General features: G+C 62.7%; 75 protein-coding genes, 1 tRNA gene and 4 pseudogenes. 40 read left to right on the forward strand and 40 right to left on the reverse strand.

Going from position 1 to position 90,214, the window contains the following annotated elements:
* The 7 genes and pseudogenes from N430_RS23015 to N430_RS23045 form a co-directional block, all read left to right on the forward strand.
* Nucleotides 1-147: pseudogene (locus N430_RS23015) on the forward strand (IS110 family transposase); the annotation flags it as partial.
* Between the two features lie 341 nt (nt 148-488).
* Nucleotides 489-1,007, forward strand: coding sequence for an RNA polymerase sigma factor (locus tag N430_RS23020; protein ID WP_079226279.1), 519 nt, complete (start codon nt 489-491; stop codon nt 1,005-1,007).
* Nucleotides 1,004-1,960, forward strand: coding sequence for a FecR domain-containing protein (locus N430_RS23025; protein WP_110639218.1), 957 nt, complete (start codon nt 1,004-1,006; stop codon nt 1,958-1,960). Before N430_RS23020 ends, N430_RS23025 begins: the two co-directional genes overlap by 4 nt.
* A gap of 265 nt (nt 1,961-2,225) precedes the next feature.
* Nucleotides 2,226-4,658 (forward strand): TonB-dependent siderophore receptor, encoded by a 2,433-nt coding sequence (locus N430_RS23030; RefSeq protein WP_110639217.1) that lies wholly within the window; start codon nt 2,226-2,228, stop codon nt 4,656-4,658.
* A 58-nt stretch (nt 4,659-4,716) separates the two neighbouring features.
* On the forward strand, nt 4,717-5,829 hold the full coding sequence (locus N430_RS23035; RefSeq protein WP_110639216.1) for a PepSY domain-containing protein: 1,113 nt from the start codon (nt 4,717-4,719) through the stop codon (nt 5,827-5,829).
* Nucleotides 5,826-6,011 carry a hypothetical protein gene (locus tag N430_RS23040; RefSeq protein WP_110639215.1) on the forward strand — a complete coding sequence of 62 codons (186 nt, stop codon included), beginning with the start codon at nt 5,826-5,828 and terminating at the stop codon, nt 6,009-6,011. Before N430_RS23035 ends, N430_RS23040 begins: the two co-directional genes overlap by 4 nt.
* Before the next feature lie 61 nt (nt 6,012-6,072).
* On the forward strand, nt 6,073-9,099 hold the full coding sequence (locus N430_RS23045) for a dermonecrotic toxin domain-containing protein (protein WP_110639214.1): 3,027 nt from the start codon (nt 6,073-6,075) through the stop codon (nt 9,097-9,099).
* On the opposite strand, the gene N430_RS23050 is transcribed toward N430_RS23045, so the two are convergent.
* From N430_RS23050 to glnE, 8 genes are all read right to left on the reverse strand, one after another.
* Nucleotides 9,060-10,502: a lipopolysaccharide kinase InaA family protein gene (locus tag N430_RS23050; protein WP_110639213.1), complete on the reverse strand. Its 1,443-nt coding sequence runs from the start codon at nt 10,500-10,502 to the stop codon at nt 9,060-9,062. The two genes, N430_RS23045 and N430_RS23050, sit on opposite strands and share 40 nt — an antisense overlap.
* On the reverse strand, nt 10,502-11,254 hold the full coding sequence (locus N430_RS23055) for a lipopolysaccharide kinase InaA family protein (protein ID WP_110639212.1): 753 nt from the start codon (nt 11,252-11,254) through the stop codon (nt 10,502-10,504). Before N430_RS23055 ends, N430_RS23050 begins: the two co-directional genes overlap by 1 nt.
* Nucleotides 11,251-11,985 carry a lipopolysaccharide kinase InaA family protein gene (locus N430_RS23060; RefSeq protein WP_110639211.1) on the reverse strand — a complete coding sequence of 245 codons (735 nt, stop codon included), beginning with the start codon at nt 11,983-11,985 and terminating at the stop codon, nt 11,251-11,253. The genes N430_RS23055 and N430_RS23060 overlap by 4 nt, the downstream gene beginning before the upstream one ends.
* Entirely contained in the window at nt 11,985-12,791 is an 807-nt protein-coding gene (gene rfaP / locus N430_RS23065) for a lipopolysaccharide core heptose(I) kinase RfaP (protein ID WP_110639210.1), read from the reverse strand. The genes N430_RS23060 and rfaP overlap by 1 nt, the downstream gene beginning before the upstream one ends.
* Nucleotides 12,788-13,912 (reverse strand): glycosyltransferase family 4 protein, encoded by a 1,125-nt coding sequence (locus N430_RS23070; RefSeq protein ID WP_110639209.1) that lies wholly within the window; start codon nt 13,910-13,912, stop codon nt 12,788-12,790. Before N430_RS23070 ends, rfaP begins: the two co-directional genes overlap by 4 nt.
* A complete protein-coding gene (gene waaC / locus N430_RS23075; RefSeq protein WP_110639208.1) occupies nt 13,912-14,970 on the reverse strand; it encodes a lipopolysaccharide heptosyltransferase I in 1,059 nt (352 codons plus the stop codon). The genes N430_RS23070 and waaC overlap by 1 nt, the downstream gene beginning before the upstream one ends.
* Nucleotides 14,971-16,020 (reverse strand): lipopolysaccharide heptosyltransferase II, encoded by a 1,050-nt coding sequence (gene waaF / locus N430_RS23080; protein ID WP_110639207.1) that lies wholly within the window; start codon nt 16,018-16,020, stop codon nt 14,971-14,973.
* Between the two features lie 233 nt (nt 16,021-16,253).
* Nucleotides 16,254-19,187: a bifunctional [glutamate--ammonia ligase]-adenylyl-L-tyrosine phosphorylase/[glutamate--ammonia-ligase] adenylyltransferase gene (glnE, locus tag N430_RS23085; protein WP_110639206.1), complete on the reverse strand. Its 2,934-nt coding sequence runs from the start codon at nt 19,185-19,187 to the stop codon at nt 16,254-16,256.
* Nucleotides 19,188-19,570: 383 nt separating this feature from the next.
* On the opposite strand from glnE, the gene aceE reads away from it, so the two are divergent.
* The 5 genes from aceE to N430_RS23110 all read left to right on the forward strand — a co-directional run bounded on the left by aceE (nt 19,571) and on the right by N430_RS23110 (nt 28,213).
* Complete coding sequence (gene aceE, locus N430_RS23090; protein WP_110639205.1) at nt 19,571-22,216, forward strand: pyruvate dehydrogenase (acetyl-transferring), homodimeric type; 2,646 nt, start codon at nt 19,571-19,573, stop codon at nt 22,214-22,216.
* A gap of 13 nt (nt 22,217-22,229) precedes the next feature.
* On the forward strand, nt 22,230-23,867 hold the full coding sequence (aceF, locus tag N430_RS23095; protein WP_110639204.1) for a dihydrolipoyllysine-residue acetyltransferase: 1,638 nt from the start codon (nt 22,230-22,232) through the stop codon (nt 23,865-23,867).
* A gap of 257 nt (nt 23,868-24,124) precedes the next feature.
* Nucleotides 24,125-26,809: a bifunctional diguanylate cyclase/phosphodiesterase gene (locus tag N430_RS23100; protein ID WP_110639203.1), complete on the forward strand. Its 2,685-nt coding sequence runs from the start codon at nt 24,125-24,127 to the stop codon at nt 26,807-26,809.
* A 108-nt stretch (nt 26,810-26,917) separates the two neighbouring features.
* Nucleotides 26,918-27,586: a peptide-methionine (S)-S-oxide reductase MsrA gene (gene msrA, locus N430_RS23105; RefSeq protein ID WP_110639202.1), complete on the forward strand. Its 669-nt coding sequence runs from the start codon at nt 26,918-26,920 to the stop codon at nt 27,584-27,586.
* 3 nt (nt 27,587-27,589) lie between these two features.
* Nucleotides 27,590-28,213 carry a glutathione S-transferase gene (locus N430_RS23110; RefSeq protein ID WP_110639201.1) on the forward strand — a complete coding sequence of 208 codons (624 nt, stop codon included), beginning with the start codon at nt 27,590-27,592 and terminating at the stop codon, nt 28,211-28,213.
* 160 nt (nt 28,214-28,373) lie between these two features.
* On the opposite strand, the gene N430_RS23115 is transcribed toward N430_RS23110, so the two are convergent.
* Nucleotides 28,374-28,874: an ATP-dependent zinc protease gene (locus N430_RS23115; protein WP_110639200.1), complete on the reverse strand. Its 501-nt coding sequence runs from the start codon at nt 28,872-28,874 to the stop codon at nt 28,374-28,376.
* Between the two features lie 182 nt (nt 28,875-29,056).
* On the opposite strand from N430_RS23115, the gene N430_RS23120 reads away from it, so the two are divergent.
* Nucleotides 29,057-29,944 (forward strand): acyltransferase, encoded by an 888-nt coding sequence (locus tag N430_RS23120; RefSeq protein ID WP_110639199.1) that lies wholly within the window; start codon nt 29,057-29,059, stop codon nt 29,942-29,944.
* Nucleotides 29,945-30,186: 242 nt separating this feature from the next.
* Nucleotides 30,187-31,536, forward strand: a complete 1,350-nt coding sequence (locus N430_RS23125; protein WP_110639198.1) for an APC family permease — start codon at nt 30,187-30,189, stop codon at nt 31,534-31,536.
* A 50-nt stretch (nt 31,537-31,586) separates the two neighbouring features.
* Here N430_RS23125 and N430_RS23130 read toward each other — a convergent pair whose 3' ends face one another.
* Complete coding sequence (locus N430_RS23130; RefSeq protein WP_110639197.1) at nt 31,587-32,159, reverse strand: DUF2780 domain-containing protein; 573 nt, start codon at nt 32,157-32,159, stop codon at nt 31,587-31,589.
* A 236-nt stretch (nt 32,160-32,395) separates the two neighbouring features.
* Here N430_RS23130 and N430_RS23135 point away from each other — a divergent pair, with 236 nt between their 5' ends.
* Nucleotides 32,396-32,971 (forward strand): RHS repeat-associated core domain-containing protein, encoded by a 576-nt coding sequence (locus tag N430_RS23135; protein WP_256592175.1) that lies wholly within the window; start codon nt 32,396-32,398, stop codon nt 32,969-32,971.
* 57 nt (nt 32,972-33,028) lie between these two features.
* On the forward strand, nt 33,029-33,604 hold the full coding sequence (locus tag N430_RS23140; RefSeq protein ID WP_110639195.1) for an RHS repeat-associated core domain-containing protein: 576 nt from the start codon (nt 33,029-33,031) through the stop codon (nt 33,602-33,604).
* Between the two features lie 47 nt (nt 33,605-33,651).
* Here the strand turns inward: N430_RS23140 and fdhA are convergent, their stop codons facing one another.
* The 7 genes from fdhA to N430_RS23175 all read right to left on the reverse strand — a co-directional run bounded on the left by fdhA (nt 33,652) and on the right by N430_RS23175 (nt 42,616).
* On the reverse strand, nt 33,652-34,851 hold the full coding sequence (gene fdhA / locus N430_RS23145) for a formaldehyde dehydrogenase, glutathione-independent (protein WP_027917538.1): 1,200 nt from the start codon (nt 34,849-34,851) through the stop codon (nt 33,652-33,654).
* 304 nt (nt 34,852-35,155) lie between these two features.
* Nucleotides 35,156-36,013 carry a formyltetrahydrofolate deformylase gene (gene purU / locus N430_RS23150; protein WP_110639194.1) on the reverse strand — a complete coding sequence of 286 codons (858 nt, stop codon included), beginning with the start codon at nt 36,011-36,013 and terminating at the stop codon, nt 35,156-35,158.
* 12 nt (nt 36,014-36,025) lie between these two features.
* Nucleotides 36,026-36,658: a sarcosine oxidase subunit gamma gene (locus tag N430_RS23155; RefSeq protein ID WP_110639193.1), complete on the reverse strand. Its 633-nt coding sequence runs from the start codon at nt 36,656-36,658 to the stop codon at nt 36,026-36,028.
* A gap of 74 nt (nt 36,659-36,732) precedes the next feature.
* Complete coding sequence (locus tag N430_RS23160) at nt 36,733-39,750, reverse strand: sarcosine oxidase subunit alpha (RefSeq protein ID WP_110639192.1); 3,018 nt, start codon at nt 39,748-39,750, stop codon at nt 36,733-36,735.
* On the reverse strand, nt 39,747-40,082 hold the full coding sequence (locus N430_RS23165; protein WP_110639191.1) for a sarcosine oxidase subunit delta: 336 nt from the start codon (nt 40,080-40,082) through the stop codon (nt 39,747-39,749). Before N430_RS23165 ends, N430_RS23160 begins: the two co-directional genes overlap by 4 nt.
* A 14-nt stretch (nt 40,083-40,096) precedes the next feature.
* Nucleotides 40,097-41,347 carry a sarcosine oxidase subunit beta family protein gene (locus N430_RS23170; RefSeq protein WP_003255680.1) on the reverse strand — a complete coding sequence of 417 codons (1,251 nt, stop codon included), beginning with the start codon at nt 41,345-41,347 and terminating at the stop codon, nt 40,097-40,099.
* 15 nt (nt 41,348-41,362) lie between these two features.
* Nucleotides 41,363-42,616 carry a serine hydroxymethyltransferase gene (locus tag N430_RS23175; RefSeq protein ID WP_110639190.1) on the reverse strand — a complete coding sequence of 418 codons (1,254 nt, stop codon included), beginning with the start codon at nt 42,614-42,616 and terminating at the stop codon, nt 41,363-41,365.
* Nucleotides 42,617-42,931: 315 nt separating this feature from the next.
* Here N430_RS23175 and N430_RS23185 point away from each other — a divergent pair, with 315 nt between their 5' ends.
* A complete protein-coding gene (locus N430_RS23185) occupies nt 42,932-43,972 on the forward strand; it encodes a low specificity L-threonine aldolase (protein WP_110639189.1) in 1,041 nt (346 codons plus the stop codon).
* Between the two features lie 138 nt (nt 43,973-44,110).
* Here N430_RS23185 and N430_RS30080 read toward each other — a convergent pair whose 3' ends face one another.
* From N430_RS30080 to N430_RS23200, 4 genes and pseudogenes are all read right to left on the reverse strand, one after another.
* Nucleotides 44,111-44,848: a methyl-accepting chemotaxis protein gene (locus tag N430_RS30080; protein WP_371922790.1), complete on the reverse strand. Its 738-nt coding sequence runs from the start codon at nt 44,846-44,848 to the stop codon at nt 44,111-44,113.
* 126 nt (nt 44,849-44,974) lie between these two features.
* Nucleotides 44,975-46,066 (reverse strand): annotated as a pseudogene (locus tag N430_RS30085) (cache domain-containing protein); the annotation flags it as partial.
* Between the two features lie 186 nt (nt 46,067-46,252).
* Entirely contained in the window at nt 46,253-46,555 is a 303-nt protein-coding gene (locus N430_RS23195; protein WP_027917545.1) for a cell division protein ZapA, read from the reverse strand.
* A complete protein-coding gene (locus N430_RS23200; protein ID WP_110639187.1) occupies nt 46,552-46,782 on the reverse strand; it encodes a hypothetical protein in 231 nt (76 codons plus the stop codon). The genes N430_RS23195 and N430_RS23200 overlap by 4 nt, the downstream gene beginning before the upstream one ends.
* 291 nt (nt 46,783-47,073) lie before the next feature.
* On the opposite strand from N430_RS23200, the pseudogene N430_RS30090 reads away from it, so the two are divergent.
* Both N430_RS30090 and N430_RS30095 read left to right on the forward strand, forming a co-directional pair.
* Nucleotides 47,074-47,829 (forward strand): annotated as a pseudogene (locus N430_RS30090) (MCP four helix bundle domain-containing protein); the annotation flags it as partial.
* Complete coding sequence (locus N430_RS30095; protein WP_371922791.1) at nt 47,821-48,684, forward strand: methyl-accepting chemotaxis protein; 864 nt, start codon at nt 47,821-47,823, stop codon at nt 48,682-48,684. The pseudogene N430_RS30090 and the gene N430_RS30095, both read left to right, overlap by 9 nt.
* A gap of 44 nt (nt 48,685-48,728) precedes the next feature.
* Here the strand turns inward: N430_RS30095 and gbcB are convergent, their stop codons facing one another.
* On the reverse strand, nt 48,729-49,829 hold the full coding sequence (gene gbcB / locus N430_RS23210; protein WP_110639185.1) for a glycine-betaine demethylase subunit GbcB: 1,101 nt from the start codon (nt 49,827-49,829) through the stop codon (nt 48,729-48,731).
* Nucleotides 49,830-50,124: 295 nt separating this feature from the next.
* Here gbcB and gbcA point away from each other — a divergent pair, with 295 nt between their 5' ends.
* Nucleotides 50,125-51,417: a glycine-betaine demethylase subunit GbcA gene (gene gbcA, locus N430_RS23215; protein WP_110639184.1), complete on the forward strand. Its 1,293-nt coding sequence runs from the start codon at nt 50,125-50,127 to the stop codon at nt 51,415-51,417.
* Nucleotides 51,418-52,353: 936 nt separating this feature from the next.
* On the opposite strand, the gene N430_RS23225 is transcribed toward gbcA, so the two are convergent.
* The 6 genes from N430_RS23225 to N430_RS23250 form a co-directional block, all read right to left on the reverse strand.
* The gene (locus N430_RS23225; RefSeq protein ID WP_085676312.1) at nt 52,354-53,124 is read right to left on the reverse strand and encodes an electron transfer flavoprotein subunit beta; all 771 of its coding nucleotides are present in this window, start codon (nt 53,122-53,124) and stop codon (nt 52,354-52,356) included.
* A gap of 10 nt (nt 53,125-53,134) precedes the next feature.
* The gene (locus N430_RS23230; RefSeq protein WP_110639183.1) at nt 53,135-54,367 is read right to left on the reverse strand and encodes an electron transfer flavoprotein subunit alpha/FixB family protein; all 1,233 of its coding nucleotides are present in this window, start codon (nt 54,365-54,367) and stop codon (nt 53,135-53,137) included.
* Nucleotides 54,367-56,319 (reverse strand): dimethylglycine demethylation protein DgcB, encoded by a 1,953-nt coding sequence (gene dgcB / locus N430_RS23235; RefSeq protein WP_110639182.1) that lies wholly within the window; start codon nt 56,317-56,319, stop codon nt 54,367-54,369. Before dgcB ends, N430_RS23230 begins: the two co-directional genes overlap by 1 nt.
* A gap of 218 nt (nt 56,320-56,537) precedes the next feature.
* Nucleotides 56,538-58,598, reverse strand: coding sequence for a dimethylglycine demethylation protein DgcA (gene dgcA, locus N430_RS23240; RefSeq protein ID WP_110639181.1), 2,061 nt, complete (start codon nt 58,596-58,598; stop codon nt 56,538-56,540).
* A gap of 15 nt (nt 58,599-58,613) precedes the next feature.
* The gene (locus N430_RS23245) at nt 58,614-59,144 is read right to left on the reverse strand and encodes a DUF5943 domain-containing protein (protein ID WP_003255698.1); all 531 of its coding nucleotides are present in this window, start codon (nt 59,142-59,144) and stop codon (nt 58,614-58,616) included.
* A gap of 76 nt (nt 59,145-59,220) precedes the next feature.
* Nucleotides 59,221-60,198, reverse strand: coding sequence for a dipeptidase (locus N430_RS23250; protein ID WP_110639180.1), 978 nt, complete (start codon nt 60,196-60,198; stop codon nt 59,221-59,223).
* A 285-nt stretch (nt 60,199-60,483) separates the two neighbouring features.
* Here N430_RS23250 and N430_RS23255 point away from each other — a divergent pair, with 285 nt between their 5' ends.
* From N430_RS23255 to N430_RS23265, 3 genes are all read left to right on the forward strand, one after another.
* Nucleotides 60,484-60,885 carry a lysozyme inhibitor LprI family protein gene (locus N430_RS23255; RefSeq protein WP_110639179.1) on the forward strand — a complete coding sequence of 134 codons (402 nt, stop codon included), beginning with the start codon at nt 60,484-60,486 and terminating at the stop codon, nt 60,883-60,885.
* A 310-nt stretch (nt 60,886-61,195) separates the two neighbouring features.
* Nucleotides 61,196-63,079, forward strand: a complete 1,884-nt coding sequence (locus tag N430_RS23260; protein ID WP_158288804.1) for an S-type pyocin domain-containing protein — start codon at nt 61,196-61,198, stop codon at nt 63,077-63,079.
* Between the two features lie 2 nt (nt 63,080-63,081).
* Complete coding sequence (locus tag N430_RS23265; RefSeq protein WP_110639177.1) at nt 63,082-63,333, forward strand: bacteriocin immunity protein; 252 nt, start codon at nt 63,082-63,084, stop codon at nt 63,331-63,333.
* 63 nt (nt 63,334-63,396) lie between these two features.
* On the opposite strand, the pseudogene N430_RS23270 reads toward N430_RS23265, so the two are convergent.
* A pseudogene (locus N430_RS23270) lies at nt 63,397-63,568 on the reverse strand (GlxA family transcriptional regulator); the annotation flags it as partial.
* A gap of 19 nt (nt 63,569-63,587) precedes the next feature.
* Between N430_RS23270 and N430_RS23275 the strand changes: the two are divergent.
* The 3 genes from N430_RS23275 (at nt 63,588) to N430_RS23285 (ending at nt 65,412) form a co-directional block, all read left to right on the forward strand.
* Complete coding sequence (locus N430_RS23275) at nt 63,588-63,962, forward strand: lysozyme inhibitor LprI family protein (protein WP_371922792.1); 375 nt, start codon at nt 63,588-63,590, stop codon at nt 63,960-63,962.
* A gap of 115 nt (nt 63,963-64,077) precedes the next feature.
* Nucleotides 64,078-64,794 (forward strand): hypothetical protein, encoded by a 717-nt coding sequence (locus N430_RS23280; protein WP_110639175.1) that lies wholly within the window; start codon nt 64,078-64,080, stop codon nt 64,792-64,794.
* A gap of 66 nt (nt 64,795-64,860) precedes the next feature.
* Entirely contained in the window at nt 64,861-65,412 is a 552-nt protein-coding gene (locus N430_RS23285) for a hypothetical protein (RefSeq protein ID WP_110639174.1), read from the forward strand.
* Here N430_RS23285 and N430_RS23290 read toward each other — a convergent pair.
* Nucleotides 65,403-66,365, reverse strand: coding sequence for a GlxA family transcriptional regulator (locus N430_RS23290; RefSeq protein ID WP_110639173.1), 963 nt, complete (start codon nt 66,363-66,365; stop codon nt 65,403-65,405). The two genes, N430_RS23285 and N430_RS23290, sit on opposite strands and share 10 nt — an antisense overlap.
* 147 nt (nt 66,366-66,512) lie before the next feature.
* Between N430_RS23290 and choX the strand changes: the two genes are divergently transcribed.
* The 4 genes from choX to N430_RS23310 all read left to right on the forward strand — a co-directional run bounded on the left by choX (nt 66,513) and on the right by N430_RS23310 (nt 69,925).
* On the forward strand, nt 66,513-67,457 hold the full coding sequence (gene choX, locus N430_RS23295) for a choline ABC transporter substrate-binding protein (RefSeq protein WP_110639172.1): 945 nt from the start codon (nt 66,513-66,515) through the stop codon (nt 67,455-67,457).
* Nucleotides 67,458-67,577: 120 nt separating this feature from the next.
* Complete coding sequence (locus tag N430_RS23300; protein WP_110639171.1) at nt 67,578-68,462, forward strand: 3-keto-5-aminohexanoate cleavage protein; 885 nt, start codon at nt 67,578-67,580, stop codon at nt 68,460-68,462.
* A 19-nt stretch (nt 68,463-68,481) separates the two neighbouring features.
* The gene (locus N430_RS23305) at nt 68,482-69,447 is read left to right on the forward strand and encodes an L-carnitine dehydrogenase (RefSeq protein WP_110639170.1); all 966 of its coding nucleotides are present in this window, start codon (nt 68,482-68,484) and stop codon (nt 69,445-69,447) included.
* A 10-nt stretch (nt 69,448-69,457) separates the two neighbouring features.
* Nucleotides 69,458-69,925 carry a thioesterase family protein gene (locus N430_RS23310; RefSeq protein WP_110639169.1) on the forward strand — a complete coding sequence of 156 codons (468 nt, stop codon included), beginning with the start codon at nt 69,458-69,460 and terminating at the stop codon, nt 69,923-69,925.
* A gap of 65 nt (nt 69,926-69,990) precedes the next feature.
* Here the strand turns inward: N430_RS23310 and N430_RS23315 are convergent, their stop codons facing one another.
* Nucleotides 69,991-71,511 (reverse strand): hypothetical protein, encoded by a 1,521-nt coding sequence (locus tag N430_RS23315; protein WP_133248872.1) that lies wholly within the window; start codon nt 71,509-71,511, stop codon nt 69,991-69,993.
* A 338-nt stretch (nt 71,512-71,849) separates the two neighbouring features.
* Between N430_RS23315 and N430_RS23320 the strand changes: the two genes are divergently transcribed.
* On the forward strand, nt 71,850-72,107 hold the full coding sequence (locus tag N430_RS23320) for a hypothetical protein (protein ID WP_003255717.1): 258 nt from the start codon (nt 71,850-71,852) through the stop codon (nt 72,105-72,107).
* Between the two features lie 120 nt (nt 72,108-72,227).
* Here N430_RS23320 and N430_RS23330 read toward each other — a convergent pair whose 3' ends face one another.
* Nucleotides 72,228-73,334, reverse strand: a complete 1,107-nt coding sequence (locus tag N430_RS23330; protein ID WP_060512237.1) for a GlxA family transcriptional regulator — start codon at nt 73,332-73,334, stop codon at nt 72,228-72,230.
* 470 nt (nt 73,335-73,804) lie between these two features.
* Complete coding sequence (locus N430_RS23335; RefSeq protein ID WP_110639167.1) at nt 73,805-75,181, reverse strand: L-serine ammonia-lyase; 1,377 nt, start codon at nt 75,179-75,181, stop codon at nt 73,805-73,807.
* 442 nt (nt 75,182-75,623) lie between these two features.
* On the opposite strand from N430_RS23335, the gene N430_RS23340 reads away from it, so the two are divergent.
* From N430_RS23340 to choV, 3 genes are all read left to right on the forward strand, one after another.
* On the forward strand, nt 75,624-76,571 hold the full coding sequence (locus tag N430_RS23340) for a choline ABC transporter substrate-binding protein (protein WP_110639166.1): 948 nt from the start codon (nt 75,624-75,626) through the stop codon (nt 76,569-76,571).
* 81 nt (nt 76,572-76,652) lie between these two features.
* Nucleotides 76,653-77,501, forward strand: a complete 849-nt coding sequence (choW, locus tag N430_RS23345; RefSeq protein ID WP_177408542.1) for a choline ABC transporter permease subunit — start codon at nt 76,653-76,655, stop codon at nt 77,499-77,501.
* Nucleotides 77,498-78,676, forward strand: coding sequence for a choline ABC transporter ATP-binding protein (gene choV, locus N430_RS23350; protein WP_027917566.1), 1,179 nt, complete (start codon nt 77,498-77,500; stop codon nt 78,674-78,676). The genes choW and choV overlap by 4 nt, the downstream gene beginning before the upstream one ends.
* A gap of 120 nt (nt 78,677-78,796) precedes the next feature.
* On the opposite strand, the gene hisF is transcribed toward choV, so the two are convergent.
* The 6 genes from hisF to N430_RS23380 all read right to left on the reverse strand — a co-directional run bounded on the left by hisF (nt 78,797) and on the right by N430_RS23380 (nt 83,769).
* The gene (gene hisF, locus N430_RS23355) at nt 78,797-79,567 is read right to left on the reverse strand and encodes an imidazole glycerol phosphate synthase subunit HisF (RefSeq protein ID WP_011536177.1); all 771 of its coding nucleotides are present in this window, start codon (nt 79,565-79,567) and stop codon (nt 78,797-78,799) included.
* Nucleotides 79,568-79,577: 10 nt separating this feature from the next.
* On the reverse strand, nt 79,578-80,315 hold the full coding sequence (hisA, locus tag N430_RS23360) for a 1-(5-phosphoribosyl)-5-[(5-phosphoribosylamino)methylideneamino]imidazole-4-carboxamide isomerase (RefSeq protein WP_110639165.1): 738 nt from the start codon (nt 80,313-80,315) through the stop codon (nt 79,578-79,580).
* 27 nt (nt 80,316-80,342) lie between these two features.
* Nucleotides 80,343-80,603, reverse strand: a complete 261-nt coding sequence (locus N430_RS23365) for a DUF2164 domain-containing protein (protein WP_060512242.1) — start codon at nt 80,601-80,603, stop codon at nt 80,343-80,345.
* A complete protein-coding gene (hisH, locus tag N430_RS23370; RefSeq protein WP_060512243.1) occupies nt 80,604-81,242 on the reverse strand; it encodes an imidazole glycerol phosphate synthase subunit HisH in 639 nt (212 codons plus the stop codon). It lies immediately after the preceding gene.
* Complete coding sequence (gene hisB, locus N430_RS23375) at nt 81,243-81,836, reverse strand: imidazoleglycerol-phosphate dehydratase HisB (RefSeq protein WP_023532883.1); 594 nt, start codon at nt 81,834-81,836, stop codon at nt 81,243-81,245.
* Nucleotides 81,837-82,107: 271 nt separating this feature from the next.
* Nucleotides 82,108-83,769, reverse strand: coding sequence for an OFA family MFS transporter (locus N430_RS23380; RefSeq protein ID WP_110639164.1), 1,662 nt, complete (start codon nt 83,767-83,769; stop codon nt 82,108-82,110).
* Between the two features lie 367 nt (nt 83,770-84,136).
* Here N430_RS23380 and N430_RS23385 point away from each other — a divergent pair, with 367 nt between their 5' ends.
* The 4 genes from N430_RS23385 (at nt 84,137) to N430_RS23400 (ending at nt 87,873) form a co-directional block, all read left to right on the forward strand.
* Complete coding sequence (locus N430_RS23385) at nt 84,137-86,374, forward strand: AsmA family protein (RefSeq protein ID WP_110639163.1); 2,238 nt, start codon at nt 84,137-84,139, stop codon at nt 86,372-86,374.
* Nucleotides 86,371-87,438 carry an A/G-specific adenine glycosylase gene (gene mutY, locus N430_RS23390; RefSeq protein WP_110639162.1) on the forward strand — a complete coding sequence of 356 codons (1,068 nt, stop codon included), beginning with the start codon at nt 86,371-86,373 and terminating at the stop codon, nt 87,436-87,438. Before N430_RS23385 ends, mutY begins: the two co-directional genes overlap by 4 nt.
* Nucleotides 87,435-87,707 carry an oxidative damage protection protein gene (locus tag N430_RS23395; protein ID WP_110639161.1) on the forward strand — a complete coding sequence of 91 codons (273 nt, stop codon included), beginning with the start codon at nt 87,435-87,437 and terminating at the stop codon, nt 87,705-87,707. Before mutY ends, N430_RS23395 begins: the two co-directional genes overlap by 4 nt.
* A gap of 90 nt (nt 87,708-87,797) precedes the next feature.
* A tRNA-Phe gene (locus N430_RS23400) sits at nt 87,798-87,873 on the forward strand.
* A gap of 89 nt (nt 87,874-87,962) precedes the next feature.
* On the opposite strand, the gene N430_RS23405 is transcribed toward N430_RS23400, so the two are convergent.
* Entirely contained in the window at nt 87,963-88,181 is a 219-nt protein-coding gene (locus tag N430_RS23405; RefSeq protein WP_256592176.1) for a DNA-binding protein, read from the reverse strand.
* 195 nt (nt 88,182-88,376) lie between these two features.
* Here N430_RS23405 and ppk2 point away from each other — a divergent pair, with 195 nt between their 5' ends.
* Nucleotides 88,377-89,366 (forward strand): polyphosphate kinase 2, encoded by a 990-nt coding sequence (ppk2, locus tag N430_RS23410; RefSeq protein WP_110639160.1) that lies wholly within the window; start codon nt 88,377-88,379, stop codon nt 89,364-89,366.
* A 62-nt stretch (nt 89,367-89,428) separates the two neighbouring features.
* Nucleotides 89,429-89,872, forward strand: coding sequence for a hypothetical protein (locus N430_RS23415; protein ID WP_110639159.1), 444 nt, complete (start codon nt 89,429-89,431; stop codon nt 89,870-89,872).
* Nucleotides 89,873-90,214 lie beyond the last annotated feature (342 nt).

Genomic DNA, 90,214 nt, shown 5'->3' on the forward strand with positions numbered 1-90,214 from the left:
GCCCATCATCAAGCACGCGGGAAGAAAACCACCCAAGCCTTGGTGATCCTTGCGCGTCGCTTGGCTCGGCTGGCCTTCGGCCTGATGAGGCATCAGGCCGACTGGAAGCCCGAGGTATATACCGGAGGTGCTAAGCCGGCCAACTGAGGCCGGGGCTGCTGCGCAGCCCAACCAAACTGACGGATAGCACCCAACGCCGAAGAGAAATTCTCTGGCGCACTGACTTGTGCCTGGAGATTGCTGAAAGAGGCCGAAGGCGGTTCAACTGAGAAATTGCCTTCGGCCATAGAATCTCCCACAGGGATTGCATCAACCTCCAGACCTGCGTGGTCCTTGTGGGAGCGGGTTTACCCGCGAAGAGGCCGGTTCAGGCAACAAAGCATTCATGATGGCAATCCGATAAGCGTCCATTGCACCCCACCCCCTGCCTCTGTAACAATCGCGAATAATTATCGTTAGTTAATGCATTCGTTCCGGGGGGACGCTGCGTGTCTTCTGCCCACAGCCCACACGCCGAACTGGTCGGCTCGCTGTACCGCGACCATCGCGGCTGGTTGCTCGCCTGGCTGCAACGCAGCATGGCCTGCCGCCAGCGTGCCGAAGACCTGAGCCAGGACACCTTCGTGCGCCTGCTCGGCCGCGAGCAGCTGGACACCCCGCGCGAGCCGCGCGCCTTCCTCGCCGCCGTGGCCAAGGGCCTGATGTTCGACCACTTCCGCCGCGCAGCGCTGGAGCAAGCCTACCTGGCCGAGCTGGCGCTGATCCCCGAAGCCGAACACCCGTCCCCAGAAACCCAGCACCTGATCCTCGAAGACCTCAAGGCCATCGACCGCCTGCTCGGCAAGCTGTCGAGCAAGGCCCGCGCTGCCTTCCTGCACAATCGCCTGGATGGCATGGGCCACGCCGAAATTGCCGAACGCCTGGGCGTTTCGGTGTCGCGCGTGCGCCAGTACATCGCCCAAGGCATGCGCCAGTGCTATGTGGCCCTGTACGGGGAACCGACGTGAACAACACACCGGTTTCGTCGCGGGTGCTGGAAGCCGCCATTGCCTGGAAAATGAGCCTGGACGATGACAGCGGCAGCCCTGACGAGCGCAACGAATTCATCCGCTGGCATGCCGCCAGCGAGGAACATGCCCGTGCCTGGCGCCAGCTCGGCGCCCTCGACCACCGCGTCAGTGTCGCTGCCGGCCCGGCTCGGCAGGCCCTGCTGCAATCGCGCGTCAGCCTGCGCCGCCGGATCGGCAAGGCCGGCAGCGGGCTGGCCGGCCTGTTGCTGCTTGGCGCTCTACTGGCCGGGGTCGGCACACCGTCACTGGCCCCCAGTTACTGGCTCGCGGATCAACGCACCGCTACCGGTGAACTGCGTACCCTGCGCCTGGCCGATGGCACGCTGTTGAGCCTCAATACCCACACCGCGGTGGATATCGACTACGACGGCGACCAACGTGTGCTGGTGCTGCATCAGGGCGAAATCTCGGTGGAAACCGGCCACGACGATCCACGCCCGTTGCTGGTGCGTACCGACGATGGCCGCCTGCGCCCGCTGGGCACGCGCTTCCTGGTGCGCCGCGAAGACAACGGCACGCGCCTGGAAGTGCTGCAGTCGTCGGTCGCCGCCATGCCGCACAACAGCGGCGACGAACAGGTCCTGCACGAAGGCCAGCAAGTGCTGATGAACAGCAACGGCCTGGGCCAGATAGGCCCGGTGCCAGTCGGGGCGGATGCCTGGACCCGCGGCATGCTGGTGGTCGACAACGTACGCCTGGCCGACCTGCTGAAACAGCTGGGCCACTACCGCAACGGCCATCTGGGCGTGGCCGAAGAAGTGGCCGACCTGCGCGTGACCGGCAGCTTCCCGCTGACCGACACCGACCTGGCACTGGCTTCGCTGGTGCCGGCGCTGCCGGTGAAGATCGAGCGGCATACGCCGTGGTGGGTGACCGTAGTCCCCAAATGAACCTGAAACCGCCTATTCGCCTGTAGGAGCGGCCTTGTGTCGCGAAAGGGGCGCGAAGCGGCCCCCGGATATCAGCCAATTGCTGACATTGCCGGGGCTCCTTCGCAGCCCTTTCGCGACACAAGGCCGCTCCTACAAGCGATGAATCCGCACAGGCAAAAGCCAGATTCAAATAATTCTCACTTTTTTTCCGATTCCCCCTGTCACTTCTGGAATCTCGCTCGGCAAGGAAGCAGTTAGCACTTATCCGTCGAGGAACCGCTGCATGTCCCGTGCCGTTGATCGTATCCTGCGTCCCAGCCTGATGGCCCTGGCCATCGCCATGGCCGCGCCATTGTCCAGCACCGCCCTGTTCGCCGCCGAGCAGTCCGCGCCGCGCGCCTACAACCTGCCCGCCGCACCGCTGGCCAGCACCCTGAACCAGATCGCCAGCCAGTCGGGCATCGCCCTGGCCATCGACCCGGCGCTGGTCAGCGGCCGTACCTCGGCCCCGGTCAATGGCCAGTACAATGGCCTCGGCGCCTTGCAGGCAGCCCTTCAGGGCACCGGGCTGCAACTGCAGCAGAGCAGCGTTGGCAGCTACAGCCTGGTCGCCGTACCGGATGGCGCCCTGGCCCTGCCGGAAACCACGGTGAATGCCGCCAGCGCTTCCGAAAGCGCCTGGGGCCCGGTCGACGGCTACCTGGCCAAGCGCACCGCCGCCGGCACCAAGACCGACACCGCGCTGGTCGAAGTCCCGCGCTCGATCTCCGTGGCCACCCGTCAGCAGATGAGCGACCGCGGCGTGCACAGCCTGGACGACGCCGTGAAATACATGCCGGGTATCGTCTCCGCCAGCTTCGGCAGCGACACCCGCTACGACTGGATGCGCGTGCGTGGTTTCGAGCCGACCCAGTTCCTCGACGGCCTGCCGCTGCCACGGGGCGTGTATGCCAACCCGAAAGCCGAAACCTGGAACCTCGACCGTCTGGCCTTACTGCGCGGCCCGGCCTCCTCTATCTACGGCCAGACACCGCCTGGCGGGTTGCTGGACATGGTCAGCCGCCGCCCTCAGGCCGAAAGCGCCCACGAGATCGAACTGCAGTACGGCAGCGACAACCACCGCCAGATCAACTTCGCCAGCACTGGCAAGATTGATGACGAAGGGCGATTCCTTTACGGGGTCAGCGGCGTGATCCGCGATGGCGGCACGCAGATCGACCATATCGACGACAAGCGCTACAACATCGCCCCGAGCCTGACCTGGAACATCGACGACGACACCTCGCTGACCCTGCTGACCCAGTTCACCCGCGACGATACCGGCGTCACCAGCCAGTTCCGACCAATCCAGGGCACCAAGATCGACATGCCGTTCGGCAAGATCTCCCACCACAAGAATCTGGGCGACCCGGACTATGAGTTCTACGATCGTACCTACTACGCGCTGGGCTATGCCTTCGAGCATCGCATCAACGAAGTCTGGCAGTTCCGCCAGAACCTTCGCTACACCAAGTCGGACCTGTCGTTCCAGACTATCACCGTAAACAGCTACTTCCCCGAGTTCGGCATGGTAGTGGATAACGACGGCAATGTTGGCCGGAGCACTACAAACGTTGATGAGGACATCAGCCAATTCGCCGTCGACAACAATTTCGAGGGCAACTTCAATACCGGCGATATTAGCCACACCCTGCTGATCGGCCTGGACCACCAGCGTACCAACAACAACTTCCTGACGATCTACGGCACTGCACCCAGCATCAACGTGAACAATCCCGTTTACGGCTTGCCGATCACTCGACCAGATCGCTCCGATGCCTACTACGACTACGACCAGAAAACCCGCCAGACAGGCGTCTATATTCAGGACCAGATGGCGCTCGGGAACTGGCGTCTGACCTTGGGTGGCCGTGAGGATTGGGTACATACCAGCACCAAATTCTTCAATAAGGGTGACGCCACCAACACACAACGCGACAGCAACTTTAGCGGTAACGCAGCAATCAGTTACGTCTTCGATTCCGGCTTCGTTCCCTATCTGTCTTATGCCGAGTCTTTTCAACCGGCCAGCAAGGCAGACGTGAACCCGACCAGCTCGTTCAAACCAACCGAAGGCAAGCAGTGGGAACTGGGTATCAAGTACCAGCCACCGGGCTCCAACACTTTGCTGTCGGCTGCTGTGTATGACCTTACTCAGAAGAACGTACTGGTCACCAATAACGACGGCAACACTAGTGTCACCAGTCAGACCGGCGAAGTGAAAGTCCACGGCCTGGAGCTGGAAGCGGTTTCCGACGTCACCGAAAACCTCAAGCTGACGGCCGCCTACACCCTGGCCAAGTCGGAAGTGCAGGACGGCGAATTCAAAGGTAACCGTCTTCAACTGATGCCCAACCAGCAAGCGTCGCTGTGGGCCGACTACACCTGGCACAGCGGCGTGCTCGACGGCTTCGGCATCGGTGGTGGTGCGCGCTACACCGGCAACACCTACGGCGATCAGGCCAACACTTACCTGGGCAAGGCCAATGCCTACACCGTGTTCGACGCCTCGGTGCATTACGACCTCGGTCGCCTGAGCACCAGCCTCAAGGGCGCGTCGGTGGCGGTCAATGCCACCAACCTGTTCAACAAGGACTACATCTCCACCTGCGATAGCTACTACTGCTACTACGGCGATGAGCGCAGCGTTGTCGCCAGTGCTTCCTATAAGTTCTGAGTGAGCTGGGGGCTGCTGCGCAGCCCCCACGTTCCAACAGACAAAAGTCGGTACCGTGATGAAAAGCCCAACCATCCGCCGCTGGTCCGTGGTCCACACCTGGAGCAGCCTGGTCTGCACCCTGTTCCTGCTGTTGCTGGCGCTCACCGGCCTGCCGCTGATCTTCCACCACGAACTCGAACACCTGCTCGGCGATGCCGCAGAGCTGCGCGAGATGCCCGCCGGCACCCCGCACCTGGACCTGCAACAGCTGGTACTGAAAGCTGAGCAGCACCGCCCCGGCGAGGTGGTGCAGTATTTCGGATTCGACAAGGACGAACCCAACGGTGTGCTCGCCATCACCGCTGCCACCGCCGGCACCGAACCCAATTCGTCCCATACCTTCATGCTCGACGCCCGCAGCGGCGAAGCCGTGGCCATGCCGGCCGCCAATGGCGGTTTCATGATGCTCATGCTGCGCCTGCACGTAGACATGTTCGCCGGCCTGCCCGGCAAGTTGTTGCTGGCGTTCATGGGCATACTGTTCGTCGTTGCGATCATCTCCGGCACCGTGCTGTATGCGCCGTTCATGCGCCGCCTGGCGTTCGCCACCGTGCGCCCCGACAAATCCACCCGGCTGCGCTGGCTCGACCTGCACAACCTGATCGGCATCGTCACCCTGGCCTGGGCGCTGACCGTCGGCGTCACTGGGGTGATCAGCGCCCTCTCCGACCTCGTCATTGCCGCCTGGCGCCACGACAGCCTCGCCGCCATGGTCGCCCCTTATCGTGATGCCCCGGCACTGACCGAGCGCGCCCCCGCCACGCGACTGCTGGAAATCGCCGAACACGCCGCGCCCGGCATGCGCCCGGATTTCATCGCCTTCCCTGGCACGCGCTTCTCCAGCGAACACCATTACGCCGTGTTCATGAACGGCGCCACGCACCTGACCTCGCACCTGCTGACGCCCGTACTGATCGACGCGCAGACACTCGACGTGACAGCCGTTGGCGAGCGCCCCTGGTACATGGACGCCATGGGCCTGTCGCAACCGCTGCACTTCGGTGACTATGGCGGGCGACCGATGCAGGTCCTGTGGGCAATTCTCGATGTGCTGACGATCATCGTGCTGGCAAGCGGCCTGTACCTGTGGTGGGGCAAGCGCAGCAAGCGCCGGGAGGCACGACCATGAGCCACACGTCGCAGACCACCTCGCGCATCTTTGCCTGGCCAGCGCTGATTGCCGCCCTCGGTGCGCTGGGCCTGTTCGCCGCCTTGCTTGGCGACGGCTGGTGGGACGGGCTGTCCTGGCTCGGTCTTGGCCTGCCCGCCTGGCTTTCCATCCGTGGCCTTTGGCGCGCCAACGGTAGCTGACTAACACGGCCCGCCCATCACGTCCGCGCATCATGGTCTGCCTCGTTCAAGGAGACGAAGCATGACCATACAGCCATTGTTCCAAGTGCTGGACGCCCAGTTGGAGGCCTTGCTGCCACCGCTGCAAGGCATCGAACATGCCCTCGATCAACACCTCGCCGGGCTCTTTCCAGGGCTCGCCATCAGCGCCCGTACATTAATGTTCGAAGGCCATTCACTGTTTCAGCTGGTGGGCTTTCATCTGTTCGATGGCGGCGCGTTCCGCGTACCCACAGGCAGTCGGCCACGACATGCCGATTATCCGGTCATAAGCCTGCCGCTGGATTTCAACAAGAGCCTCCACAGCTTCTGCCATGACCTGCGCCAAGCCCTGCACGCGCGCCTGGCCAACTACTGGATGGAGCGTGGTGGCAATGGTTTGAGCCGCCTGGTTCGGCTGGCTTCGCACTTGCGCGACCGGTTCGAGGCAGAAATCCGCTTGCGCATGACCGACCAGACCCTTTCCCCCCAACACGCACAGTTGCTCAGGACCTGCATACAGATGCCTTACCCCTGGCAACGACGGCAATTGCCTGCGGACATGCGCCCGCAAATCTATCGAATCCTGCTGAGCAGCACTGCCCCCAACTGGCGTGGTTATCTGCCAGGTTTTCTGGTGCTCACCGAGCAGAGCCTGGAGGGGGGCTTGCTGGAGCCTCACGAGAGTGTTGGCCGAGCGATGCTGTGCAGCATCGCCCACGGCATCGAGGCCTTCGACAGCCTGACGGCCCTTCATCAGGAAGTCTGCGAGCGCCTGGAAGACCCCCAGCAAAGCGAGCACCTGGTCAAGCTGATGATCGACCCTGCCGAACAACACAGTGCCCGCCAAGCCGAACGCTTGCGCTATGACTGGTACACCGACGATCTGGCCGACTACTTCGCTTACGCTACCCGTGACGCGCAGATCAAGCAGCTCAGCCACGCCTGGCAGACCGCCTGGAATCGCGGGCAGCAGCGTGACATCGGGCTGTTCGACCAGGCATTGGCCAAGGCCCTGGACTGGCGAGGCGCCGTCAGCAGCAAGGGACCGATGGCCAACCGCTACGGCCAGTTGCTGGAAAAACACTTGCCCAACTGGCTACGCAAGACCTCGGCGCAAGGTGTCGCGCACATCATGCAGGCCATGCAAGAACAGATAGCCGCCATCGAAGGCGCCAGCGGCCCAGGCATCCTGACACTCGATCAATTCACGCAACGGCACAGCTTGCTGCATTGGGTCAACGAGCGCCTGAGCGAGTACTTGCAACGTGACCCAGGCCTGGATATCGATCCCAGGGATATTTCCGTCAGCGTCACTCTGGCGCGCCAGAAAGGCCCGTTCATCCAACCTCAACCCACTGGCATTACCAGCAGCTACATCCCGGTCGCGAGCCGCCCGCAGGTGGGCGACACCGTCGAACTGGTGCAACACACCTACCGCCTTGAAGAACTGGCATTGCTGAATATTGCCTGGTTCGACGTGGATTACTGGCTGACGGCGCGCGTACATGTGTATGGCGACCAACCTCTGCCCGCGCTCACGCCTGCGCGAGTAAAAGACATCGTACGACGACTCAACGCGGGCAGCGGCTACCAAGCCTACCTGCGCACCCAACTGCTCGATTCAGCGCAAGGCCGCTGGCGAGAAAAAGCCCATGGACAGCTCATGCGCACACGCATGAATGCCGAAGCGGTCAAGGCGCGCTACGCCGGCCATTTCCTCGAGGACGCCAGCGAGCAGGGCTATGGATGGGCCCACACGGTCATCCACTCAGCCGACAGCCAGAGCCGACCACCGTTCGCAGGGCACGCGGTGCACGCACAGCAGTTGCTCATCAATGAAGACACCCTGCAAGGCGTGGTGCTGCTGGTCTCACCGCAGGCGTCCCGACGCATCGTGGTGTACTGCCCGGACGTCCCGGACCGCCTCTACTGGCGCGAGTACAGCGGTACCCGCGCGCTGATCAAGGCGGTGCGCGGCGACCTCCACCTGCAGGCCTACCTGCTCCAGCGCTTGCCGACGGCTACCGGACGCTTACTGGAAAAGCGTCTACGCAAAGGCGGGCTCGGAAGTACCGTGAAGGCTCAGACGATAACCGGTGAGCTGTGGCCAGCGCTGTACCGTGCAGAGGTCAACGGCCTGATGAGCGAAACGGATACGTCCACGCGCAGCAACCAGGAGCTGCTCGGCGAATTTTCGGTCAACGTCCTCAGGCTCGTGCTGGATATCGTCAGCCTGGTATTGCCGCAGCGCGCAATGATTGCCCTGGCATTTGGCCGCATGTCGATATCGATATGGGATGGTTTCGAGGCCTTTGAACAGGGTGATCATGAGGGCGCCCTTCACCATGCCATCGCTGCCCTCGGCCACGGCACCGCAGGGCTCAACGAAATGGCGGGGTCGGGCCTCATGCGCCGGGCCCTGCGCGGGCTGCCCAAACCGCCTCCGGTGCCGCTGCCCAGGCATTACGAGGCCGTCCCTGAGCGGGCCCGGCTCCGCTACCGGATCGATACCCTGCATGGCGAGGCGGTCTATGAGCTGCCCTCGGCCAAGCCGGGGCTGAGCCAGTACTATGTGCAAGACGACCAGGGGGTTCTGTTCAATGTCAGCTATGACGGCCGGCGCTGGCGAGCCACCGACCCGGACCAGCCCTTTGCCTTTCTGAAACTGCCGATCAAACGCAAGCAAGACGGCAACTGGACAGTGGACTCGCCCGTGCTCTGGTATGACGGGTTACCCGACCTTGCCAGACTGCTGGAGCAATGCAGCCTGATCCCAGCACGGCAAGGCAGCGCGATCGAAAATCAACCAGGCCTGTTCGCCGCAGGCAGCCTGTTGTATCTGCAGCTGGGTAGCCACCAGCTTCCCGTTCGCCAGCATCTGCTCGCCGGCCATTACCATCTGCTGCTGCCTGACACCCTCAGCGGCGCCGTCCCAGCTTCGGCGGTCTTGCAGCAGCAAGGTGGTACATGGCGCATTCGTGTACGCCAGTCCGGCCGCAGCAGCGACTGGCTGGCACTGCCCGCGGCCTACTCGGACAGCCGAGGCAGCAGTCGATCCAGGCGCTGATGCAAGGCACTGCTGCTCGGCCAGTTGCGCAGCAGCCGCGCCCGGTCACGGGCATAGGCCGGGGCGAAGCTGAGCTGAGTGGCATGCTGGCACATGGCGTCGAGGTCGATCAGCGACCATTGACCCTTGTCCCAGAACAGGTTGTGTCCCTTGAAGTCGCCATGGCTGATGCGCTCGCGGATCAGTTGCTGCATCACATGCACCAGCGCATCGACCTGCTCTTCCGGCGCCTCGCCGTTGTCCACGTAGGGCGCAAAGCACTCAGTCAGATCCGGGCCATCGACGTACTCGGTAACCAGGTAGGCGCGGCTGCGCAGGCCCATCACCCGTTGCTCAAGTACCGCCAACGGGCGGGGCGTGGCGATGTCGAGAAACTCCAGGCGGTGCCCTTCGATCCACGAATGCCAGGCGCGGCTCGGGCGCCAGAAGCGCTTGAACCAGTGCGCGGTGTTCTTGATGTTGTAGCGCTTGAGCACCAGCTTGCGACCGTTCACCTCGATGCGCGCCACACTGGCCGCACCACCGGTCTTGTACAGGTGGCCCTGGTCGATCAGCGCGTCGGCTTGCTCCAGCACCGGCAGCATGGCGTCCACCTCCTTGCGGCGGATAGCCCGCAAGCCCGAAAGGCTGCGTTCGACGCTGAACAGGCTGCACTCGCGACCGGCCTTTTCCAGGTAGTCCTTCTGCCGCCAGCTGCGCACCTTGTCCACCTGCTTCTGCAGCGCTTCCATCGGCAGCGCATGCTCGGCGTTGGCCAGCAGGTAGTGCACCAGCAACTCTTCGATGAACGGCTCCAGGCGCTTGGGCAACTGGGCGAAGAACACCCCGAGGTTTTCCAGCACGCGTGGGCGCGACAGCTGCTGGCCGGGCGTCTCGGCCTTGATGCCGGCGCCGTCGATCAGGTACAGCTTGCCGCCGTGGCGCAGCAGGTTGTCCAGGTGCAGGTCTTCCTGCCACAGGCCTTGGGCATGCATCTGGGCCACGGCCGTGAGGGCTTCGCCCAGCACCAGGTGTTGCTCGTCAGCCAGCACCTGCAGGTTTTCCACCGCAGCCCAGGCATCGGCCAGGCTTTCGGCGCCATCGAGGAATTCGAACAGCAGCCAGCCGCCCTCGCCTTCCTTGAGGCCGTCGGCCAGCAGTTGCGGTGTGGTCAGGCCCTCTTTGGCCAGCAGCTTCACGCCATCCAGTTCGCGCTGGAAATGCCGTGCGGCATTGCTGCCGACCAGCAATTTGGCCAGCACTGGAGTGCCGCGCCAGATGCCGGCGCCAACATAGCGCTGGCCAGGCAACACCCGCAGCAGGCTGAGCAGTTGCAGGTCAGCCGTGCCAGCGGCATCAGCCAGGGTGATGCTCAAGGGCAGCGTCGGGCTGCGCCCGGCGTCTTTGAGTTCGGACAAACGCATCAGCGGGCCTCTTTTTCACGACGGCGTTGCGTCAGGCGTTGCAGCCAGGTGCCGACCAGGGTGCTGTCGGCAGGCTGCTGCAGGTAGGCGGCGAGCAACTGGCGCACGTCCGCCTCGCTCCAGGCTCCGGCACGGCGCAGCAACGGCTCCAGATCACGCAGGCGGTCGCGCATGCCGAACAGCAGCGGCCGGGTCTTTTCCAGGTCGATCAGCTGCGCCTCCCAGCCTTCGCGGCGTTGGCGCAGGAAGATGTGCTTGGGATAGAAACAACCGTGCACCTGGCCGGCACCGTGCAGGGTGCGCGCCAGTTGGCCACAGGCCTTGAGGATGCCCACCCGGGCGTCATCGGCAAGCTGTGGCCACTGGGCCAGCAGGCCTTCCAGGTCGCTCCACTCGTCCAGCGCACGGGTCATCAGGATCGCCCGGTGCTGGCCGTTCTGCTTGCGCTCGCCGTAGAACACGGCCTGCAAGGCCGGGATGCGCAGTTTCTGGTAGCGGCTGATATTGCGGAATTCGCGGGCGAAGGTCGGCTCGCCAAACGGCCGGTGCAGGGTGCGGGTCAGGTAATCGCTCTGGCGCTTGAGGTAATAGCCTTTGCCTTCAAGCTCCAGGCGGAAGACGCTGCTCCAGCCGCCACGCCCGGTGTTGGGTTCGTCCACGGCGTCGAGCTGCAGCGCCCACAGCGCTTCGAAGTCGTTCAAGCCATGGCGTTTGAGCAGCGCGAGGTCCGCGCTGGCCAGGTAATCGGTCATTCCCTTCCCTCGAAGAAGCTCAGCACCTGGCGAATGCGCCGCTTGTCGCGCACATTCAGGCGCTGACGCCCACGGTACTGCAGGTAGAAGCGCAGGCGCTGGGTCGCCGTCAGGTGATATTTGGCCACCTTGTCCAGGCAGGCCAGGTCCTTGATCATCCGGTGGCGCCACATGAAGCCGCGCCAGAAGTCGCCGGTCGGGCAGTCGATGAAGAACAGCGTGCCCAGGTCGTCGACCAGCAGGTTGCGCCATTTCAGGTCGTTGTGGGCGAAACGGTGTTCGTGCATCACCCGGGTGTGGCGCGCCAGCTGACGGCTCAGCTTGTCGACCCAGACCCGGTCGGCCAGGCGTGGGTCGTTGCGCTCGGCCAAGGCCGAGAGGTCTTCGGTGTGCGGCAGCTCACGGGTGATCATCGCGCCACGGCCAAAGGCCAGGCCTTTGCGTTCCAGGCCCCAGGCCACCACTTCGGCCGTGGGAATCTCCCACTTGGCGAATTGCTTGAGGTTCTGCCATTCGGCCTTGATGCGTGGCCGGCCCAGGTAGCGGCGCATGTGCTTGCCCGCGCCGGTATAACGCTTGACGTAGTAGTTGACCCCGTCACGCTCGACGCGGATGACCTCGCTGAGCGGGTCACGCGTGAGGTGTTCGCCCTTCATGGCAAAGACCGCATCGAGGCTGCCGAAGTCCGACGCCAGATGTTCGTAGCCTGGCGCCAGTGTCCAACTCGCCATCAGAGTGCATCCCCATAGCGTTGCTTGCGATCGTAGAGTTTCTGCGCCTTGCGTTCGAGCCAGGCGAGCAGCGCGGCTTCCTCGGCCAGAATCTGCCGCAACGGTTGCTGGAAATAACCGCGCAGGAAACGCAGTTTGTCGCGCCGGGTCAGGCCGATGTCCAGCGCCGAGAAGTACAGCGCGGCCAGGTCCTTGTCACGCCAGCGGCGGCTGATTTTCGCCCGGGTCTGGGCGCGGTGCAGGTCGATGACCGACAGTTTGAAGTCTTCCGGCGTCACCGGGCGGTCGGTGTGCAGCAGGAAGTGGCAGATGTAGCAGTCGCGGTGGTTGACCCCGGCGCGGTGCATGCCGCCGGTCATCTTCGCCACTTCAGCGATCAGCGCACGCTTCAGACGCGGCTCGGGCGGGTTCTTGACCCAGTCGATGCTGAAGTCTTCCAGGCTGATGGTCGGCGCCAGCTCTTCGGTGACGATGAACGAATGCTGGCTGGCCGGGTTGCTGCCGCGCTCGCCATAGGCCACGGCGGTCATGGTCGGCACGCCCACTTCATGCAGGCGCTGGATGGCCTGCCATTCCTGGCCGGCACCGAGCACCGGCAGCTTGGCGGTGAGCAGGTTCTTGAAGATTTCACCCCAGCCGATGCCGCGGTGAATCTTCACGAAGAAACCTTCGCCATCGACCTCGGTACGCAGCGTGCGGCGGCCTTCCAGCTCGCGATAGACCTCACCTTGCAGCGCTTCCACGGCCTCGAAGGCATCGCGCCCGGCCCACAGGCGCTTGAAGGGTTCGGCCACTATCAGCTTCATGCGGTCTCCTGCCCCAGGATCACATCGGCAGCATGCTGCGGCATGCTGTACAGGTCGGCGCTGTCGGCGAAGGCCAGGCCATTGCGCGACCAGTCGGCGCGGGCCTGCCCGTCTTCCAGCATGCGTTGCAGGTAAGCATTGAGCTGCTCCTGTTCGAACGGCTCGTCCAGCACCAGGCCGCTGTCGGCCTCGGCGATGTAATGGGCATAACCGCAGACCTTGGACACCAGCACCGGCAGGCCGGCCACCAGGGCTTCGAGCAGCACCGTGCCGGTGTTCTCGTTGTACGCCGGGTGAATCAGCAGGTCGGCGCCCAGCAGGAAGCGCGGGATGTCGCTGCGACCCTTGAGGAACTGCACCTGTTCGCCCAGCCCCAGGGTGGCGCTCTGCAACTGGAACACCTTGGGGTCGTCCTGGCCGATAACCATCAGCCTGGTGCGCTTGCGCAGCGCCGACGGCAGCGCGGCCAAGGCTTTGAGGCTACGGTCGACACCCTTGGTCTTGAAGCCCGAACCGATCTGCACCAGCAGCAGGTCGTCATCACCCAGGTTGAATTCCTTGCGGAACTCGGCGCGGATCTCGGCGGCATTGGCCGGTGCGCGACGGTCCTGGGAAATGCCTGGCGGCAGCAGGTGGAAGCGCTCCACGGGGGTGCCGTAGTGCTTGATGAACAGCGGCTGCTGCACTTCGGAAATCATCAGGACTTCGGTGCGCGCGTCCTTGGCGAACACCGCGCGCTCGTACTCGGCAAAGTGCCGGTAGCGGCCCCAGCGGCGGTACAGGCCACCGCGCAGGGTCTGCGCCTTGTCCTCGAAACAACCGTCGGCGGCGTAGTACACGTCCAGCCCCGGCATCTTGTTGAAGCCGATCAGGCGGTCGACCGGGCGCTTGGCCAGGTCCGCTTCCATCCAGGCGCTGAGCTTCTCGTTGCGGCGGTGGTTGAAGATCGCCTTGACCGGCGCCACCAGCACCTCGAAGCCCGGCGGAATGTCACCCTCCCAGATCAGCGTGTACACGCGAATCTGGTGGCCCCGCTTCTGGCATTCCAGGGCAATGCGCATGAAGTCGCGCTGCAGCCCGCCGAAGGGGAAATATTTGTAAAGCACGAAAGCCAGTTGCATCAACGAACATCCTCAGCCAGCAGCAGCGCGCTCAGGCGGCTCGCTACATGCTCGGGATTCAGGCGAGTGAAGCACAGCGGCCACTCGCGTTTGATATCGAACCGGCGCAGGTCGTCGGCGCTCGGTTTGTAGGTGCATTTCTTTTGCAGGCACGGTGCGCACGGGAAATCGCTGGCCTGGTGAACCTGCACGCGGCCATAGGCACCGGTCAGGCCCGGGTTGGTCGGGCCGAACAGCGAAATGGTCGGCACGTCCAGCGCTGCGGCCAGGTGGCCGAGGCCGGTATCCACCGCCACACAGGCCTTGGCCGCCGCCAGCACGCGGGCGACGCCGGCAAGGTTCAATTTGGGGAGCACCTGGCAGTTGTTCAAGCCCTGGGCGATACGCTCGGCACGGGCCTTCTCGGCCGGGTTGCCCCACGGCAGGCGGACCTGCAGCTTGCGCCGGCCCATGCGCTCGGCCAGTTCGCGCCAGTAGGCTTCAGGCCAGTGCTTGGTCGCCCAGGTGGTGCCATGCAGGAACACCACATAGGGCGCAGCCGGCGGCAGCTGCAGGCGGTCAAGGTCGAGGCCGTAGTGGCCGATGCCTTCAGGCAGGTCGTAGGCCAGGGCCATGGCGAACAGCTGGCGCACCCGCTCCACGGCATGCTGGCCAACGGCGACCGACAGTGGCCGGTCATAGAAGCGGCTGGCCCAGCCTTCACGGGCCGAGTAGCGGTCCAGGCCGGCCACCGGTGCCTTGACGTAGCGGGTCAGCCAGGCCGACTTGACCAGGCCCTGGGCATCGATCACCAGGTCATACTTGCGCGCGCGAACGCGCTGCTTGAACGCCTTCCACTCGCCGCTCTTGATCGTCTGCCAGATGTTCTTGCGCCAGCGGCGGATCGCCACCGGGATGACCTGGTCGACCGCCGGGTGCCAGCTGGGGATCTCGGCGAAGCCTTCTTCCACCACCCAGTCGAAGCGGATGCCCGGGATGGCATGGGCGGCGTCGGTCAGCGCCGGCAGGGTGTGGATCACATCACCCAGCGACGAGGTCTTGATGATCAGTACCCGCACTTAGTCGACCTCGGCCACGGTATCGATCAGGTTCGGACCGCCCAGGCTGTGCAGGGCAGCGATGACTTTGCCAGGTTCGAGCAGGCGCAGGCAGTTGTAGTGGCCGAAGCGGCAGGTGCGGTCGAAGCACGGGCTGCACTCGATGCCGGTGCGCACCACTTCCACCTGTTCGGCCAGCGGCGGCGTGAAGCCTGGCGAAGTGGAACCGTACACCGCAACCAGCGGGCGGTTCAGCGCGGCGGCCACGTGCATCAGGCCGGAGTCGTTGGAGACCACGGCATCGGCGCAGGACATCAGGTCGATGGCCTCGGCCAGCGAGGTTTCGCCCGCCAGGTTGTACGACTCTTCACGGAAACCCGGAATCAGGCGGTCGCGAATCTGCTCGCCGACCGGGTGATCGTTCTTCGAGCCGAACAACCACACCTGCCAGCCCTGGCGGATCATCGCATCGGCCACGGCAGCGTAGTGCTCGCTCGGCCAGCGCTTGGCCTCGCCGAATTCGGCACCTGGGCATAGCGCCAGCACCGGGCGGTCCAGCGCCAGGCCGAACTTGGCCATGGCCGCTTCACGGCTCTGCGCTTCGATCTGCAGGCTCGGCCGCGGATACGGCTGCGGCAACTCGGCACCAGGCGCGTAGGCCAGGGCCATGAAGCGCTCGATCATCAGTGGGTAGCGGGCCTTGTCCAGCTTGCGCACATCGTTGAGCAAGCCGAAACGCATTTCGCCACGCCAGCCGGTGCGCTTGGGGATGCCGGCAAAGAACGGCACCAGCGCCGATTTCAGCGAGTTTGGCAGCAGGATGGCCTGGTCGTACTGGCCGGCCAGGGACTTGCCGATGCGCCGACGTGTGGCCAGCTCCAGCGCGCCGTGGCCGAGCGGGAAGCTCAAGGCCTGACGCACTTCGGGCATGCGTTCGAGGATCGGCCGGCTCCACTCGGGCGCCAGCACGTCGATCACGCAGTCAGGGTGCTGCTGTTTCAGGCACTGGAACAGGGTCTGCGCCATCACCATGTCGCCGACCCAGCTGGGGCCAATGATCAGTATTCTCATGCTTAGTCCAGAAACGCTCGGGGAGGCTACAGGCTGCATACAGCCTGGCCTCCCCTCTTTATATTCAGGCTATGTGGCGGACAGTGTACCACTGGAGCTGAGGCATGAGCCTTTGGGGCTGCTTTGCAGCCCTTTCGCGACGCAAGGCCGCTCCCACAAAGGCGCTGCATACGCCGGTCAAATGTGGGAGCGGCCTTGTGTCGCGAAAGGGCCGCAAAGCGGCCCCGGCGATCTCAAGTCAGTCCCAATTCGCCCCAGATCCGCCGCACTTCGCGGCGCTCATCGGCAAACTGCGCCGCATCGATCACCCCGGCCTGCTTCTGCAGGGCCTGGCGGTGCGACGCCGAGCGGAACGCCTTGTACACCTCACGCAACAGCACCGCGTCACTGGCCGGCATCAAACCTGCCTGCTCCAGCTCTTCCAGAATGCGGATGTTATCGGTCCATCGGAGTATGGCCGGGTGCTCGTGAGACCAGGCCAAAGCGGCGTATTGCACCATAAATTCGATATCGACGATACCGCCGGCATCCTGCTTGATATCGAACGGCACACCGGCCTCGAAGGCATTGGCCGCGGTACCGGCAAGCGTGGCCTTGGTACCGAGGTTGTCGCGCATCTTGGCGCGCATCTCGCTCACTTCGCTGCGCAACTTGCCCAGATCGCGGGCCTGGCCCAGGACCTTGGCGCGCACGCCCTCGAACGCCGTCGCCACCTGCTTGCAGCCCACCAGCACACGGGCACGCACCAGGGCCTGGTGCTCCCAGGTCCAGGCTTCGCTCTGCTGGTAACGCTCGAACGCCCCCAGCGAGCTGACCAGCAACCCCGCCGCACCGGACGGTCGCAGGCGCATGTCGACGTCGTACAGCTGGCCAGAGTTGGTCTGGGTGGTCAGCAGGTGGATGATGCGCTGGCCCAGGCGGGTGAAGAACTGCGCGCTATCGATCGGCTTGGCGCCGTCGGTTTCCGCTTGCGGGTCACCATCGTGAATGAACACCAGGTCCAGGTCCGAACCATGGCCCAGCTCCAGGCCACCGACCTTGCCATAGCCAATGATGATGAAGCCCGGGTCGCACAGGCTGCCGTCGCTGCGCTTGGGCTGGCCATGGCGGGCCACGGTCTGGCGCCAGGCCAAGGCCAGCACCTGGTCGAGAATGGCTTCGGCCAGCCAGGTCAGGTAGTCGCTGACTTTCATCAACGGCAGGTTGCCGCTGATTTCCGACGCGGCCACGCGCAGGCTGTGGGCCAGCTTGAAGTGGCGCAGCGCCTCCATCTGCTGTTCCAGGTCGTCTTCGGGGATTCTCGTCAGCCGCTCGCGCAGCTCGGCGGCCAGCTCCGGCGCCAGTGGCGGGCTGAACAGGCGGCCTTCGTTGAGCAGTTCATCGAGCAGCAACGGGTAGCGAGCGATCTGCTCGGCGATCCACGGGCTGGCTGCGCACAGGGTCAGCAAGCGCCGCAGGGCACCCGGATTTTCGGTGAGCAGCACCAGGTAGGCCGAACGCCGCGCCACGGCTTCGACCAGCGGCAGCACGCGCTCCAGCACCAGGTCCGGGTTGTCATGCTCCACAGCCTGGGCCAGCAGGCGTGGAATGAACGCATCCAGGCGCTCGCGGCCGATGCGCTGCATCGAGCGCAGCTGCGGGCTGGCGCGCAGTGCGGCCAGGCGGCGCAAGGCTTCGGTCGGCTGCTTGAAACCGGCCTCTTCCAGCTGGCGACCTGCGGCTTCTTCATCCTGGGCCTGCTCCCACAGCGGCGACCACTCGCCACCCACCACCAACTCGCCTTCGCCTTCGTCTTCATCGGGGTCGGCGATGACCTGGCGGAAGTGCCAGTCGACCCGGCCACGCCAATACATCAACTGATCGTGGAAGCTCTGCCAGTCGGCAAAGCCGAGGATAAAGGCAACACGCTCACGGTCGAGTTCGCTGTCCGGCAGCATCTGCGTCTGGCGGTCGGCGATGGCCTGGATGGCGTGCTCGGTGTAACGCAGGAATTCATAGCCTTCGCGCAGCTCTGCGACCACGGCGGGTGGCAGGTAACCCTGGCCTTCCAGGGTTGCCAGCACCTTGAGCAAGGGCCGCAGTTGCAGGCTCAGGTCACGACCGCCGTGGATCAGCTGGAAGGCCTGGGCGATGAACTCGACCTCGCGGATGCCGCCGGCACCGAGCTTGATATTGTCGGCCATGCCCTTGCGCCGCACTTCCTGCTGGATCAGCTGCTTCATGGTGCGCAGCGCTTCGATCGCGGAAAAGTCCAGATAACGCCGGTACACGAACGGCTTCAGCATTTCCTGCAGTTGCGCGCCGGCGGCCTGGTCACCAGCTACCACCCGCGCCTTGATCATCGCGTAGCGTTCCCAGTCGCGGCCCTGGTCCTGGTAGTACTGCTCCAGCGCATTGAAGCTGAGCACCAGCGCGCCGGCCGAGCCGTACGGGCGCAGGCGCATGTCGACGCGGAACACGAAGCCGTCGACGGTCACCGGGTCGAGCGCCTTGATCAGGCGCTGGCCCAGGCGGGTGAAGAACTCCTGGTTTTCCAGCGAGCGTTTGACGCCTTCTGTTTCGCCGCCTTCGGGGAAGGCGAAGATCAGGTCGATGTCCGATGACAGGTTCAGTTCCACTGCGCCCAGCTTGCCCATGCCCAGCACCACCATGTGCTGCGGCTGGCCGCTGCGGTTGCCGATCGGCGTGCCGAACTGCTGGCAATGGCGCGGGTACAACCACTGGTAGGCTTCGTCGATGGCCGCATCGGCGAGGTCCGACAGGTCGCGGCAGGTCTCGCCCAGTTCGGCCTGGCGGGTGATGTCGCGCCAGATGATCCGCAACTGCTGGCGGTTGCGCTCGCGGCGCAGGTTGCGCGCCAGCTCGTCCTCACTCTGTGCGGCCTGGGCCGCAGCGGCGATCTGCCCGCGCAGCTCGCCCGGGGCGTAGCGGCGGTCCAGCTCACCGCTGGCGATCAGGGCGAACAACATGGCCGGCTCGCGCTGGGCCACGCCAAGGACGAAGTCGCTGGCAGCGGCAACCTGATCGAACTGTTGCCGGTGCAACGGGGTCCAGGTGTTCAGGTCGAGGTCAGCGTGGCCTGCCACGGCATCGCTCAGGAACTGCTGGTTGCGGACGACCAGCGGTTGCAGGGAAGCAGGCAGTTCGAGCGGCAAAGGTAGGCGCATGGTCTATCCTTGATCGGCGTGAAATGAAGGGGAAAAAGCGGCCAAGAGGAAGCCGGACCTCGGTTGGACTGTCATACAAAAGTTGGAAATAGCTGAAAAAAACGAATCATTGGCAAGAAACATCAAGATTCACCTGTTCGCGACACACCGCCAACCAACATGAACGTTTTTCCTCACAAGCCAAGGTGCGACCAAACGTCGCATTTGTGTAGTTTTACTACTACCCATGGCGTGCAAAAGCATGAAATGCCGAAGCAAATGTAGTAAAACTACACGGCGCCGGGAGACACCCCGGTAATCCAAGAATTCACGACGTCTGCCCATAAGGCCAGTCGCAAACTCAGGCCCCCGATTCTGGTGGCCTTTCCGCCCTGGAGCAAGCCATGCAAGACCTCGATCCAATCGAAACCCAGGAATGGCTGGATGCCCTGGAGTCGGTCCTCGACAAAGAAGGCGAAGACCGCGCTCATTACCTGATGACCCGCATGGGCGAGCTGGCCACCCGCAGTGGCTCCCAGCTGCCGTACGCAATCACCACGCCATACCGCAACACCATCCCTGTCACCCACGAAGCACGCATGCCTGGCGACCTGTTCATGGAACGCCGCATTCGCTCGATGGTGCGTTGGAACGCGCTGGCCATGGTGATGCGCACCAACCTGAAGGATTCGGACCTGGGCGGCCACATCTCCAGCTTCGCTTCCAGTGCCACCCTGTACGACATCGGCTTCAACTACTTCTTCCAGGCTCCAACGGAAGAACACGGCGGCGACCTGGTCTTCTTCCAGGGCCACGCATCGCCAGGCGTTTACGCCCGTGCCTTCATGGAAGGCCGCATCAACGAAGAGCAGATGAACAACTTCCGTCAGGAAGTGGACGGCAACGGCCTGTCTTCGTACCCGCACCCATGGCTGATGCCTGACTTCTGGCAGTTCCCGACTGTTTCGATGGGTCTGGGCCCGATCCAGGCTATCTACCAGGCTCGCTTCATGAAGTACCTGGAAGCGCGCGGCTTCATCCCGGCCGGCAAGCAGAAGGTCTGGTGCTTCATGGGCGACGGCGAGTGCGACGAGCCGGAATCCCTGGGCGCAATCGCCCTGGCCGGCCGCGAGAAGCTGGACAACCTGATCTTCGTCATCAACTGCAACCTGCAGCGCCTCGACGGCCCGGTTCGCGGCAACGGCAAGATCATCCAGGAACTCGAAGGCGTGTTCCGTGGCGGTGGCTGGAACGTCAACAAGGTCGTCTGGGGCCGCTTCTGGGACCCACTGTTCGCCAAAGACACCAACGGTGCCCTGCAGCGCCGCATGGACGAAGTCATCGACGGCGAATACCAGAACTACAAAGCCAAAGACGGCGCGTACGTCCGTGAGAACTTCTTCAACACCCCAGAGCTCAAGGCCATGGTCGAAGACCTGTCCGATGACGAGATCTGGAAGCTCAACCGTGGCGGCCACGACCCGTACAAGGTCTACGCGGCGTACCACCAGGCTGTGAACCACAAGGATCAGCCAACCGTCATCCTGGCCAAGACCATCAAGGGTTACGGTACCGGTGCCGGCGAAGCCAAGAACACCGCGCACAACACCAAGAAGGTCGACGTCGACAGCCTGCGTCACTTCCGTGACCGCTTCGACATCCCGGTCAAGGATGCCGACCTGGAGAACCTGCCGTTCTTCAAGCCGGAAGAAGGTTCTGCCGAAGCCAAGTACCTGGCCGAGCGCCGCAATGCCCTGGGTGGCTTCGTGCCTCAGCGCCGCGCCAAGAGCTTCAGCGTGCCGACCCCGCCACTGGAAACGCTGAAAGCGATCCTGGACGGCTCGGGCGACCGCGAAATTTCCACCACCATGGCCTTCGTGCGCATCCTGGCGCAGCTGGTCAAGGACAAGGACATCGGCCAGCGCATCGTCCCGATCATCCCGGACGAAGCCCGTACCTTCGGTATGGAAGGCATGTTCCGCCAGCTGGGCATCTACTCGTCGGTCGGCCAGCTCTACGAGCCAGTCGATAAAGACCAGGTGATGTTCTACCGCGAAGACAAGAAGGGCCAGATCCTCGAGGAAGGCATCAACGAAGCCGGCGCCATGTCGTCGTTCATCGCTGCCGGTACTTCGTACAGCTGCCACAACCAGCCGATGCTGCCGTTCTACATCTTCTACTCGATGTTCGGCTTCCAGCGCATTGGCGACCTGGCCTGGGCCGCTGGCGACAGCCGCACCCGTGGCTTCCTGATCGGCGGTACCGCCGGCCGTACCACCCTCAACGGTGAAGGCCTGCAGCACGAAGACGGTCACAGCCACATGATGGCGGGCACCATCCCGAACTGCCGCACCTACGATCCAACCTACGGCTACGAGCTGGCGGTGATCATTCAGGACGGCATGAAGAAGATGACCGAAGAGCAACAGGACATCTTCTACTACATCACCGTGATGAACGAATCCTACCAGCAGCCAGCCATGCCGGCCGGTGTCGAGGAAGGCATCATCAAGGGCATGTACCTGCTCGAAGAAGACACCCGCGAAGCCGCGCACCACGTACAGCTGATGGGCTCCGGCACCATCCTGCGCGAAGTTCGCGAAGCGGCGAAGATCCTGCGTGAAGAGTTCAACGTCGGCGCCGACGTGTGGAGCGTCACCAGCTTCAACGAACTGCGTCGCGACGGCCTGGCCGTGGAACGCGCCAACCGCCTGAAGCCTGGCCAGAAGCCACAGCAGACCTACGTCGAGCAGTGCCTGAACGGTCGCAAAGGTCCGGTCATCGCCTCCACCGACTACATGAAGCTGTTCGCCGAGCAGATTCGCCAGTGGGTGCCGAGCAAAGAGTTCAAAGTCCTGGGTACCGACGGTTACGGTCGCAGCGACAGCCGCAAGAAGCTGCGTCACTTCTTCGAAGTCGACCGCCACTTCGTGGTGCTGGCTGCCCTGGAAGCCCTGGCTGACCGCGGCGAGATCGAACCCAAGGTTGTGGCTGACGCCATCGTCAAGTTCGGCATCGACCCGGACAAGCGCAACCCACTGGACTGCTGAGGAGTATTTTTAAGTGAGCGAACTCATTCGCGTACCTGACATCGGCAGCGGTGAAGGTGAAATCATCGAGCTGTTCGTCAAGGTCGGTGATCGTATCGAGGCTGACCAGAGCCTGCTGACCCTGGAGTCCGACAAGGCCTCCATGGAGATCCCGGCCCCCAAGGCCGGCGTGATCAAGGAACTGAAGGTCAAGCTGGGCGACCGCCTGAAAGAAGGCGACGAGCTGCTGGTTCTGGAAGCCGAGGGCGCCGCTGCTGCGGCCCCTGAGGCTCCAGCTGCCGCTGCTGCTCCGGCTCCAGCTGCTGCGCCGGCTCCGGCCGCCGAAGCCGCCCCTGCTCCGGCAGCAGCCCCGGCTGCCGCCAGCGTGCAGGACATCCACGTGCCGGACATCGGTTCGTCGGGCAAGGCCAAGATCATCGAAGTGCTGGTCAAGGTCGGCGACACCGTCGAAGCCGACCAGTCGCTGATTACCCTGGAGTCCGACAAGGCCTCCATGGAAATCCCGTCGCCGGCTGCCGGCGTGGTCGAAGAAGTCCTGTGCAAGCTGGAAGACGAAGTCGGCACTGGCGACCTGATCTTCAAGCTCAAGGTTGCTGGTGCAGCGCCAGCTGCTGCTCCGGCTCCAGCCGCCGCCGCACCTGCCCCGGCTGCCGCGCCTGCCGCTGCCGCTCCGGCGGCTGCTCCGGCCGCAGCTCCAGCGCCGGTCGCTACCGCACCGGCTGCCGGCAGCAACGCCAAGGTTCACGCAGGCCCGGCAGTTCGCCAGCTGGCCCGTGAATTCGGTGTCGACCTGGGCGCAGTGGCCGCCACTGGTCCGCACGGTCGCATCCTGAAAGAAGACGTGCAGGTCTACGTCAAGGCAATGATGCAGAAGGCCAAGGAAGCGCCGGCAGCCGCTGGCGCAACCGGCGGCGCTGGCATCCCGCCGATCCCGGCCGTGGACTTCAGCAAGTTCGGTGAAGTGGAAGAAGTGGCCCTGACCCGCCTGATGCAGGTCGGTGCCACCAACCTGCACCGCAGCTGGCTGAACGTGCCGCACGTGACCCAGTTCGACTCCGCCGACATCACCGAGCTGGAAGCCTTCCGCGTTGCGCAGAAGGCCGTGGCCGAGAAGGCTGGCGTCAAGCTGACCGTGCTGCCACTGCTGCTCAAGGCCTGCGCGTTCCTGCTCAAGGAACTGCCGGACTTCAACAGCTCGCTGGCGCCAAGCGGCAAGGCCATCATCCGCAAGAAGTACGTGCACATCGGCTTCGCCGTGGACACCCCGGACGGCCTGCTGGTCCCTGTGATCAAGAACGTCGACCAGAAGAGCCTGCTGCAACTGGCTGCCGAAGCCGCTGCACTGGCCGAGAAGGCGCGCACCAAGAAGCTGTCGGCCGACGACATGCAAGGTGCCTGCTTCACCATCTCCAGCCTCGGCCACATTGGCGGCACCGGCTTCACGCCGATCGTCAACGCGCCGGAAGTGGCGATCCTGGGCGTCTCCAAGGCGACCATGCAGCCAGTCTGGGATGGCAAGGCCTTCCAGCCGAAGCTGATGCTGCCACTGTCGCTGTCCTACGATCACCGTGTGATCAACGGCGCCGCCGCCGCACGCTTCACCAAGCGCCTGGGCGACGTGTTGGGTGACATTCGCACCATGCTGCTGTAATCGCAGCCCACCTGCCTCCCTTGGGAGGCAGGTACCCTTTTCGAGCTGCCACGCTCGTACCTCAACCCCGCCAGTTGGCGGGGCTTTTTTTTGCCTGCAACCAGCCCGGATATCTTCGCCGAATTACAGTTTTCGGCCCAGCGGCCGAAAACATATACATGACAGCCCTCATGGCCGCTTGCCAGCCTCAGGGACATGATGCAACCTTGCCAGATGCGCCGCCGCCCAGGCCGCGTCCCCCTTCAAGCGAGTCTTCGATGAAAAGCCAACCCGATGCCGCCAGCCGTGTGGCGGCCGAGGTCGTCACGCAGCTCCCCGTGCCCTCGCGGCTCGGCATGCTGCGTTTCGAAAGGCTGAACGAAGCCAACTGGGCGATGCTTTACCTGGACCCGGCCTGCGACCGCCAGTTCGGCTTGCCTGCTTCCGAGTTGTGCGCCCTGATCGACTCGCCCTACGCCAGCCTGATGGAGCCCGAGGCGCGGTATCGGCTGCACGATGAGATCCAGCTGCAACTGAGCAACCGTGGCTACTACCGCGTGCGCTATACCCTGCATACCCAGGCCCGCGCGCTGCGCCTGCTGGAGGCCGGCGAGGCGTTCAAGCAGCACAACCGCCAGCTGCTGCGCGGCTTCCTCACGGTGCTCGACGACGAAGACGACAGCGACCTCGACACCAACGACCTGGAATCGCGCAACAACCGCCTGCAACTGGCCCTGCAGATCAACCAACGCGCCCAGCAGGAGCAGCTTGAGCACCTGGAGCGCGTGCGCGCCCAGCAAGACCTCATCCTGCGCCTTGCCCGCCAGCGCTACAGCGCCGAAAACTCGCTGCTCGAAGCCGCTCAGCTGATCACCCGCAGTGCCTGCGAAATCTACAAGGTCGACAGCGCCAGCATCTGGCACCTGGACGACCAGCGCCTGGAGCCGATCAGTGCCTGGCTGCGCAACGAGCAGGTGCACCGCCTGCCCGAGCCGATCGATGCCAGCCGCTTCCCCGACTACCTCGAAGCCCTGCACGCCAGCCGCGCCATCGACGCACACAACGCCAACCACGACCCGCGCACCCGTGAGCTGGCCGAGAGCCTGTATGCCGACAACAACGCCATGCTCGACGCCAGCATTCGCGTCGATGGCCAGGTGGTCGGCGTACTGTGCCTGGAGCAGACCGGCCAGCCGCGCGCCTGGCAGTCCGATGAAATCGCCTTTGCCGGTGAACTGGCCGACCAGTTCGCCCAGGTCATCACCAACCACAACCGGCGCACCGCTGCCAGCGCCCTGCACCTGTTCCAGCGGGCCGTGGAACAGAGCGCCAGTGCCTTCCTGCTGGTCAACCGCGACGGCGTGGTGGAGTACGTCAACCCGAGCTTCACAGCCATCACCCAGTACAGCACCGAGGAAGTCCAGGGCCACCACCTGGCCGAGCTGCCCGCCCTGGAAAACCTCAGCGAGCTGCTGTTCGACTCGCCGTCCAGCCTGGCCATGGGCAACAGCTGGCAAGGTGAGTTCAAGAGCCGGCGCAAGAACCTCGAACCCTACTGGGGCCAGCTGTCGATCTCCAAGGTGTACGGCGACAACCGTGAGCTGACCCACTACATCGGCATTTACGAAGACGTCACCCAGACCAAGCTGGCCCAGCAGCGCATCGAGCGCCTGGCCTACACCGACAACCTGACCAACCTGGGCAACCGCCCGGCGTTCATCCGCAAGCTCGACGAGCGCTTCGCCCGCGACAGCGAGAACCCGATCTGCCTGCTGTTGGTGGACATCGACAACTTCAAGCGGATCAACGACAGCCTCGGCCACCAGACCGGCGACAAGCTGCTGATCAGCCTGGCCCGGCGCCTGCGCAACAGCCTGAGCGTCAACGGCGTGCTGGCCCGTTTCGCCAGCAACGAATTCGCCGTGCTGCTCGACGACACCAGCCTGGAGGACGGCCAGTGCGTTGCCTTGCAGCTGCTGCGCACCCTCGACAAGCCGATGTTCGTCGACAACCAACTGATCAACGTCACCGCCTCGGTGGGCCTGGCCTGTGCGCCGCTGCACGGCAGCGACCCGACCACCCTGATGAAGAACGCCGGCCTCGCCCTGCACAAGGCCAAGGCCAACGGCAAGCACCAGGTGCAGGTGTTCACCGAAGTGCTCAACGCCGAAGCCAGCTACAAGCTGTTCGTCGAGAACAACCTGCGCCGCGCCCTGACCCAGAACGAGCTGGAGGTGTTCTACCAGCCCAAGCTGTGCCTGCGCAGCGGCCGCCTGCTGGGCCTTGAGGCCTTGCTGCGCTGGAACCACCCCGAGCGCGGCATGATCCGCCCCGACCAGTTCATCAGCGTGGCCGAAGAAACCGGCCTGATCATCCCCATCGGCAAGTGGGTGGTGCGCCAATCGTGCCGCATGAGCCAGCAGTTGCAGGAAGCTGGCATGGGCTGCCTGCACGTGGCCATCAACCTGTCGCCCAAGCAGTTTTCCGACCCCGACCTGGTGGCCTCGATCGGCTCGATCCTCAAGGAGGAAGGCCTGCCGCCGCACCTGCTGGAGCTGGAACTGACCGAAGGCCTGCTACTGGAAGCCACCGAAGACACCCACCGCCAGCTTGACGAGCTCAAGGCCCTGGGCCTGACCCTGGCCATGGACGACTTCGGCACCGGCTATTCGTCGTTGAGCTACCTGAAGAAGTTTCCGATCGACATCATCAAGATCGACCGCAGCTTCATCAACGAGATCCCCGACAACCAGGACGACATGGAAATCACCTCGGCGGTGGTGGCCATGGCCCACAACCTCAAGCTCAAGGTGGTGGCCGAAGGCATCGAGACGCCGGAACAACTGGCGTTCCTACGCCGGCACCGTTGCGACGTCGGCCAGGGCTACCTGTTTGACCGGCCAATCCCGGGCCGCGAGCTTGCAGAAAAACTCAAGCGCTATCCGCGCGGTCCAATGGCCTGACAGCTGCCTGAAGCTCGGGCACTATACAAACCATTCGCGATCCCTGTGGGAGCGGGCTTGTCCCGCGAAGGCCCCACCCCTATTCAACTGACATACAGAGGAACAGCCATGGTCCTGCGTTCGGAAATCCTGGTGAACAAAAACGTCATGCCTACTGCGGAGCAGGCCCTGCCTGGCCGCGAATCGCCCATGCAGCTGCCCGAGTTCCACTATGTGTTCGAAGGCACCCCACTGCTGGGCCCGTTCTTCGAAGGCGCCATCGACTTCGCCATCTTCGGCCTGGGCTGCTTCTGGGGCGCCGAGCGCCGCTTCTGGCAGCGTGAAGGCGTGGTCAGCACCGTGGTCGGTTACGCCGGCGGCTTCACCCCGAACCCGACCTACGAAGAAGTCTGCTCGGGCCTGACCGGCCACACCGAAGTGGTACTGGTGGTGTTCGACAAGGACAAGGTCAGCTACCAGGAACTGCTGGCGATGTTCTGGGAACTGCACAACCCGACCCAGGGCATGCGCCAGGGCAACGATGTCGGCACCCAGTACCGCTCGGCCATCTACTGCACCAGCCCGGAACAGTTGGAGCAGGCCAAGGCCAGCCGCGATGCCTTCCAGGCCGAACTGAGCAAGGCCGGCTTCGGCGAAATCACCACCGAAATCGACCAGGCACCGACCGTGTATTTCGCCGAGGCTTACCACCAGCAGTACCTGGCCAAGAACCCGGACGGCTACTGCGGCATCGGCGGCACCGGCGTGTGCCTGCCACCGAGCCTGCAGGGCAACTGAACCATGAGCACGATGACCCTGTTCCACTCGCCACTGTCGCCCTTCGTGCGCAAGGTCATGGTGGTGCTGCACGAGACCGGTCAGCTTGACCGCGTCGCGCTACAGCCGGTGAACATCAGCCCGGTGAGCGGTGACGAGCAGCTCAACCAGGGCAACCCGATCGGCAAGATCCCGGCCCTGCGCCTGGAAGACGGCACCGTGCTGCACGACAGCCGGGTGATCTGCGAGTACCTCGACCTGCAGCATGTCGGCCTGCCGCTGCTGCCGCGCGAGGGCTCGGCGCGCTGGCGGCGCATGACGCTGGCTTCGCAGGCCGATGCAATCATGGACGCGGCGGTCTCGAGCCGTTACGAGAGCTTCCTGCGCCCTGAAGAGAAGCGCTGGGATGGCTGGCTCGAAGCGCAGGGCGAGAAGATTCGCCGCAGCCTGGCGAACCTAGAGCAGGAGCACCTGGCTGAATTGGCTAGCGGTTTCGATCTCGCGGCGATCGGCGTGGCTTGTGCACTAGGCTACTTGGACCTACGTCAGCCACAGTTCGGCTGGCGTGAGCGCCAGCCTGGCTTGGCGGCATGGTATGCCGAGGTGGCCCAACGGCCGTCAATGGTGGCGACAGCACCAGTAGCCTGAAGGCCCGCTTCGCCTTTGTGGGAGCGGCCTTGCGTCGCGAAAGGGCCGCAAAGCGGCCCCGGCAATTTCTGCTGCGAAGCTGAAAACCCGGGGCCGCTTCGCAGCCCTTTCGCGACACAAGGCCGCTCCCACAAAAAGCAGGGCCAATCTGGCTTCAGTATCAGCAGTCAGGATTGCCCGCAGTAAACTTCTTGGCCGGGTTCACCGCCGCCTTGAACTGGCGCAGCGCCTTGGAGCCAATCAGCAACGGGTAGTTGAAGTGGCTGCGGTCCACCAGGTTGACCTCCATGGTGCGTTTCACGCCACCCAGGCACATCTCCAGGTCGACCACCGGCCGCTTGGAAATCTCCGGCGTATCGCCCTCATCCTCTTCATCGACACGGCCCTTGATCTTGCTGATGCGCGAGACCGGGTGCTCATAGACCTTGCCGTCGGAGTCCTTGGTGGCCAGGCGGAAACGTACCCACTCCTCGCCATCGCGGGTGAACATCTCGATGTCCTTGGCCGACAGCGAGGCAGTCCAGGCACCGGTGTCCATCTTGGCTTTCAGGGTCTGACCAAGCTCAGGCAGCTTGATGTTCTCGTAACGGCCATAGACCGTCGGTTCGGCGGCCATCACTGGCAACGCCAACAGTGATAACAGGGCAAGCAGAGATTTCACAGGCAGGCTTCCTTGAGAAGAGTCAGTGCTTAGACTGCACTGGCAGGATAGGTTCGCTGTCACAAGCCTAACCAACATGTTGTGAAACATTTGTCCCTGCCGTCGGGCATTGGACATTTGGCGTAGACACCAGCGCTGCTTATCATTGCGCCCTGCCAACTTCCCACAACAAGAGTTTCCTTATGCGTCGCCTGTTTACCGGCATTCTCACAACCACCCTGCTGCTGCTCAACACCGTGGTGATGATCTGCCCGCTGATGGTCTTCGCCCTGCTCAAGCTGGTACTGCAGGGGCGCTGGCGCGACTACGCCTCCGCTGCCGTGATGTGGTTCGCGGAAGCCTGGTCAGAGGTCGACAAGGCCATCTTCGCCCTGTGCATCCCCACCAAATGGGACATCCGTGGCGTCGAAAACCTGCGCAAGGACACGTCCTACCTGGCCGTCAGCAACCACCAGACCTGGGTCGACATCCCGGCGCTGATCGAAAGCCTCAACCGCCGCACGCCGTTCTTCAAGTTCTTCCTCAAGAAAGAGCTGATCTGGGTACCGCTGCTGGGCCTGGCCTGGTGGGGCCTCGACTACCCGTTCATGAAGCGCTACAGCAAGGCGTTCCTGGAAAAGCACCCAGAGCTCAAGGGCAAGGACCTGGAAATCACCAAGGCCGCCTGCGAGCTGTTCAAGCGCCAGCCGGTGACCGTGGTCAACTACCTCGAAGGCACCCGCTTCACCGAGGCCAAGCACCGCGAACAGCAATCGCCCTACCGTTACCTGCTCAAGCCCAAGGCCGGCGGCGTGGCGTTCGTGCTGGCGGCGCTGGGCGAGCAGCTGGATGCACTGCTGGACGTGACCATCGTCTATCCCGGCAATAAGGCGCCGGGCTTCTGGGATCTGCTTAATGGCAGCATCAGCCGGGTGATTATCGACATTCAGGTGCGTGAGCTGGACCCGGCATTGTGGGATGGGGATTACGAAAATGACCCGGCCTTCCGCCAGACCGTGCAGGCCTGGGTCAACCAGCTGTGGTTGGACAAGGACCAGCGTATCGAGCAACTGCGCGCTGAAATGAACTGAGTTTATTGCCTGTACTGGCCTCTTCGCGGGCACGCCCGCTCCCACAGGGATTGCGCAGGTCTTGAGCTTTGCGCAGTCCCTGTGGGAGCGGGCGGGCACGCGAAGAGGCCGGCAAAGGAATGCGCACCATCCCGATTAAAACCCAGGCTAATAATCAGAATAAGTAATACTTTTTTGTCATCACCCACCTAAGTGGATAAAAATCGACCAAAGCACAACTACAAAAATGCCTGGATCGATCGATGGCCAACCCACCCAGCTCCAACTCCGCCCAACTGCGCCGTGTCCTCGGCCTCCCCGCCCTGGTGTTCTTCGGCCTGGTGTACATGGTCCCACTGACCATCTTCACCACCTACGGCATCGTCACCGAACTCACCGGTGGCCGCACCGCCAGCGCCTACATGGTCACGCTGGTGGCCATGCTGTTCACCGCCGCGTCCTACAGCTTCATGGTCAAGCGCTTCCCGGTCGCGGGTTCGGCGTACTCCTACACCAACATGGCCTTCGGCCCCAATGTTGGCTTCCTCGCCGGCTGGTCGCTGCTGCTGGATTACCTGTTCCTGCCGATGATCAACTACCTGTTGATCGGCCTGTTCCTCAACATCGCCTTCCCGGCCATTCCGGCATGGTCCATCGCCCTGGCCTCGATCGTGCTGGTAACGGTGCTGAACGTGGTCGGCATCCACTCGGTGGCCAAGACCAGCAACCTGATCGTCGGCGCGCAGATCGTCTTTATCGTGGTGTTCGTCGCGCTGTCCTGCCAGTCGCTGGCCGGCCAGCCGCTGGACCTGCTGTCGCCGCTGCTGGGCGATGGCTCCAAGCCTGGTTTCGGCCCGATCATGGCCGGCGCTGCGGTGCTGTGCCTGTCGTTCCTCGGTTTCGATGCCGTGTCGACCCTGGCCGAAGAATGCCGCGATGCCCGCCGCGACGTGCCACGGGCGATCATCCTCACCACCCTGTTCGCCGGCGTGCTGTTCACCGTGCTGGCCTACGTCAGTCAGCTGGTCATGCCGGGCACCACCTTCGCCAATGCCGATGCGGCAGCCAACGAGGTGATGTTCAAGGCAGGCGGGCAGTTCCTGGCCAACTTCTTCACGGCTGCGTATGTCGCCGGCAGCCTCGGCTCGGCGCTGGCCTCGCAGGCGGCGGTGTCGCGCATTCTGTTCACCATGGGGCGTGACAACGTGCTGCCACGGCGCAGCTTCGGCTACCTGTCGCCACGCTTTGGCACGCCAGTGTTCGCCATTGCGCTGGTGTCGGCATTTTCGCTGCTGGCATTGGTGATCGACCTGGCCACCCTCGCCTCACTGATCAGCTTTGGTGCGCTGGTGGCGTTCTCGGCGGTGAACCTGGCGGTGGTGAAGACCCACCTGATGGACGATGGCGCGCAGCGTAACCTAAAAGGGCTGCTGTGCTATGGCTTGGTGCCGCTGGTGGGGTTGGCGCTGACCTTGTGGCTGTGGACCAGCCTGTCGGCACTGACCTTGGTGATTGGCCTGTGCTGGTTTGCATTTGGCCTTGCATACCTGGCGGTACTGACTGCCGGCTTCCGCCGCCCTGTGCGACTGGTGGACTTCACCGAAGCCGCCTGACCCAATGGGCCGCTGCGCGGCCCTTTCGCGACACAAGGCCGCTCATGACATCAGACCGAGGGCTGGGTCAGCGGCGCCGGTGTAGTCCACAGATTTCCCAGATTCTGCAGCAACGACCCGGCAATCCCCTGCTGCCCCAGGTACTGCAGAATCAGCGGCGCAAACTGCCCGATCATCCCGGTATCCATGCCCAGCGCCTTGAACGCATTGTCCAAGTCGCCGCGGTTTTCCACATCGTTGCCCAGCGCCTTGTCCAGCGCCGACTGGCTGCCTTTGTCGTTGCCCAGCAACTGACCCAAGCCACTCAGCCCGCCCAGGGCATTGGCGCCCGACAGCAGGTCCAGGCCCGGCACGGCCTTGGTCAGCTGGCCGTAGTCGTCGCTGCTCAGGTTGTTACGCGCCAACCCCAGCATGGCCCCCGCCCCGCCCACGGCCTGTTCGGGCGTGATGTTCAACTGGCTGCCCAGAGTGTTTAGCAGATTGGCCTGCCCTTCGGGCGCCTGTACCTGGCCTTGCTGCTGGTTCTGCATGGAGGAGACGGCGTTGGCGGCGTCGCTGAGGTTGAAGGCGAACACCGGGCTTGCGGCCAGGGTCATCAGGGTTGCCAGGGTGAATGCTTTCATCGGGAGGGACCTCGTCGGCCGGGATGGCCTGGGAAACGATGACTTCGACTGATTGGAACAAGGTTTGTTCCAGGCCATGCATCGGGTGTACGCGGCTCACCTTCCTGCCTGACAGCGAACGTACCGTTTCGACCTAGCATTTCTGCCAGTTGTAGCGTTGATCCAAACCAACAGACACTGGAACCCAACACCTACCCGTCGAGTGGCAGGTCAAACGCATACACGAGGATAGACGAGTGATCATTCACCAGAACTTCTATCAGGGCAGCCACCTGCGTACTATCAAGTCGAGAGACCAGGCAACTTCACTGTTTCGTCACCAAGATATACCGCTGGCGGAAAAACGCGGCACAAATCCGGTAAATCTGCTCGGCACCGGTCTTAGCCGATCTGTACTCAATAGCCTTAAGACCTCTTCCCCCCGTTGGTTTTCTTACACGCCCTATGGGTACAGTCCCGACGCGACGAGGGAAGATTCGTCGCTGGGCTTCAATGGTGAGTACCGCGACATTCTCGGACTCTACCCACTGGGCAATGGCCAGCGCAATCATAATTCGAGACTCATGCGCTTTCAGTCGCCGGACGACGAAAGTCCGTTCGATAGAGGTGGATTGAATGCCTATGCCTACTGCGCAGGAGATCCGATAAACCGCAGAGATCCGACAGGCCACTTCTTCGGATTGCTGATCGCCATCATCGTATTGGTGATCATTGGCTTGGCAGTTGGCATCGGACTGCTTCTGAACCACCTGGTAAAGAAGAAACCAGGGGGCTATCTCCCTCGCTCCGAAAGATCCAGAATTCGGCGCTGAGCCGAAAAAAGCCCCTCCGTCGAGTGGCAGGTCAAACACATACACGAGGATGGACGAGTGACCGTTCACCAGAACTTCTATCAGGGCAACCACCTGCGCACCATCAAGTCGAGAGGCCAGGCAACTTCACTGTTTCGTCACCAAGATATGCCGCTGGCGGAAAAACGCGGTACAAATCCGGTAAATCTGCTCGGCACCGGTCTTAGCCGATCTGTAATCAATAGCCTGAAGACCTCTTCCCCCAGTTCGTTTTCTTACACGCCATATGGGTACAGTCCCGACGCGACAAGGGAAGATTCGTCGCTGGGCTTCAATGGTGAATACCGCGACATTCTCGGACTCTACCCACTGGGCAATGGCCAGCGCAATTATAATTCGAGACTCATGCGCTTTCAGTCGCCGGACGACGAAAGTCCGTTCGATAGAGGTGGATTGAATGCCTATGCCTACTGCGCAGGAGATCCAATAAACCGCAGAGATCCGACAGGCCACTTCTTACAATTGATGATCACCATCGTGATAGTGTTCATCATTGCCATGACAGTTGGCATCGCACTGCTTCTGAACTGGCTGGCAAAGAAGCAAACAGGGCGCTCCTTACCTCGCTCCGAAAGATCCAGAATTCGGCGCTGAGCCCATAAAAGCCCCTCGGTCGAGGGGCTTTTCCTTGTATCACAGCGTCACGCGGCGCCCCACATCTTGTGCGGGTCGATCACGAACTTCTTCGGCACACCTGCATCGAACTCGCCATAACCTTCTGGCGCCTGATCCAGGTTGATCACCTGCACACCCACCACTTCGGCAATGTTGATGCGGTCCCACATGATCGCCTGCATCAGCTGGCGGTTGTACTTCATGGTCGGGGTCTGGCCGGTGTGGAAGCTGTGCGACTTGGCCCAGCCCAGGCCGAAGCGGATGCTCAGCGCGCCGATCTTGGCGGCGGCATCGACCGCGCCCGGGTCTTCGGTCACGTACAGGCCTGGGATACCGATGTTGCCGGCTACACGGGTCACTTGCATCAGCGAGTTCAGCACGGTGGCTGGGGCCTCATGCTTGGCACCTTCGTGGCCGTGGCCACGGGCCTCGAAGCCAACGGCATCGACAGCACAGTCCACTTCAGGCTCGCCGAGGATGTCGACGATCTGCTCGTGCAGCGGGGTGTCCTTGGACAGGTCGACCACTTCGAAGCCCTGGGACTTGGCGTGGGCCAAGCGAGCCGGGTTGAGGTCACCAACGATCACACAGGCGGCGCCCAGCAGGCGTGCCGAGGCAGCGGCGGCCAGGCCGACCGGGCCGGCGCCGGCGACGTAGACGGTGCTGCCTGGGCCAACGCCAGCAGTGACGGCGCCGTGGTAGCCGGTTGGCAGGATGTCGGACAGGCAGGTCAGGTCACGGATCTTCTCCATGGCCTTGTCGCGGTCCGGCAGTTTCAGCAGGTTGAAGTCGGCGTACGGCACCAGCACGTACTCGGCCTGGCCTCCGGTCCAGTCGCCCATGTCGACGTAGCCGTAGGCACCACCGGCGCGGGCTGGGTTGACGGTGAGGCAGACACCGGTGTGCATCTCTTTGCACGAGCGGCAGCGCCCGCAGGCGACGTTGAACGGTACCGACACCAGGTCGCCGATCTTCAGGCGTTCTACATCGCGCCCCAGCTCGACAATTTCACCGGTGATTTCGTGGCCCAGAACCAGGCCGACCTGGGCAGTGGTGCGGCCGCGGACCATGTGCTGGTCGGAGCCGCAGATGTTGGTGGAAACCACCTTGAGGATCACGCCGTGCTCGATCTTCTTGCCGCGTGGGTCTTGCATTTTCGGGTAGTCGATCTTCTGCACCTCGACCTTGCCCGCGCCGAGATACACCACTCCACGATTGCCAGACATGCTCTTACCTCGCTTGATTTTTATTTATGCAGCGGTGGTGAACGCGCCGCCGTCCATGGGCGGCTTGTGTTACTGGAATGCAGGGAATTGTGGGCCTGATACGGCGATTTGCACTGACTGGAAACGACAAGGGGATGCCTTTTAGCGGCAGTGCTGTCGTTGGAAGATAAGGGGGTAAAAAGAGGTGGTGGCTTGTGCCGGCCTCTTCGCGGCTAAAGCCGCTCCCACAGGTACTGCGCCAGTCTTCAAAACTGCACAAACCCTGTGGGAGCGGCTTTAGCCGCGAAAAGGCCGGTACAGGCTATTAGAGAACGACAGTCCTGTTGGCGTTGAGGAACACCCGCCGCTCAATGTGATAACCCACCGCCCGCGCCAGGGTCAGGCACTCGATATCACGCCCCTTGGCAATCAAGTCTTCAGGGTAATGGCTGTGGTCCACCACCTCGACACCCTGGGCAATGATCGGCCCTTCGTCGAGGTCGTTGTTGATGTAGTGCGCCGTGGCGCCGACCATCTTCACGCCCTTGTTGTAGGCCTGGTGATAAGGCTTGGCGCCTTTGAACCCGGGCAGCAACGAGTGGTGAATGTTGATCGCCCAGCCATCCAGACGCCGGCACAGCTCCGGCGACAGCACCTGCATGTAGCGGGCAAGCACCACCAGCTCCGCGCCGGTTTCTTCGATCACCTGGACCACCTTGCGCTCTTGCGCCGGCTTGTCCTTCGGGTCGAGGGCGAAGTGGTAGTAGGGAATCTTGTGCCAGTGCGCCAGGGGTTCGAGGTCCGGGTGGTTGGACACCACCGCGACCACGTCCATGGCCAGCTGGCCGATGCGCTGGCGATACAGCAGGTCGTTCAGGCAATGGTCGGCCTTGGACACCATGATCACCACCTTGGGGCGGTGATTGGGTGCGGTCAGCTCGAAGGCCATGCCGAACGCATCGCTGCGCTCGGCGAGGCCGGCACGAAAGCCCGCCTCGTCGAAATCGTCCGGCTGGCGGAACTCCACGCGAATGAAGAAGCGCCCCGACAGCCGGTCATCGAAGGAGTGGTGCTCCGTGACGTAGCAGCGCTGCTCGTAGAGGTAACGCGTCACCACGTCGACGGTGCCGAGCATGCTCGGGCAGTCGGCGGTGAGAATCCAGGTATCCGGTGCCCGACTCATGTTCTGCTCTCCTTACGCCTCGATGCTCAAGCCGTACTCGGCCGAAGCGTCCTGCAGCCACAGCCACCAGTAGTCGGAGAAGCTGCGGCGGATCACCAGTTCCCAGGTGTCTTCGGCGGTACGGCGGATCACCAGTTGCGACTTGGCGAACACGGTGCCCACAGCCTTGCCGACCGGGAAGTTGTTCGGGTGAACATCATAGCTGGTGGATTTCATCAGCACTTCGCGCACGTTCGGGCCGCGCAGTTCCAGCAGGCTCTGCCCACCGCTGACGTTGACCACCTGGATGTGCTGGCCTTCGAGGGCTGCGCGCAGTTTCTGTTCAATCGCCAGTTCCTGGCCGCCTGGGACGATCAGCAGCCACTCGTCAGGACCGACCCATTGCAGCGACATCTCGTTGTTGGCGACCACGGTCAGGGCAACCGGCAGCTCCAGGCCCAGGGCCTTGTGCACGCCGGCGGCAAATTCCGGGTTGTGGCCATCGCCACGGATGGTCAGGTGACCGAGGAATTTCTTTTCACGCAAGGTCACGCCTGCGTTCTTGCGGCCCTTGCCAACCAGGCTGGCCAGGTCGGCGTGGTGCAGTGGCGACTGGGCCTTGGCCTCGGCGCCGGGGTTTTGCTGGAAGACGTTGATAGCGCTCATTTCTTACCTGCCTTGAATTCTTGTTCGTCAGGGCGGTGCAGCACTGCAAGCAGGCTGCGCCGCCATCCGGGGCCTTAGACGTTCTGCCGCTCACCCTTCGGATCGAAGAACACCGAAGACACGATCTCCGCCTCGATCACGCTGCCATCCGCCTGCGGCGAGTACACACGCTCACCCATGCGCTTGAGGCCGCCCTTGACCACACCCATGGCGAACGAATAGCCCAGGGAGTTGGAGGCGTAGCTGGAGGTCACGTGGCCGACCATGTCCATCGGGATCGGCTGCTTCGGATCGAACACCAGCTGGGCGCCTTCCGGCAGCCACTTGGTCGGGTCGATCGGCTTCAGGCCTACCAGCTGCTTGCGGTTGTCGCGCAGGCAGTCCTCGCGGTTCATGCCACGCAGGCCGATCCACGAGAACGGCTTGTTGCGGCCCACGCACCAGCTCATGTTGAGGTCGTCCGGATTCATCGAGCCATCGGTGTCCTGGCCAACGATGATGAAGCCCTTCTCGGCACGCAGTACGTGCATGGTCTCGGTGCCGTACGGGGTCAGGTTGTACTTCTTGCCGGCCTCGATGATCTGTTCCAGCACGCCCATGGCGTAGTTGGCCTGCACGTTGACTTCGTACGACAGCTCACCGGTGAACGAGATGCGGAACACGCGGGCCGGTACGCCGCCAACGTTGCCTTCCTTCCAGGTCATGAACGGGAAGGCTTCCTTGTCCATGTCGATGTCGGTCAGCTCGCTGAGCAGCTTGCGGCTGTTCGGGCCGGACAGGGTCATGGTGGCCCAGTGGTCGGTAACCGAGGTGAAGTACACCTTCAGCTCTGGCCATTCGGTCTGGTGGTACAGCTCCATCCACTGCAGCACGCGGGCGGCGCCGCCGGTGGTGGTGGTCATGATGAAGTGGTTGTCGCCGACGCAGGCGGTCACGCCGTCGTCGAAGACCATGCCGTCTTCCTTGCACATCAGGCCGTAGCGGGCCTTGCCCACGTCGAGCTTGGTCCAGGCGTTGGTGTAGATGCGGTTGAGGAACTCGCGCGCATCCGGGCCCTGGATGTCGATCTTGCCCAGGGTCGAGGCGTCCAGCAGGCCCACGCTGTCGCGCACGGCCTTGCATTCACGGGCCACGGCGGCATGGATGTCTTCACCGGCTTTCGGGAAGTACCACGGGCGCTTCCACTGGCCGACGTCTTCGAACTCGGCGCCGTTCTTCACGTGCCAGGCATGCAGGGCGGTGAAGCGTACGGGTTCGAACAGGTGGCCACAGTGACGACCGGCTACAGCGCCGAAGGTCACCGGCGTGTAGTTCGGGCGGAACATGGTGGTGCCCATTTCCGGGATGGTGATGCCGATCGAACGGGCGGCGATGGCCAGGCCGTTGATGTTGCCCAGCTTGCCCTGGTCGGTACCGAAGCCCAGTGCGGTGTAGCGTTTGACGTGCTCGACCGACTCGAAGCCTTCGCGGGTGGCCAGTTCGATGGCGGCCGCGGTGACGTCGTTCTGTTGGTCGACGAACTGCTTGGGTGCGCGGGCAGTGCCTTTGTCGTGCGGCACCTGGAACAGCGCCACGGTGGCCTCTTCCTTGCGCGCCACGGTTTTCGGCAGGCTGCCAACGGTGGCCTTGAAGCCGGCTTCAGTGGCTGCGCGGGCGCCGCCTTCGAAGCCGTCGGCAATCACATCGCCGAGGGCGTAGACGCCGTTGATGCCGCCCACGCATTCGCGTTTCTGCGGGGCATCGCCTGGCACGAAGCCGAGGATGTCTTCACGCCAGACCGGGCGACCGCCCAGGTGCGACGCCAGGTGCACGATCGGGCTGTAGCCGCCGGAGGTGGCGATCAGGTCGCATTCGAGGGTTTCACCCGGGCTGGTGACCTTGTGCGCCTGCACATCGATGGCAGCCACACGGGCGCCGCTGACGTGCTTGCTGCCCTTGGCCTCGATAACGGCGCTGGAGGTGAGGATGCGGATGCCCTTGGCACGCGCTTCTTCAACCAGCGAACCGCGTGGGTTGTGGCGGGCGTCGGCAATGGCGACCACCTGCAGGCCAGCGTCGTGCCAGTCCAGCGCAGCGCGGTAGGCGTGGTCGTTGTTGGTCGACAGCACCAGCTTGCGGCCTGGGGCCACGCCGTAACGGCGGACATAGGTCGACACTGCGCCAGCCAGCATGTTGCCCGGCAGGTCGTTGTTGCCGTACACCAGCGGGCGCTCGTGGGCGCCGGCAGCCAGCACCACGCGCTTGGCGCGGACGCGGTGCACGCGGTGGCGCACCTGGCCGATCGGGGCGCGGTCGCCGAGGTGGTCGGTGAGGCGCTCGTGAATGGTCAGGAAGTTATGGTCGTGGTAGCCGTTGACCGTGGCGCGTGGCAGCAGGGTCACTTCCGGCAGGCTTTCCAGCTCTTTGACCACGGCGTTGACCCAGTCGGCGGCCGGCTTGCCGTCGAGGGTTTCGCGGGTGTCGAGCAGGCTGCCGCCGAACTCTTCCTGCTCGTCAGCCAGGATCACGCGGGCACCGCTGCGGGCAGCGGCCAGCGCGGCGGCCAGGCCAGCAGGGCCGGCGCCGACGATCAGCACGTCGCAGTGCTGGTTCATGTAGTCGTAGCTGTCCGGGTCGTTCTGCAGCGGCGCGCGGCCCAGGCCGGCTGCCTTGCGGATGTACTTCTCGTACGTCATCCAGAACGATTTCGGATACATGAAGGTTTTGTAGTAGAAGCCCGGCGGCATCATGCTGCCGCCGACCTTGCCGAGGATGCCCATGACGTCATTGTTGACGTTCGGCCAGCCGTTGGTGCTGGTGGCGACCAGGCCTGCGTACAGCGCCTGTTGGGTGGCACGCACGTTGGGGATCTGGGTGGCTTCGCTGGAGCCGATCTGCAGGATGGCGTTCGGCTCTTCGGTACCGGCGGCGATGATGCCGCGTGGGCGCGAGTACTTGAAGCTGCGGCCAACGATGTCGACGCCGTTGGCCAGCAACGCGGCGGCCAGGCTGTCACCGGCATAACCCTGGTAGGTCTTGCCGTTGAAGGTGAAGTTCAGGACCTTGCTGCGGTCGATACGGCCGCCGCTGGCGAGGCGATAGGTCTGGCTCATACTTTTTCCCCTTGGCCTTTGACGGCGGACGGTGCGGTCGCAGCTTTGCCTTCAGCGGTCACTTGCGGCTTCTGGCCAATCTTGTAGGTTTCCAGAATCTCGTAGGTCACGGTGTTACGGGTGACGTTGAAGTACTGGCGGCAGCCGGCAACGTGGTCCCACAGTTCGTGGTGAATACCGCGTGGGTTGTCACGGTAGAACATGTAGGTGCCCCACTCCTCGTCGGTGCAGGCGTTGGGGTCCAGCGGGCGGGCGATGTGCGCCTGGCCAGAGGCGTGGAACTCTTCTTCGGAGCGCAGCTCGCCACAATGGGGACAGAAAATATGCAACATGACGGTGGCTCCGGTTAGTGGGCGACGGCGGCAGCGCCGTGTTCGTCGATCAGTGCGCCGTTGTAGAAGCGGTCCATGGAGAACGGCGCGGCCAGTGGGTGCATTTCGCCCTTGGCCAGGCTCGCGGCGAAGACGTTGCCCGAACCCGGGGTCGCCTTGAAGCCGCCAGTCCCCCAACCGCAGTTGAAGAACATGTTCTTGACCGGGGTCTTGGTGATGATCGGGCAAGCGTCCGGCGAGGTATCGACGATGCCGCCCCACTGGCGGTTCATGCGAACGCGCGAGAGGTTGGGGAACATTTCGACGATGGCCTGCAGGGTGTGCTCGATCACCGGGTACGAACCGCGCTGACCGTAGCCGACCCAGCCGTCGATACCGGCACCGATCACCAGGTCGCCCTTGTCGGACTGGCTGATGTAGCCGTGTACGGCGTTGGACATGATCACGCTGTCGATGATCGGCTTGATCGGCTCCGACACCAATGCCTGCAAGGGGTGCGATTCCAGCGGCAGGCGGAAGCCGGCCAGCTTGGCCATGTGACCGGAGTTACCGGCGGTGACCACGCCGACGCGCTTGGCGCCGATGAAGCCTTTGTTGGTTTCCACGCCGATGACCGCGCCGTTTTCCTTGCGGAAGCCGATCACTTCGGTCTGCTGGATCAGGTCCACGCCCAGGGCGTCGGCGGCACGGGCGAAGCCCCAGGCCACGGCGTCGTGGCGGGCTACACCGCCACGGCGCTGAACGGTGGCGCCGAGGATCGGGTAACGGGTGTTCTTCGAGCAGTCCAGGTACGGGATTTCAGCCGCGACCTGGGCGGTGTTCAGCAGCTCGCCATCGACGCCGTTGAGGCGGTTGGCGGAGACGCGACGCTCGGAATCACGCATGTCCTGCAGGGTGTGGCACAGGTTGTAGACGCCGCGCTGGGAGAACATCACGTTGTAGTTGAGGTCCTGGGACAGGCCCTCCCACAGCTTCATGGCGTGCTCGTACAGGTGCGCCGATTCGTCCCAAAGGTAGTTGGAGCGCACGATGGTGGTGTTACGGGCGGTGTTGCCGCCGCCCAGGTAACCCTTCTCGATCACTGCGACGTTGGTGATGCCGTGTTCCTTGGCCAGGTAGTAGGCCGTGGCCAGGCCATGGCCGCCACCGCCGACGATAACCACGTCGTAGACCTTTTTAGGGGTCGGCGTGCGCCACATGCGCTGCCAGTTCTCGTGGTGGCTGAGGGAGTGCTTGAAAAGGCCGAAGCCCGAGTAGCGTTGCATGGTCGTTTACTCCACTCAGCGGTAAACAGGGAAGTCAGCGCACAGGGCCGCGACGTTCTTCGCCACATCGGCTTCGACGTCGGCGTCACCGAGGTTGTCGAGGATGTCGCAGATCCAGCCGGCCAGGGCCACACATTGCGCGACCTTGAAGCCGCGGGTGGTGACGGCCGGGGTGCCGATGCGCAGGCCCGAGGTGACGAACGGCGACTGTGGGTCGTTCGGCACAGCGTTCTTGTTGACGGTGATGTGCGCGCGGCCCAGGGCGGCGTCGGCATCTTTACCGGTCAGGCCCTGACGGATCAGGCTGACCAGGAACAGGTGGTTGTCGGTACCACCGGAGACCACGTCGTAGCCGCGGTCGATGAACACCTGGGCCATGGCCTGGGCGTTTTCGATGACTTGTTTCTGGTAGCTCTTGAACTCAGGTTCCAGCGCTTCCTTGAAGCACACCGCCTTGGCGGCGATCACATGCATCAGCGGGCCGCCCTGGGCGCCTGGGAATACCGCGGCGTTGAGCTTCTTCTCGATCTCTTCGTTGGACTTGGCCAGGATCAGGCCGCCACGTGGACCGCGCAGGGTCTTGTGGGTGGTGGTGGTGACCACGTCAGCGAACGGGATCGGGTTCGGGTACAGGCCAGCGGCAACCAGGCCGGCAACGTGGGCCATGTCGACGAACAGCAGCGCACCGACCTTGTCGGCGATGGCGCGGAAGCGTGGGAAGTCGAGGGTCTTGGAGTAGGCCGAGAAGCCGGCAACGATCATCTTCGGCTTGTGCTCGACGGCCAGGCGCTCGACTTCGTCGTAGTCGATCAGGCCGGTGTCGGTATTGATGCCATATTGAACGGCGTTGTACAGCTTGCCCGAAGACGACACCTTGGCGCCGTGGGTCAGGTGGCCGCCGTGGGCCAGGCTCATGCCCAGGATGGTGTCACCGGCCTGCAGCAGGGCCAGGTAGACGGCGCCGTTGGCCGACGAGCCGGAGTGCGGCTGGACGTTGGCGTAGTCGGCACCGAACAGTTGCTTGGCACGCTCGATGGCCAGCGCCTCGACCTTGTCGACGTGCTCGCAGCCACCGTAGTAACGCTTGCCCGGGTAGCCTTCGGCGTACTTGTTGGTCAGGCCGCTGCCCTGGGCCTGCATCACGCGCTTGCTGGTGTAGTTCTCCGACGCGATCAGCTCGATGTGATCTTCCTGACGCTGTTCTTCGGCATTCATCGCCGCCAGCAGTGCATCGTCGTAACCCTGGATCTGGTCTTGCTTGCTGAACATCGTGTATCTCCCGGCAGCGATCATTTTTTGTCGTGGGGCACTGTGGCCCTTTGTGGCGATGTTATGACTGGCCGGGGCGGGTCAGATGCCTGCGCACGCCTTGCAATGGCGCGTTTACGACATTCGCTGTGGTGTTGGCTTCTTCACGGGCGCGCCCGCTCCCACAGGGACCGCGCTCACCCTGTGGGAGCGGGCGCGCCCGCGAAGAGGCCAGCACAGACAACCCAGAATCGAGCCCATGCACAGCTTGTATAGGCAACCGCTGAATCGATGGTTTAGAGTGCTGTTCTGCGTCGTTCACAGGACAGAACTGCCATGACAGACAAGAGCCAACAATTCGCCAGCGACAACTATTCCGGCATCTGCCCCGAAGCCTGGGCCGCGATGGAAAAGGCCAATCAGGGCCACGACCGTGCCTACGGCGACGACCAATGGACCGAGCGTGCGTCGGAATACTTCCGCAACCTGTTCGAAACCGACTGCGAAGTGTTCTTCGCCTTCAACGGCACCGCCGCCAACTCCCTGGCCCTGGCCTCGCTGTGCCAGAGCTACCACAGCGTGATCTGCTCCGAGACTGCCCACGTCGAAACCGACGAGTGCGGCGCGCCGGAGTTCTTCTCCAACGGTTCCAAGCTGCTCACCGCACCCAGCGTCAACGGCAAGCTGACGCCCGAATCGATCCGCGAAGTGGCGCTCAAGCGTCAGGACATCCACTACCCCAAGCCAAGGGTGGTGACCATTACCCAGGCCACCGAGGTTGGCACTGTCTATCGCCCTGACGAGCTCAAGGCGATCAGCGCCACCTGCAAGGAGCTGGGCCTGAACCTGCACATGGACGGCGCGCGCTTCACCAATGCCTGCGCGTTCCTCGGCTGCAGCCCGGCCGAGCTGACCTGGAAGGCCGGTATCGATGTGCTGTGCTTTGGCGGTACCAAGAATGGCATGGCGGTGGGCGAGGCGATCCTGTTCTTCAACCGCCAGCTGGCCGAAGACTTCGACTACCGCTGCAAGCAGGCCGGGCAACTGGCGTCGAAGATGCGCTTCCTGTCGGCGCCGTGGGTCGGGCTGCTGGAAAATGGCGCCTGGTTGCGCCATGGCAATCACGCCAACCATTGTGCGCAGTTGCTGGCGTCGCTGGTGAAGGGTCTGCCGGGGGTCGAGCTGATGTTCCCGGTGGAGGCCAACGGGGTGTTCCTGCAGATGCCGGAGCACGCTATTGAAGCGCTGCGTGGCAGGGGCTGGCGGTTCTATACCTTCATTGGTAGCGGTGGCGCGCGGTTCATGTGTTCCTGGGATACCGAGGAAGAGCGGGTGCGTGAACTGGCGGCGGATATCCGCAGCATCATCACCGCGTGACAGATTGCCGGGAGGGCTTCGCCCTCCTTTCGCGACACAAGGCCGCTCCCACAGGAGGCCGCATTTTCATGCAGGTAACGCACATTCTTGTGGGAGCGGCCTTGTGTCGCGAAAGGGCCGCGAAGCGGCCCCGGCAATCTAGAGCTTGAACCCCCCCATCTGCCGCGCCAGGTCATCGGCCAAGCCACGCAACGCCTGACATTCCTCGCGACACCCCTGCACCTCGGCCGCCGTCTCCCGCGCCAGGTCGGAAATCCCCTGCACCGTCCGGTTGATCTCCTCCGTCACCGCCGACTGCTCCTCGGTCGCCGTGGCCACCTGGTGGTTCATGTCGCTGATGTGCTCCACCTGATCGGTAATCGCGCCCAGCGATGTGCCCGTACGCAGGCTCGATTCAACCCCGCTGCCCGTCGCCTGTTGCCCCGCCTGCATCGAACTGACCGCCGAACCTGCCCCTTGCTTCAGGCGCTGGATCATCTGCTGCACCTCGTCCGTGGACAGCTGCGTGCGCCGGGCCAACGTGCGCACTTCGTCAGCCACCACGGCAAACCCGCGGCCCATCTCCCCTGCCCGTGCGGCCTCGATGGCGGCGTTCAATGCCAGCAGATTGGTCTGTTCGGAAATGCTACGGATCACCGCCAATACTTCATCGATCGAAGCAACCTCATCCGCCAACTGGCTGACGGCATCGGCCGCCTTGCCGATATCACCCGACATGCCCTCGATACCGCGGATCGAACGCTGCACGACTTCACGTGCCTGCAACGCCTCCTCCCGCGCCGATTGCGACGCCTGCGCCGCGTCGCCGGCATTGCGGGCGATGTCCTGCACGGTGAGGCCCATCTCGTGCACGGCGGTGGCGACCATCTCGGTCATTTCCTGCTGGCGACCGGAGCGCTCGGCGGTGTTGTCTACCACCTGGGTGACCTGCTCCACAGCCAGGTGCAGCCGCTGGCTGGTGCGCAACACCTCGCCAATCAGGCCGCGCTGGCTGTCGAGGAAGCGGTTGAAACCACGGGCCAGGTCGCCCAGTTCATCCTGGCGGGCATCGTCCAGGCGATGGCTGAGGTCACCGCCCCCACCGCCGATCTCTACCAGCGCGGCGGTGACGCGGCGAATCGGCCGCACCAGGCCTCGCGCCAGCAATACCACCAGCAGCAACGAGATCAACGCAACCGCACCGCCGATCAGGCTGGTCAGCCACACCGCCTGGCGCATCTGCGCGTAGATTTCCGCCTTCGGCACCTCCGCCACCAAGGTCCAGTTCAAGTCGCGCAAGGGCAACCCCAGCGCCAGATAGTCTTCGCCGTCTCGGCTGAACTGGCCGCTGTGCAGTTGGCCGCCCTTGGCCATTACCGCCCTGGCTGCGTCCTCACCCATCTGCTCCGCGAGCTGACGCTTGCCGCTGAAGGCCGCGTCCGGGTGCACCTGGATCAGGCCATCATTACGCACCAGGAAGACCTTGCCGTGCTCGCCGAAGCTGAAGTCATGGATCAGTTTCGACAGTTCGGTCATGCGCAGGCCCATACCGGCCACGCCGACCAGCTTGCCGGCCTTCTCCACCCGGTAATCGATGAACAGCGCCAGTTCACCCGTCGCATGATCGATGTCGATATTCACCAGGCGTTCGGCGCCGCTGTCGATGTAGCCGTAGAACCACTTGTCATTGGGATTGCCGCGACTGAGCACGCGGTCCAGGCCAATCTCGTTGTAGTAGTTGCCCGTTTCGGTCGAGGCGAACAGCGTGGTGAACGCATGGTTGCGTTGCTTGGCGGCCTGCAGGTATTCGAGGAATTGCGGGGCTTGGGCGGGATCTTCGCCAGCGGCAAGCCAATCGCGCAGCAGCGTATTGCCGGCAATGTCGGCTGCAGCCACCAACGGCTGGCCGAGCATGCGCTCAATGTCGTTGCGGATGGCTTCGATGCTGGCCGGCAATGCGGTATCGACCAGGTAACGTTCGGTAAGGCGGTTGAGTGCCACCGTGAAGATGATCACCACCACCAGGATGCTCGCCAGTAGGGCAGCGCCCATGCTTGCAATCAATTGCCACTGGATGCTCTTACGCCAGATACGCATGCCCCGCTCCCCGCTCATTATTGTTTTGCGAGAAGTGTATACACTTGCGTATTCAGTTAATCCAGTGATCTAGAACAATGCATGGGACGCTGGGGCTGCTTTGCAGCCCTTTCGCGACACAAGGCCGCTCCCACAGGGAAATGCATTCTCTTGTGGGAGCGGCCTTGTGTCGCGAAAGGGGCGCAAAGCGCCCCCAGCATTCAATCAGGACTCAGCGATAGTCTTGACGATAGCGTCCACCGTGGCGTCGATCTGCGCCTGGGTACGCTCGAGGGTCTGCTGGTGTTCCTTTTGCAGTTCGACTTGCTTGGAACACAGATTCAGCGCGGCCAGCACCAGCAACTTGTCGCCGATCAAGGTCGGGTACTGGCGCTTGGTTTCGTTCAGCGCGGTGTTGAGCATCCGCACTGCCTGGGCCAAGGTCTCTTCCTGGCCTTCCGGCGCCTTGATCGAATAGTCGCTGCCGAGGATCGACACGACATTGATCGGCTGCGCTTGCAGTCTCATGCGCCGACGACGCCAGCACTGGCGCGGTCAACCAGCGCCTGGATGCGCGCGGCGGTGGCGCCGTGCTTCTCTTCCTGCTCCATCAGCGACAGCTGCAGGGTTTCGTTTTCTTCCTTGGCCTGGGCCAGTGCCTGGTCGAGGGTGGTGTTCTGCTCAGTGAGTTGAGCGTTTTTCTGCATCAGGTCGCTGACCAGTTGCTCGAGTTGATTCAGGGAGGCTTCCAGCATGGGTCTATCTCGGGTTGTTGCAAAGGGCGCACACGATAAAGAAAAGCGTGAGCCCCCGCCATTAAATATCGGATTCTTAAGGTTTCTACCCCGCAGATTGACAGGGTATCGGGCCCCTTGTTCCGACTTGGGTCAACCGCCGGTCAGGTAAATAGTTAGCTGGCTCACATTTTTCCTCGGTCAGCCTCAAGACTGGTCAGTCACGACCGATAGACAGGCAGGTCATATTTCGTCGCACGGACCGCGCCTCCATATTCCTTGCCTGGACTATTCCCCATGTCTCTACGCAACATGAACATCGCCCCGCGCGCGTTGCTCGGGTTCGCCCTGATCGGCGTGCTCATGCTCGGCCTCGGTATCTTCTCGCTCATTCAGATGGGCAATATCCGACAGGCCGGCGTCGACATCGAAAATGTCAGCGTGCCCAGCATCAAGACCCTGGACGAGCTGACCGCGCTCAACCTGCGCATGCGCACCCTGTCCTATCGCCTGCTGCTCAATCGCGACCCGGATACCCAGCGCGATACCCTCAACCTGCTGGACCAGCGCAACGCCCAGATCGACCGCGCCCACCAGGCCTACCTGCCGATGATCGGCGCTGCCGACGAGCGGGCTGCGTTCGACCAGTACACCCAGCTGCTCAGCCAGTACCGCCAGCTCGAGTCGCGCATGCGCAGCCTGAGCCAGGCCAACCGCCTGGACGAACTGCGCGACCTGCTCAATCGCGACCTGCTGGCCAACTCCGAACAGATCAACAAGGTCATGGACAGCCTGGTGCAGATCAACACCGACCAGACCCGCGCCACCAATGAAACCGCCGCCAGCCAGTACTCCGCCGCCTTCGCCCTGGTGATCGGCCTGTTGATCGCCGCTACCGTACTGACCTTCCTCTGCGCCTTCCTGCTGACCCGCAGCATCGTCAAGCCGATCGAAGAAGCGCTGCAGGCGGCCGAGCAGGTGGCCGACGGCGACCTGACCAAGGTCATCCGCGCCGAGGGTACCGACGAAGCAGCCCGCCTGCAGCGCGCCATGGCGCGCATGCAGGACAAGCTGCGCGACACCCTGCAACTGATCGCCGGTTCCGCCACCCAGTTGGCATCGGCAGCCGAGGAGCTGAACTGCGTCACCGACGAAAGCGCCCGCGGCCTGCAGCAGCAGAACAACGAAATCGAACAGGCCGCCACCGCCGTCACCGAGATGACCAGCGCCGTGGAAGAAGTTGCGCGCAACGCGGTCAGCACTTCGGAGGCTTCAAGCGAAGCCAGCCGCTCGGCCGGCGACGGTCGTGACCTGGTCATGGAAACCGTAGGTGCCATCGAGCGCATGAGCGGTGACGTGCAGGCCACCGCCCAGCTGATCACGCACCTGGCCGAACAATCGCGCGACATTGGCAAGGTGCTCGACGTGATTCGTGGCCTGGCCGACCAGACCAACCTGCTGGCACTGAACGCGGCGATCGAAGCGGCACGTGCCGGTGAGGCCGGTCGTGGCTTTGCCGTGGTGGCGGACGAAGTGCGGGCGCTGGCCCATCGTACCCAGCAGTCGACCAGCGAAATCGAACGCATGATCGGCAGCATCCAGGGCGGTACCGAACAGGCGGTGGAGTCGATGCGCACCAGCACCGAGCGCGCCGAGTCGACGCTGAATATCGCCAAGGGTGCGGGCATGGCGCTGGATACCATTGCCGGGGCGGTGGCGCAGATCAACGAGCGGAACCTGGTGATTGCCAGTGCGGCAGAGGAGCAGGCCCAGGTGGCGCGGGAAGTGGACCGCAACCTGGTGAACATCAATGACCTGTCGGTGCAGAGTGCTACCGGGGCGCATCAGACCAGCGCGGCGAGTGCCGAATTGTCGCGCCTGGCCGTTGATCTGAACGGGTTGGTGGCGCGCTTCCGTACCTGACATCTAAGAAGCCGGGGCCGCTTCGCGGCCCCGGCAATCTCGGATCAGTAATCGATCCGCACATCCCCTTTCGGCACACTGCAGCACGACAGGATGTAGCCCTCGGCTTCGTCTTCCTCGGTAATCCCGCCGTTGTGCTCCATCTCCACTTCGCCGCCCAGCTTGAGCACCTTGCAGGTCCCGCAGATGCCCATGCCGCAGGCTTTCGGGATCATCAGGCCAACCTTCGCCGCCGCCGCATGCACGGTCTCGCCCGGGGCAACGCGGATGCTCTTCTCGCTGCCGATGAACTCCACCAGGTTGAGGTCCGACGCATCCACTTCCGGTGCGTCGGCCGCCTGCTCGGCATGCTCCACCGCATCGGCCTTGGCCTCCGGCGGCGTCGCGCCAAACGACTCCTCGTGGTAGTTCTTCATGTCGAAGCCGACCGCTTCGAGCATGCGCTTGACCGCGCTCATGTACGGCGTCGGGCCGCAGCAGAACACTGTGCGCTCCATGTAGTCCGGTGCGATCAGTTCCATCAGGCGCTGGTTGAGGTAACCGCGATACCCCGCCCATGGCTCACCCAACCCATGCTTCTCGCAAATGATGTGCAGGCTGAAGTTGGGAATCCGCGAAGCCATCTGCTCCAGTTCGCGGTGGTAGATGATGTCCTTCGGCGAGCGGGCACTGTGCACAAAGACCATGTCGACGTTGGCGTTGGTGTCGTAGAACCAGCGCGCCATCGACATCACCGGGGTAATGCCCACGCCACCGGAGAGGTACAGCACCTTGCCCGCCGGGAAATCGATGGCGTTGAACAGCCCCACCGGGCCGTGCACCGGCAGCTCGGCGCCTTCGTGCATGGTGTCGTGGAGGAAGTTGGACACCTGCCCACCCGGTACGCGCTTGACCGTGATCGAGAAGCTGTAGGGCACCGACGGCGAGCTGGAGATGGTGTACGAACGCATCACCGGCTTGCCTTCGATTTCCAGCTCCAGGGTGACGAACTGCCCGGGCTTGAAGAAGAACATGATTGGCTGGTCGGCCATGAAGCAGAAGGTGCGCACGTCCCAGGTCTCCTGGATGACCTTGACGCAGCGCACGATGTGGCGGCCATTGGCCCAGGTCTGGGTGGTGACCGGATTGAGGAAGGTATCGGACATGTTCATCTCCAGCGGCCGACTATGGCCCTTTTTATGGCTCCGATAATGCGCAAGCCGTGAGCGACGTACATTCCTGCCAGCGACATCGGCGTGCTTATCGCGACCAGCCCCGCGCTACAAGGGCTGGCGCGTCGTAATTCAAATCGGCCATGTCGCCCATGGATACGGTTCGTGGCGTCTTCGGACGCACACTCCACGGCAAAACAACCAGCTGTTTTCAAGACAGTGACCTTGCGGCACCACAACAACGATTAGCCACCTTTTGCCGGCCGCGCACGGCCCCGAGGAATACACGATGGACGTCACCGCAACCCTGAGCCTGGGCGATCCACTGGAACCTGCACGCAAGGCCACCGCCGAGATGCTGCAGACCCGCGAGCGCACCTACTCGCTGCCCCAGCCGTTCTACACCGACGAGCGTCTGTTCCAGATCGACATGCAGGAGATCTTCCAGAAGGAATGGCTGATCGCCGGCATGACCTGCGAGATCCCGGCCAAGGGCAACTACATCACCCTGCAGATCGGCAATAACCCGATTCTGGTGGTGCGTGGTGCTGAAGGCACCGTACACGCCTTCCACAACGTCTGTCGCCACCGCGGCTCGCGTCTGTGCGTGAGCGACAAGGGCAAAGTGGCCAAGCTGGTCTGCCACTACCACCAGTGGACTTACGAACTGGACGGTCGCCTGTTGTTCGCCGGCACCGAAATGGGCGACGACTTCGACATGAAGCAACACGGCCTCAAACCGGTTAACGTAAAGGTTGCTGGCGGCTACATCTTCATCAGCCTGGCGGAAAACCCGCCAGCCATTGACGAGTTCCTGGCCACCCTGGACCACTACATGGAACCGTACGACATGGAGAACACCAAGGTGGCGGTGCAGACCACCTTGATGGAAAAGGCCAACTGGAAACTGGTACTGGAGAACAACCGCGAGTGCTACCACTGCTCCGGTTCGCACCCAGAGCTGCTGCAGACCCTGCTGGAGTGGGACGACACCAATGACCCACGCGCCGACCAGGCCTTCAAGGACCACGTAGCCGCCTCCGCCGCCGCCTGGGAAGCCGAGAAGATCCCGTACCTGCACAAGAGCCATGGCCTGCGTAACCGCATCGTGCGCATGCCGCTGCTCAAGGGCACCGTGTCGATGACCATGGACGGCAAGCAGGCCTGCCAGAAGCTGATGGGCCGCATCAAGAACCCGGACCTGGGCTCGATGCGCATCCTGCACCTGCCGCACTCGTGGAACCACTGCATGGGCGACCACATGATCGTCTTCACCGTGTGGCCGATCAGCGCCCAGGAGACCATGGTCACCACCAAGTGGCTGGTGCACAAGGATGCCGTCGAAGGCGTGGACTACAACCCAGAGCACATGCGCAAGGTGTGGGACGCCACCAACGACCAGGACCGCCGCCTGGCCGAAGAGAACCAGCGCGGGATCAACTCCACTGCGTACCAGCCTGGCCCGTACTCGAAGACCTACGAGTTTGGCGTAGTGAACTTCATTGACTGGTACAGCCAGCGGGTACTGAACAACCTGGGCGCGGAGCCAGCGCCGTACCTGAAGGAAGTACAAGCGCAGTAACGATGCAGCGGCACTGAAAACGCCACGGCCGGGTGACCCGCCGTGGCGTTTTACATGACAATCCAGAACTTCGTCACATGTTATCCACAAATTTACCTACAGCCCTTGTGGACAGCGGTACAAGCACTCTCAACAATGCCCCTGCCAGCGATTGATCATTATTTGATCAAGTCACTGTAAGCCTCTGATTCAAAGGCTTACAGCCCACACCGAACATCTTGTCCACAGAAGCACCAACAGTTTTTGTGCGCAGTTGCATTCTGACCTCTGAAATTCTGTGGGTAAGCTGCGCAAGTGCCTGAAAATACTGGCTCCACGCAATTCCGCATGCTTTTGGTTGTTTTTTGATCAACACGCTGCAGCCCCCGGAATCCGTGACCTTCGGCAGATGCCAAACAGATTATCCACAGATCCGCCAACAGTGATTGTGGGAAAGTTGGTCGCGCCGATTCAGCAACTGCCCGTTTTCAACACCGCCGCCGCTGATCATTTTTTAATCACACTTCCGGAACCATTGCCAGACAAGGCCCCCAGCAAAGCGCAAACACTTTATCCACACAGTGGCGAACAGATTCCGTGGGCAAAACTGCGACGCACCTGACATTTTTGCCAGTTCCACCAGATTCGTTCCTGTGGTTCAGTAAGCGCCACTACTTTGGCATCATTCAGGAGCAACTTATGCACAGGCGATTGCCCGGGACTGTGTAATGGTTCGATCAAAGCCATGGGATGGGGGTAATCAGCACCAAAGGGCAGTCCTGGACTTACCTGGTGTTGCGCTGTGCGGCAAAGGATGGGGGATTGTCGGTGGGGGAGCGGGTGTGGTTCGAGCCAGTGACAGAAGGCTTGGCGAACTGGGCGTTCAATGTGGTCCGGCAATAACGGTTTTTTGTAAGAGCGGCACAAGGCCGCTCCTAGCAAAAAGTGCAGCCAGGCTCAGCGCAGAACGCCCTCCTCTACCAGCAGCTTGAGGATGGCTTCGGCGCCTTCCTGTGGAGAAACATCTTTCAGCACCTTGCCGCCGCCACCACTGGCCTTCGCAGTAGCTGCCTTCATCCGGTCCGCGCCGCTCTTGGCTTTGATCACCTTGAGCCGCTTGGGCCGTGGCCGCGCCGGCTGCAGCTCGGCGTCAGCCAGCAGTTCATCCTCGACGATCGCCACATTGCGCGCCGCCAACACACCCCGGCGCGCCGGCCCGAAGGCGCTCTGACGTGGCTTGGGTGCAGCGTTATCCACAGTTGCCAATAACGGCAGGCGCACTTTCAGCCGACGCCGCTGGCCGCGCGGCAGGGCCTGCAGTACTTGAGCAGTGCCATTGTCGATCGACTCGACTTCGGCCAACCCCACCACCAGCGGCCAGCCGAGCTTCTCGGCCAGCAGGAACGGCAGCATGCCCGACCCTTCACCAGTTTCAGCCTGGCTGCCGGTCAGCACCAGCTGAGCGCCAGCATCGCGCAGGTAATCGCCCAGCACGCCCAGCACATCGGCGCCAGCCGGTTGTTCCAGCACGTCCAGGTGGTCCAGGCCCATGCCCAAGTAGGCGCGCAGCGCCTCTTCCCGTGGGTCGCCGGCATGTACCACTTGCAAGTTATCCCCAGCCAGCTGCAAGCCCAGTTCCACCGCGCGCGCATCCTGCTCGGCGCGGCGAGCGCGGCCAGAGCTTGGGTGGGCACCGATGGAAACCAGGCTGATCACTTTCGTACTCATGCTCGTGCCCTTATGCCGCGTCGCGCTGGCCGCCGCTGCGGAAGTTGTCCACAGCCTCGATCAGAGCCTGGAGAATCGCCGAACTGTCGCCAATCACCGACAGGTCGGCCCGTTTGATCATGTCGCAGCCCGGGTCCATGTTGATCGCCACCACCTTGTCGCAGGCGCCGATGCCCTGCAGGTGCTGGATCGCGCCCGAGATACCCACAGCCACGTACACGCGTGCAGTGACCCAGGTGCCGGTGGCACCGACCTGGCGGTTGCGCGGCATGAAACCGTCGTCCACCGCCACCCGCGAGGCGCCTTCGGTGGCGCCGAGAGCGGCAGTGGCCTTGTGATACAGGTCCCAGTCCTTGACGCCGTTGCCGCCCGAGACGATGAACTCGGCTTCGGCCATGGCGATGGTCGCCGGGTCGACGGCCACCGAGCCCAGGTCCTCGATGCGCGACAGGCTGCGCGCCACGCTTGTGGACAACTCCACCGGCAGCGCTTCGTGACGGGTTTCGCTGACTGGCTCGGCACACTCCGCCGCGCCCAGGATCAGCCGTGGTACGGCGCGTTGCAGGTCTTGCTGGCCGGCACCGGCACGGCCGATGCACTGGCCGTCCTTGATCTGCCAGACTCGCGTCGCCGGGCGCTCGCCGAGGGACGCACCGAGGCGCCGCCCCAGCTCGCCGCCACCGCTGCGGCTGTCGGGCAGCAACCAGTGGCGCGGGGCAAACTGGTTATCCACAGCGCGCAGGCCCTGCACCAGTTGCTCCGGTGCATAACCTTCGAATTCCTCGCCTTCGAGTACCAGCAGGCGATCGACACCGGCTGTGGAAAAGTTGCTTTCCTTGTGTTCGCCAAACACCACCGCCAGCACTGCGCCGTCGCTGCCAGCCAAGCCATGGGCCAGGCCCAGCAGGTCGCGGTCGTGGCTGCTCAGGCGGCCGCCGACCATGTCCGGCACCACGGCGATGTAGAACGCCGGCGCGGGCACCTGGTGCAGCGGCAGTTGCACTTCGGCTGCCGCCGTACGCCGCCCGCCGACACCGGTGCCCTGCTGGGCACCACTGCGGTCGATGCGCTTGAGGCCGGCCGGGCCGATGAAACCTGCGGCGATAGCGTGGGGGTTCTTGCGGATCAGGCCGTTGGGCCCCATCCAGCGGGTCTGTTGCGTCTGCATCGCCGCATGCAGCGGATGCAGACGGTTACGGGCGATCCACTCGGCGCGTGGGTCGCGGCGGATAATGTCGCTCATCAGTGCACCTCCGCAGGTTCGCGTTTAACCGTTGGCGACTTTGGGGCCGCGGGAGTTTCCTCTTCGATCAGCACATCAGCCACCAGCTCGGCGAGGTCCTTGATCTGCGGGCGCGGTTCGACCACGCCTTCGAGCATCGCGGTGCACTGTGGGCAACCCACGGCCACCAGCTCGGCCTTGGTCTCGCGGATGTCGTCCATGCGCATGTCCGGAATCCGCTGCTTGCCAGGGATGTCGGTGATCGGCGCACCGCCACCACCACCGCAGCAACGGGAACGGAAGCCCGAGCGTTCCATTTCGCGCACTTCGATACCCAGCGCCTTGAGCACTTCACGCGGGGCTTCGTACTCGCCGTTGTAACGGCCCAGGTAGCACGGGTCGTGGTAGGTGACGCTGCCGCCCTTGTGCTGGCCGAGGTTCAACTTCTTGGCCGCGATCAGTTCGGCGATGTAGGTACTGTGGTGCAGCACCTGATAATCACCGCCCAGTGCGCCGTACTCGTTCTTCAGCACATGGAAGCTGTGCGGGTCGCAGGTGACGATGCGCTTGAACTGGTACTTGGCCAAGGTCTGGATGTTGCGCTTGGCCAGTTGCTGGAAGGTCGCTTCATCGCCCAGGCGGCGTGCCACGTCGCCGCTGTCGCGCTCTTCCAGGCCGAGCACGGCGAAGTCCACGCCGGACGCCTTGAGCACCTTGACGAACGAACGCAGGGTGCGCTGGTTGCGCATGTCGAAGGCACCGTCACCGACCCAGAACAGCACTTCGGTGGCCTTCACCTCCGACAGCAGTTGCAGGTTGAGGTCGGCAGCCCAGTTCATCCGCCCGCCTGGGGCGAAGCCGCCAGGGTTGTCGGTGGCGATCAGGTTGTCCAGCACCTCCGCGCCCTTGTTCGGGGTCGCGCCCTTTTCCAGGGTGAGGTGGCGGCGCATATCGACGATGGCATCGACATGCTCGATCATCATCGGGCATTCCTCGACACAGGCGCGGCAAGTGGTGCACGACCACAGCGTCTCGGCATCGACCAGGCCGTTGACGATTGGCTGGTGCGGGTTGCCGCTGTGCTCGCCGACCGGCTTGCCGGGGTACGGGCTACCGGCAAAGTTGGCATCACTACCACCCGCCAGGCCAATGACCATGTCCTGGATGAGCTTTTTCGGGTTTAGTGGCTGGCCGGCGGCGAACGCCGGGCACATGGCTTCACATTTGCCGCACTGCACGCAGGCATCGAAGCCGAGCAGCTGGTTCCAGGTGAAGTCCACCGGCTTTTCCACGCCCAGCGGCGCGTTCGGGTCTTCCAGGTCCAGCGGCTTGAGGCCGGTGGAGCGCCCGCCCCCGAAGCGTTCGGCACGGCGGTGCCAGGCCAGGTGCAAAGCACCGGCGAAGGCGTGTTTCATCGGGCCGCCCCAGGTCATGCCGAAGAACAGCTCCGACACGCCCCACAGCACACCCAGGCCGAGAATGCCGACCATGACCCAGCCGCCCGTGTTGGCCGGCAGAATGCCGGCGACCGGCAAGGTGGCAATGAAGAAGCTGGCGGCGAACACCAGCAGGCTCTTCGGCAGGCGCATCCACGGGCCCTTGGACAGGCGCGAAGGCGGGTTCAGGCGGCGTTTGAAGACGAAGATGGCGCCAGTGAACATGATCACCGTGGCCACCAGCAGCGCGTAGCCGAGGATCTTGCTCTGCAGGCCGAAGCCATGCACCAGGATCGCCAGCAGTGCCGACAGCACGAAGCCGCCGGCGGTGGCCACGTGGGTCTTGGACATGTACTTGTCGCGCTCGACCACGTGGTGCAGGTCGACCAGGTAGCGCCGCGGCATGGCCAGCAGGCCGCCGACCAGGTCAACCTTGGACGGCCGGCCACGCCGCCACATGCGCACCCGGCGCAGGGCGCCGAGCACTGCCAGGCCAAGGGCAGCGAACAGCAGGATGGGTAGAAGGGTGTTCAACATGGGAGGCTCCCACAACAGCTGGATTCTTGCGCCACTCTCAAGCGCGGCGCGGACCCCTGTGGGAGCGGCCTTGTGTCGCGAAAGGGCTGCGCAGCAGCCCCAGGGGCTCAGCGGTGCTGCACAGATCCTGGGGCCGCTTCGCGACCCTTTCGCGACACAAGGCCGCTCCCACAGGGGGGCCAATCCCGCCCTCGGGGGCGGTGTTCATGCCAGTGCGATCAGAAGTCCTTGCACAGGCGCAAGGCGTCGTAGATCGCCGCATGCACGTTGCGCTGAGCCACGCAGTCGCCGATGCGGTACAGCAGGTAGCCCTCGCCCGGCTGGCTGAGGATCGGCTGTGGCTTGATGGCGAACAGCGCCTCCACGTCGATCTGGCCCTTGTTGCGCGAACCTTCCTTCAGCGCGTAGTACAGCTGCTCGTCAGGACGCACGCCGTTCTCCACCACCACCTGGTCGACCACGCGTTCTTCCTTGGCGCCGGTGTATTCGTTCTCCAGCACCGCCACCAGCTTGTCGCCTTCGCGGTAGACCTTTTCCAGCATCATGTCGCCGGTCATGATCACTTCTTTCGGGTACATGCTGCGGTAGTAGGTCGGGAAGGTGGTACCGCCCATGGCCACGCCCGGCTTGATGTCGTCGGTGACGATCTCGACCTGGCTGCCCTTGTCGGCAATGAAGTCGGCTACCGACATGCCGGTGAACTCGCAGATGGTGTCGTACACCAGCACGTTCTTGCCCGGTGCGACCTTGCCGTCGAGCACGTCCCAACTGCTGACCACCAGCCCTTCGGCGGCGCCCCAATGCTCGTTCTGCTCAAGGAACGAATGGCCACCGACTGCCAGCACGATGACGTCCGGGCGCAGGTCCTGAATGGTCGCCACGTCAGCGGCGGTGCCCAGGCGCAGGTCGACCTTCAGGCGTGCCAGCTCCAGCTGGTACCAGCGGGTGATACCGGCAATCTGGTCACGCTGCGGCGCCTTGGCCGCGATGGTGATCTGCCCGCCGATCTGGTCTTTCTTCTCGAACAGGGTCACGTCGTGGCCGCGTTCGGCCGCCACGCGGGCCGCTTCCATGCCGGCCGGGCCGGCGCCAACCACCACCACCTTGCGCTTGACGCCAGTGGTCTTCTCGATGATGTGCGGCACCCCCATGTATTCACGGGAGGTCGCGGCGTTCTGGATGCACAGCACATCCAGGCCCTGGTACTGGCGGTCGATGCAGTAGTTGGCACCGACGCATTGCTTGATCTGATCGACCTGGCCCATCTTGATCTTGGCGATCAGGTGCGGGTCGGCAATGTGCGCGCGGGTCATGCCGACCATGTCGACGTAGCCGCCTTCCAGAATACGCGTGGCCTGGTTCGGGTCCTTGATGTTCTGCGCATGCAGCACCGGGACCTTGACCACTTCCTTGATGCCGGCCGCCAGGTGCAGGAACGGCTCCGGCGGGTAGCTCATGTTAGGGATGACGTTGGCCAGGGTATTGTGGGTGTCACAACCCGAGCCGACCACACCGATGAAGTCGATCATGCCGGTGGCGTCGTAGTAGGCAGCGATCTGTTTCATGTCCTCATGGCTGAGGCCATCGGGGTGGAACTCGTCACCGCAAATACGCATGCCGACGCAGAAGTCGTCGCCCACTTCGGCACGCACGGCTTTCAATACTTCAAGGCCGAACTTCATGCGGCCTTCGAAGCTGCCGCCCCATTCGTCGGTACGCTTGTTGACCCGCGGGCTCCAGAACTGGTCGATCATGTGCTGGTGCACCGCGGACAGCTCGACGCCGTCCAGGCCACCTTCTTTGGCACGGCGCGCAGCTTGCGCGTAGTTGCCGATCACACGCCAGATCTCTTCCACCTCGATGGTCTTGCAGGTGGCGCGGTGTACGGGTTCACGGATCCCCGACGGCGACATCAGGGTCGGCCAGTTGAAGCCGTCCCAGCGCGAGCGACGGCCCATGTGGGTAATCTGGATCATGATCTTGGCGCCATGCTTGTGCATGGCGTCAGCCAGGTTCTGGAAGTGCGGGATGATGCGGTCGGTGGACAGGTTGACCGACGACCACCACTCCTGCGGGCTGTCGATGGCGACGACGGACGAGCCGCCGCAGATCGCCAGGCCGATGCCGCCCTTGGCCTTCTCTTCGTAGTACTTCACGTAGCGGTCGGTGGTCATGCCGCCGTCAGTAGCGTAGACCTCGGCGTGCGCAGTGCTGAGTACGCGGTTGCGGATGGTCAGTTTGCCGATCTGGATCGGCTGGAACATTGCTTCGAATGCCATGACGCTATCTCCGGCTTACAACGGCTTTGTAACGAACAGGCCATCTTCGTGGCCTTCTTCCGAACCGCCGTAGACCTGTTCGGCCACGGTGCGGATCTTGCTGCCGCGGGCAGCGAGAATCTGGTCCATGGCGCCGGCGAACCAGCCGGTGAACATGTAGTCGACCTTGCGGCCGCACTTGCCATAGACGTACACGAACGCGGAGTGCTTGAGCTTGACGCTGCAGGTGCCTTTGTCCAGGTCGATGTCCTGGATCTCGAACAGGCCCCAGCCACGCTGGCTCAGGCGCTTCATGTAGTGCTCGAACACCGCTACGCCTTCCAGGCCATGGCATTCGGCTTCTTTTTCACACCAGTGCCAGGCGGACTTGTAGCCGGCCTTGTAGAGGATTTCGGCGTAGGCGTCGGCGCCCAGCACTTCCTCGATGCCCATGTGGTTGTTGACGAAGAAATGGCGCGGCACATACAGCATCGGCAGGGCGTCGCTGGTCCAGACACCGGTCTCGCTGTCGACTTCGATTGGCAATTGCGGGGCGATCTTGGCCATGGAAACTCAACTCCATAAAATTTTTATGTGGGTGCCCCGGCGTTGCTGGCAGGGGCTATCAGGCTTGGAGAGCGGCTTACTCGCCCCAGACGTCCTTGAGGACGTTGACCCAGTTCTCGCCCATGATCTTGCGCACCACGCGCTCGGAATGGCCGCGCTTGAGCAAGGTCTCGGTGAGGTTGGGGAATTCGCCGACAGTGCGAATACCCAGCGGGTTGATGATCTTGCCGAAGTTGGTCAGGCGACGGGCGTAACCCTTGTCGTGGGTCAGGTACTCGAAGAAGTCCTGGCCGTGGCCCTGGGTGAAGTCGGTACCGATACCGATGGCGTCTTCACCGACGATGTTCATGGTGTACTCGATGGCCTCGGCGTAGTCGTCGATGGTCGAGTCGATGCCCTTGGCCAGGAACGGCGCGAACATGGTCACGCCGACGAAGCCGCCGTGGTCGGCGATGAACTTCAGCTCTTCATCCGACTTGTTGCGCGGGTGTTCCTTCAGGCCCGAAGGCAGGCAGTGGGAGTAGCAGACCGGCTTCTTCGATTCGAGGATGACTTCTTCGGAGGTCTTGGAGCCGACGTGGGACAGGTCGCACATGATGCCGACGCGGTTCATCTCGGCAACGATCTCGCGGCCGAAGCCCGACAGGCCGCCGTCACGCTCGTAGCAACCGGTGCCGACCAGGTTCTGGGTGTTGTAGCACATCTGCACGATGCCCACGCCCAGCTGCTTGAACACGTCGACGTAGGCGATCTGGTCTTCGAACGCATGGGCGTTCTGGAAGCCGAAGAGGATGCCGGTCTTGCCCAGTTCCTTGGCCTTGCGGATGTCGGCGGTGGTACGCACCGGCATCACCAGGTCGCGGTTGTCGCGGATCAGCTTCTGGCTGGCGGCGATCTGGTCGACGGTAGCCTTGAAGCCTTCCCAGACCGACACCGTGCAGTTGGCCGCAGTCAGCCCGCCTCTGCGCATGTCTTCGAACAGCTCGCGGTTCCATTTGGCAATGATCAGGCCGTCGATGACGATGCTGTCGGCGTGAAGTTCGGCTGGGCTCATCAGGCTGTCCCCTTTGTTGATTTGGGCCGCGCCGAATCTTCTGCCGGCGCTTTGGGGCCAGCATATGCCTGTGCCCTGCGACGCCCCGATGCAAAAACGACAGGGGGTTTGCCGAAAGCGTCAATGCGCGACATCGCGGCCTCTGGCACGCCGCCTGGCGATGAGAGACAGTCTCGATAACGACATCCCACGCCGTTTCATGAACATTTCGTCAGGGAGCTATCGTCTTGTCTGCGGCTGAGCGAGAATCCAGCCGATTCGTCAGCCTTGTTGAGGAGAAAACGGATGAAATCAATGGCATGGCTGGTACTGCTGGCGGTCGTCTCGGGCGCCCACGCCGGCGAGGAAGAAAGCACCCCGTGCGACAACGTCGAGAGCGACCAGCAGACCTTCGCTTGCGCGGCCTTCAACAAGCAGACCGCGGAGCGCGAACTGAAGTCGGCGTATGACGACCTGATCCAGCGCATTCGCGACCAGTATGCCGACGAAGGCGACAAGGCCACGGCCCTGGTCGGGCGCATGGAGACCGCCGAGAAGCTGTGGACGCAGCTGCGCGATGCCGACTGCAAGGTCGAGACCTATGCCGAGCAGCAGGGCAGCAAGGCGTACCAGGCGGCCTGGGATACCTGCGTGGCACAGCGCAGTGATGATCGCTCGGAGTACCTGCAGTCCATCGGCCAGCAGTAAACCTGTGCTGGCCTCTTCGCGGATGAACCCGCCCAGCAGGAACTGCGAGTTCAGGCAGTGCGACTCCTGAGGAGATGGGTTCATCTCAACAATCTACTGTGAGCTCAAACAAAGAACTAAATACAAGTTTCAGAGTAATATCCTCAGCCGATTTCATCTCAGTTTAACAGATGAAAGTCATAAGACAGCGGAAAACAACCTCCTGAGAAAACCCAGCACGCCAGGAACAATATCACTATTCATTAAACCTTACCCATAATTAATGCTCCACGCCTCTGCGGTTTATCGCCGCTTATTGCTTGGAGCTCACATGCAAGGTACTGTAACTCTACCTGAACAGTATGTTTATCCTGGGGTCAGAATCCCCGTCATACTCCCTACACTTTATCCATTTGGTTTGCCTCACTGGCCGTATCCAATGGGAGGACCATTCTCGCCTGTAATAACACCTCCGCCACCGACGCCGACGCCGACGCCTGCACAACTCCTGGACGCCGTCGAAAAAGAAAGCGCCACCAAGTCCGGAATAAGTACCGTCTTCCTTGCAGCGAGTGAAGAGGTTGAAGGGCTAGCGTCTACTCTCTATTCAACTGCCACAAACGCGCGACAATATGCAACGGAGGATTTATTCCTAATAAAATTTGACGCAATTCCTGCCCTCGACACTTCCGCCCGACAGCTATTAGGATTCAATCCAACCTGGAGATCTTCCCAATCAGTCATATCAGCCTACGAGCAAAGATATGGAAAGATAAGCGAGAATCCTGATCTTTTTGTCCAAAGAGCTACCGAAAGTTATGCGTACTCCAGGACAAGGGATTTTGTAGCGCTACAAATGTACTATCTTTCGGAACAACTGAAGGGTTCCACCGCAGAGCAAGTCCGAGCTCGCGTTCAAGCAAGGGAAGCTGAACGAAGGGCAGCCGAAGCTGCGGCAAGGGCGGAAGCTGAGCGTATTGCAGTTGAGGCCGCCGCAAAAGCTGAAGCCGAACGTATCGCCGCTGAAGCTGCCGCGAAGGCCGAAGCCGAGCGTATCGCCGCCGAAGCTGCCGCGAAGGCCGAAGCCGAGCGTATCGCCGCCGAAGCTGCCACAATCCGGGCGGCAAATACATATACTACATCGGGTTCCACTGCACTAATCAGCTCGGTCGTGCTGACGGCTGCAGGCACTGTGTCAAGTAACATTCCACTGTTTTCACTTCGCACAGTACTAGGAACAGCGATTGGAGCACTTGAAGGTTACGCGATCGCAGTAGGTTCAGGTTTCATCGCCGGTGTTTCGGCTTTGCTCTACTCCCCTCGGCTCGGTAATGGCGAGCTCCCTGATCGCTACAGCCTGCAAACGCCGCTGTCAGATCTGTCGCCCAGCGTCAGCACAGCATTGGCAACTATTGAAGCCATGAGCAACACAGCTGAAATGCCCTACCGTTTCAGCTCGCGAACTACTGCCGATGGTTCTTCAGAAATTTTCGTAGTCAAAGCAGATGGCGGCCCGGTTCCATTCGATGTACGTCTACTTACCGCCTCATTCGACGCACAACGCAACATCTATACCGCGACCACTGCGGATTCTCCACCACGGATACTCACCTGGACTCCAATTAACAAACCAGAAGACTCTTCTACCAGCCTTCCCTCTGAGCAAAAACCTCCGATGATCTATCCCGGAGCCGAATTGCTACCAGTTGAAATCAGAATTGACAGCTACCCAGGTATTGCTGACGCCAATTTTGATGACTACATCGTTGTTTTTCCTGCAGACTCGGGATTGCCGCCAATCTACACAATGTTCAGGGATCGGCGGGAAGATCCTGGTACGGCAAGTGGGTATGGTCCTCAAGTTGACGAATCATGGTCCAGAGGCGCTTCGACAGGTGATGGAGCGCCCATTCCGATGCAGGTTGCTGACTTGCTGCGAGGAAGAAATTTCCCAAATTGGCGGGCCATGAGGGAAGCGATTTGGAAGGCGATTGGCAGCGACGAGATGCTGTCCAGGCAATTCAGTCGCCTAAATGTTGCTCGGATGTTGAAAGGGCTGGCACCTTATGTCCCTGAGAGTGAGCAGGTGGGGAAGCGAGATGTCGTTGAGCTCCACCATAAGGTGTTGATTTCAAAGGGTGGGGAGGTTTACAACTTAGAGAATATCTCACTTACAACACCGCGCTTGCATATCACAATCCACAACGGTGAATGACTATGAACACACCTATCAGCAAGATTACTGAAGAAGAATTCCTATCGTTTGTGAGAAAAATCTATGCAGTCGATTACCCCACAGACGAAGCTCATCGCGGTGCGGTACAGGAATTCAAGCGAATATCCGAGCATCCGGCTGGATCAGATCTTCTTTTTTACCCAGAGGAAGGAAAAGATAGCCCTGAGCAAATTGTGGCCGAAGTGAAGGCTTGGCGTGCTGCAAACGGCAAACCAGGGTTTGCAAAACCTTGATAATTGCCCCCACCCCGATCAGTTGCAGGCGGTCAAAAAAATGATCGGGGTACCCCCTCCCCCTAAACTCGCCGATCACCTTTACCAGCTTCTTGCTGATGCCGTAACGGCTGGCGATCTGCATCCGCTGATGGTCCTGGCGCGGGCGGATGTGCGCGAGCACGAACTGTTCGGACATCTGCACCGCCAGCTCGCTGCCATGGGCTAGACCGATCAGGTCGAGCACGGACGAAATCAATGGCAAGGCTGGTCTGCTGGCAGTCGTTACGGGTGCCTACGCCGGCGAGGAAGAAAGCACCCCGTGCGACAACGTCGGGAGCGACCAGCAGACCTACGCTTGCGCGGCATTCAACCAGCAGACCGCTGAACGCGAGCTGAAATCGGCGTATGACGACCTGATCCAGCGCATTCGCGACCAGTATGCCGATGAAGGCGACAAGGCAACGGCCCTGGTCGAGCGCATGGAGACCGCCGAGAAGCTGTGGACGCAGCTGCGCGACGCCGACTGCAAGGTCGAGACCTATGCCGAGCAGCAGGGCAGCAAGGCGTACCAGGCCGCCTTGGATACCTGCGTGGCGCAGCGCAGTGATGACCGCTCGGAGTACTTGCAGTCCATTGGACAACAGTAGAAACGCGAGCTGAGCGGGAAAGGTTTTCAGCTTATCTGCCTTGGCGATCCGAACCACAGTGCTACCCAGGCGCCCCACCCGGGGCGCTGGAATAGACTTAATCGGAAGCCAAGATATGACTACCAGCATCAGCAAAACCGACATGGACAGCGCGATCGCTGCCCTGAAGAAGGAAGGCGAAGAGCGCGCCGTCATGGTCGCCAACACCGTCTGCATCTTTGCCCCCGATGTGCCCGCCAGCGTTGCGGAAGACGTACTGGATGGCATGCGCCTGATGAACCTGTCGGCAAACAAGAAGTTCGACAAGGAAACCCAGCAGCGCGAGTGGTACAACTTCTACAACGACGGCCTGGGTAAGTTCGGCTGGACTTTGACCGGCGCCGCCCATGTAGAGGAAGCCCTCGACAAGGACACTCACACGCTGGCAACCCTGGCACCTGAGATTGTCACCTTCCAGATTGGCCGCAGTCATCGCTTGAGCCACTGCGTGAAACGCTCTTTCGAAGTCATCGTGAAAACGCCAAAGGCACAGCAACTGCTTGAAGAAAGCAGCGTGAGCGTTTCGGGGAAATCCAGCACTGTCCAGATTTCCGCCTGCGAGATGTCGCCGCAAGGGCTGCCGATCATGCACATGACCAGTGTTCAGCTGAGCTACGACAAAGCCGAAAAGGCCGCAGGTTCCGCTGGCCGCATCATCGACAAGTCGAATACGCGCGTTTACCGGGCCTCGCAACAAGGCTCGTTCAGTGTTCGCCACTTCGAAGCCATGCGCGAAGCCGTCAGGCTGAAACTGGCCAGCCAAGCATTCGACATCCTGGCACTCGACATCTGACCTGGACCTGGCGCCGTCCTGCGGCGCCAGGTTCCCCTTTTTGCGAATAGACCGAGGGCCCGCAAAATGCCCACGAAAGCTACCTCACAGCGTTACGAAGACCTCCATGCCTGCTTGCGCCTCGCGCAGCTGGAGGCCAACGGGGCTCATGACCGCCAGCTAGATGGCCAGCGTTGGTTCAGTCGCTTTCTGCTCACCCTGGAAGATCACGGAGCCAGGCTGTTTGAACGAACAACGAAAAACATCGCCTGCACGCCTACGGACGCTGTGTTTGAAGACGTCTTCTCTGGCTGGATTCCGCCACCTCAACAGCCAAACCTCAAGTTCAAACGGGTTGCCAGCGACATACTCCATGGTTTGAAACAGCCAGATCTCGCCCTGCTGCGCAGCACATCGGCCAGCTCGCATATGAGCATCGCGTTCGACCTGGATGACGACAGCGAACCCGTGGCCATTGTGTTTCACCTGTGGTGTACGACCGACCCGGACGCCCCTCGCACGCGCCTGGCCCTGCAACTGAATCACCTGGGCGTGAAACTCGACACCCAGGCATTCGAGGCACGGCGAGCCCAGCTGGAGAGCCGGCTGCAAGCGTTTTCCAACCTTGATCAGTTCTGATCTGGCGCCTGTGGCTTGAGTGCCTGACGCTCTTCGCGCGGGCAACGGCCAAAACGTCGTTTGTAACGGCGAGTGAAGTACGACGGCAACTCGAACCCGCACGCCACGCTGACCTGCGTGATGCTCATTTGCGTCTGGCACAGCAACTGACGCGCCTTGTCCAGACGCAGGCCGAGATAAAAGCCACTTGGCGTGTCATTCAGGTACAAACGAAACAAGCGCTCCAGTTGACGCCTGGTAATCATGGCTCGGGACGCCAGCTCCAAGGTGCTCAACGGCGGCTCGGTGTGCTTTTCCATCTCACCGATTACCTGCACCAGTTTGCGGTTACTGATGCCATAGCGAGAGGCAATTTGCATCCTCTGGTGGTCCTGGCGCGGGCGGATGCGGCCGAGTACGAACTGTTCTGACACCTGCACCGCCAGCTCGCTGCCATGGGCCTGCGCTATCAGGTCCAGCATCAGGTCGATCGACGCAGTGCCGCCCGCGCACGTGATACGCCGCCGGTCAATCTCGAACAGCTCCTGGGTCACTTGCAGGCGTGGATAGCGCTCTTTGAACGCATCCAACGCTTCCCAGTGCAAGGTCGCGCGGTAACCGTCGAGTAGTCCGGCCTCGGCCAACACCACCGGGCCGGTGTCGATACCACCGAGAATCGACCCTTCATGGTCAAGCCGGCGCAGCACCTGTTGCAAGCGGGGGCCATAACAGGCCAGCGGCTCGAAGCCGGCAACGATCAGCAACACTTCACCCGGCTCGCTCTCCCCCAACGCAGCGTCGGCGTTCACCGACATGCCATTACTCGCCTGCACCGCACCGCCATCCAGGCTGAGCACGCGCCAGCGATACGAAGGCCCCTTGAAACGGTTGGCCACGCGCAGTGGCTCCAATGCGCTGATAAAGCCCATTGCCGAGAACCCCGGCAACAACAGGAAATGAATCAGTTGCGGCATTACTTGCTCCACGACGAAAGGTGGTCGCCTCCGTGCAAATCTTGGTCGCCAGGGTGCGATTTCCCACCCTGTCGCCAGCGTAGCTTATCCACACGGCCCGCAGAGGCCGCCCTCAATAACAATATGCACTGCCGATGGAGAGCCACCATGCACAGCTTGATCCGCCGCAGCCTGTTGTCCCTTGCCCTGAGCAGCATCGTCGCCACCCCGCTTTACGCCGCCGAGCCGGCGGCCTGTCAGAATGTGCGCCTGGGCGTGGTCAACTGGACCGACGTCATCGCCACCAGCGCCATGGCCCAGGTGCTGCTCGACGGCCTGGGCTACCAGACCAAGCAGACCAGCGCCTCGCAGCAGATCATCTTCGCCGGTATCCGCGACAAGCGCCTGGACATGTTCCTGGGTTACTGGAACCCGATCATGACCCAGACCATCACCCCGTTCGTCGACGCCAACCAGGTCAGGGTCCTCGAAAAACCCAGCCTGGAAGACGCCCGCGCCACCCTTGCCGTGCCGAAGTATCTGTACGACAAGGGCCTGAAGACCTTCGCCGACATCCACAAGTTCGAGAAGGAACTGGGCGGCAAGATCTACGGTATCGAGCCCGGCTCCGGTGCCAACACCCAGATCAAGGCCATGATCACCAAGAACCAGTTCGACCTGGGCAAGTTCCAGCTGGTCGAGTCCAGCGAAGCCGGCATGCTCGCCGCCGTCGACCGTGCCGTACGGCGCAAGGAAGCGGTGGTGTTCTTCGGCTGGGCGCCGCACCCGATGAACGTGAACATCGACATGGCCTACCTCAGCGACAGCCAGGACGCCCTGGGCCCGGACGAAGGCCGTGCCACGGTGTGGACGGTAACCGCGCCGGACTATGCCGAACGCTGCCCCAACGCCCACCGCCTGCTGGCCAACCTGAAGTTCAGTGCCGAGGACGAGAGCCGCATGATGCAGCCGCTGCTCGACCACAAGGACGCGCTTGAGTCGGCCCGCCAGTGGCTGAAAGACCACCCCGAGGACAAGGCCCGCTGGCTTGAGGGTGTGACCACATTCGATGGCAAGCCCGCCGCCGACAACCTCAAGCTCACCGCCAACTGACCGGGCCCTTTCGCGGGCACGCCCGCTCCCACAGGTTACGCACATGCCAGGGGCACCTCGGCCCCTGTGGGAGCGGGCTTGCCCGCGAAAAGGCCAACACCGACACAACAAGGAACCGCCATGAACCACGACGTCATCATCACCTGCGCCCTCACCGGCGCTGGCGACACGGTCGCCAAGAGTCACCTGGTCCCGGTCACCCCGAAACAGATCGCCGAAGCCGCCGTGGAAGCCGCCAAGGCCGGCGCCACCGTAGTCCACTGCCACGTCCGCGATCCACAGACCGGCCGTTTCAGCCGTGACGTGGCGCTGTACCGCGAAGTCATGGAGCGCATCCGCGAGGCCGACGTCGACATCATCGTCAACCTCACCGCCGGCATGGGCGGCGACCTGGAAATCGGCCCGGGTGAATCGCCGATGGAATTCGGCCCCGGCACCGACCTGATCGGCCCGTTGGAGCGCCTGGCCCACGTCGAAGCCCTGCTGCCGGAAATCTGCACCCTCGACTGCGGCACCCTCAACTTCGGCGACGGCAACGCCATCTATGTCTCCACCCCCGCGCAACTGCGCGCCGGTGCCAAGCGCATCACCGAGCTGGGCGTGAAAGCCGAGCTGGAGATCTTCGACACCGGCCACCTGTGGTTCGCCAAGCAGATGATGAAAGAAGGCCTGCTCGAAGACCCTTTGTTCCAGCTGTGCCTGGGCATCCCGTGGGGCGCACCGGCCGACACCACCACCATGAAGGCGATGGTCGACAACCTGCCAGCCAACGTCACCTGGGCCGGCTTCGGCATCGGCCGCATGCAGATGCCAATGGCCGCCCAGGCTGTGCTGCTCGGCGGCAACGTGCGAGTGGGCCTGGAAGACAACCTGTACCTGGACCGTGGCGTGCTGGCCAGCAATGGCCAGCTGGTGGAACGCGCTGCCGAAATCATCACCCGCATGGGTGGTCGCGTGCTCAGCCCGGCGGAAGGCCGGGAAAAAATGAACCTCAAGCGCCGCTGATCCCCTTCAGGAGACCGATATGCCCTTCATCACCGAGATCAAGACCTTCGCCGCCCTGGGTAGCGGCGTGATCGGCAGCGGCTGGGTCGCTCGCGCCCTGGCCCATGGCCTGGACGTGGTCGCCTGGGACCCAGCCCCCGGCGCCGAGCAAGCCCTGCGCAAGCGCATTGCCAACGCCTGGCCGGCACTGGAGAAACAAGGCCTGGCGCCAGGTGCATCGCAGAGCCGGCTGAAGTTCGTGGCCACCATCGAGGAATGCGTGCGCGACGCCGACTTCATCCAGGAAAGCGCACCCGAGCGCCTGGACCTCAAGCTCGACCTGCACGCCAGGATCAGCGCTGCCGCCAAGCCCGACGCGATCATCGGCTCCAGCACCTCGGGCCTGCTGCCCAGCGAGTTCTACGAGTCGGCCACTCACCCCGAGCGCTGCGTGGTCGGCCACCCGTTCAACCCGGTGTACCTGCTGCCGCTGGTCGAGATCGTCGGCGGCAACCGCACCGCACCTGAAGCCATCGAAGCCGCCAAGACCATCTACACCGCCCTCGGCATGCGCCCGCTGCATGTGCGCAAGGAAGTCCCTGGCTTCATCGCCGACCGTCTGCTCGAAGCGCTATGGCGCGAGGCCCTGCACCTGGTCAACGATGGCGTGGCCAGCACTGGCGAAATCGACGATGCGATCCGCTTCGGCGCCGGCCTGCGCTGGTCGTTCATGGGCACGTTCCTCACCTACACCCTGGCCGGTGGCGACGCCGGCATGCGCCACTTCATGGCCCAGTTCGGCCCGGCACTGAAGCTGCCCTGGACCTACCTGCCAGCGCCAGAGCTGACCGACAAGCTGATCGACGACGTGGTCGAAGGTACCTCGGATCAACTGGGTGAGCGCAGCATCGCCGCGCTGGAGCGCTATCGTGATGACACACTGCTGGCCGTGCTGGAAGCGGTGAAGACCAGCAAGGCCAACCACGGCATGGCCTTTGGCGACTGAGGAGCAGACGATGCCCGCACTGATCACCTACCGCACCCCGGTCCAGGAGGATTGGGTCGACTACAACGGGCACCTGCGCGATGCCTTCTACCTGCTGATCTTCAGCTACGCCACCGATGCGCTGATGGAGCGCATCGGCCTGGACGAAAGCAACCGCGGGCAGAGTGGCAACTCACTGTTCACCCTGGAAGCCCACATCAACTACCTGCACGAGGTGAAGCTTGGGACCGAGGTGTGGGTGCAGACGCAGATCATCGGCTTCGATCGCAAGCGCCTGCACGTCTATCACAGCCTGCACCGGGCCGGGTTCGACGAGGTGCTGGCGGCGAGCGAACAGATGCTGTTGCATGTGGACTTGGCGGGGCCGAGGTCAGCGCCGTTCAACGATATCAGTAGTCGTCTTCTGCAAGAATTGCTGGAGCAGGGGCGTGATGTTATTCCGCCAGAGTACGTAGGAAGGCGGATTCAACTGCCTTGAAAACGTGGTTGCCTACCTCACACGAAGTAGACAACCACGGGTACATCAAGCCAGGCCACGTCATATCACAGAAAGTTGAGAGAAATAATCGACGAGGTGACACTTCGGTCAAGGCCGTCGATGAAAACGATGTTGGGCTTGGATCGGTATACTTTGAAATAGCGGTCGAGCACGCTCGGCAGCGCTGCGTTGGCAAGCCTGGCCATCGCCAGGATGCTGGGCGTCGTCAGGCCTGGTGTGAGGGTCCAGGACAGAAGAAACAAATAGTGCTTGCCTAACCCGCCATGAGTTTGCCACTTCGCCAACTGATCCTGCGACATGGTGCTCAAGGTGGAGGTGTTGGTGTATTTGTCATACACAGCCAGTTGTCCGCCCCGAACCCCGTCCACATAACGGTAGCGACCCGACGCCGGTGAGAGGTAGTCATTGTAATCGAACACCATGATCGCCTTTCCGCGTACATCACCCAACTTCAAATGCGCCAGGTTGGTCACGGAAGTACTTCTGAACGTTCGAGTAAACCGTCCTACCTGTTCGGCAAGCAATCGCTTGGTCGTTTCCATGTTGCCGTTATGGTCACGGATGTGGGAAAACTTTAAAATTACCGTCTCACTCGGATACGCCGACAGGAAGCTGTTTACGTCGGCCAACACACTGTCCACATACTGACCGCTGCATCCCCGCTCATCGTTACGGTGATACGTGACAAGTTTCCCCTTGTCATAGTCTGCGCGAATGTCCAAGTAGCGCGCACCGTGGTTCAACTGCCCGCGAACCGTATGTTGCTGGTTACGGGACAATGACTGACCAAGCCCACTCGGGTGACAGTCACGCGTTGCTCCCATACCAGCATCATGGCTGCCAGGCAGCACGATCTGACTCAGTGTTTTTGTTGAATCAATGCGTTTCATCCAGCTTTCCGCTTCTGCCAATCGGTAGTTGCTGAACTCGAAGTGATTGGCCGGATTACTGCTCCCACGCTTTACATCCACAAAAATTTTCAGCTTGGTTGCCATGTCCAGCCCTTCGACGCGAACCTTTCCGCCGCCGATATGCACGCAGTGCCGCCCCCCGAACCACCAGTTGTTACCCGACCCCGCGCGCCCTTGGCCAATGTAGAGATCATCGAGCCTGACGCTGGCTACCCGGCTTCCAAGGTTGCCACCTGTCAGCTTGACCATGAGGTCGACATAGAATGCAAAGTTCAGCTTTCCCGGCGTATGGTTGAAGGTGCATTGGCTGGCAGGAACTCTACTTTTCCACCATGAAGCAACGGCCGCAGATGCTTTACGGCCGACCTTGAAACGCAGCCTGCCGTTTTCGCCAAAGGTTTTAACTTGCCCTGCATGATTGTAGCCATTGGGGTCCTGCCCGCCGGTGACGGACAGCCCTTTCACCCGGCAAGTACCACCTATAACCTTATACTCTCGTCGTAACGAAGTACCGTCTATGTAAGGTGCAATAAGCGTTGCATCATTATGCCTATAAATCACAACACGTCCTCTATTTAACTGGTTTTCCGCCGACTGCAATCGGCGCCAGAAAATAGAAACACAGCACAAAAAATTAATATGCAGCGGTGTCATGTAGGCTCACTACCTACAACTCGCGGCACTTTGCACCCGATTGGAAATAGGGTAGGAATCGATGCCCTCTGGCAAATAAAAAAGCCCCGGAAAGCCGTGAGCATCCGGGGCCAAGAGCGAGCAACATCCACTGTGCATGAGTGAGGGTGACCAAACCCTCGTGGACCGTGAATGACTGCAGTCTGCTGGCTTCCCGGCCCGTGCAATTAGCCGGGAGCGACCTGTTCTTAGCCAAACCAGCCATTGCGACATTCTGCCCTTGCGGGCGTGTCGCTGCAGACACAGAATCGGTCGTAAATCACAGCAGCACTCTCTTCGCGATAAAAGGGACAACAGCCATGATGCATGCGGATTTGATAGACCAGGACGACCTGGCAGGCCACCTGCGCGCACGCGGGTTCGACATTCCCGCCGGGGCCAGTGCCGAGCAGGCCTGCGAAGCGGTGGTGCGGGGGCTGACCGAGCCTAATGCGCGGGCGCTGAAGGGGATGGTGGAGCAGATGTATACCGGCAGTGCGACGATTCTGCCGGCGGTGCGTCAGGCCATCGACAAGCAGCTCTTGCCAGCATTGGCCCAGTTCAACAAACGCGCCTGATAGCGTTTTCCTGTACCAGCCTCTTCGCGGCTAAAGCCGCTCCCACAGATACTGCACCGAATTCAAAAGCGGTGCAGTGCCTGTGGGAGCGGCTTTAGCCGCGAAGAAGGCAACTCGGTGTCAGAGCCTTACACTGGCAAAAGTCGACTCGTTGCGCGCCTGGCTCAGCGCTGCCATCGGTCCGCTGTGTGGCGACAGGGTCATGGCCTGCGGGATCGGCATCATCGCCACCTGTTGCGCGGTGTTGGAACCGACGCGCTCGTCACGCGGCGGAATGCCGAAGTACTCGCGGTAGCACTTGGAGAAGTGCGGGGTGGAGACGAAGCCGCACACCGACGCCACTTCGATGATCGACATCGGCGTCTGCTTGAGCAGCTGCCGCGCGCGGATCAGGCGCAGCTTCAGGTAGTAGCGCGACGGCGAACAATGCAGGTACTTCTGGAACAGCCGTTCGAGCTGACGACGCGATACCGACACATACACCGCCAGTTCGTCGAGGTCGATCGGCTCTTCGAGATTGGCCTCCATCAGCGCGACAATTTCCTGCAGCTTCGGCTGGTTGGTGCCGAGCATGTGCTTGAGCGGCACGCGCTGGTGGTCCTGTTCGTTGCGGATACGCTCGTAGACGAACATCTCGGAGATCGCCGCCGACAGCTCGCGGCCGTGATCGCGACTGATCAGGTGCAGCATCATGTCCAGCGGCGCGGTGCCGCCGGAGCTGGTGAAGCGGTTGCGGTCGAGGGTGAACAGGCGGGTGCTCATGTTGACCCGTGGGAAGGCCTCCTGCATGGCTGCCAGGCATTCCCAGTGCACGCTGCAATCGAAGCCATCGAGCAGGCCGGCGCAAGCCAAGGCCCAGCTGCCGGTACACACTGCACCAAGGCGACGCGACTGGCGCGCCTGGGCCTGCAGCCAGGTGACATGCTCACGGGTAACGGTGCGCTGAATGCCGACACCACCGCAGACGATCACGGTATCGATCGGCGGTGCGTTGTGCATGGCGGCGTCGGGGGTGATCTGCAGGCCGTCGCTGGCCCACACCTGGCCGCCATCCACGGTCAGCGTGTGCCAGCGGTACAGCTCGCGGCCGGACAGCTGGTTGGCCATGCGCAGCGGCTCGACGGCCGATGCCAGGGAAATCAGGGTGAAATTGTCCAATAGAAGAAACCCGATGGACTGGGGTGCTGTGCGGTTCTGGGTTGGGTTCCCGGAGGTGTACGACGTCATCGCGATTTCTCCTCACACAAATGCAGGGTGTGCCTCAGGCGGGCACTGATTTCTTGTTATGGCCCCAGATCTTGTGTGCAGGGGCTTGTTGCCAATCTCAACGCAAAGGCCGTGCCTGAAATTGAACGGCCATCCAAAAAAACCTGAAAACGACGCCTTCGTTCGGCAAATCAGGCACTTCGATCGAGTTGGCATTTCTTCGCAAAGCGCCGTGCTAGCGCCTTGCGTGTAACGGCTGAGCAATTTGGTGACACGCGCAGTGTAGGTTGCCCAGAAACGACACTCTTGAGTGTCACCGACAATGCCCGCACTGATAGCGACACCCGACGATCGGTACGCACTGTAATGGGGCTTGATGCACTGAAAACATTCAAGGGCCTCTTCGCGGGCACGCCCGCTCCCACAGAGTCATGCGTACCCTGTGGGAGCGGGCGTGCCCGCGAAGAGGCCCTTGAGGCTAGCCTAGGAACTCAGCATTCGATGGCGCTGACCGCCAGGCCACCGCGCGAGGTCTCTTTATACTTGTCGTGCATGTCGGCCCCGGTGTCGCGCATGGTGCGGATCACCTGGTCGAGGGAGATAAAGTGCTCGCCATCGCCGCGCAGCGACATCTGCACGGCATTGATCGCCTTCACCGCAGCAATCGCATTGCGCTCGATGCACGGCACCTGCACCAGGCCGCCAACCGGGTCGCAGGTCAGGCCGAGGTTGTGCTCCAGGGCGATCTCGGCAGCGTTCTCAACCTGCGGCGGAGTCGCCCCGAGGACCTCGGCAAGGCCGGCAGCGGCCATGGCGCAGGCCGAGCCGACCTCACCCTGGCAACCGACTTCGGCACCGGAAATCGACGCGTTCTTCTTGCACAGGATGCCCACCGCCGCCGCAGCGAGGAAGTAATCGACCACACTGGAGTCGGTCACCGCATCGCTGAAGCGCATGTAGTAGTGCAGCACCGCCGGGATGATGCCGGCCGCGCCATTGGTGGGCGCAGTGACCATGCGCCCGCCAGCCGCGTTCTCTTCGTTCACCGCCAGGGCGAACAGGTTGACCCACTCCATGGCGCTCATGGTCGAGCCGATCACGTTGGGTTTGCCGATCTCCTGCAGGCTGCGGTGCAGCTTGGCGGCGCGGCGGCGCACGTTGAGCCCGCCGGGCAGCGTGCCTTCATATTTAAGGCCGTTGTTGACGCATTCCTGCATGGCTTCCCAGAGCTTGTGCAGGCCGGCGCGGATCTCTTCTTCGCTGCGCCAGACCTTCTCGTTGGCCATCATCAATTGCGACACGCTGAGGTCGTTTTGCTTGCACAGGCGCAGCAGCTCGGCGGCGCTGTTGAAATCGTATGGCAGCACCGTCTGGTCGGCATCCAGCACGCCGCTGGCGGCCTGGGCGGCGTCGACCACGAAGCCGCCACCCACCGAGTAGTAGGTGTCGCGGTGCAGCTCGCCCTGGGCGCCTTCGGCGATCAGGGTCATGGCGTTGGGGTGGTACGGCAGGTTCTCGTCCAGCAGCAGCATGTCGCGGGCCCAGACGAACTCGATGGGCAGGCGATTATCCAGCTTGAGGGTGTTGGTTTCGCGCAGGTCGGCGATACGCGGGACGATCTGGGTCGGGTCGATGGCGTCCGGCCATTCGCCCATCAGGCCCATGATGGTGGCGTTGTCGGTGCCATGGCCGATGCCGGTGGCCGACAGCGAACCGTACAGCCGCACTTCGATCCGTTGCACCTGTTCCAGCTCGCCGCGCTCACGCAGGCCCTGGACGAACAAGGCGCCAGCACGCATGGGGCCGACGGTGTGGGAGCTGGAAGGCCCGACACCGATCTTGAACAGGTCGAACACGCTGATGGCCATTGTCGCTTCACCTCTTGCTGGGCTTGTCTCTGCGCGCCATGCGCAGGGCGGGGCAACTGCTAGGCTGAAGCTGCGAGCCGCCACGAATGCACGCATCATCGGGCTTTTGCCTACCCCCTCGCCGTCTGCAACCGACGTACTTTTGTCCAGCAGCGCCGCAGCCTTTTCGGCCACCTGCGCGCCGCTTTCGAGCGGCTTGGTGACGCAAAAATGCGGCTACAGGGGAGGAAAAACTCATAAACGACATCGCCCGTACTGGATGCGACCCGTTCCGTACTGGTTACGACCCCACCAGTAGGCGATTGCCCGGCGCTGGAGGATTATCGAAAGCGACTCGTAAAGCACGGCCACGCAACCTGCCCTCTGCAGGCCTGGTCGACCGGACCCTGAGAACGCCCGGCGACCCATGCGAACCCGAAGACAAAATCACAGGAGTCCATCCATGAAAGGTTCACCCTCGCTGTTGCTGGTCGCAATGCTGTCCGCGCCTCTGCTGGCCCAGGCCGCCGAGCCCGAGCAGTGCCAGACGGTACGTTTCTCCGATGTCGGCTGGACCGACATCACCGTCACTACGGCGACCACCAGCGTTGTGCTCGAAGCACTGGGTTACAAGACCCACACCACCATGATCTCGGTACCGGTGACCTACAAGTCGCTGGCCACCGGCAAGGACCTGGACGTGTTTCTCGGCAACTGGATGCCGACCATGGAGAACGACATCAAGCAGTACCGCGATGCCGGCACTGTCGAAACCGTGCGCGCCAACCTGGAAAACGCCAAGTACACCCTGGCCGTGCCCCAGGCGCTGTATGACAAGGGGCTGAAGGATTTCAGCGACATTCCCAAGTTCAAGAAGGAACTGGACGGCAAGATCTACGGCATCGAGCCCGGCAACGACGGCAACCGCACCATCCAGAGCATGATCGACAAGAACGCCTTCGGCCTGAAGGACGCCGGTTTCAAGATCGTGCAGTCGAGCGAGGCCGGCATGCTGTCGCAGGTCGACCGTGCGCAGAAGCGTGGCGAGGCGGTGGTGTTCCTGGGCTGGGAACCGCACCCGATGAACACCCGCTTCAAGATGCAGTACCTGACCGGCGGGGACGAGTTCTTCGGCCCAGAGTTCGGCAAGGCCACCGTGCTGACCAACACCCGCAAGGGCTATGTGCAGGAGTGCAGCAACGTCGGCCAGCTGCTGAAGAATCTGCAGTTCGAACTCAAGGATGAAAGCACCATGATGGGCTACGTCCTGGACGACAAGATGAAGCCCGAGGCGGCCGCCAAGAAGTGGCTCAAGGACAACCCCGGCAAGCTGGACACCTGGCTGGCGGGCGTCACCACCGTGGATGGCAAACCCGGCCTTGAGGCGGCCAAGGCCAAGCTCGCTCAATAACGCAATACGTCGTAGCGCTACCTCGGGGCGGGACCGTGCCCGCCCCGGACTGATTTCAATCTTTGCAGGTGGAAGCTCGCTATCATGCTTATCGATCAGAAAATACCCTTGGGTCAGTACATCGCGTCGTTCGTCGAATGGCTGACCCAGAATGGCGCGAACTATTTCGACGCCATTGCCCGAGGCCTGGAGTTCATGATCCATGGCGTCACCAGTACCCTGACCTTCTTCAACCCGTTCGTGCTCATCGCCCTGTTCGCCGCCCTGGCGCATTTCATCCAGCGCAAGTGGGCGCTTACCGCATTCGTTGCCCTCTCCTTCCTGCTGATCCTCAACCTGGGGTACTGGCAGGAAACCATGGAGACCCTGGCCCAGGTGACCTTCGCCACCGTGGTCTGCGTGGCCATCGGCGTGCCGCTGGGCATCGTCGCCGCGCACAAGCCGATGTTCTACACCGCCATGCGCCCGGTGCTCGACCTGATGCAGACCGTGCCGACCTTCGTCTACCTGATCCCGACCCTGACCCTGTTCGGCCTGGGCGTGGTGCCGGGGCTGATCTCGACGGTGGTGTTCGCCATCGCCGCGCCAATCCGCCTCACCTATCTGGGCATCTGCGACGTACCTCAGGAGCTGATGGACGCCGGCAAGGCCTTCGGCTGTTCGCGCCGACAGCTGCTCACCCGCATCGAACTGCCGCACGCGATGCCAAGCATCGCCGCCGGCGTCACCCAGTGCATCATGCTGTCGCTGTCGATGGTGGTGATCGCCGCCCTGGTGGGCGCCGATGGACTGGGCAAACCTGTGGTCAACGCACTGAACACCGCCGATATCTCCCTGGGCTTCGAAGCGGGCCTGGCGATCGTGCTGCTGGCGATCATGCTCGACCGTATCTGCAAGCAACCGGAACTGCCGGTAAGGGGTGAGGCATGAGCATCATTCGATTCGAAGACGTCGACGTCATTTTCTCCAACAAGCCGCGCGAAGCACTGGCGCTGCTGGACAAGGGCCAGACCCGCGAGCAGATCCTCAAGCAGACTGGCCTGGTGGTCGGTGTGGAAAAGGCCAATCTGGATATCAACAAAGGCGAGATTTGCGTGCTGATGGGCCTGTCCGGCTCGGGCAAGTCGAGCCTGCTGCGCTGCATCAACGGCCTCAACACCGTGAGCCGCGGCAAGCTGTTCGTCGAGCATGAAGGCAAGCACATCGACATTGCCCACTGCACCCCGGCAGAACTGAAGATGATGCGCACCAAGCGCATCGCCATGGTGTTCCAGAAGTTCGCCCTGATGCCGTGGCTGACGGTGCGCGAGAACATCAGCTTCGGCCTGGAAATGCAGGGCCGCCCGGAAAAGGAACGGCGCAAGCTGGTCGACGAGAAGCTCGAACTGGTCGGCCTGACCCAGTGGCGCAACAAGAAGCCGGACGAACTTTCCGGCGGCATGCAGCAGCGCGTGGGCCTGGCCCGGGCGCTGGCGATGGATGCCGACATCCTGCTGATGGACGAACCGTTCTCGGCCCTCGACCCGCTGATCCGCCAAGGCCTGCAAGACGAACTGCTGGGCCTGCAGGCCAAGCTGAGCAAGACCATCGTGTTCGTCAGCCACGACCTCGACGAGGCCCTGAAGCTGGGCAGCCGCATCGCCATCATGAAGGACGGGCGGATCATCCAGTACAGCAAGCCGGAAGAGATCGTGCTCAACCCGGCCGACGAGTACGTGCGTACCTTCGTCGCCCACACCAACCCGCTGAACGTGCTGTGCGGCCGCAGCCTGATGCGCAGCCTCGACAACTGCAAACGGGTCAATGGCTCGGTGTGCCTGGACCCGGGTGGCGATTCGTGGCTGGATTTGGGCGAAGGGAATTCGATCAAGCGTGCACGCCAGGGGCAGAACGGGCTGGACATGCAGAACTGGGCGCCGGGGCAGGCTGTGGAAGGCTTGGGCCGCAAGCCGACTTTGGTGCATGCCGACATTGGCATGCGTGAGGCGCTGCAGATTCGTTACCAGACGGGGAACAAGCTGGTGCTGCAGGAGAATGACAAGGTGGTGGGGATTCTTGGGGATACCGAGCTTTACCACGCCTTGCTTGGCAAGAATCACGGCTGATGCCTTTGGGGCCGCGTTGCGGCCCTTTCGCGACACAAGGCCGCTCCTACAGGGGACCGCGTAATCCTGTAGGAGCGGCCTTGTGTCGCGAAAGGAGGGCAAAGCCCTCCCAGCATACTGTCAGCGAACGACGATCCCGCGCGAAGCCATGTAGGCCTTGGCCTCTGGCACCGTGTACTCGCCAAAGTGGAAGATACTGGCCGCCAGCACCGCGCTGGCATGCCCTTCCAGAATCCCGTCGGCCAGGTGCTGCAGGTTACCCACACCACCGGACGCGATCACCGGAATCCCCAGCGCATCGCTGATGGCACGGGTTACACCCAGGTCGAAACCGTTCTTCATGCCGTCCTGGTCCATGCTGGTCAGCAGGATCTCGCCGGCACCCAGGCCTTCCATCTTCTTCGCCCATTCAACGGCATCCAGCCCGGTCGGCTTGCGCCCGCCGTGGGTGAAGATCTCCCAGCGCGGCGCTTCACCTGGCCCGGACACTTTCTTGGCGTCGATGGCGACGACGATGCACTGCGAACCGAAACGGTCCGCCGCCTCACCGACGAACTCCGGGTTGAACACCGCGGCAGTGTTGATCGAAACCTTGTCGGCACCGGCGTTGAGCAGGTTGCGGATGTCCTGCACGGTGCGCACGCCACCGCCCACGGTCAGCGGGATGAACACCTGGCTGGCCATGCGCTCGACGGTATGCAGGGTGGTGTCGCGGCCATCGACGCTGGCCGTGATGTCGAGGAAGGTGATTTCGTCGGCACCCTGCTCGTTGTAGCGACGGGCGATTTCCACCGGGTCGCCGGCATCACGGATGTTCTCGAACTTGACGCCCTTGACCACCCGGCCGTTGTCCACGTCCAGGCAAGGGATGATGCGCTTGGCCAGTGCCATGGTTCAGTCCTCAGCCTTGGTAGTTGTCGCAGAAGGCCTGGGCCTCGGCGACATCGAGGGTGCCTTCGTAGATGGCACGGCCGGTGATGGCGCCGATGATGCCCGGGGCCTTGGCGTCCAGCAGGGCCTTGATGTCACCCAGGTTGTGGATGCCGCCCGAGGCGATGACCGGGATGCGCGTAGCTTCGGCCAGGGCTTTGGTGAAGGGCACGTTGCAGCCCTGCATCATGCCGTCCTTGGCGATGTCGGTGTAGACGATCGCCGAGACGCCATCGGCCTCGAAACGCTTGGCCAGGTCGATGACCTGCACCGAGCTCACTTCCGCCCAGCCGTCGGTGGCGACGAAGCCGTCTTTGGCGTCCAGGCCGACAATGACCTTGCCCGGGAACGCCTTGCACGCTTCGGCAACGAATTCAGGCTGCTTGACCGCCTTGGTGCCGATGATCACGTAGCTGACGCCAGCCTTGACGTAGTGCTCGATGGTTTCCAGCGAGCGGATGCCGCCGCCGATCTGGATCGGCAGGTTCGGGTAGTGCTTGGCGATGGCGGTAACCACTTCACCGTTGACCGGCTGGCCTTCGAAGGCGCCGTTGAGGTCAACCAGGTGCAGGCGGCGGCAGCCACCCTCGACCCACTTGGCAGCCATGCTCACCGGGTCGTCGGAGAATACCGTGGAGTCTTCCATGCGGCCCTGGCGCAGGCGCACGCAGGCACCGTCCTTCAGATCGATAGCGGGGATAATCAGCATCTTGGGAACCTGTCTGTTCTTGGGGGTTCAGGGCTTTTCGAGTGCCCACAGATCGCTTTCGATGCTCTCGAACCGCTCCTTGAGGTGCAGCTGAACATCGGCAATCGCCCTGTTGTAGTAATGGGGTGCAATTTCTTTGCTGAACAGCTCGAGGACCTCGGCCACCTCGAACGACCCGAGCTGCAGCTCGAAGCGGTCTTCCAGGAAACGCTTGAGCGTGTCGAGCGCCTCGCGTTCCTCTTCGGGGGCCAGGGTGATGACCGGGGCCTTGGTCTTCGAACGGCTCATTTACCAGCGCCCGTCCCAGGCGACGAAGTTCTGCAGCAACTGCAGGCCATGGGTATGGCTCTTCTCCGGGTGGAACTGCACGGCAAAGCGCGAGCCATCGGCCAGCGCAGCAGCGAAGTCGACGCCATAGTGGCCGCGGCCGACTACCTGGCCCGGCTTGCCGGCATTGATGTAGTAGCTGTGCACGAAGTAGAAACGCGCACGGTCGGAAATGTCGTGCCACAGCGGGTGGTCGATGGTCTGGCTGACTTCGTTCCAGCCCATGTGCGGCACCTTCAGGTGCTCGCCGTCTTCTTTCAGGTCTTTGCCGAAGAAGCGCACCTGGCCAGGGAACAGGCCGATGCAGTCGACACCGTCGTTCTCTTCGCTATGGTCGAGCAGCGCTTGCATGCCGACGCAGATGCCGAGGAACGGGCGGTCCTGGCTGACTTCGCGGACCAGGCTGTCGAAGCCCAGGCGGCGGATCTCGGCCATGCAGTCACGGATCGCGCCTACGCCCGGGAACACCACGCGGTCAGCCTCGCGGATCACCGCGGCGTCGCTGGTGACCAGCACCTTGCCGGCGCCGACGTGCTCGAGCGCCTTGGCCACCGAGTGCAGGTTGCCCATGCCATAGTCGATTACGGCTACCGTCTGCATTTACAGGCACCCTTTGGTCGACGGCATCTGCCCGGCCATGCGCTCGTCGAGGGTCACGGCCATGCGCAGGGCGCGGCCGAAAGCCTTGAACACGGTTTCGATCTGGTGGTGGGTGTTGTGGCCACGCAGGTTGTCGATGTGCAGGGTCACCAGGGCGTGGTTGACGAAGCCCTGGAAGAACTCCTGGAACAGGTCGACATCGAAGCCGCCAACGCTGGCGCGGGTGTAGGGCACATGCATCTGCAGGCCTGGGCGGCCGGAGAAGTCGATGACCACGCGCGACAGCGCTTCGTCCAGCGGCACGTAGGCATGGCCGTAGCGGAAGATACCTTTCTTGTCGCCGATGGCCTGGGCGAATGCCATGCCCAGGGTGATACCGACGTCTTCGACGGTATGGTGATCGTCGATATGCAGGTCACCCTTGCACTCAATATCCAGATCGATCAGCCCATGACGGGCGATCTGGTCCAGCATGTGTTCAAGGAAAGGCACACCGATATCGAATCGGGCCTTGCCACTGCCATCGAGGTTGATCGAGCACTTGACCTGGGTTTCCAGGGTATTGCGCTCGACGGAAGCCTTACGTTCGACCATCACCAGCTCCGCAAAATCATTGGGCGAAAAGGGCTTCATTATAGGCCCAGAACGCGCCAGCTTGAAACGCGGATGACATATGGCATGGCAAGGAATTGCGGGGCCGGACGGCCCTACAGGTCTATACAACCGAGTAATTGGGGCTGCTTTGCAGCCCATCGCGACACAAGGCCGCTCCCACAGGGACCGTGCAACCTTGAAGCTCATGCGGTCCATGTGGGAGCGGCCTTGCGTCGCGAAAGGGGCGCAAAGCGCCCCCCATGCAGCTACCTCAATGGAACAGGACTGCCGTCTTCTGCAGGGTAATCCACACACCCCAGGCCAACGGCACGACCACCACAGCCCAGGCCAGCAGCACCAGCGGCAAGCTACCCGGTGCGGCATGCCACTCCAGCGAACGCGCACCGTCAGCACCTTTGTCGTGGCTCAGCGCACGTTCGGCAGCCAACTCGGCATCGCTCATGAAGTGCTTGTCGGCGACCGGGCGGATCAGCAGGTTGCAGAAGAAGCCCAGCACCAGCAGGCCGGCGAGAATGTACAGGGTCATGTCGTAGGCCGCTGCACGCTCCACACCCGCCGCCAGCTGGTACTCGCGCAGGTAGGTGATCAGCACCGGGCCCAGCACGCCGGCTGCAGCCCAGGCAGTCAGCAGGCGACCGTGGATGGCACCGACCATCTGCGTGCCGAACAGGTCAGCCAGGTAGGCCGGCACGGTAGCGAAACCACCGCCGTACATCGACAGAATGATGCAGAACGCCGCCACGAACAGCGCCACGTTGCCCAGGTGGCCCATGTTCGGCACCAGGCTATAAAGGCCGACGCCCAGGGCGAAGAAGGCAAAGTAGGTGTTCTTGCGGCCGATGTAGTCGGAGAACGACGCCCAGAAGAAGCGGCCACCAATGTTGAACAGGCTCAGCAGGCCGGTGAAGCCGGCAGCAATGGCCGCGATCTGCGCCAATTGCGCGGCATTCAGCTCGCTGAAGCTCAGCTCGTTGCCCAGCAGCTTGCCGGCGAACACTTCCTGCAGCAGCGGCGAAGCCATGCCGAGGATGCCGATACCGGCCGAAACGTTCAGGCACAGCACCAGCCATACCAGAGCGAACTGCGGGGTTTTCCAGGCGACGCTGACGTGCACGTGGCGGTCGGTGACCATGCCGTTGCCGACTTTCTTCGCCGGTGCGGTCCAGCCTTCAGGCTTCCAGCCGGTTGGCGGCACGCGGTAAGCCAGGGCGCCAGCGGTCATGAAGACGAAGTAGATCGCGGCCATGGCGACGAAGCTCTGCCACACGCCTACCTCATGTTCATTGCCGAAGTGCCCCATCAGCGCGGTGGCCAGCGGTGCGCCAACCATGGCACCACCACCGAAGCCCATGATCGCCATGCCGGTGGCCATGCCGCGTTTGTCCGGGAACCACTTGATCAGGGTCGAGACCGGCGAGATGTAGCCCAGGCCCAGGCCGATACCGCCAATCACACCGGAGCCGAGCCACATCAGCCACAGCTGGTGAGTCTTCACGCCGATCGCCGAGATCAGCATGCCGCCGCACCAGCACAGGGCCGAAACCAGGCCGGCCTTGCGCGGGCCGGCGTGTTCCAGCCAGCCGCCGAGCACCGCTGCCGAGCAGCCAAGGAAGACGAAGAACAGGGTGTAGATCCAGCTCAGCATCGAGATCGGCCAGTCGCATTCGGCGCTGAACATACGGGCGATGAAGCCCATGTCCGCCGAACAGGCAACAGGCGCGGTGATGCCGATGGCTTGCGACAGTGGCAGCCAGAACACCGAGAAGCCGTAGGCCATGCCGATGCACAGGTGGATAGCCAGGGCTGCTGGCGGGACCAGCCAGCGGTTGAAGCCCGGACGGGCGATGATGCGCTCCTTCGACAGGAAGCTTGGCGCGCTGGCCAGCCCCACAGCCGTGGTGGTACTGCTCATGGATTCGATCCTTTTGTAGGTAGACAGTGCTGGCGGATGGCGACCCGGGCTCTTGTTCTCGCACGCAAGGCGAACGGGCCTTTTCCCTGGGTAACGGCCCGCGACAATGGGTCGCGGCCGCTCCGCAAAGCGGCACAAGGGTACCAGTTCGCAGATGACATGAAAGCAATCTGATATCGTTATTTTTCCCGTGGCTGAATCGGTATTTCAGCAGAATCCAGCAGCGAAGGAACTGACAAAGCCACAACTGTCGAATCCCGCAATCATCGGAAATACCCTGCATCGCACGTCGAATACGCAGGGCCCACCCCTGCGGCGCTATACTCAGCCGTTCGGAATTCACACTACGGACTACAAGGACTCGCCCATGAAAGCGTTCGGCAAAATCCTGGGACTGGGGCTTCTCGGGTTGCTGCTGATCATCGTGGCGCTGGGCTTCGCCCTGACCCACCTCTTCGATCCCAACGACTACAAAGACGAGATCCGCCAGTTGGCGCGCGACAAGGCCCACGTCGAGCTGACCCTCAACGGCGACATCGGCTGGAGCCTGTTCCCCTGGCTGGGCCTGGAACTGCACGACGCCAGCATCGCCACCCAGACCAAACCCAAGGAACCGTTCGCCGACCTGCAGATGCTCGGCCTCTCCGTGCGTGTGCTGCCATTGCTGCGCCGCGAAGTGCAGATGAGCGATGTGCGCGTCGAAGGCCTCAACCTGACCCTGGCGCGTGACGAAAGCGGCCACGGCAACTGGGAAGACATCGGCAAGCCGCTGCCGGCTGCAACCGACAGCACGGCCAATGCGCCCGCCCAGGCAACTGCCGAGCAACCCGCCAAACCTGCTGAAAGCAGCAGTGAGCGCGCGGTGAAGCTCGACATCGACAGCCTCACCGTGAACAACGCCCGGGTTTACTACACCGATGCCAAGAGCGGCCAGAGTTACAGCGCCGAAAGCATCCAGCTGAGTACTGGCCCGGTCCACGAAGGCACCAACATCGCCCTCAAGGCCAGTGCCTTCCTCAGCGCCAGCCAGCCGGCCATCAAGGCCCGCACCGAACTTGCCGGCGAGCTGCGTTTCGATCGCCAGCTCAAGCGCTACAACTTCGAAGACCTTCGCCTGACCGGCGAAACCTCGGGCGAACCTACCGGCGGCAAGACCGTCACCTTCGGCGCCCAAGGCCAACTGCTGGTCGACATGGGTGCCAACGTGGCCTCGTGGAGCGGCCTGAAAGTCTCGGCCAACCAGCTGCGCGCCCTCGGTGAGCTGAACCTGCGCGACCTCGACAAGGCGCCGCAACTGAGCGGCGGCCTGTCCATCGCCCAGTTCAACCTGCGCACCTTCCTCGACGGCATCGGCCACCCGCTGCCGGCCACCCAAGACGCGGCCGCGTTCGGCAAGCTGGAGCTGGTGACCCGCCTGCAAGGCACGCCGACCAGCCTGACCCTCGCCGACCTGGCCGTGAAACTGGACGACACCACCTTCACTGGCCGCGTAGCCATCGAGGACTTCGCCAGGCAGGCCCTGCGCCTGCAGCTCAAAGGCGACAAGTTCGACGCCGATCGCTACATGCCGGCCAAGAGCGAAGAGGCCAAGGGCGCCACTGCCGCACGCCAGGCCGAGGTCCAGCAACAGGAATCCACCGCAGTCGCCGCTGCCGGTAGCTCGCCGCTGCCCAACGCCCCGACCCAGGTAGCCTGGAGCGACGACAAGCTGCTGCCGGTCGACCGCCTGCGCGCACTCGACCTGCAGGCCGACCTGGCCTTCGGCTCGCTGACCCTGGACAAACTGCCGATCAGCGATGCTCAGTTGCAGGCCACCAGCCAGGGCGGCCTGCTGACCTTGCAGGCCCTGCGTGGCGGCCTCTACAACGGCACCTTCGAAGCCAAGGGCAACGTCGACGTACGCCCTGCCGTACCGCAGCTCGGGATCAACACCAAGATCAACCGTGTACCGGTCGAGCACTTCATCAAGGCCGAAGGCAAGGAGCAGACGCCGCCGGTCAAAGGCCTGCTGACCCTGACCAGTGATCTGACCGCCACTGGTAACAGCCAGAAGGCACTGGTCGACACCCTCAATGGCAGCGCAAACTTCACCATCAATGACGGCGTGCTGGTCAACGCCAACCTCGAACAGCAACTCTGCCAGGCCATCGCCACCCTCAACCGCAAGACGTTGAGTGGCGAGCCACGCGGCAAGGACACCCCGTTCGAAGAACTGCGCGGCAGCCTGGTGATTCGCAATGGCGTGGCCAGCAACCCGGACCTGAAGGCGCGTATCCCGGGCCTGACCGTCAATGGCCATGGCGACCTCGACCTGCGCGTGCTGGGCATGGACTACAACATCGGCGTGATCGTCGAAGGTGACCAGCGCGCCATGCCCGACCCGGCCTGCCAGGTCGGTGAGCGCTTCGTCGGCGTGGAAGTACCGCTGCGCTGCCGTGGCCCGCTGGAGCTCGGCGCCAAGGCCTGCCGCCTGGACCAGGACGGCATGGGCAAGGTCGCGGCCAAGCTGGCCGGCGACCGCCTTAAAGACAAGATCAATGAAAAACTCGGAGACAAAGTGAGCCCAGAACTGAAAGACGCGCTCAAGGGGCTGTTCAAGCGATGACCCCCACGCAGTTCTCCAGCGCCGTGCTGGATTGGTACGACCAGCACGGTCGCCACGACCTGCCCTGGCAACAGGGCATCAACCCATACCGCGTGTGGGTGTCGGAAATCATGCTGCAGCAGACCCAGGTCAGCACCGTGCTCAACTACTTCGACCGCTTCATGCAGGCCCTGCCGACCGTCCAGGCCCTGGCCGAGGCGCCGGAGGACGAAGTGCTGCACCTGTGGACCGGCCTTGGCTACTACACCCGCGCCCGCAACCTGCAGAAGGCGGCGAAGATCGTCGTCGAGCAGCATGGCGGTGAGTTCCCGCGCAGCGTCGAGCAGCTTACCGAGCTGCCCGGCATTGGCCGTTCCACGGCTGGCGCCATCGCCAGCATCAGCATGGGCATCCGCGCGCCGATTCTCGATGGCAACGTCAAGCGCGTGCTGGCCCGCTACACCGCCCAGGTCGGCTACCCCGGCGAGCCCAAGGTGGCCAACCAGCTGTGGGCCACGGCCGAGCGCTTCACCCCGCAGCAGCGCGCCAACCACTACACCCAGGCGATGATGGACATGGGCGCAACGCTTTGCACGCGCAGCAAGCCCAGCTGCCTGATCTGCCCGTTGCAGCGCGGCTGCGAAGCGCACCTGCACGGCGAAGAAACCCGCTACCCCGAGCCCAAGCCACGCAAGGCACTGCCGCAACGGCGCACGCTGATGCCGCTGCTGGCCAACCACGAAGGCGCCATCCTGCTTTACCGGCGCCCATCCAGTGGCCTGTGGGGCGGCTTGTGGAGCCTGCCGGAGCTGGACGATATCGCCCAGCTCGACGACCTCGCCTACCAGCACGGCCTGCGCCTGGCCGAAAGCCGCGCGCTGGACGGCCTGACCCACACCTTCAGCCACTTCCAGCTGGCGATCGAGCCCTGGCTGGTACGTGTCGACCCGGTCGGCCAGCACGTGGCCGAGGCCGACTGGCTCTGGTATAACCTCGCCACCCCGCCGCGCCTGGGCCTCGCCGCCCCGGTCAAGAAGCTGCTCAAACGCGCGGCCGACGAACTGATTGCAGGAGAAGCCCGATGACCCGCACCGTGATGTGCCGCAAGTACAAAGAAGAACTCCCAGGCCTGGCCCGCCCGCCCTACCCCGGCGCCAAGGGCCAGGACATCTTCGACCACATCTCGGAGAAAGCCTGGGAAGACTGGAAGAAACACCAGACCATGCTGATCAACGAAAAGCGCCTGAACATGATGAACGGCGAGGACCGCAAGTACCTCCAGGGCGAGATGGACAAGTTCTTCGCTGGCGAGGAATACGCCCAGGCGGAAGGCTACGTTCCACCCGCCGAATGACCCCATGAAACGTAAGCGACGGAATTAATTTAAAATTTTTTCAAAAAGTCGTTGACGGGCCGTCAGAAAATCTATTTAATTCACCTCGTCGCCCAGATAGCTCAGTCGGTAGAGCAGAGGATTGAAAATCCTCGTGTCGGCGGTTCGACTCCGTCTCTGGGCACCACCTTCAAGCTTCTGGTGGTTGCAAAGTTACCCGAAGCGACAACAAGAAACCCGCCTAGTGCGGGTTTTTTGTTGTCTGTGATTTATGCCTCAGGAGTGGCAACTATCTGCCTTTGCCGCACTCGCTAGCCGCCCCCCCCAATCACACTCCATTTGCTCCATCTCAAGAGCACGCGTGATGTCGCTTTGTGCAGCGGCCAATAACGCAGGATCGTTTTCTTCAAGGCAGGCCTCAAGATACGCGGCCACGTCTCCTTCAGTTTTCAGGTGGGCAGCAGCATCCCACCTGGTCAGTTTGATATCAGTCATACGCGGTGACCTCGTGCTCGCAAAGAGCAAAATGTGCCTCTGTGTACCAACAACATCAAACCGGACCTGTTTCAAACTGTTGGATCAGACACCGCGGAACCATCCTGAACGGCCATTGACCCGTATCAACATTTCCCTCGACGCCCAATCTCACAATCTCAGGTGGACATTCGACCCAACCTCGCAAGGACCTCCATGAGCGAAGAAGCCACCCTCCTGCTCCCCGCCCCCGACGAATCCTCTTCCCCCACCCCTGCCGCACCTCGCACGCGCCGCCCCCGCCAACGTAAACCCGAGCCCGCCATCACTCAGGTCAGCCAGGCCCCAGCCGCGCTCGAAGTGGCCAGCGCTCCGAAGGGCAGCAACGAGGACAGCACCTCGGCACGCCTGCCGGCCAGCTACCCGTACCGCACCCGCCTGCGCCGCCAGGATTACGAAAAGGCCAAGCACGCACTGCAGATCGAATTGCTGAAGGTACAAAGCTGGGTCAAGGAAACCGGCCAGCGCGTGGTGATCCTGTTCGAGGGGCGTGACGCGGCGGGCAAGGGTGGCACCATCAAGCGTTTCATGGAGCACCTCAACCCACGCGGCGCACGGATCGTTGCACTGGAGAAGCCTTCCGAGCAGGAGCTGGGGCAGTGGTACTTCCAGCGCTACATCCAGCACCTGCCCACGGCGGGCGAAATGGTCTTCTTCGACCGCTCCTGGTACAACCGCGCCGGCGTCGAGAAGGTCATGGAGTTCTGCTCGCCGCTGCAGTACCTGGAGTTCATGCGCCAGGCCCCGGACCTGGAGCGGATGCTGTGCAACAGCGGCATCCTGCTGTTCAAGTACTGGTTCTCGGTAAACCGTGAAGAACAGCTGCGCCGCTTCATCTCGCGCCGGGACGACCCGCTCAAGCACTGGAAGCTGTCGCCCATCGACATCAAGTCGCTGGACAAGTGGGAAGACTACACCGCAGCCAAGGAGGCGATGTTCTTCCATACCGATACCGCCGATGCGCCGTGGACGGTGATCAAGTCGGATGACAAGAAGCGCGCGCGGATCAACTGCATCCGGCATTTCCTGCACTCGCTGGACTACCCAGGCAAGGACCACCGCGTGGCGCATGCGCCAGACGAACTGCTGGTCGGCCGGGCATCACGCGGGTTTGAGGAAGACGAACCGACACCGCCCGCCAGTTGAATCGCCTGGGCGGCTGCGCTTCAATACGCGCAATTTCCGAACACCCCAAGGATCCACACCCCATGGCCACCCCAACCAAGCAACAGAAACGCGCCAAGCGCGCCGCCAGCAAAGCCAAGCAGAACCGCATGGTGCGCAGTGGCCAGGCGGTCAAGGCCAGCGCCGGTGACAGCGCGAGCATCGAGCAGGTGTTCAACAAGGCCATGGAGACCGACAGCTACAAAGAGCTGTTCGACAAAATGAAGGCCGCCCAGGAAACAGGCCTGGTGGCGATGATCTCGGTGTTCCTGGTCGACCCGCTGCTGGCCTTGGTACTCAAGGGCCACAAGGAAGAGCACGCCACCGACTACATCGTGCTGGTGTTCAATGCCTACCGCACCTGGCTCGACGGCGCCGACGAAGACACCACCATGGCCTGGCTGGAGAGCGATGAGTTCCAGGAAGCCTATATCGCCGCTTCCGAGCTGGTGGCCAAGCAGCAGCAACAGCAGAAGCAGTTTGGCTGATCGGGCCATGTAACCTGTTCCCGCCTCTTCGCGGGCACGCCCGCTTGTATGGTTAGACTTGAAGGGGTGGTGGGACTAAATGCCCGATTCTGACTGTTCGCAGCAGTACAGACCGTGGGAGACATCGCCCCACCCCTTCCACCAAAGCGCCGATAAAGAATGCATCGTTTGCAAGCGACGATAGAAGCAAGCCAGCGCCTCTTGGTGAAACCCCTTCAAGCCGAAAAACCATAACGTGAGGTGGCTCCCATGGCAATGCAGGTTGGAAAGCTGATCGTGGGTGCGGATGTCGCAAAAGCTGAACTGGTGATTCATCACGATGATTGCGATGAGATCATCAGG

This window comes from Pseudomonas sp. CC120222-01a, from assembly GCF_003097235.1.
Classification (GTDB): domain Bacteria; phylum Pseudomonadota; class Gammaproteobacteria; order Pseudomonadales; family Pseudomonadaceae; genus Aquipseudomonas.

Excerpts from the sequence above, each read along its gene's own strand:
- N430_RS23030 (WP_110639217.1), top strand. The coding sequence starts at position 2,226 with ATGTCCCGTGCCGTTGATCGTATCCTGCGTCCCAGCCTGATGGCCCTG.
- N430_RS23035 (WP_110639216.1), top strand. The coding sequence starts at position 4,717 with ATGAAAAGCCCAACCATCCGCCGCTGGTCCGTGGTCCACACCTGGAGC.
- N430_RS23040 (WP_110639215.1), top strand. The coding sequence starts at position 5,826 with ATGAGCCACACGTCGCAGACCACCTCGCGCATCTTTGCCTGGCCAGCG.
- N430_RS23045 (WP_110639214.1), top strand. The coding sequence starts at position 6,073 with ATGACCATACAGCCATTGTTCCAAGTGCTGGACGCCCAGTTGGAGGCC.
- N430_RS23050 (WP_110639213.1), bottom strand. The coding sequence starts at position 10,502 with ATGCGTTTGTCCGAACTCAAAGACGCCGGGCGCAGCCCGACGCTGCCC.
- N430_RS23055 (WP_110639212.1), bottom strand. The coding sequence starts at position 11,254 with ATGACCGATTACCTGGCCAGCGCGGACCTCGCGCTGCTCAAACGCCAT.
- N430_RS23060 (WP_110639211.1), bottom strand. The coding sequence starts at position 11,985 with ATGGCGAGTTGGACACTGGCGCCAGGCTACGAACATCTGGCGTCGGAC.
- rfaP (WP_110639210.1), bottom strand. The coding sequence starts at position 12,791 with ATGAAGCTGATAGTGGCCGAACCCTTCAAGCGCCTGTGGGCCGGGCGC.
- N430_RS23070 (WP_110639209.1), bottom strand. The coding sequence starts at position 13,912 with ATGCAACTGGCTTTCGTGCTTTACAAATATTTCCCCTTCGGCGGGCTG.
- waaF (WP_110639207.1), bottom strand. The coding sequence starts at position 16,020 with ATGAGAATACTGATCATTGGCCCCAGCTGGGTCGGCGACATGGTGATG.
- glnE (WP_110639206.1), bottom strand. The coding sequence starts at position 19,187 with ATGCGCCTACCTTTGCCGCTCGAACTGCCTGCTTCCCTGCAACCGCTG.
- aceE (WP_110639205.1), top strand. The coding sequence starts at position 19,571 with ATGCAAGACCTCGATCCAATCGAAACCCAGGAATGGCTGGATGCCCTG.
- N430_RS23100 (WP_110639203.1), top strand. The coding sequence starts at position 24,125 with ATGAAAAGCCAACCCGATGCCGCCAGCCGTGTGGCGGCCGAGGTCGTC.
- msrA (WP_110639202.1), top strand. The coding sequence starts at position 26,918 with ATGGTCCTGCGTTCGGAAATCCTGGTGAACAAAAACGTCATGCCTACT.
- N430_RS23110 (WP_110639201.1), top strand. The coding sequence starts at position 27,590 with ATGAGCACGATGACCCTGTTCCACTCGCCACTGTCGCCCTTCGTGCGC.
- N430_RS23120 (WP_110639199.1), top strand. The coding sequence starts at position 29,057 with ATGCGTCGCCTGTTTACCGGCATTCTCACAACCACCCTGCTGCTGCTC.
- N430_RS23125 (WP_110639198.1), top strand. The coding sequence starts at position 30,187 with ATGGCCAACCCACCCAGCTCCAACTCCGCCCAACTGCGCCGTGTCCTC.
- N430_RS23130 (WP_110639197.1), bottom strand. The coding sequence starts at position 32,159 with ATGAAAGCATTCACCCTGGCAACCCTGATGACCCTGGCCGCAAGCCCG.
- fdhA (WP_027917538.1), bottom strand. The coding sequence starts at position 34,851 with ATGTCTGGCAATCGTGGAGTGGTGTATCTCGGCGCGGGCAAGGTCGAG.
- purU (WP_110639194.1), bottom strand. The coding sequence starts at position 36,013 with ATGAGTCGGGCACCGGATACCTGGATTCTCACCGCCGACTGCCCGAGC.
- N430_RS23155 (WP_110639193.1), bottom strand. The coding sequence starts at position 36,658 with ATGAGCGCTATCAACGTCTTCCAGCAAAACCCCGGCGCCGAGGCCAAG.
- N430_RS23160 (WP_110639192.1), bottom strand. The coding sequence starts at position 39,750 with ATGAGCCAGACCTATCGCCTCGCCAGCGGCGGCCGTATCGACCGCAGC.
- N430_RS23165 (WP_110639191.1), bottom strand. The coding sequence starts at position 40,082 with ATGTTGCATATTTTCTGTCCCCATTGTGGCGAGCTGCGCTCCGAAGAA.
- N430_RS23170 (WP_003255680.1), bottom strand. The coding sequence starts at position 41,347 with ATGCAACGCTACTCGGGCTTCGGCCTTTTCAAGCACTCCCTCAGCCAC.
- N430_RS23175 (WP_110639190.1), bottom strand. The coding sequence starts at position 42,616 with ATGTTCAGCAAGCAAGACCAGATCCAGGGTTACGACGATGCACTGCTG.
- N430_RS23185 (WP_110639189.1), top strand. The coding sequence starts at position 42,932 with ATGACAGACAAGAGCCAACAATTCGCCAGCGACAACTATTCCGGCATC.
- N430_RS30080 (WP_371922790.1), bottom strand. The coding sequence starts at position 44,848 with ATGACCGAGATGGTCGCCACCGCCGTGCACGAGATGGGCCTCACCGTG.
- N430_RS23195 (WP_027917545.1), bottom strand. The coding sequence starts at position 46,555 with ATGAGACTGCAAGCGCAGCCGATCAATGTCGTGTCGATCCTCGGCAGC.
- N430_RS23200 (WP_110639187.1), bottom strand. The coding sequence starts at position 46,782 with ATGCTGGAAGCCTCCCTGAATCAACTCGAGCAACTGGTCAGCGACCTG.
- N430_RS30095 (WP_371922791.1), top strand. The coding sequence starts at position 47,821 with ATGCAGGACAAGCTGCGCGACACCCTGCAACTGATCGCCGGTTCCGCC.
- gbcB (WP_110639185.1), bottom strand. The coding sequence starts at position 49,829 with ATGTCCGATACCTTCCTCAATCCGGTCACCACCCAGACCTGGGCCAAT.
- gbcA (WP_110639184.1), top strand. The coding sequence starts at position 50,125 with ATGGACGTCACCGCAACCCTGAGCCTGGGCGATCCACTGGAACCTGCA.
- N430_RS23225 (WP_085676312.1), bottom strand. The coding sequence starts at position 53,124 with ATGAGTACGAAAGTGATCAGCCTGGTTTCCATCGGTGCCCACCCAAGC.
- N430_RS23230 (WP_110639183.1), bottom strand. The coding sequence starts at position 54,367 with ATGAGCGACATTATCCGCCGCGACCCACGCGCCGAGTGGATCGCCCGT.
- dgcB (WP_110639182.1), bottom strand. The coding sequence starts at position 56,319 with ATGTTGAACACCCTTCTACCCATCCTGCTGTTCGCTGCCCTTGGCCTG.
- dgcA (WP_110639181.1), bottom strand. The coding sequence starts at position 58,598 with ATGGCATTCGAAGCAATGTTCCAGCCGATCCAGATCGGCAAACTGACC.
- N430_RS23245 (WP_003255698.1), bottom strand. The coding sequence starts at position 59,144 with ATGGCCAAGATCGCCCCGCAATTGCCAATCGAAGTCGACAGCGAGACC.
- N430_RS23250 (WP_110639180.1), bottom strand. The coding sequence starts at position 60,198 with ATGAGCCCAGCCGAACTTCACGCCGACAGCATCGTCATCGACGGCCTG.
- N430_RS23255 (WP_110639179.1), top strand. The coding sequence starts at position 60,484 with ATGAAATCAATGGCATGGCTGGTACTGCTGGCGGTCGTCTCGGGCGCC.
- N430_RS23260 (WP_158288804.1), top strand. The coding sequence starts at position 61,196 with ATGCAAGGTACTGTAACTCTACCTGAACAGTATGTTTATCCTGGGGTC.
- N430_RS23265 (WP_110639177.1), top strand. The coding sequence starts at position 63,082 with ATGAACACACCTATCAGCAAGATTACTGAAGAAGAATTCCTATCGTTT.
- N430_RS23280 (WP_110639175.1), top strand. The coding sequence starts at position 64,078 with ATGACTACCAGCATCAGCAAAACCGACATGGACAGCGCGATCGCTGCC.
- N430_RS23285 (WP_110639174.1), top strand. The coding sequence starts at position 64,861 with ATGCCCACGAAAGCTACCTCACAGCGTTACGAAGACCTCCATGCCTGC.
- N430_RS23290 (WP_110639173.1), bottom strand. The coding sequence starts at position 66,365 with ATGCCGCAACTGATTCATTTCCTGTTGTTGCCGGGGTTCTCGGCAATG.
- choX (WP_110639172.1), top strand. The coding sequence starts at position 66,513 with ATGCACAGCTTGATCCGCCGCAGCCTGTTGTCCCTTGCCCTGAGCAGC.
- N430_RS23300 (WP_110639171.1), top strand. The coding sequence starts at position 67,578 with ATGAACCACGACGTCATCATCACCTGCGCCCTCACCGGCGCTGGCGAC.
- N430_RS23305 (WP_110639170.1), top strand. The coding sequence starts at position 68,482 with ATGCCCTTCATCACCGAGATCAAGACCTTCGCCGCCCTGGGTAGCGGC.
- N430_RS23310 (WP_110639169.1), top strand. The coding sequence starts at position 69,458 with ATGCCCGCACTGATCACCTACCGCACCCCGGTCCAGGAGGATTGGGTC.
- N430_RS23315 (WP_133248872.1), bottom strand. The coding sequence starts at position 71,511 with ATGACACCGCTGCATATTAATTTTTTGTGCTGTGTTTCTATTTTCTGG.
- N430_RS23320 (WP_003255717.1), top strand. The coding sequence starts at position 71,850 with ATGATGCATGCGGATTTGATAGACCAGGACGACCTGGCAGGCCACCTG.
- N430_RS23330 (WP_060512237.1), bottom strand. The coding sequence starts at position 73,334 with ATGACGTCGTACACCTCCGGGAACCCAACCCAGAACCGCACAGCACCC.
- N430_RS23335 (WP_110639167.1), bottom strand. The coding sequence starts at position 75,181 with ATGGCCATCAGCGTGTTCGACCTGTTCAAGATCGGTGTCGGGCCTTCC.
- N430_RS23340 (WP_110639166.1), top strand. The coding sequence starts at position 75,624 with ATGAAAGGTTCACCCTCGCTGTTGCTGGTCGCAATGCTGTCCGCGCCT.
- choV (WP_027917566.1), top strand. The coding sequence starts at position 77,498 with ATGAGCATCATTCGATTCGAAGACGTCGACGTCATTTTCTCCAACAAG.
- hisF (WP_011536177.1), bottom strand. The coding sequence starts at position 79,567 with ATGGCACTGGCCAAGCGCATCATCCCTTGCCTGGACGTGGACAACGGC.
- hisA (WP_110639165.1), bottom strand. The coding sequence starts at position 80,315 with ATGCTGATTATCCCCGCTATCGATCTGAAGGACGGTGCCTGCGTGCGC.
- N430_RS23365 (WP_060512242.1), bottom strand. The coding sequence starts at position 80,603 with ATGAGCCGTTCGAAGACCAAGGCCCCGGTCATCACCCTGGCCCCCGAA.
- hisH (WP_060512243.1), bottom strand. The coding sequence starts at position 81,242 with ATGCAGACGGTAGCCGTAATCGACTATGGCATGGGCAACCTGCACTCG.
- hisB (WP_023532883.1), bottom strand. The coding sequence starts at position 81,836 with ATGGTCGAACGTAAGGCTTCCGTCGAGCGCAATACCCTGGAAACCCAG.
- N430_RS23380 (WP_110639164.1), bottom strand. The coding sequence starts at position 83,769 with ATGAGCAGTACCACCACGGCTGTGGGGCTGGCCAGCGCGCCAAGCTTC.
- N430_RS23385 (WP_110639163.1), top strand. The coding sequence starts at position 84,137 with ATGAAAGCGTTCGGCAAAATCCTGGGACTGGGGCTTCTCGGGTTGCTG.
- mutY (WP_110639162.1), top strand. The coding sequence starts at position 86,371 with ATGACCCCCACGCAGTTCTCCAGCGCCGTGCTGGATTGGTACGACCAG.
- N430_RS23395 (WP_110639161.1), top strand. The coding sequence starts at position 87,435 with ATGACCCGCACCGTGATGTGCCGCAAGTACAAAGAAGAACTCCCAGGC.
- N430_RS23405 (WP_256592176.1), bottom strand. The coding sequence starts at position 88,181 with ATGACTGATATCAAACTGACCAGGTGGGATGCTGCTGCCCACCTGAAA.
- ppk2 (WP_110639160.1), top strand. The coding sequence starts at position 88,377 with ATGAGCGAAGAAGCCACCCTCCTGCTCCCCGCCCCCGACGAATCCTCT.
- N430_RS23415 (WP_110639159.1), top strand. The coding sequence starts at position 89,429 with ATGGCCACCCCAACCAAGCAACAGAAACGCGCCAAGCGCGCCGCCAGC.